The sequence below is a fragment of the Catenovulum agarivorans YM01 genome (assembly GCF_000281085.1).
GTDB classification, from domain to species: domain Bacteria; phylum Pseudomonadota; class Gammaproteobacteria; order Enterobacterales; family Alteromonadaceae; genus Catenovulum; species Catenovulum agarivorans.
In genome coordinates, this window is the sequence record NZ_JH767524.1 from 4,863 (window position 1) to 120,205 (window position 115,343).

The window sequence follows — 115,343 nt, forward strand, 5'->3', positions numbered from 1 at the left end:
GCTACCTTCAGCAACAATAATATGGTTGTTGTCTACTTCACGAATCGCGTTACGCATAGTTACCAGCGATGGCAATAACTCGTATTCCCGACCGGCTTGCGGTACTGGTTCGTTAATTAAATCGTAACCCCAAACTACAGGTTCGTCTTTGTAGCGATTAGCAATATGTCGCCAAATAGTTGCGGCTATTTGCACATTGTTACCATCCCAAAAAGTAACAGAGTCTCTTGGTTGACTGGCATTCGAATTGACATTGTCGGCATGGTCACCTGGATTTTGATAACCCGGTGCACCGTGCATATCTAATAATACGTACATGCCACGTGTACGGCACCAATCAATAACACGGTCAAAATATTCAAAACCGTTGTCGCGTAGTTGGCCATTCCACCAAAATAAGTTGTAGTTAAAAGGTACACGAACCGAGTTAAAACCAAGTGCTTTTAAATCAGCAATTGCTTGTTCGTCGACATAATTTAACCGCCATTGGTATTCAAAGTTTGCCGCTTTGTCAGCACTGCCAAATGCCGATGATAGCTCGTTAAAAAACTGCGTGTGGGTACGGTAATTAAAGTCGCCCATCATTAAGTAACCTTCCCATACTAGCCAGTTACCTAAATTGATACCACTTAAGTACAGTGGGTTACCATGTTCGTCTATTAGTTTAGTGCCGTTTGTTCTTACAAAATTTGCATGCAAGCTGCCGGTTAATAAAAACGTTAGTGCCGTAGTACAAATCAGTTTTTTTAACAGCTGTCTTGCCTTGTTGTGCGATGGTCGCATAAAACCCCCATTGGTTAATTTGTGTGATGCGTTTTCCTTGTGTTTAAACGCAACATAAAATTAACAAGGGGGTTGCAATTTAGCGTGCTAATACCAGCCAAAACCTAAATTAGAACGTTCGATTTAGCGCTTTAAATGTTCCAACATTATGCTGTATGCAGGGTGAACCATATTGCCGTGATGAAACCCGTCCAGTTCAAATATTTTTGTTTGGGTATGCCCAACCACTTGCATAATTCGCCACAACAAGGCGTTTTCTTCGTAACGACCTAACATTTCTAATTCGCGATCACCTGTGACTAACCATAAAGGTGGTGCATCTTTCCGTACATGAAAAAGTGGCGCGTATTCATCTACCACCAGTTGGGTATCTGCAATACCTTGCTCTTCTCTCACAGTAAAATGTGTAACGGCATGACCACTAAATGCAAATAATCCAGCCAGTTGATTGGCATCGATTTTATGTTTAGCTAACCAAGTTTTATCTAACCCCAACATGCTAGTTAAATACCCGCCTGCAGAGTGGCCAGCTAAATATATTTGTTTTGTCAAGCCAGCAAATTTCTCTATATTGTTAAACACCCAAGCAGTCGCCGCTGCTGCGTCTTCTATATAAGTTGGATTTTGAACTTTTGGATGCAACCTATAACCTACAGCAACCACAGCTATACCCTGTTGTTTTAATTCATCCGGAATAGCTTTATAGCCGCCGCGTAATCCACCACTGTGAAACCACACAACTGTTTTAAAATTTTTGCTGTTTGTTGGATAGTATAAATCGAGTTTGCACTGGCTGTTTTGATATTCATCTTGAATTTGCGCTGGCGAATAATATGCAATATCCGTTTGGCTAGTATATTCAGTTTGGCCATTTGCACTGCCGATAGATGCTAGTAATAAACTCAGCAAGGCAAACAAGTTGGTTTTAAACATTATGAATTTCCTTTATATTTTTGGACGATTTAACCAGAACTCTGGATAACTATTAACGAATCAACTGGTGTTAATGCACTAACCCCAAATAAAAAGCCAGCAATAAGCTGGCTTTGGTGTGTGTTGTTTTTAATTATTAGTTTTTAGTAAATCTAAACCAGTTCAGGTTCCATTCATCATCAACGGCTTCTAACACTAAACTTTGTTCGCCAGTTGTTGTGATATTTACTGTCGTTGAAATAGTCATCCAAGTCTGCCAACCGCCGGTTGCAGGTACTGCAACTGTGGTTAAATCAGTTTCACCTAAACGCAAGATAAAACCTTGTGAGCCTGGCTCGGTTGCAACACGGAATTCAACTGTGTATTCGCCTGCTTCTGCAACATCAACAGTGTATTCTAAGATATCACCAGGGTTTGCATGACCAGTATTTTGGCCGCCACCATCGTCTTGTGAATTTTCAAGCTGCATACCTTCTTGGTGTACAAAGTTCTCCGCTTGGATTAACCCTGGGATAGCAAATGCAGTAAATGCTGATGCAACTTCTTTTGAGTAATAACTTTCATCCGTAGCGTTAGTTGCAGTTACCACATAAAAGCCAGTGACACCTTCAGGTTTAGTCGTATCTGTGTAGTAAGGTGTTTCGACACCTTCCGCTACCAATTGGTAACTTGCACCAGATATTGCTGAACGGTATACATTGTACTTAGCACCATCAACAGCTTTCCAAGTTAAATCAATAGTGTTGTTTTCCTCGTCTTCAACTAAAGATAAATTCACTGGTCGATATGGCACATCTAAAATTTTTGGAGCTGTTTCTTCGGTTAATGCATCAATCACCCATTGGTTCTTATCGTATTCAATGGTCGATTGCATAGAGAAGTAATTTTCGATCTCTTCAAGGCTTGAGTTATTCAAATCTATGGTTGGCATAGCCGAACCACTTACGTCTTGACCATTAACTGGTGCAGCTGGTAATAAGTAGATTTCAGCCCAAGTGTTTACAGAGCCCATATCAGCAAAATGGCCTGTTAATAAATAAGATTCTCCACCTTTAAGCTCAACTGTTTGATAAACACCACCATTGGCAAACTCTGTGCCTGGCAATACGGTAAAGTTAAGCGCAGAATTATCCGAACCTTCGGCTGTATTTACTTGTGCAACTAATCCATCGTCATCAATTGAATCATTAGTTGCGCTCCACTCTAACCAAGAATCCATAGAATCAAATGAACTATTTGCCAGAACATTGGTTTCGGTCGATTGAGCAATAAGTTGAATGTCGTCTAAGCGTAAATCAACTTGATAAGGATCTGGTGCGCCCCAACGACCTGAACCAACTTTAATTACCAAATGATACGTTTGGTCATCGTCTGTAGGAGTCACAATTTTAGTGCCTAAACCACAAGCTTCAGCGAAACTGCTATCCCAGCCAGCGCAAGCCCAAGTATCCGCTTTGGCGAGTAATCTATCCCCTTTATTGGTGACTAAACCCCAAGTGCCTTGCCCTTGACCACCATCACGAGTAGTAACCTTGTACGACCAAGTAGTTGCAGCCCAACCCATTTCATTATATTTATCGAAAGTAGCACGGGTAATTGCACCACCGGTTTCACCTAAACCAGTCCAAGGTTGCATTTCACCGATTAGAAACGGTACCTTGTGTTGCTTTTTAAGTTGGTCTTGCCACTCGCATACACCTTCGTCTGAGAACAAACCACAAGTTAACCAGTCTCGGTGAACTTTATAACCAATTTCACCCCAGCCAAAAATACCTGGGTAAAAGTGCATTTCTAATGCAGCATTGGTAATTCCTTGCGCTGGTAAATCGCCGTATGAATCTGTACCTGAATTATGCCCCGGTAATACCACAATAGTATCTTGATCGACTTCACGTATCGCGTTATACAATTCAATTGAAACTTCAGCTAGCGTGTCTGCGTCGGTTCCCCAAGGTTCATTTAATACACCGTAAGCTGCAACAGCTTTTTCATCTTTATAACGTGTCGCAACTTGTTGCCACAACCACTTTGCTCTGTCTTGGTTTTCCGCTGCTAAGGCTGTGTCAGGGTTATCTTGGTCGCCGCCCCAAAATTCATTTTTACCTTCACAACCACTATGGTGCTCCCAACCTTGACTGCCTTGTGCACCATGTAAATCTAAAATCACATACATTTCACGTTCTTTAGCTTCAGCAATTGCTAGATCTAACCATTCCCACGCATCTGCACGTAAAGTTTTTGGGTTATTCTCATCTTCAATAATGTGATATGGGAAAGGCAAACGAATTACATTAAAACCCGCTTCGGCCATGATGTCCCAGTCGCGATCTGTAATGTAGTTGCTGCGGTACAAGTCCATTAATCTTTCAGTTTCAGCATCACCAAAGCGCTCAACTAATTTGCCTTCAAAACTACATTGGTCGTGAATGCCTTCACCAACTGGGTTTTCACCTGAATTCATCATCCAAGTTTCTAACATTAGCCAGTTACCTAGATTTAAACCGCGTAAAGATACAACTTGATCTTGTTCATTTACCCAATAGGTGTCTTGTTGACGTAGCGCACTATATTGCTCTTGCCCAGCTTTAGGCATGGCCATATTGTGCTCAGGTTCAGGTAAATATTCAGTCACCCCATTGTGTTTATCAGCATCTGTGGTGCTTAAATCACAACCTGTGACAGTTGCGGCAATTAAACCCAGCGCTAAATATTGGGCAATCGGTTTTAGTTTAAATTTTGTTGTTTGTGTGTTTTTCACGATAAAGCTCCAACCCTTGTGTTGTCATTAAACATACTTGCAACATAAATTTAACCCTAGCGATTAGAGCTTACTTCCTGCTCCACCACGTTTACCTTAATTAAAACGTTCTTGTTAGCGATAGAACCCAAACTTGCACTTTTGTGTACAATACAATCTTGCATCCAATAAAATTAATAATCTTAAAATCAGTAAGATATAAATGACCGTCAACCATTAACACAAAAATTTGTACTTGCATGCATTTTCATTAAATAGGTAAAAAACACTGCTACAATCAGTTTTTTAGCTGATTGAAATCGGCTGATTTGCAGCTAGACTTAAAACTATAGATGTTTATTAAAGAATCCACATGTACAAATTGCTACTACGCTGGATGCTGCTAATTTGCAGTTTATGCTTTTTTAGCCTAGCTGCATCAGCAAGCTGCAAACCCCATAATCCAAATTTACATGTACTTGCGGTAGTATCTGCCACAGAGCAAGATTCGTTCTGGTCTATGTACAGCACAGCTTTATCCGAAGCGGCGAAAGATCTAAACGTCTATGTAGAATTTTTATATCTAAACAACCATCAAGATAATAGGTTTATTTTTACCGATACGTTAAAACGTCGGCTTGAACAAGCAAAAAAACCAGATGCGGTTCTCACTACCTTATTTTTAAATGCCGAAGAAAGCGCGCTTGATTTATTAGCCAGTCACAATATCTACCACATTATTGTTAACACCAGCCTACAAGCAAACCTAATAGACAAAATTAAACAACCGCGCGAACGCAACCAATATTGGCTTGCTTTGATGACGCCAAATGACAAATTAGCCAGTTATCAACTAATGCAAGAATTACTTATACGCCACAAAAACAAATCCACAACTAAGCCTATTGTTGTTGCCTTAGCTGGCGCGCATGCCAGTACTGTGAGTGAAAATAGAGTATCGGGTTTAAACCAAGTGTTAACTGAACAAAACTTAGCAATTCCCTCACCTATGTACACTGATTGGAATTACGCATCTGCACATCAGTCGATTAGCGCCTTGTATCGTCGTGTGCCTGATATCAATATTATTTGGACAGTTTCATCAACACTCGCTCGCGCAGCCAGCGATCACATTGCTGAGCGGCAGATTACCCACCCAATCAGCATAGGTACATTTGATTGGACAATTGAAGCGCTTGATTTAATTCGTCAAGGCAAAGCTGATGTGTCAATCGGCGGTCATTTTTTAGAAGGTGCATGGTCATTATTACTGCTATACGATTTTTTACATGGACAAGATTTTATCGATGACCTCGAACCAATAATCCAAACTGAACTAACATTTACTGACAAAAGCAATGTTGAAAAATTTACTAAGTATATTACCCACACTAATCTTGCTAATCTGAATTTTGCGTTAATGAGCAAATGTTTAAATCCAAAACTGCAAAATTATGACTTCAACATTGAAACCCTTATCGAGCTGACTGAAGCTTTATAACTCTCGCCATTAAATTGTTACATTGACGCAGCGGCCGAACACTTCTATTTTTATATAAGGTAATAACAAGTGACATCTGCGCTATGCACGCTTTATTGGAATCAATACTTTTACACATTAGCCAAAGCGAAGATATAGACAATGGTAATCTAACTGCTGCTTCAAGGCTGATATTAGACTCTATTTGTCGTGGCCTGCGCATTTCTCGCGCTGGCATTTGGCTACTTGACCCTTCGTCAAATAGTATCAGTTGCAAACTCCTCATTGATGCCGGCAGAGAATTAACCAGCCAAACTATCCTGCTAACCCGCGAACAATTCCCTAACTATTTTGAAGCGCTTGATAGTGAACGAACTATCGCAGCTGACGATGCACATAATCATGTGGCGACGGCTGAGTTTAGTGAAGTCTATTTAGCGCCGCTCGACATATCCTCTATGCTGGATGTACCACTGCGCCATCAAGGAAAAATGATAGGCATTATCTGTTGCGAACATAGAGGAATAGATAGAATTTGGCGGGAAGAAGAGAAAGTATTCGCATCTGCGATAGCCGACTTGTATGGACGCGCAATCAGTGCACAACAAAAAGCTGAGTATGAACAGAAACTCATATCTATTAATCAAAACCTAGAGGCTTTGGTAGCAGAAAGAACCAAAGATTTAGAAGCGACCTTAAACCAATTAAAACAAACTCAAAGCAAACTGGTTGAAACGGAAAAAATGGCGGCTTTGGGGAATTTAATCGCAGGCGTGGCGCATGAAGTAAACACGCCACTCGGTACAGGCTTAACATCTGTTACTCACTGTTTAGAATCGCTAACAAAACTGCAGTCAGCAGTAACCAATAAAACTTTAGGAAAAAGCCAACTCGACAATTTTATTCAGGATACAAGGGGCGGTTTGCAATTAGCTGAACAAAGTTTAAATAAAGCCTCACAGCTTATTCGTGATTTTAAGCGCACCACGTCCGACCAAATAAGTGACAAAATAGAGGGGTTAGACCTGTCTTTGTATTTAGCTCAAGTCGTCAACCCAATTAGCGCACATATAAAAAAACAATCTATTCAACTTAATTTATCTTTAGAGCCAAATTTAATCACTAAAACTTACCCTGGCGTGATCGCACAAATCACCACAAATTTAATTACCAATGCGATTCAACATGCATTCCCAGAGCAAAATGCAAACAATGAGATAAAAGTTATCACAAGTAAACAAGGTGATAATTTTGTATTTGAGATCCGCGACAATGGTGTGGGTATAAAGAAGCAAGATCAAAAACAAGTATTTGAACCCTTCTTCACCTCCAAACGTGGTGCCGGTTCTTCGGGCTTAGGACTATCGACAGTTTATAACTTAGTTTCAGGGAAATTGGCTGGGCAAATTGAACTTGTTTCTGCGCCGAAACAAGGCACGCGATTTATTATCAAGTTTCCATCTTTGGATTAATATAAAAACCTATATGCTAAAAATACAAAAGGACGCCTAAGCGTCCCTTTGTGTTGCATCTGGATATAATATCTTATTCAGCTGCTTCTGTAGCTTCATCAGCTTCAACTTCAACCGCTGGGCGGTCTACTAACTCGATGTAAGCCATAGGTGCGTTGTCACCAGCGCGGAAACCACATTTTAAAATGCGAGTATAACCACCTGGGCGAGCTTGGTAACGAGGACCAATTTCGCTGAACAATTTACCAACAACTTCTTTATCACGAGTTCGTGCGAAAGCTAAACGACGATTCGCTACACTGTCTTTTTTTGCTAAAGTAATTAGCGGCTCAATTACACGACGCAATTCTTTCGCTTTAGGCAAAGTAGTTTTAATAACTTCGTGACGAACTAAAGAGCCCGCCATGTTGCTAAACATTGCACTGCGATGACTGCTATTTCGGTTGAGCTGACGGCCACTTTTACGATGACGCATAATGCTATCCTTCTACCAATAACTATGTAGAACAGGGTTAGTCTTTATCAGCGATACTGGCTGGAGGCCAGTTTTCAAGACGCATACCTAAAGACAAGCCACGAGAGGCTAAAACGTCTTTAATTTCAGTAAGCGACTTCTTACCAAGGTTAGGAGTTTTTAACAACTCAACCTCAGTACGCTGAACAAGATCACCAATGTATTGGATCTGCTCTGCTTTTAAGCAGTTAGCAGAACGTACAGTTAATTCAAGATCGTCAACTGGTCTTAACAGAATTGGATCGAATTCAGGTTTTTCTTCTTTGCGCTCAGGCTCAGATACATCACGTAATTCTACGAACGCATCTAGCTGCTCAGCTAAGATAGTTGCAGCCCTGCGAATTGCTTCTTCAGGCTCAATCGTACCATTCGTCTCCATATCAATGACCAACTTGTCAAGGTCCGTACGCTGTTCAACACGAGCAGATTCTACCGCATAAGCGATACGCTCTACTGGGCTGAATGAAGCGTCAACCAACAAACGGCCAATTGGACGATCATCTTCTTCAGAGGAACGACGAGCAGAAGCCGGAACATAGCCACGTCCTTTCTGAACTTTGATGCGCATGTTTAACTCTGCGTCACCAGTCAAGTTACAAATGACATGATCCGGGTTTTTGATCTCAACATCACCATCGTGAGTGATATCAGCTGCAGTAACAGGGCCCGCACCTTTTTTACTTAAATTCAGTGTCGCTTCGTCTTTCTCTTCGATACGGACGGCTAAACCTTTTAAATTAAGCAATATTTCAATTACGTCTTCAATAACGCCTTCTTTGGTGCTGTATTCGTGTAGTACACCGTCGATTTCCACTTCGGTAACCGCAGCACCAGGCATTGAAGACAATAATATACGTCTTAACGCATTTCCCAATGTATGACCAAAACCGCGTTCCATCGGTTCTAAAGTCACTTTTGCACGAAAAGGACCAAGACTCTCGATATCTACCAATCTCGGTTTAAGGAACTCAGTAACAGAACCCTGCATCGTTTCCTCTCTATTTTATTAACTTTACTTAGAGTAAAGTTCAACAATTAGCTGTTCGTTGATGTCTGCTGACAAGTCGCTACGCTCAGGTAAACGCTTGAAGACACCTTCTTTCTTCTCTGCATCCACTTCTAACCAAGTTGGCTTTTCACGTTGACCAGCCAACTCTAATGCAGATTGAATACGTGCTTGTTTCTTAGCTTTCTCACGAACTGCAACCACGTCTTCTGGCTTAACAGAAAAAGACGGAATGTTAACAACTTGGCCGTTAACAGTAATTGCTTTGTGACTAACCAATTGACGAGCTTCTGCACGAGTTGAAGCATAACCCATACGATAAACAACGTTATCTAGACGTTTTTCTAATAGGTTTAACAAGTTTTCACCTGTGTTACCTTTTAAACGTGCAGCTTCTTTATAGTAGTTACGGAATTGCTTTTCTAATACACCGTAGATACGACGTACTTTTTGCTTTTCACGTAACTGTAAACCGTAGTCAGATAAACGACCACGACGTGCACCATGTTGACCAGGTGCTGTTTCGATATTACATTTTGAATCGATTGCTCGAACGCCGCTTTTTAAGAACAAATCTGTTCCTTCACGACGACTGAGCTTCAGTTTTGGCCCTATATATCTTGCCATCTTTCTTCTCCGTTATCAGAGGAACACAATTAAACGCGACGTTTCTTAGGTGGACGACAGCCGTTATGAGGAATCGGCGTTACGTCTGTAATATTTGTAATTTTGTATCCAGTTGCATTTAATGCACGGATCGCAGACTCACGGCCTGGACCTGGACCATTTACAAATACTTCCAAGTTCTTTAAACCATACTCTTGAGCAGCAACACCTGCTCTTTCAGCAGCAACCTGTGCAGCGAAAGGAGTTGATTTACGTGAACCACGGAAACCTGAACCACCTGAAGTAGCCCAAGATAAAGCGTTACCTTGGCGATCAGTAATAGTTACGATTGTATTGTTGAAAGATGCATGGATATGAGCCATACCGTCTGCAACTTGACGTTTTGCGCGCTTACGCGTGCTACGTGCTGGAGCTTTAGCCATTATTCACTTCTCCTACTTATTTCTTAATAGGTTTACGAGGACCTTTACGCGTACGAGCGTTAGTCTTCGTTCTTTGACCGCGAACAGGCAAGCTACGACGATGACGTAGACCACGGAAACAACCTAAGTCCATCAAGCGCTTGATATTCATTGAAACTTCACGACGCAAATCACCCTCAACGGTGAACTTTGCAACCTCTTCACGAAGCAGGTCTAACTGAGCTTCATCTAAGTCTTTAATCTTAGTGTTCTCAGCAATACCAGATGCAGCACAAATTGCTTTTGCACGGGTTTTACCAACACCGTAAATTGATGTTAAACCAATTACTGTGTGCTTGTGTAGAGGAATGTTAATGCCAGCTATACGGGCCATTTAACGCACTCCTAATTTATTAGCCTCAGCCGAAAAGCCCGTAAGGATACTCAAGCCGAGACTAGATTTCAAATAAAAAGACGAATTTCGTCCGATTTTTTAACCTTGACGTTGTTTGTGCTTAGGATCTGATGAACAAATCACACGAACAACACCATGTCTTTTGATAACTTTACAGTTACGACAAATGGTTTTAACAGATGCACGAACTTTCATTTTCCAACTCCGTTAATGGGTTCGGCCTATCGGCCATAACCCTTTAAGTTAGCCTTCTTCAGCACAGATTCATACTGACTAGACATCAGGTGAGTTTGTACTTGAGCCATAAAGTCCATAATTACAACAACTATGATAAGTAATGAAGTTCCGCCAAAATAGAACTGAACATTCCAAAATACCATCATAAACTCTGGAACCAAACATACGAATGTAATGTAAAGTGCCCCCGCTAAAGTTAAGCGAGTCATAACTTTATCAATATAACGTGAGGTTTGTTCACCTGGGCGAATACCCGGGATAAATGCACCAGACTTTTTCAAGTTGTCTGCAGTTTCTCTTGGATTAAATACTAATGCTGTATAGAAGAAGCAGAAGAATATAATCGCAGCAGCGTACAACATCATATACAAAGGTTGTCCTGGTGATAGCACTATGGCTATTTGAGCAATTGCTTCTGCAAATGCACTGTCACTTTGGCCAAACCAAGTCGCTATTGTACCTGGAAACAACATAATACTAGAAGCGAAAATTGGTGGAATTACACCAGCCATATTCACTTTTAGTGGTAAATGGGTACTTTGCGCTGCAAATACCTTGCGACCACGTTGTTGTTTTGCATAGTTAACCACGATACGACGTTGGCCACGTTCTACAAACACAACAAAATATGTAACCGCACAAACAATAATACCTATGATTAACAATAGAATCAGAGGTAACTCGCCCTGACGTGCTTGTTCAGCAGTCTGGCCGATAGCTGTTGGAAGACCAGCCACGATACCAGCAAAGATAATCATAGAGATACCATTGCCAATACCGCGCTCTGTAATTTGCTCACCTAACCACATTAAGAACATGGTACCGGTAACCAAACTCACAACAGCTGTGAAGTAAAAAGTAAAGCCAGGATCAATCACTAAGCCTGGAACCATGTTCGGCAGGCTATTGGCTATTGTGGTGGACTGGGCAATCGCTAACAACAGCGTTCCGTATCGAGTGTACTGACTGATTTTTTTGCGACCTGCCTCGCCTTCCTTTTTCAACTCTTGAAAAGTAGGGTGAATATGGGTCATCAGCTGCATAATAATAGATGCAGTAATGTACGGCATAATACCCAATGCTAACACTGACGCGCGCTCAAGTGCACCACCTGAGAACATGTTAAACATTGCTAACACGGTGTCTTTTTGTTGCTCAAACAGTTGTGCAAGTACAGTTGGATCAATACCTGGGATAGGTACATATGAACCAGCTCGGAAAATCACTAATGCTCCAAATAAGAACCATAAGCGACGTTTTAATTCCGAAAGTCCGCCTTGCGTGCTGTTAAATTCCAGTCCTGGTTTAGCCATGGATCAATTATTCCTCGATTTTACCACCGGCAGCTTCAATCGCTTCACGTGCACCTTTAGTCACGCCTAAACCTTTTACAGTAAGAGCGCGAGCTACAGCACCAGATTTTAAAACCTTAACTGCCTCAATATGCTTCTTCACCAAACCAGCCGCTTTAAGTGAAGCTAAGTCTACTACATCACCTTCAACTTTAGCGATTTCAGTCAAAGTAACTTGATCTGAAACTAAAGATTTGCGTGACGTAAAACCGAACTTCGGTAAACGACGTTGGATTGGCATTTGACCGCCTTCGAATCCTGGCTTAACAGAACCACCTGAACGTGATTTTTGACCTTTGTGACCACGGCCACCTGTCTTACCTAAACCAGAACCGATACCACGACCAACACGTTTTTTGCTTGGTTTTGAACCAGGAGCAGGACTAAGAGTATTTAAATACATGTATTAATCCTCCACCTTAACCATATAATAAACTTTATTAATCATACCGCGAACAGAAGGAGTATCTTCTAATTCAACAGTGTGGTTAATCTTACGTAAACCTAAACCACGTAACGTTGCTTTATGCTTAGGTAAACGTCCGATAGAACTTTTGACTTGAGTCACTTTTACAGTTTTACCAGCCATGATGTTTACCCCAGAATTTCTTCAACGCTTAAACCACGCTTAGCAGCTACTTGAGCTGGAGACTTCATATCAGCCAAAGCGTTGATTGTAGCGCGAACTACGTTAATTGGATTGGTTGAGCCATAGCACTTAGAAAGTACGTTGTGTACGCCTGCAACTTCTAAAACTGCACGCATAGCACCACCTGCGATGATACCTGTACCTTCAGATGCTGGCTGCATGTATACTTTTGAACCAGAGTGACGACCCTTGATAGGGTGTTGTAACGTCTGACCTTTCAACTGTACAGTAACCATGTTACGACGAGCTTGTTCCATTGCTTTTTGAATAGCAGCAGGAACTTCACGTGCTTTACCGTAACCAAAGCCAACGCGACCGTTACCATCACCTACCACAGTCAAAGCTGTGAAGCTGAAGATACGACCACCTTTAACCACTTTAGAAACGCGGTTAACAGCGATTAGTTTTTCAGACAACTCTGGGTTGTTTTTAACTTCTGCATTATTAGCCATTGTTTACCCCTAGAATTGTAAGCCAGCTTCACGAGCTGCATCAGCTAATGCTTGAATGCGACCGTGATATTGGAAACCGCTACGGTCAAATGCAACTTTAGTTACACCTTTTTCAATTGCACGTTCTGCAATTGTTTTACCGATTAATTTAGCAGCTTCAACGTTGCCAGTGTATTTGATGCTTTCGCGAATGGTCTTTTCTACTGTAGAAGCAGAAGCCAATACCTCACCACCAGTCGGCGCGATTAATTGCGCGTAGATGTGGCGTGGAGTACGGTGAACGACCAATCTGTTGGCACCCAATTCTCTAATTTTTGCGCGTGCACGAGTTGCACGACGTAAACGAGATGCTTTCTTATCCATCGTATTACCCTACTTTTTCTTAGCTTCTTTACGTAGAACAACTTCATCAGCGTAACGTACACCTTTACCTTTATAAGGCTCTGGTGGACGGTAACCACGGATGTTAGCCGCTACTTGACCAACCAATTGCTTATCAGCACCTTTAACCAAAATTTCAGTTTGGCTAGGGGTTTCAACTGTAATGCCTTCTGGCACTTCATAGTCAACTGGGTGAGAGAAACCTAATGTTAAGTTTAAAGTTTTACCTTTAGCTGCAGCACGGTAACCAACACCGATTAACTGTAACTTACGCTCAAAACCTTTGCTAACACCAGTAACCATGTTATTTAACACAGCACGTGCAGTACCAGTTTGAGCTTGTGCACCTTCAATACCTTCACGAGGCAAAGTGCGTAAAACATTCTCTTCAACAACAACTTCAACAGCTGGGTTAACGTTCAATACTAATTGACCGTTAGCGCCTTTAACTGTTACGTCTTGTCCTGCAATCTTTACTTCAACGCCTGCAGGGATAGCGATAGGAGACTTACCTACTCGAGACATAATATTTCTCCTTACGCTACGTAACCGATGACTTCGCCACCCATGCCCGCTTTACGCGCTGCACGATCTGACATGATGCCTTTAGAAGTAGATACGATAGCTACACCCAAACCACCCATAACTTTAGGTAGGTCATTAGCCTTCTTATAAATACGAAGACCTGGGCGGCTAACACGAGAAATAGACTCGATTACTTCTTTGCCATTGAAATACTTTAACGTGACTTCAAGTTCTTTTTTCACGTCACCAGTTACCGCATAATTTTCGATAAAACCTTCTGCTTTTAAAACTTCAGCGATAGACACTTTAAGTTTTGAAGAAGGCATAGTCACAGCCACTTTACGTGCAGCTTGACCATTACGAATGCGGGTGAACATATCCGCGATTGGATCTTGCATGCTCATAATTCGTTACTCCAGTCTGTAGCCGCTTACCAGCTTGCTTTTCTAAGTCCAGGGATTTCACCACGCATGCAAGCTTCACGTAATTTAATACGGCTTAAGCCGAATTTACGTAAATAACCATGCGGACGACCAGTTACGTTACAGCGATTACGCTGACGTGCACGAGATGAATCACGAGGTAAGCTTTGCAATTCTAAAACTGCAGCCCAACGCTCTTCTTCAGTTACGTTTACGTCGCTAATTGTCGCTTTTAATGCTGCACGTTTGTCAGCATATTTTGCAACTAAGTTTGCACGTTTTGCTTCACGTGCTTTCATTGATTGTTTAGCCATAACTCTACACCTATTTCTTAAACGGGAAGTTAAAGGCAGCCAGCAACGCACGACCTTCCTCGTCAGAACCCGCAGTAGTAGTGATAGTAATATCCATACCGCGTACTTTATCAACTTTATCAAAGTCGATTTCTGGGAAGATAATTTGCTCGCGTACACCCATGCTATAATTACCGCGACCATCTAATTTAGACGGTAAACCACGGAAGTCACGGATACGTGGAATTGAAATGGAAATTAAACGCTCTAAGAATTCCCACATACGCTCGCCACGTAGAGTTACTTTACAACCAATTGGATACCCTTCACGGATTTTAAAGCCTGCTACAGACTTACGAGCTTTACATACAACTGGCTTTTGACCTGCGATAGCTGTTAAATCAGCTACTGCAAATTCTAAAGCTTTTTTGTCTGCAATCGCTTCGCCCACACCCATATTTAGGGTGATCTTTTCGATCCGAGGGACTTGCATGATACTTTTGTAACTGAACTGTTTGGTCAATTCAGCAACAACTGTATCTTTATAAAAATCATGCAGTTTCGCCATCGTTATACTCCAAACAAAATTAGATTAATTCGTTATTAGATTTGAAGAAACGAACTTTCTTCTCGTCTTCTACACGAAAACCTACACGATCTGCTTTACCCGTTGCTGGGTTGAAGATCGCCACATTAGAAACATGTAAAGGTGCCTCACGGTCAACTAATCCGCCTTGTTCACCCGTATTCGGGTTAGGACGAACAGCTTTCTTAACCATGTTGATACCTTCAACAACTATTTTATCATCGCCTGTTGAAACAGATAAAACTTTACCAGTTTTACCTTTATCTTTACCAGCGATTACAATGACTTGGTCATTACTACGAATCTTTGCTGCCATAATAAGCTCCTATAGAACCTCTGGCGCCAGAGAAACGATTTTCATGAACTTTTCTGTACGTAGTTCACGCGTTACTGGACCAAAGATACGTGTACCGATTGGCGCATGCTGTGTATTTAAAAGTACTGCAGCATTACCATCAAAACGGATCAAAGAACCGTCTGGACGACGAACGCCTTTTCTGGTGCGAACGACCACCGCGTTGTATACGTCACCTTTCTTAACTTTACCGCGAGGATTTGCTTCCTTCACAGTAACTTTAATGATGTCGCCTACACCTGCGTAACGGCGGTGCGATCCACCTAGAACCTTGATACATTGAACGCTACGAGCGCCGCTGTTATCAGCAACACCTAGCATTGTTTGCATTTGGATCATTTCGTGCTCCGCTTCTATTAAAAAAAACACCCACTTTTAGGCCTGGCTGCCTTAAGGGCGCGGCATTATACCACAAGTTTTTAAAAATCATAGATAAAAAAATGACCGGAACCAAAAAGGTACCGGCCATTTTCAATTTTGTTCTAAGCTAAGGTAATTATTAAGCTTTTTGTGCTTTTTCTACGATATCTACCAAAGTCCAAGATTTAGTCTTAGAAATTGGACGACATTCGCGAATAGTCACTACATCACCTTGGCCACATGAGTTTGACTCATCATGTGCGTGAATTTTAGTCGTACGACGGATAAATTTACCGTAGATTGGGTGTTTAACAAAACGCTCAATCGCTACAACGATAGACTTGTCCATTTTATCACTAATTACACGCCCTTGAAGCGTACGGATACTAGATTCGCTCATTACGCACCTGCCTTGCTATTTAACACAGTTTTTACACGTGCAATATTACGACGAACTTGCTTCATTAAATGAGTTTGCGAAAGTTGACCTGTAGACTTTTGCATACGTAAGTTAAATTGCTCACGTAATAATTCTAAAAGTTCAGCTTTTAACTCTTCTACTGATTTGTCTTTTAATTCGTTCGCGTTCATTACATTACCGTCCGAGTTACAAAGGTTGTTTTAAATGGCAACTTAGCTGCTGCTAAAGCAAAAGCTTCACGTGCCAAACTCTCTGGAACACCTTCCATTTCGTATAACATACGACCTGGCTGAATTTGGCATACCCAGTATTCAACACTACCTTTACCTTTACCCATACGTACTTCAAGCGGCTTTTTAGTAATTGGCTTGTCTGGGAATACACGGATCCAGATTTTACCTTGACGCTTAACGTGACGAGTCATCGCACGACGTGCAGCTTCGATTTGGCGAGCAGTCATACGACCACGCTCAGTTGCTTTTAAACCAAATGTACCGAAGCTTACTTTGTTACCGCTAGTGGCAGCACCGCGGTTACGCAATTTAAACTGCTTGCGAAACTTGGTTCTTTTTGGCTGTAACATTAACGATCTCCTTGCGGCTTACGAGATTTGCCTTTTGGCTTACGCTCGTTTTTCTTAGGCTCTTCAACTTGTGCGTTAGCTAGTGGTAAACCACCTAATACTTCGCCTTTGAAGATCCAAACTTTAACACCGATGATACCGTAAGTTGTTAAAGCTTCCGCTGTTGCGTAGTCAATGTCAGCACGTAAAGTATGTAGAGGTACACGACCTTCACGATACCATTCAGAACGTGCGATTTCAGCACCGCCTAAACGGCCGCTTACTTCAACTTTGATACCTTTAGCACCAATGCGCATTGCGTTTTGTACAGCGCGCTTCATAGCACGACGGAACATAACACGACGCTCTAATTGGCTTGCGATGCCTTCAGCTACTAACTGAGCATCTAATTCAGGCTTACGAACTTCGCTAATGTTGATCTGAGCAGGTACACCTGCTAATTGAGCAACTTTAACGCGTAATTTTTCTACGTCTTCGCCTTTTTTACCAATTACGATACCAGGACGAGCAGTGTGAATAGTCACACGAATACTCTTAGCTGGACGCTCAATAACGATGCGTGAAACTGAAGCTTTTTTCAATTCTTCAGTTAAGTACTTACGTACTTGGAAATCGCTATTTAACGTGCTAGCAAATTCTTGAGAACCGGCGTACCAAGTAGCACTCCATGGTTTAGTGATACCAAGGCGAATACCGGTAGGATGTACTTTCTGACCCATAATTATTCTCCTTGCTTATCCGCTACAACCACAGTGATGTGGCTAGTACGCTTGATGATACGGTCAGCACGGCCTTTAGCACGTGGTTTGATACGTTTCATTACCGGGCCTTCATCTACAAAGATTTTGCCTACGAATAATTCATCAATATCAGCACCTTCGTTGTGCTCTGCGTTAGCAATAGCAGACATCAAAACTTTCTTGATTAAGTCAGCGCCTTTTTTAGGGCTGAAAGTCAATAAGTCTAATGCTTGTGCTACAGGCAAACCGCGCACTTGATCTGCAACCAAACGACCTTTCTGCGGAGAAAGGCGGGCAAATTTGTGTTTAGCTAAAACTTGCATCATTCACCCCTTACTTCTTCTTCGCTTTTTTATCAGCAGCGTGGCCGCGATAAGTACGAGTTGGTGCAAATTCACCCAATTTGTGACCGATCATTTCATCAGTAACAAAGACTGGAACATGTTGACGGCCATTGTGAACAGCGATGGTCAATCCGATCATATCAGGAATGATCATTGAGCGACGAGACCAAGTTTTGATAGGTTTCTTGTTCCCGCTTTCCACCGCAGTTTCAACCTTCTTCAACAAGTGTAGGTCAATAAATGGACCTTTCTTGAGAGAACGTGGCATGGTGTTTCCTCACAAATTATTTATTACGACGACGTACGATGTATTTATCAGTACGCTTGTTCTTACGAGTTTTGTAACCTTTAGTAGGTGTACCCCAAGGTGATACTGGATGACGGCCACCAGAAGTACGACCTTCACCACCACCGTGTGGGTGATCAACCGGGTTCATTGCAACACCACGAACTGTAGGTCGCACACCACGCCAGCGTTTTGCACCAGCTTTACCCAATTGACGTAACATGTGTTCAGCATTACCAACTTCACCGATAGTTGCACGGCAGTCAGCTAATACTTTACGCATTTCACCTGAACGTAAACGTAAAGTTACATATGCACCTTCACGCGCTACGATTTGTACGTATGCGCCAGCAGAACGTGCGATTTGCGCACCCTTACCTGGTTTTAATTCAACTGCGTGAACAGTTGTACCAACTGGGATGTTACGCATTGGTAATGTATTACCCGCTTTGATTGGTGCATCAACACCAGAAGCGATTTCATCACCTGCACTTACGCCTTTAGGAGCAAGAATGTAACGACGCTCACCGTCTGCATAAAGTACTAACGCAATGTTTGCGCTACGGTTTGGATCATATTCCAAACGCTCAACTTTAGCTGGGATACCGTCTTTGTTACGTTTGAAGTCGATAACACGGTAGTGATTTTTATGACCACCACCAATGTGACGTACCGTAATACGACCATTGTTGTTACGACCACCAGACTTTGAATTTTTTTCAAGCAAAGGAGCGTATGGTGCACCTTTGTGCAACTCTGGGTTTACCACTTTAACTACATGGCGACGACCCGGAGAAGTAGGCTTACACTTAACTATAGCCATTTGTCATATCCTCCTGTTACTCAGCGCCGCCAACGAAGTCTAACTCGCTACCTTCAGCAAGTTTAACGTAGGCTTTTTTCCAGTCACTACGGCGACCGAAACGCGCACCGAAACGTTTAGTTTTACCTTTCACGTTTACAGTTGTTACGCTTTCAACTTTTACGTCTTCGAATAAAGCTTCTACAGCAGCTTTTACTTCTGCTTTAGTTGCATCTTTAACTACTTTAAATACGATTGTATTTTGAGTTTCAGCTGTAACTGTTGCTTTTTCAGAGATGTGTGGACCTAAAATGACTTTTAGACAACGTTCTTGACTGATCATGCTAACGCCTCCTCAAGTTTCTTAACCGCAGCTGCAGTGATTAACACTTTCTCAAATGCAATTAAGCTAACAGGGTCGATACCTTGAGTATCACGTACGTCAACTTTAATTAAGTTACGCGCAGCTAAGAATAAATTTTCTTCAATCTCTTCTGCAACGATCAATACGTCGTTTAACTCTAACTCGTTTAACTTAGCAACTAATGCTTTAGTTTTAGGAGAGTCAACATTGAACTGTTCTACAACAACTAAACGCTCTTGACGAACTAATTCAGATAAAATGCTGCGGATAGCGCCACGGTACATTTTACGGTTAACTTTTTGGCTGTGGTCCTGAGGACGAGCAGCGAAAGTTACACCACCAGAGCGCCAGATTGGGCTCTTAACAGTACCAGCACGTGCACGACCTGTTCCTTTTTGGCGGAAAGGTTTTGCAGTTGTAGCTGTAACTTCTGCACGAGTTTTTTGTTTGCGCGAACCTTGGCGAGCTGCTGCTGCGTATGCAACTACAACTTGGTGTACTAAAGCTTCGTTAAACTCACGTCCAAAGGTAGCGTCAGAAACTTCAAGCGCGCCAGATGCGTCTTTTAATGCTAATTCCATCATCTGTTTCCTCTAGATTAAGCTTTAACCGCTGGTTTAACGATAACGTTACCGTTGTTAGCACCAGGTACAGCACCTTTAACTAACAATAAGTTACGTTCTGCGTCAACGCGAACAACTTCTAAGTTCTGAGTAGTTACACGCTCAGCACCCATGTGGCCAGCCATTTTCTTACCTTTGAATACTTTACCCGGTGATTGGTTTTGACCAATTGAACCAGGAGCACGGTGAGAAAGTGAGTTACCGTGAGTCATATCTTGACGGTGGAAATTCCAACGCTTGATTGCACCCGCGAAACCTTTACCTTTAGAAGTACCAGTAACGTCTACTTTTTTAACTTCAGAGAAAAGTTCTACTTTAATCTCTGAACCAACTTCGATGCCCTCGCCTTCGCCGTCTTCTAGACGGAATTCCCATAAACCACGACCAGCTTCAACATTTGCTTTAGCAAAGTGACCTGCTTGTGCTTTATTTACGCGACTTGCTTTCTTCGCGCCTGTGGTAACCTGAAGTGCACGGTAACCGTCTGAATCGACAGTTTTAACCTGAGTGACACGGTTGGCTTCAACTTCGATGACCGTAACAGGTACAGAAGCACCATCTTCAGTGAAGATGCGAGTCATACCTACTTTACGTCCGACTAAACCAATAGCCATGTTTAAAACCTCTTAACTTTCAAATTGCTGTTAGCCAAGGCTGATTTGAACATCAACACCAGCAGCCAAATCTAATCTCATCAATGCGTCAACTGTTTTATCAGTTGGCTCAACAATGTCTAGCATGCGCTTATGAGTACGTAATTCGTACTGGTCGCGAGCATCTTTGTTAACGTGAGGTGAGATCAAAACAGTGAATTTCTCTTTGCGAGTTGGCAAAGGGATCGGACCACGCACTTGTGCGCCGGTACGTTTAGCTGTTTCAACAATTTCCATCGTTGATTGGTCAATCAGACGATGATCAAATGCTTTTAATCGAATGCGAATTCTTTGATTTGACATTGACCAAGCTCCAATAATAAAGAACAAAATAAATAAACACCGCCCTACGCACAAATTAATTATGTGTGGGAGTGTTCGGCATACTATTGAATCCCTATCGGATTCGTTGTTTCTCCATTTGTGCCCATCTGGTTTAACTACCTTGGCAGCTACTTCAGAAGATACGCAAATGTCCGTTGTGTTGAGTAGTAAAACGAGTCACTACAAACGGTGGTCGCGAATTATACAAACTTTCTTGGCTAATGCAACTTTAAATTACGCTGTTTTATATTTTTTATTGTTGTGGGCCAGTCAATTTAGCTGGTCAGCTCATTGGATAAAATCTCGCAATTTCAAGCTGCTGGGGTATACTCAAAGTTAATCTGCACTCAGGGATTTATAGTTACGATGCCCGATAATCTTTTTTATCAAAATCTCACCCGTTTATTACGTGAAATACACCAAAGCACGCATTTCGCCGATATTCTGCCAAAACTAGAGTCGGAAATATTGGTTTTATTTAATTGCGAGCGTATGACGGTTTACCAAAGAAATAAAAATAGTTATGACATAGTCTCGCGGCATAAATCTGGCAACGAATTAAAAGAAATCCGAGTGCCGATTGGCCCTCAATCGATTTCTGGTTATGTGGCTTTTAGTAAAGAGCCTCTTATTATTAAAGACCCTTACGACGTTGCCGAATTACAACTGATTCACCCAAAACTTAGATTTGCTTCTCGTTTTGACAAACAAACCAATTTTAAATCCCGTAATATGTTGGTAGTGCCTATTATTGCCAACGATGTGTTATTGGGTGTACTCCAGCTTATTAATGTCACTAACAAAGAATGTTTTGACGACACTGATAAAGAAAAAGCTTTTGAGCTTGCGTCATTTTTAGGGCAAAAGTTTAGGTATGAACTTGGTGGCACTAAAGCTCCCTTTGAATATTTAATCCATGAACAGCTTATTAGCCAAAAACAACTAACCGCCTGTGAAGAACAAGCGAAAGACTATTCAGATTTAATTCGCCGTTTATTGGAAGATGTAAAATTACAAAATGCCGATATTGGTAAATCACTCGAAGTTTATTACCAAGTTAAATACATCAACGCCAATACAACGTTACAACCCCACCCTGCCAACAATCATTTAAATACTCAGTACAAACGTAAAAATCTGGTGGTCATTTTAGCCAACCCAGAAATGCACCCTATTATAGTGATGGCGCAACCAACCAATGCCACTTTGTTACTTGAAGTTGAAAGTGCCACAGGTCTAATTAATTACGAACTTTGCGTCGCTTTGCCTGATGATATTTTAAAACTGATAGGTGGCTCAGGTTCAACTGACGAAAATTCAGCAGAGCTAGGGGAAATTTTAGATGAGATAGAAGATGCCACCGACGATGGTGACATTTCAGACGACGACAGTCCAAATGAAGAAGCGCCGGCAGTTGTGCGTTTAGTTAACCGCGTACTACAAGATGGCAAACGCTTAGAGGCGTCAGATATTCATATAGACCCAGGTAAAGGTAAATCACCAACCAAAGTAAGAATGCGTATAGATGGTGTTTGCCAAGAAATTATTCAGATCCCACATTCACATCACGCAGCGACTATAGCAAGAATTAAAATTTTAGCGCGTTTAGACATAGCCGAAAAACGTCTACCACAAGATGGTAAGTTCGCGGTGAAAATAAGTGGTAATTTAGTTGAAGTGCGGGTTGCGACTATACCAACCGTATTTGGTGAAGGTGTGGTTATGCGTATCTTAGCCTCTGGCGGCGCATTACCCTTTGGCGCACTTAACCTATCTAAACGCAACCATCAAATGCTTGAGCAGCTTATTCAACACCCACATGGGATATTATTAGTTGTTGGACCAACTGGCTCAGGTAAAACCACCACCTTGCATGCAGTGTTAGGCAAACTAAATACGCCTGATAAGAAAATTTGGACAGCAGAAGATCCGGTAGAGATCACTCAACCTGGCTTACAGCAAGTGCAAATGAACAACAAAATAGGTTTCGACTTTAAAACCGCACTGCGCGCATTTTTACGTGCCGATCCAGATATCATCTTAATAGGTGAAATGCGTGATAGAGAAACCGCACATGCTGGCGTTGAAGCGTCACTAACTGGTCACTTAGTATTATCAACTTTGCATACCAACTCGGCACCTGAAACCATTACACGTCTACTTGATTTAGGTTTAGATCCAGTCAACTTCTCAGATGCCTGTTTAGGTATTTTAGCCCAGCGTTTAATTAGAACCTTGTGCAAAGAGTGTAAAGTTGAATATCAACCCGATTCGGTAGAAATAGAGTTTTTACGTCGTCAATATGGCGAACAACATTTTGACGAGCTGGAGATTAATCCTGCTGAATTAAAATTATACAAAGCTGGCGGTTGCGATAATTGTGCCCACTCGGGTTATAAAGGTAGAACCGGCATTCACGAATTACTCCGCATGACACCGGCACTACGACAGCTGGTATATAAAGAAGCATCTGTTCCCGAAATGAAACACCAGTGTATTGAAGATGGTATGCGTACATTAGTGCAAGACGGCATTATAAAAGTGTTACAGGGCGATACAGACTTCGCACAACTGCAAAAAATAACCGCAGCTGAAGATTAACCCAAGCCATGGAGCATGAATAATCTAAGATGCTTGCAAACAAAAGGGTAAACATTTACCCTTTTGTGAAATTAATTTACCCAACATATGAGGTATGCATGCTTAGGTTTATTCTTGCCGCTGTACTGGCGACCCTATCAGTTCACAGTGTAAATGCACAAACACAATTTGATTCATTTAATTTTGCTTGGCAATTCCATCGAGGTGACATTAACAATGGCCAGTCACCTCAATTAGATACAGATAGCTGGCGAACAGTAAATTTACCACATGACTATTCAATTGAAGATCAACCTGGCACAAGCAGTCCATTTTCAGCAGATTCACTAGATGCGTACGACACGGGTTATACCCTTGGTGGCATTGCTTGGTATCGCAAAGAGTTTGTTAACACCAATAAAAGTGGTCGCACAGTTATTTATTTTGATGGCATCTACATGCTGTCGGAAATATATGTAAATGGCACAAAAGTAGGTGGACAAGCCAATGGTTATACAGGTTTTTACATCGACATCACTGAACATTTATACTCAGACCAAAGCAAAAACCTAATTGCGGTCAAAGTAAATAACCCACACCTTAATAGCCGCTGGTACTCTGGTTCGGGGATATACCGCCCGGTTAAGTTACTGCAATTACCACAAAACTATATTGCACCTTTTGCTAAACACTATCAGGCGGTTTTATTAAGTAACAACAATGCTGAGTTAAAAGTAACACTAGAACTAACCAATACCCAAGCAGATATCCAAGCCACACAGTTGGATACGCAAATTGTCGCCAGTAACGGCAAAGTAATATATCAGCATCAACAAACTGAATTTAACCAGCAGACGGCACAAATAACTCAATCACACCAACTAGCAGGTATTCAAACATGGTCAGCTGCAGCACCTAACCTATATACAGTTGAACAGACAGTTACTTTTAGCAATGGCCAACAACAGCAATTGCGACAAAAAGTTGGTTTTCGTTCGATTCAGTATAGTGCAACTCAAGGTCTACTCATTAATGACCAGCCTGTATTGCTAAAAGGCATGAACATTCACCACGACCATTACATGCTAGGCGCAGCTTCGTGGCCTGATGCTGAATATCGCAAATTATCCATTATCAAACAGGCTGGCTACAATGCTATTCGTTTGTCACACAACCCGCCTGCGTCCTCTTTATTAGCTGCAGCAGATGAAATTGGTTTATATGTAATTAATGAATCATTCGATAGTTGGAATAAACCTAAGTGGGATCACAAAAACGATTATTCAGCGCACTTCGCCAATGATTGGCAGCGCGATCTGAGCAATTTTATCAAGCGAGACATTAACCACCCAAGCATTATTATGTGGTCAATTGGTAACGAAATACCTGAGCAGGTTGATGACTTGGGTGTCGCAACAGCACAAAAACTTATCCAAGCAGTGACAACACTCGACACTACAAGACCTGTCACTATAGGCGCAAATGTAAGTGATGATTGGGCTGATAAACTGCTTAATCAGTTTGATATAGTTGGTTATAACTACCAAGAAAAGTTTTACCAAAAAGATCATCAGCGCCAGCCTAACCGAGTTATGTACGGCTCTGAAACCTACCCGGCACGAGCTTTTGAATATTGGCAATTCGTTGAACAACACCCTTATATTATTGGTGACTTTGTCTGGACCGGCTGGGACTACCTAGGTGAAGCTTCTATCGGTTGGACAGGTTATGCACCCGAATGGAAAGGTTTAGCGCCCTACCCTTGGCATCTGGCGTATTGTGGCGACATTGATGCATTAGGCAATAAAAGACCTGCTGCTTATTATCGAGACTATTTATGGCAGAGCGACCACAATGGCCTAGAAGTGTTTGTAAAAAGCCCACAACCTTGGTTAGAGCCAACACCAAACCCTGACTGGATCTTATGGTGGACTTACCCTGATATTCACCCAAGTTGGACATGGCCAAATGCTGGCACAAAACCATTAGAAGTCACTGTTTATACCAGGTTAGCTAAAGTGGATTTACACTTAAATGGGCAATTAATTGCAAGTAAAACCATAAGTGCAAGGGACGAGTATCAAGCCCACTTTCAACTGCCTTATCAAGCTGGCGATCTAACTGCACTCGGTTATAACCAACAAGGTGAGTTAGTGTCAGAGAAACGCTTAACCACCCACAAACAAGCGCATACAATTAAATTGTCTGCCGAGAAAACAGCAATAAATGCTGATGGACATTCACTAGTATATGTACAAGCGCAATTGTTCGACCAAAATGGTGTGCCGATTTACCACTTAAGCCAAGATCAACAAATCAAATTTTCCACAACTGGCTCAGGTAAGCTAATGGCCATTGGTAATGCCAACCCAACATCAACTGAAAGTTTTCAAACAAATACTCGTCAAAGCTTTCAAGGTAAGTTAGTGGCAGTCATTCAAAGTAAACTTGCTGGTAGCGAAGACATAACAGTCACAGCAACGGCTGCAGGCTTGCGCAGTGACTCAGTTAGCATCAAAATAAACCGATAGAAAAAATCGATTAAGTTGAGCGCAAAAACCCTAACACTTGGTGGTTTTTGCGCGTTTGTTTAATTGTTAAACTACACTTCCTGCTAAATTTTAAAAATCCGCAGCCAAACCGCACTTTTTATGGTATAAAGTGCGCCCTTTTTGAACAGAGTAATGATCTAACCAGCTATATTTGGAGTATGAATGCCAACTTCTATGCCTGACATCGCCAACCAATCCGCAGCCCAACACGAAGGGGAATTAGATTGGGTAGGCATGAGCGAAATTGAAGTGCCAATAATGATTGCAGCAAAAGATGAAAACGAGCGCGCAGTCAGTGCACGAGTTGAAGCTTTTGTAAATCTAACGCAGGCTAAAGCAAAAGGCATTCACATGTCGCGTTTATATTTATTGCTGGATCAACTGTCAACTGAAGGTAGTTTAACTAAAGAAAGTTTAGCTCAGTTACTAAATGACTTTATTGAAAGTCACGAAGAGCTTAGCGACAAAGCTTTTGTTAAATTTACATTTGACTACCATATGCGTCGTCGTTCATTAATTAGTGGTAAACAAGGTTGGAAAGCCTACCCTATTACAATTATTGGTTACTTCGCTGATGGTCAAATAACTACCGAAATGCAAGTAGATGTACCATACTCATCTACCTGTCCTTGCTCTGCAGCACTTGCACGTCAACTTATTCAACAAGCTTTTGCGAATAAGTTTGGTGATGAAGGTGCGCTAGATGCAAAACAAGTGAAACAATGGTTAGGTACAACAGAAGGTATAGTCGCAACCCCACATAGCCAACGCAGTGTCGCTGAGGTTAAAGTGAAACTTGCAGACGAAGTGACCGAATTCCCTATTATTGATTTAGTTGATGCAGTTGAACAAGCGTTACAAACGCCGGTACAAGCAGCAGTTAAACGTGAAGATGAGCAAGAATTTGCACGTTTAAATGGGCAAAACTTAATGTTTTGTGAAGATGCGGGTCGTCGTTTAAAACATACGTTAAATCAAGTTGCGGGTTACCTAGATTTTTGGATCAGGGTAAATCATTACGAATCATTGCATGCGCACGATGCTGTGAGTGTTTCAACCAAAGGAATAGCGGGCGGATATAGAGCCTACTAGAATATACATATTCAAATTTAATGAATGTTTATTCATTGAATTTGAATTAAAATTAGTCAACTGCAAAAAAATGATTTAACGGAGGCATTTTAGCCAAACGTCATTTTAACCGAAGTTAGCTACATTTTAGCCGAAATAAGCGGCAACATAATCACTAAAATCGACACAAAGGCGTGTTGAGAGACAAGTATTGCAAGATCGAATAGATTGATTTTAATGCGAGAAAACATTATCGTATTAGGTTCTGTCGAAAATTTAACTGAATGAAAATACATGGTAGCGATGCGCACGCAATCTTGTGGTAATTAACTTTACACACAATATTGCAAGTTGTACGCGGAAACCCATGGGCCTCGGAGGTTTTGAATGAAACTATATGACGCTAGCCAGTCAAAAGATAACTGTGGATTTGGCCTAATCGCGCATATGGACGGTGAAGCGAGCCATAAATTGGTTCGCACTGCGATTGGTGCGTTAGATCGAATGAAACACCGTGGTGGTATTGCTGCCGACGGTAAAACAGGTGATGGCTGTGGTTTGTTAATGCAAAAGCCAGACACCTTCTTTAGAGCTATCGCTGAAGAGAATAACTGGAAACTCGCCACTAACTATGGTGTAGGTACAGTATTTTTAAGCCAAGATGCAGAAAAAGCTGCATTTGCTCGTAAAGTAATTGAAGAAGAGCTTCAGCGTGAAACTCTGACTATTGTCGGCTGGCGTGTAATGCCTACCAACAACGAAACTTTAGGTGAAATTGCTGCATCACAACTACCACGTTTTGAGCAAATTTTCTGTAATGCACCTAATGGTTGGAAAGACATAGATTTAGAGCGTCGTTTATACATTGCGCGTCGTCGTATTGAAAAACGTATGACTGACGATGCAGACTTCTACATTGCAACTCTTTCAGGCTTAGTAACTGTTTATAAAGGCTTAGTAATGCCTGCTGATTTGCCTGCTTTCTATGAAGATTTAGCAGATCTTCGTATGCAATCAGCTATTTGTGTATTCCACCAACGCTTTTCGACAAATACATTACCTCGCTGGAAACTGGCACAGCCTTTCCGTTTCTTAGCGCATAATGGTGAAATCAACACAATTAAAGCTAACCGCCAGTGGGCACTTGCGCGTACTAGCAAGTTTGCATCACCTATTTTACCTGACATGACAGACGCTGCACCTTATGTAAATACAGAAGGTTCAGATTCATCGTCATTAGATAACATGTTAGAGCTATTATTAGCCGGTGGTTTAGACTTATTCCGCGCTATGCGTTTATTAGTGCCGCCAGCATGGCAAAACAATCCTGACATGTCACAAGAGTTAAAATCATTTTATGAATTCAACTCTATGCACATGGAACCTTGGGACGGCCCAGCGGGTATCGTTTTAACCAATGGTCGCCACGTAGCTTGTAACCTTGACAGAAATGGTTTGCGTCCTGCGCGTTACGTTATCACCACTAACCGCTTTATCACGCTTGCGTCTGAAGTTGGTATTTGGGAATATTCACCTGACGAAGTAGTTGAAAAAGGCCGCGTAGGTCCAGGTGAAATGTTGGCTGTTGACACCAAAACGGGTCAATTATGGCGCAGCAATGAAATCGACCAAGATTTAAAAGATCGTCATCCGTACCGCGAATGGTTGGACGAAAACGTTCGTCGTTTAACCCCACCTTCAGAGTGTGATCCTTCACTTGCGGGTAAACGTGACTACGACGATGTACAACTAGCTGTTTACCATAAGTTATTTAACTACAGCTATGAAGAAATCGATCAAGTTGTCAAAGTATTAGCAATTAATGGTCAAGAAGCAGTTGGCTCTATGGGTGATGACACCCCTATGGCTGTATTGTCGCGTAAACACCGCACAGTATATGACTACTTCCGCCAAATGTTTGCTCAGGTAACCAATCCACCAATCGATCCATTGCGTGAAAACCATGTAATGAGTTTACAAACTTGTATTGGTGTTGAACAAAACGTATTTAGTGAAACCACTAGCCACGCAAATCGTATTTTATTTGAATCGCCTGTATTAATGTATACTGACCTAGTTCAATTAAAAGCGACTGACAATACACATTACGCAACTGAAACTTTCAGCTTGAACTATGATCCTCAGAAAGAAGATCTGCAAGCTGCTATTAAACGTATCGTTGCTGAAGCAGTAGCTGCAGTTAAAGAGCGTAACGTTGTTATTGTAATCTTGTCAGACCGTGATATCGCTAAAGGTACATTACCAGTACCAGCGGCAATGGCTGTTGGTGCACTACAACAAGGTTTATTAGACAACCAAGTGCGTTGTGACAGTAACCTAATTGTTGAAACTGCGTCTGCACGCGATCCACATCACTTTGCAGTATTAATAGGTTTAGGTGCGACTGCTGTTTACCCTTACCTTGCATACGAAACAATTGAACAATTAGCGGACAAAAAAGCCATCAATATTGATGCTCGTACCGCAATTGCAAACTACCGCAAAGGCATCGGCAAAGGTTTATTCAAAATCATGTCGAAAATGGGTATTTCTACCATTGCTAGTTACCGTTGGTCGCAATTATTTGAAGCAATTGGTATTAGCGATGAAGTTATGGAAACCTGTTTCCGTGGTATCACTAGCCGCATTCAAGGTGCAGAATTCAGTGATTTCCAACAAGACTTAATTAACCTAGAGCGCATTGCATGGTTACCACGCAAGAAAATGACGCACGGTGGTTTATTGAAGTTTGTACACGGCGAGGAATACCACACTTATAACCCTGATGTAGTGAACACATTACATACAGCGGTTCGCAGTGGTGAATACTCAGACTATTTAGAGTTTGCAAAAATTGTAAACGAGCGCCCTGTATCAACAATTCGCGACTTGTTTAAAGTTAAACCAGGTCAAGCAATTGATGTAAGCGAAGTTGAAGCTGCGGAAAACTTATTCCCACGTTTTGACACTGCGGCTATGTCAATTGGTGCATTAAGCCCTGAAGCACATGAGTCATTAGCAATTGCAATGAACCGTTTAGGCGGTAACTCAAACTCAGGTGAAGGTGGTGAAGATCCAAAACGTTATGGCACAGAGCGCAACTCAAAAATCAAACAGGTTGCTTCTGGTCGTTTCGGTGTAACGCCACACTACTTAGTTAATGCTAGCATTATCCAAATTAAAGTAGCTCAAGGTGCTAAACCAGGTGAAGGTGGTCAGTTACCGGGTGATAAAGTTAACCCTTACATTGCAACATTACGTTACTCTGTACCGGGCGTAACCCTTATTTCGCCTCCACCGCATCACGATATTTATTCAATTGAAGATTTAGCTCAGCTAATTTTCGATTTAAAACAAGTAAACCCAACTGCACTTATCTCTGTTAAATTAGTGTCAGAGCCTGGTGTTGGTACTATCGCAACTGGTGTAGCCAAAGCATATGCAGATTTAATTACTGTATCTGGTTACGACGGTGGTACAGCAGCAAGCCCATTAACTTCAGTTAAATATGCAGGTTCGCCTTGGGAATTAGGTGTTGCTGAAACTCAACAAGCACTTGTTGAAAATAACTTACGTCATAAAGTTCGTTTACAAACGGACGGTGGTTTAAAAACTGGTTTAGACGTAGTTAAAGCAGCCTTATTAGGTGCAGAAAGCTTCGGTTTTGGTACTGGCCCTATGGTTGTATTAGGCTGTAAATACTTACGTATTTGTCACTTAAACAACTGTGCAACTGGTGTTGCAACTCAAGACGAAAAATTACGTGCAAACAACTACCACGGTTTACCAGACATGTGTGAAAACTACTTCCGCTTTATCGCGCAAGAAGTACGTGAAATCATGGCACAGTTAGGTATCCGTAAGTTTAACGACTTAATTGGTCGCACAGACTTGTTAGAAGTAATTGAAGGTCAAACAGTTAAACAACAAAAATTAGACTTATCTGGTTTGTTGTACAACTGCGAGCCATCAGCTGCAACAGCGCGTCACTGTACTGAGAAGAAAAACCCTCCGTACGATGAAGGTGCTTTAAACTTGAAAATGTTAGCTGAAGTTAAAGACACTGTAGCAAACAAATCAGGTGGTGTATTCCGCTTCTCAGTACAAAATACTGACCGCTCTGTCGGTGCATTAGTCAGTGGTGAAATTGCTAAACACCATGGCAACACTGGCATGCAAAGCGCACCAATCACTATTAACTTAACTGGTACTGTTGGTCAAAGTTTTGGTGTATGGAATGCTGGCGGCTTAAACATGATTTTAACCGGCGACGCAAACGACTACGTTGGTAAAGGTATGGCTGGCGGTAAGCTAGTAGTACGTTCACCAAAAGGCGTAAGCTATAAATCTCACGAAAGTGCGATTATCGGTAACACCTGTTTATACGGTGCAACTGGCGGTAAATTATTTGCTGCAGGCCGTGCGGGTGAGCGTTTCGGTGTACGTAACTCAGGTGCAACAGCTGTAGTTGAAGGTACAGGTGATAACGGTTGTGAATACATGACTGGTGGTATCATGGTTATCTTAGGCTCAATCGGCGTTAACTTTGGTGCAGGTATGACAGGCGGTTTCGCTTACATTCTTGACGAAAAAGACGACCTAGCTGGCAAATTAAATAAAGAGTTAGTAGAAGCGACTTCATTCGAAGATAAGAGCATTCTAGTAGAACACTTACGTGGTTTAATTAACCAACACTTTGAAGAAACAGGCAGTGAGCGTGCAGGAGATATCCTGAAAAACTTCAACGCTTACTTACCTAAGTTTAAGTTGGTTAAACCTAAAGCAAATGATGTTAATAACTTACTTGGTCACATCAGTCGTTCTTCTGATGAACTAAGAGTCGAGATCAAGTAAGGAGATTGTGATGAGCAAAAACGTATATCAATTTATGGACGTAGAACGTATTGATCCGCCCAAAAAGCCGATTGATACGCGTAAAATTGAGTTCGTAGAAATCTACGAACCACTAAGTGATTCACAAGCAGCAGGCCAAGCAGATCGCTGCTTGGACTGTGGTAACCCATACTGTGAGTGGAAATGTCCGGTACACAACTACATTCCACAGTGGTTAGATTTAGCGAATCAAGGTCGTATTTGGGAAGCTGCAGAGCTTTCGCACAAAACCAATAGCTTGCCTGAAGTATGTGGCCGTGTATGTCCACAAGATCGTTTATGTGAAGGTTCTTGTACCTTAAACGACGAATTCGGTGCAGTAACTATAGGTTCAATTGAAAAGTACATTACTGACACAGCTTTCAAACAAGGCTGGCGTCCAGATATGTCAAACGTTGTTAAAACTGACAGAAAAGTAGCCATTGTTGGTGCTGGTCCTGCAGGTTTAGCAGCAGCTGACGTATTAGTACGTAACGGTGTAAAACCAGTTGTATTCGATAAATACGAAGAAATTGGTGGCCTATTAACTTTTGGTATTCCAGCATTCAAATTAGAAAAAGACGTTATTACTTTACGTCGTCAAATTTTCGAAGAAATGGGTATCGAGTTTGTACTAAACACTGAAGTTGGTAAAGACGTTCAATTCCAAGAATTGATTGACCAATACGACGCAGTATTTTTAGGTATGGGTACTTACAAATACATGAAAGGTGGCTTTGAAAATGAAGACGCTGAAGGTGTATTTGATGCATTACCATTCTTGATTTCAAACACCAACCGTTTAATCGGCTTAGAAAAATCACCTGAAGATTTCATTGATATGAAAGGCAAAAAAGTGGTTGTTTTAGGTGGTGGTGATACAGCTATGGACTGTGTACGTACTTCTATCCGTCAAGACGCGGAAAAAGTAACTTGTGCATACCGTCGTGACGAGCAAAACATGCCAGGTTCACGTCGTGAAGTTCAAAACGCACGTGAAGAAGGTGTTGAGTTTGAATTTAACGTACAACCTTTAGCGATTAAAGTTGACGCTAACGGTAAAGCTACTGGTGTTGAATTTGTCCGCACACAAATGGGTGCACCAGATGCAAACGGTCGTCGCCGTGCAGAAAAAGTTGAAGGTTCAGAGTTTGTAATGGAATGTGATGCTGTAGTTGTTGCATTCGGTTTCCAACCTAACCCAGCACCTTGGTTAGCTGACTACGGTGTAGAGCTTGACCAGTGGGATCGCGTAAAAGCACCTGCTGACGGTCAATTTAAATATCAAACCAGCAATGAAAAAATCTTCGCTGGTGGTGATATGGTTCGTGGTGCAGACTTAGTTGTTACTGCTATCGACGAAGGCCGTAAAGCTGCTGAAGGTATTTTGGATTATTTAGAAGTTTAAGTTAAATAATTTAAACCGATTAAAAAACCCAGCTGACGCTGGGTTTTTTGTTTGTTAACTTTGAAGTTTAGGTTTGACTACCCTTCCATAGCCGCAAAGGCACCCTCAAACACCTCAATACCATGCGGATAGTTACGTGCATTTTCACTTAAATAACGTCGCCACATACGCGCATTTGGTTGACCATTGAATAGACCCAACATATGTCTTGCAATATGCCAAGCGGTTGTTTGATAACCTGTATCTGAAACAGCCGTTTCGCGCTCTATATAAGGATACATTGCCTCAACGACTTGACGACGTGAAAGTATAGGCTGCTCACAAGAAAACAGCTTAGCGTCAAGCTCAGCTAACATATACGGGTTTTGATAAACCGCTCGACCTAACATTACACCATCAATGTGCTGTAAGTGCTCATCCACCTGCTCAAAAGTCTCGATACCACCATTAATGCTAATTTGTAGCTCAGGGAATTCCTGCTTAAGCTGATACACTCTTGGATAATTTAACGGTGGCACTTCACGATTTTGTTTAGGGCTTAAACCTTGCAACCAAGCTTTACGCGCATGCACAATAAAGTGTTCACAACCTGCATCAGCTACTTGCTCAACAAAGCTTTGTAAAAACGCATAATCGTCGCTGTCATCAATGCCAATACGGGTTTTAACCGTTACTGGAATATCCACTTCCGCCTGCATAGCTTTAACACAATCTGCAACCAACTCAGGTTTAGCCATTAAACAAGCGCCAAACATACCGTTTTGCACGCGGTCTGAAGGACAACCGACGTTAATATTAATTTCATCATAACCGTACTCTTGCGCTTTAATCGCAGATTTGGTCATATCAGAGGCATCACTACCACCAAGCTGCAAAACCACAGGGTGCTCAGCATCATCAAATTTAATGTAATCACCTTTACCAAATAAAATAGCGCCTGTCGTAACCATTTCGGTGTATAAAACAGCGTGTTGCGACATAACACGGTAGAAATAGCGGCAATGGCGGTCAGTCCAGTCAAGCATAGGGGCGACTGAGAATGTGTGGTTTACAGGTTTGATAGACTTCATGGTATTAATACTGTGCGGAGCTAAAGGCGAAATAAAAAATGCATTATACCTTTTGCTAAGCCACTGTGTCGAATCATCAACACTAACTATGACAATAACACCCCTTAGCATCGCTAATAATAGTTGCACCTAAATAAGCTTGTTCAGAGGATATATAGTTTTCAACTATACCTTGTTGAGGTGCGCAAAATAGGCCTGTTGCATACGGGCCTAAATACACTAAAAGCCCTTGCTGATTAAATACCGCAACTGCTGGTGTTGAGGGAATATAAGAAATTAAGGCTGAGTCACTGGTAACAGTTAGTTGGTTATTAATAAAACCTTGTTCAGTGGCGAGTTGTTTTACCGAATCAATATGAGGTTTAGCCACAGTTTGGCAATAACATCTTGTGTCCGCTGCAAAGTGCAGAGTTGTATTGCGAGTATCTATACCAGCAGATTGTAGCTTATTAACAAATTCGCGTTCAAAACTTGCTTGTGCGCTTAACAAAGTTAGTTGATTGTTTGGATCAAACAAACCAACTCGCAAATTAGATAAATACAAAATGCTACCAAGCAAGACACTCGCCCATACTACAATAAACAGACTAACCGCTTTAAATTTTGAAGCGCGCCATTTCTTGATTAAGCTGCTCGATATGTTTGTGCAATAGTGCAAAATTATCTCCGGCCATGTCGGCGTACTGTTTTAATTGTTCAGAGGTTAACGACAGTTCTTGCGTTGAATGCGAAATACTTTGCGATACATTACTCTGCTCTTCAACAGCGGTCGCAACATACGCAATATTTTCCGACACTTTGGCTATGTCATTAACCACATTCGCAATTTCAGCTTTAGCGGTTGCTGACGCCGCATCAGCAGTTGACGCCCGCTCTAAACATTCGTTCATTTGTGTTACTGACTTTTCAGCATCAGTTATCAAAGAGGCTGTAATATCACTAATTTGTTCAGTATTCTCGCGAGTACGCATCGCCAATTGACGCACTTCGTCCGCGACTACGGCAAATCCCCGACCATGTTCCCCTGCGCGCGCACTCTCAATTGCCGCATTTAACGCCAATAAATTGGTTTGCTCAGAAATCGACTTAATCGCCTCCATGACCTCTTTAATACGATTACATTTTGTCGCCAAAGAATCTATCGTGGTAGCCGCACACGACAACTCAGTTTTAAGCTGTGACATTTCTTGGCTGCCATTGGTAATCACCTTGTCTGCTTCATTAGCGCGCGTTAGCGCTGCTTCGGTAAAGGTATTCACATCAGCTGCCCGCTCGGCAACATCTGAGTTAGCGGTGGTCATTTCTTCAGTGGCCGTGGCAATTAAAGCCACCTGCTCGTTGGTTGTTTCGGTTGACTGTTCAACATTGGCGGTTAACGAAGCAACCTGTTTAGACAAACCAGCAACTTCTTGATTCACTGCACTTGCATGTGAAACAAACTGCTGAAAAGAGCTAATTAACTGATTAAAGCCGCGTAGATTGCGGTTCTTCTGGTCTAACTCAACACCTAAATTAAATTGACCTTGCTGTGCCAAAATTTTCTCGACGGTATTAGTTAACTGCAAACCAGCTTGCGCCTCGCGTAAGCTAGTTTTTGCGACAAACATTAATAAAGCTGCTTCTGTTACCGCGAATAATGCATGGATAATTAAGATATAAAATTGCAAATGCGATTGCTCAAATACATATATAGACATGCCTTGGCTTTGCAAAATAAAAAAGCTGATGTGGTGCAATGCGACCACAATCACGCTGGTTAAAATCACCGCCCAATCACGATAAAAACTTAAAAAAGCCAGCATGACGAATATTTCAAAATGGATTTCAATTAATCCTGACGTTTGGTGAATATGCAAAGCTGCAAACAACTGAATCGCTATACCAACACTATGCCGAGAAACAGCAGCAAAAGGCTGCGAGAATATTAAAAAAAGTGGTACGGCTAAGATAGCTGAGCCTAACACTACAGCTTCAGTCCAAGTGCCGGTAAAAAACGCGATTAAGAAAGATAAAATGAACTGGCCAATCAACACACCAGTGAAAATTCGATTTGATTTTTCAATCCAAGGATATTGCATTGTGACCTCAAATTTTGTTGGAGCATGTAGCTATACAGACTAGCCTTAAGTCTAGGCGCTTAAGTAAAATGTGCCAGAACAGAGTCGAAAAGATGTGGTGTTATACGCAAAAAATAAGAAAGAAGATCAAAACTTATATTAGATAAACTGTTACGAGAAATATGTAAGATTTAAGAGATTTGAATGGAACCAAATGGTGCCCAGAGGCGGAATCGAACCACCGACACGGGGATTTTCAATCCCCTGCTCTACCGACTGAGCTATCTGGGCTTTAAGATGTTTTAAATGGTGCCGACTGCCGGAATCGAACTGGCGACCTACTGATTACAAGTCAGTTGCTCTACCAACTGAGCTAAGTCGGCACATTTAAAAACTTTTAGATAAATGGTGCCCAGAGGCGGAATCGAACCACCGACACGGGGATTTTCAATCCCCTGCTCTACCGACTGAGCTATCTGGGCACTTATCTAAACCAGCATCTTAAGCTTCAAGCTGCTGCGGGCGTGTATTAAACGGATTTTGCGGTACTAAGTCAACCAATTTGTTTTATTTTTTTCAAAAAAATTAGTTTTTTAGTTTGTTTGCTTAAACTATGAACAAGATGGTTATTTTTTACCATAAATAGGTCAATTTTACGCCCCCGTTTAGCGGTAAACCTGGGCTAGAAATAACAGCCAATGCACCGGTAGAAGTTGGTGATGCAAATTTGTGAACATAATATTTTTCGTCTGTCAGGTTTTCGACCCACACATCGAGCAACCATTTTTCACTGTCAGGTGTAAATCTAATTTTGCTGCTCAATAAATGATATGCCGGAATAGCAGATATATCTAAATTTTCTGGCTCTTGGTAAGTTGTGCCTTTGTATCTATAACTCATATGCCATTCAAGGTGATAAGCATCAAACCAATTTGGGTAATAGCTCAGATTAACCGCATAAGAAGATTTAGGTGCGTTACGCAATTTATTGTCTTTAACATTTGGGTTTCCTTTAAAACTTTCATAACGGGCATTTAATAGTGCTAAGTGGCCACTAAAATGCCAATTAGGTAAAACATTGGGTGCTATCCCCCATTCAAACTCGACTCCCTTGCTAGAAGCTTCAGCCGCATTTTCAACTGAAATTGGGCTAACAGGCGCTTGAGATTCACGTTGTAATAAAACTTGTAAATCTTGATAGTCTGTGTAAAACACTGTAGCGTTTAATCTAAATTGATTTTGCCACCAATCAGACTTAACACCGATTTCGTAGTTATCAGCATATTCTGGTGCAAAACCCAGCTCTGCATCTGCTTTGGTTGGCGCGACACCTTGGTAACCACCACTTTTATAACCTTCAGCATACCTTATATAGCTATATAAATTTTGCTGCCACTGACTGGATAACATAAGTTGTAGTGTATTGGCGTTAAAGCTACGCTGATTGTTGGTTTGATAGACTTCATGAATAATCAACCCATCAACTTGATCTGTCACTTGTTCGACTTGCTTTTTTTCATATCCCACTCTATAGCCAACAGAAAGTTTGTGTACCGAGTCAAACGCATAATCCAAATTAAAGTAGGCTGCATAAGTGGTGTTGTCTGATTGCTGAAAATTGCTCGAAGCCGTAGATACAACAGTACCCGGAGGAACGGCTTGTGTTGGGGTAGATAATATTAAACTGCCCAAATCAAATGTGTAACTTTCACTGCGGTTTGCTTGGCTATCCATCCAATATAAACCAGCAAGCCATGCAACTTGAGTGTCGAATATTTGTTGGCCAAATAATCTAAACTCTTGGCTTAACTGTTGAGCATCTTCGTTAATGGCAATGTCCGCTGCAAAAAAATCACTATATTGGACATCAGCTCCAGATAACGGCTCTAACAAGTGGCTTTCAGACTCTTTATACGCTGTGATTGAGTGCAATTGAACCGAAGCAAAGTTGTGTACCCAAGTGAGTTGAGCACCAGAATTAGTGTTTTCGGCCATACCTGCATCTGAAGATAAAGTGTGATAAAAATCATTAAATACTTCTGGCTGAGTCAGTGAAATGATTTGCCCAAGCCCGCCTCCAGTAACAGTGTGACCTTTGGCATTTTGGTCGATATCATTGTATTCCAAGGCTAAATTTATCTGATCATCGGTTTTTATATAAGCGAATTGCAAATGCGCTGATTGTTGATTTTGATCTGAATAAACACCCCGACCATTTGCATCTTTAATATAACCATCACGCTGATGACTGCCAAAAGACACGCGAGCAGCAACCTGTTCACTCAATTGTTGATTCAACATTAAATCAAAATTATGCAGTCCCAAGTTTCCAACACCAACACGCGCTTTGTATTCATTGGCTAACACAGGTTTATTACGGATAAAATGAATCACACCACCCACACCATTTTTCCCATACAAAGTGCCTTGAGGACCACGCAATACCTCTATGCTTTGTAAATCAAAGCTATTCATATATACGCTAGACATTCGGTTTAGGTAAACCTGATCAACAAACATGGCTACAGAGCTATCCCCTGCAGCAGAATCGTCATTTGAACCTATGCCGCGAATATAGATCTGTGGCTGAATAATATTGATTGTGCCAAGCGCTAAACCTGGTACTTGAGTTTCGATATCTGTAAGGCTGTTCAATTCGCTGCGCTCAAACTGTAGTTTGCCAATTGCCGAAACAGCTAGAGGAGTCTTTTGTAAATTTTCTTTTTTATGTTGAGAAACAACTTCAATCGTTTCAATTTCATTTGCTGCGATAACAAGTGGTGAGATTATTAAAAAAGCAGCAGACAAAAGCATCTGTCTACCTAAGGTTGAATAACCAATAACAAAAGGGGATCTTAGTGCTTGTGGCATCTACACACTCATTCTAGTTTTATGCTAGTTTCAGTGTAGACGCCTATTTTTATTTTGTGAAATTAAGTTAACTTTTCAGTTAGTTATTTCACTTCTTCACCGGCAGCTTGTTTATCCGCATGGTAGCTTGAGCGCACCATAGGGCCACAAGCAGCATGGCTAAAGCCTAAATCTTTGGCAATGCCATCTAGCTCATCAAACTCTTTAGGATGAACATAACGTTTGACCGGTAAATGATGGCGCGAAGGTTGTAAATATTGACCTAGAGTTAACATATCAACATTATGTTCACGTAGGTCTTTTAATACTTCAACAATCTCTTCGTTGGTTTCACCCATACCCATCATTAAACCTGATTTAGTGGCGACATTAGGGTTATCTTCTTTGAAGCGACGCAATAACTCTAACGACCACTTATAATCAGCACCTGGCCTTGCCATTTTGTATAAACGCGGTGCGGTTTCTAAATTATGATTAAATACATCTGGCGGGCTGGTATTCAATATTTTTAACGCCACTTCCATGCGCCCTCTAAAATCAGGTACTAGCACCTCAATTTTAATTTCAGGGCTGTATTTACGAATGGCGTCAATACAATCAACAAAATGCTGTGCTCCACCATCACGTAAATCATCACGATCTACCGATGTGATGACCACATACTTAAGCTTCATTTCAGCTATGGTTTTACCTAGTTTTTCCGGCTCATTTTCATCTGGCTTTAATGGACGGCCGTGTGCCACATCACAAAATGGACAGCGACGTGTACAAATGTCACCCAAAATCATAAATGTGGCTGTGCCATGGTTAAAACATTCAGCTAAGTTAGGGCATGATGCTTCTTCACAAACCGAATGCAAATTATTTTTACGCATGGTTTGTTTAATATGCTCAATTTTTTCGCTGCTACGTGGCAACTTAATTTTAATCCATTCAGGTTTGCGCAACATTTCCGATTTTTCAGTTGGCAAAACCTTCACCGGAATTAAGCGCATTTTGTCTTCATCACGTAGCTTTTCACCGGCTACCGGACGTGCTGGTTTATTCATTTTCAAACCCTATCTTTTCGACCACATTGGTATACTCTAAGTGTTTTACAAGCTGTTGCGTTAACTCTTGTTTAGCCGCGGTTATATTTTGCGGCCCACCGAGCGCTGATGTTTGTGTCATTTGTAAACCTTGATACCCACAAGGATTAATTCGTTGAAACGGTGCTAAATCCATAGCCACGTTTAACGCTAAACCGTGAAACGAACAACCACGGCGAATGCGTAAACCAAGTGATGCAATTTTTTGCTCATTTACATATACACCTGGTGCATCCTTTTTAGCATAAGCCTCTATGCCGTCACCTTGCAGTAGATCAACTATGCTTTGTTCTATTGCGGTTACTAGATTACGTACACCAATGCCTTTGCGTTTTATATCAATTAAGGTGTAACCAACCAATTGACCTGGGCCGTGGTAAGTTACTTGACCACCACGGTCAACCTTAACCACAGGAATATCACCCGGCATTAATAAATGTTCTTCTTTACCCGCTTGCCCTTGGGTAAATACGGCAGGATGCTCAACCCACCATATTTCATCTATTTGTTCGGCGGCGCGAGTTTGGGTAAAGTTTTGCATTTTTTGCCAAACAGGCAAATAGTCTTGCGTACCGAGTTCGCGGACAATTAGCTCGGATGCTAATGCTGACTTAGCTTCAGTCAATTACATCACCATTCTAACTGAGTCGATATCAGCTAAATCTTTGTATAAGGTTTCTAATTGCTCTTTGCTTTGTGCAGTAATGCTAATGGTCACAGACTGGTAGTTACCTTTACCACTTGGTTTACTGGTAGGACGATAATCACCCGGTGCGTGTTTTTGTACCACAGCAACCACTTTTTCCATCAGTTGTGAGTCGTTGGTGCCTAAAACTTTGAAAGGAAATTGGCAAGGAAATTCTAAATATTCGTCAAACTTAGTTTTCATCTCAACCTTATTGCTGCGTTTGGACAAGAATGCCGCATAGTATAACGCATTCGCAGGGAGAGCTAAAAACAAAAAAGCACAGTGAAACTATTCACTGTGCTTTTTATGGTTATTTTACCGCCGTTATAAAGAAAAGCGCGGCAAACAAATTTAACGCAGCTATCAGGAAAAGCAGCAGCTAGAAATTGTTACTTAAATTGCATTTTTAGGTAGTCGATAGCTCGTGACATCAAACCACCTTCGTTAATGCTTTCTAATGCCACTAACGGGTATTCAGCTAAGTCTTCACCATCTAACTGTAAAAACAATTTACCAACCACAGCGCCTTTTTTAACTGGAGCAACTAACTCTTGATCAAGTTGAATATTAGTTTTTAAGTTTTTACGTTGACCACGTGGAATAGTGATAGCTGTGCTTTGGGCAATGCCTAATTTAACTGTGTCTTTGTCACCCATCCAAATAGCTTGGTCGGCAAATTTAGTACCCGCTTCGTACGGAGTAATAGTTTCAAAAAATCTAAAACCATAATTTAATAATTTTTTGTTTTCGTCTTTACGCGCACGCTCTGATTCAGTGCCCATAACGACAGAAATTAAGCGCATATCCCCTTTGGTTGCCGAAGTAACTAAACTATAACCAGCCGCTTCTGTATGGCCAGTTTTAATTCCGTCTACATCTAAACTTTTATCCCACAACAAGGTATTGCGGTTATATTGTTTGATACCGTTAAAGGTGAAAGATTTTTCTGCATACAAGGCATATTCATCTGGCGTATCACGAATAAGCGCTTGGGCAAGTGTTGCCATATCACGCGGTGAAGTAAAATGGTTCGCCGAAGTTAAACCATGGCTGTTTTCAAAAAATGATGAAGTCATGCCCAATTTTTCTGCATGTGCATTCATTAAACTGGTAAAAGCACCTTCAGTGCCGGCAATATGCTCTGCCATGGCGACACAAGCATCATTACCTGATTGAATAATAATACCGCGATTTAAGTCTTCCACAGATACTTGTTTACCGACCTCGATAAACATTTTTGACGATTCCGGAAAGTTTTTCGCCCAAGCTCGTTCACTGATAGTGACTAAATCAGAGTTTTTAATATTGCCACTTTTAAGTTCTAAACCGATAACATAACTTGTCATCATTTTAGTTAATGAGGCTGGGTCTAACTGCATGTCGGCGTTTTCACTAGAAATAACATAACCTGTGTTGTAATCAACTAGGATATGGCCTTTAGCGTTTACTTTTGGCGGGCTAGGTAAGATTGCCGCAGCATTAAATGCAACCAGACTGATCCCAACACTGAGGATCCCAACTGTACGTTTGATAATTTTTTTCATGATAAATTTTGCTGACTTCTGGATTTAGTTTTGAAAAATTAAGCTTTAAGCCAAATTAGCGCGTAGTGATTATACCCAAGCTAGTTGCAATTAACAGAGCCAATTTATTCCGGTAACTCATGCACAGGTCGAATATTGGTAAACTCTTGTGCATTTGTATAACCACTGCGAATTAAGTCTGCTACAACTTGCTCGGCTTGCGCCTGTTCTTCCATTGGCCCTGCAATTAGGTGAAAAGTTCCGCTATTTTCAACAATTTTAGTTGGTAATTGAAACAAAGCGGCAATTGCCGACGATTTATCCTGTAAGTTGCTTTTTACATCGCCTTTTTCAACTTGGATATAAAAACCTGGCGCAGAGTGCAAAGCTTCCACTTTGACATTGGCAGTGCCTGTTTGGGTAATACCGAGTTTAAAAGCGGCAGCATAAGATAAATCTATCACTCGCCCTGGATGAAATGGTCCTCTGTCGTTCACCCGTACAACAGCTTTGCGGCCGTTGTCTAAGTTGGTAACGCGTACATAAGTAGGTAAAGGTAAGTTTTTATGTGCTGCACTCATTGAGTACATGTCATATATTTCGCCGTTTGAGGTTAAATGGCCGTGAAATTTTTGCCCATACCAAGACGCAATACCGGTTTCGGTAAAACCTTCGGCACTTTTCAGCACTTGGTAATCTTTGCCCCACACTGAATAGTTTTTATTGCCACCTAAACTGGGTTGCTCGTAAATAGGCGTTGGGTCTATAGTTTCATGCGCAAGTGGCAAACGCGCTGGTGCAACATCTTGTTTTAGTGCATAGCGACTGCTAGATTCTTTGGTGTTTTGACAAGCCGACACAAGCATAAATAAAGGCAGAAGAATGATTGCTTGGTATGGTTTTAATATATGCAATTTCATCTGTTAGTTGTCTCGTAAAAAACGTCTATGTGTACCTATCGCCATTATAATACCGAAGCCAGCCATTATGGTCACCATAGATGTGCCCCCATAACTGACTAGAGGTAACGGCACCCCAACCACAGGTAATATACCCGAAACCATGCCCATGTTTACAAACACATATACAAAAAAAGTTAAGGTAATGCTACCTGCAAGTAATTTGGTAAATGCATCTGGCGCACGAATAGCAATAACCATTCCGCGGGCAATAATATAAAAATAAATAGCCAGCAGTGACAATACACCAACCCAGCCAAACTCTTCAGCAAATACAGCAAAGATAAAGTCAGTGTGCCGTTCAGGTAAAAATTCTAGTTGTGACTGCGTACCCTTCAACCAGCCTTTACCCCACATACCACCTGAGCCTATAGCTATTTTTGATTGAATAATATGGTAACCAGAGCCTAATGGATCTGTTTCTGGATTCAAAAAGGTTAACACCCGCTGCTTTTGATACTCGTGCATATAAAAGTACCAGAGAATCGGCGCTGTAATTAAGCCTAAAATGGTAAAACCACCAATTAAGTGCCAGCTTAATCCAGCTAAAAAGAGCACAAATAGGCCCGACGACGCTATTAATAATGATGTACCTAAATCCGGTTGTTTAGCAATCAGCATTGTCGGAAACATAATTAGCGCAAATCCGGCAATAGAATAGCCTATACTTGGCGGCAAAGGTTTACGTGCAATAAACCAAGCAATCATTATCGGCACGGCAAGCTTCATCATTTCCGACGGCTGAATTTTTGTTACACCTATGTCTAACCAACGCTGTGCACCTTTCCCCATTGAACCAAATAACAATACAGCGATAAGCAACAAACACCCACCAATAAACAAAGGTGGTGCCCAACGCAAATAAAAACTCGGTGGAATTTGCGCTACGACAAACATAACGCCCAATGCGATACTAAGGCGAGTAATTTGTCGGGTGATCAAAGCTGTATCTTGTCCAGAGGCGCTATAAATAATGAACAAACCTGCAACCATCAACACAACTAAACCAAGCAAAAGTGGCGCATCTATATGTAATTTACGTAATAATCCAGTTTGGTTGCCGACTTGCGCGTTCATTAAAAATTCTCCGGATAGTGGGCAAAATAATAATCCATCATAGTCCGAGCAACAGGTGCTGCGTTTTTACCACCACCACCAACGTTTTCTATTATCACAGCAACAACAATTTGCGGGTCGTCTACGGGTGCAAAACCAACAAATAATGCATTATCTCTATGGCGTTCTTCAATTTCGTCTGCGTCGTATTCTTGATCTTGCGCTATGCTAATCACCTGGGCTGTACCAGTTTTACCAGCTGCTTTATAACTGACATCACGATAAGCCGCATGGCCTGAGCCTGTTGGTTTAACCACTACACCTTCCATTGCGGTTTTAATAATTTGCCAATTGCGCTGTGACTTGATTTCTACCGGTTTTCTATCTATTGCAGGAACAGGTAATTCACCTGTTTGCGTTTTGGTGGTTTTAAGTAATTTAGGTTCGAAATGTGTACCTTCATTCGCCAAGATACTAGTTGCGAGTGCAAGTTGAATTGGTGTCGCCGTCCAATACCCCTGGCCTATACCTATACTTATGGTATCGCCTGCATACCAAGGTTGGCGAAAACGACCATATTTCCAATCACGCGAAGGCATAGTTGCACTAGTTTCTTCGTGAATATCTATGCCCGTCAATTCACCAAAACCAAACTGACTCATAAATTCAGAAATTGAATCCATACCTAATCGCACCGCAAGGTCGTAATAATAAACGTCACACGACTCTTCAATCGCCTTGTAAATATCAACCCAACCATGACCCCAAGCTTTCCAATCACGATATTTATGTTCAATGTCTTTAAGTTGATAATAACCCGGATCCCAAATACGTGTTTTTGTAGTAATTAGTCCTGACTCTAACCCAAGCAAACCTATGTGCGGTTTAATGGTTGATGCGGGCGGATATCGGCCTTGCGTTGCGCGATTAATTAACGGCCTGTCCTTGTTACTCAGCAGCGCTTTGTAATTTTTACTGCTAATGCCATGCACAAATAAGTTCGGGTCGTAACTTGGATTGCTGTAGATACTTAAAATGCCGTTGTCTTTTGCATCCAGTACCACTATGGCACCTCGGCGTTCACCTAACGCTTGTTTGGCAACTTTTTGCATTTCTATATCTAAACTTAAAACCAAGTCTTGCCCTGGTGTCGGCGGCTGCTCTGATAAAGTTCTAATCGGACGTCCGCGATTGTTTACCTCAACTTCTTGATAACCCACCTGTCCATGCAGCGTATCTTCATAATATTTTTCGATGCCAAGTTTACCTATATCATCTGTGCCTTGATAATTGGCGGTTTTCCCTTCCATTTCGAGGTTATTCGCATCTTTTTGGTTTATTTTCGCTACATAGCCAATTGCATGTGTGGTTAATTCGGCATATGGATAATGGCGTTTAAGGCGCGCTTCAATATAAGCACCATGCAGTCTATGTTGATTCACCGCGATAATCGCGGCTTCTTCTTCGCTTAGACGCGATTTTAAAACAACAGGTTTAAATTTGCGTCTTTGCTGACGGGCATTTTTACTAAAATCTTCAATTAAATCAGCTTCGAGTGGGATCAACTCAGTCAGTTCAGCAAGTAATTCATCCATATCATCCACTTGCTCTGGTATAATTTCTAAGCTGTAAAAAGAGGTATTTTCCGCAAGAATTCGGCCAAATCTATCGTAGATTAGCCCTCGATTAGGTGCAATCGGTAGTACTTTAATGCGGTTACCATCGGCGCGGGTTTGGTAGTCTTGGTGTTTATCAACTTGTAAGCCGCGCATATTCAAAGCGAGTATAGTGCCAAGTACTACAACCATAACAAGCGCAACTATGACCCGACGAGCAAATAAATTTGCTTCGGCCAAATGATCTCTAATTGCTACCCTGCGACGCCAATTTAACATCAACTATTCTCTGTGATACGGATGATTTTGGGTAACACTCCAAGCTCGGTATAAACCTTCAGCAACAATCACACGCACCATAGGATGAGGCAAAGTTAATGCTGATAATGACCATTTTTGTTCGGACGCAGCAATACAAGCAGGCGCTAGACCTTCAGGGCCACCGACTAACAAACTGACATCACGCCCATCTTGCATCCAACTTTCTAATTGTTGGGCAAGCTTGGGGGTGGTCCAGCTTTTACCTGTCACTTCTAATGTGACTATGCGGTTGCCTTTACCGACAGCCGCTAACATTAATTCACCTTCTTTTTCGAGAATGCGCTTAATGTCAGCATTTTTGCCACGTTTACCTGCTGGTATTTCAACTAATTCAAAACTGCAATCACGTGGAAAACGCCGCTGATATTCTTCAAAGCCTTGTTCAACCCAAGCTGGCATTTTTTGCCCAACCGCAATTAATTGGATTTTCATGCCCAGAGCTTTTCAATTTGATAATGGTCTCTTTGTTCTTCCACCATTACGTGTAAAACCAAGTCACCAAAATCAACTAATACCCACTCACCATAAGATTCACCTTCAATACCTAGTGGGCGAAAATCTGCATGTTTTGCTTCGTTGGCTACATGTTTGGCAATTGAGCGTACATGTTGAGTAGAGTTACCTGAACAGACAATCATAAATTGGGTAAAGGTAGATTTTTCACGGACGTCGATTTCAATAATATCTCGACCTTTCATATCATCAATTTTGTCGACTACAAACGACTTCAATTCTTCAATTTGCAAAAGAGTTAATCTCCAGTTTCGTAGAAAGATTTATAACTGATATAAATCATGTTTAATTATATATTCATTTACTGCAGCTGGCAGTAAACACAAACAATTGAGGCCAGCTTGATAACGCTGGCGAATTTGGCTAGAAGAAATTTCTAGCTCTGTGGTATCGGCAATAAATACATGCCCGCAGGGTTTACTGCTCAGCAGGCTGACATCTTGGGTTTCAACCTGTAATAAATATTGTGCGATATCCTGATTTAAATCTTGTTTACAGCCGCCTCTTGGCACAACCAATAAGTGGGCAAAGTCAGTGAGTTGCTGCCAATCAGCCCAAGTATCTAAGCTATTGAGTGAGTCCATACCTATCATAAACACTAAGCTATCGTCAGCAAATTCCCTGCGTAATTGTTTGAGTGTATCTATGGTATAGGAAGCTTGTTCGCGCAAAAGCTCACGACTATCAATTTGTAAACGGCTATCAATACTGCTTGCCAACTCACACATAATCATTCTTTGTTCTGGTGTTTCAGTTGGATTGCTTTTGTGCGGCGGAATACAGTTAGGTAATAAATGAATTGAATCTGCATTTAACAATTCAGCTACTTCGAAACTCGCTTGTAAGTGGCCGTTATGAATTGGATTAAAAGTGCCACCATAATAAATACGCACCTGCATTTAATCTGCACCCATTTCCGCTATCATCAATTGATTAAATTGATGAATTTGGCTTTGGCTGCTGAACAAGGCACAAATATGCGCAATATGTAAATACGGGCTATCCAGACCATGCGATTTATAATTTATTTCAAACTGTGCAAGTGCTTGTTGAATATTTTCCAATAAAGTTAAATTGAGTCGCTGTAATGCCTGGCGATATAAACCTTTACGGTTATCCCAAATGCGTAATTTTTTACACACAGCTTCAAACTGATTGCCCGCCAAGCAGAGCTCAATCAAGTTATCGACTTCACGCTGTAACATCCAAGTTAAAATAACCGGCTCTAACTCTTCACCTTCTAAGCGTTTAATTATTTGCACAACTTTCTGGCGATTGTCGGCCAAAATATCTTCAGCTAACTGGAATACAGTAAAACGTGAATGATCAGATACCGCCTCACGCACTTGTGCTTCGTCAATCTGTTGATTTGGATATATCAAAGATAAACGTGCAACTTCTTGCGCAGCACCAGCTAAATTGCCTTCAAATAAATTGCACAACAAGGCTGTCGCTTGTGGTGTAACATTCAGTTGATGTTGTTGAAACTGACCACGAAACCAATCCGGTAATTTGTTGCGCTCAATTTCATAAACAGGAATATACCAAGCTTGTTTATCTAGTTCTTTAAACCATTTAGTTTTGGTTTGTTCTGCACCTAGCTTGCCACCCCAAACAACCAACAAATGTTCATTGTCTGATATAGCACACCAATCTTTAAAAAAGGCTGCACCTTCTTTACCCGGTTTAGCATTGGGCATTTCCACTTCAATCAACTTTTTGCTGGCAAATAACGACAAAGCTTGCGCTTCATCTAATACAGTTTGCCAACTAAAATCTTCTTCACTATTAAAGCGCAAACGCTCATCAAAACCTTGGGCTAAACAGTGCTGACGAATTGCATCTAACGCTTGTTGCTGTTGGTATGGCTCGTCACCAAATACCAAAATAACTTTGGGTAGACTTTGTTGCAGCTGCCTTTGCAGTTGATTGAAATAAATACGCATTAACGATTTTCCATTGATGCGAGTTGTAACAATATTTGCTCAGCCGCATGGCGGCGCAATTCAGCCAACAAAATCTTCATTTCTTTTGATTTTGCTAATACAGCATCCGGATCGTCTTGGTAATCGCGCACTGCTTGTACATTAAGCACGCGCAGTTGTTGCTCTGGTAGTTGAAAGCTGTAACTCACTGTATATATGAGTTCGTACTCAGCCACCTGCGCGTTTGGAAAGAGTGATAATACTTCTCTGTCTAACTTAGCATTATTTATTTTCAAACGTGCACAGCTATCGTTGTTCACTAGGTTCACTTTTGAGCGAACTAAGCGCTTTTCAAGCTCCATGCCCAGCAGTTTAAATTCACCTTGGTCTAAACAAATATTTTGCAAAGAAGGCGGCAAAGCATAACTACCACGTAATTGAAAACCACAACTGATTAGAAACAACAGAGCCAGCATAATGCTGGCTTGTTGGAGTATGCGCTTAAAAGCTCTATTCATCTGTTGGTACTTATTAGTTAGCAACAATATTTAATAGCTTGCCTGGAATATAAATAACTTTACGAATGGTTTTATCGTAAGTAAAACGCGAGACGTTTTCGTCGGCTAAAGCTAAAGCTTGCACTTGCTCTTGGCTTGCATCAATTGCAACAGTAAATTTAGTTCTTAATTTACCATTTACTTGCACAACGATAAGTTTTTCGTCTTCAACCATAGCGCTTTTGTCAGCTTGTGGCCAAGTAGCATCTTCTAATGCAACTTGATTTCCAAGAGCTTGCCAAATTTCGTGACAAACATGAGGCGTAATTGGCGCCAACAATAGAGTAATGCTGTTTAAAGCTTCACGGACTAATGCGTGATCTTGAGCATTGTTCGCTTCAAACTTAGTTAGCTTGTTCATAAACTCCATGATCGCAGCAATCGCAGTATTAAAAGTTTGACGACGACCTATATCATCACTGACTTTTTCAATGGTTTTATGTAACTCTCGGCGCAAACCTTTTTGTTCGCTGGTTAAACCTGCTAAGTCTAGTGCCTCTACTTGAGCGGCCGCAGCTGTATGTTCTGCCGCTGCACGCCATAAACGACGAAGGAATCTATTGGCACCTTCTACACCTGAATCAACCCATTCTAAGGTTTGTTCTGGTGGCGCAGTAAACATCATAAATAAACGCACAGTATCGGCACCATATTGGTTAATTACCGTTTGTGGGTCGATACCATTGTTTTTCGACTTAGACATTTTGCTCATACCAGCGATTTCGACTGGTTGACCATCTGGTTTATAAATGGCTTTAGCTGGGCGGCCTTTGTCGTCGTATTCAACATCAACATCAGCTGGTGAATACCAAGATTTGCCACCATTGTCATCTTCACGGTAGAAAGTTTCAGCCAATACCATGCCTTGACATAATAATTTTTTAAACGGCTCGTCCGATTGCACTAAACCAACATCACGCAATAATTTGTGGAAGAAACGCGAATACAATAAATGTAAAATTGCGTGTTCAATACCACCAATATATTGGTCAACTGGCAACCAATAATTTGCTTCAGTCGGTTCTAACATGCCTTCTTGATATTGCGGCGAACAGTAACGCGCGTAATACCAGCTAGACTCCATAAAGGTGTCGAATGTATCGGTTTCTTTGAAAGCTGGCTGGCCGTTATATTCAGTTTTTGTCCATTCAGGGTCTGCTTTAATCGGTGACGTTGTTCCATTCATGACAACATCTTCTGGTAAAACCACAGGTAGTTGATCTTCAGGTACAGGTACAGCATCACCATTTTCCAAATTAAGCATTGGAATTGGTGAACCCCAATAACGCTGACGAGAAACACCCCAGTCGCGTAAACGGAAGTTTACTTTAACTTCACCTTTGCCTGCTGCTGCAAGTTTTTCAGCAATGGCTTTAAATGCACCAGCAAAATCTAAACCGTCAAATTCACCTGAGTTAACTAAAATACCTTTTTCGGTAAAAGCTTCTTTAGTTAAATCTGCAGTTAATTCACTATCCGCCGCAGGCTGAATTACTTGTTTGATTGCTAATTGGTATTTTTGCGCGAATTCATAATCGCGTTGGTCGTGTGCTGGTACTGACATAACCGCACCTGAGCCGTAGTCCATCAACACGAAGTTAGCTGACCACACTGGTACTTCTTCGCCAGTAATTGGGTGAATAGCAACTAAACCAGTCGCACAGCCCAATTTTTCCATAGTTGCTATATCAGCTTCAGCAGTTTTAGTGTTTTTACACTTGTCGATAAAAGCAGCTAACTCTGGATTATTTTCTGCTGCAGCCAAACATAGTGGATGCTGCGCGGCAAGCGCCACATAAGTAACACCCATTAAAGTGTCAGGGCGAGTAGTGTAAACCGTGAAAGATTCATCCGAGTCTTTTAATTTAAACTCAATTTCGACACCTTCTGAACGGCCAATCCAGTTGCGTTGCATGGCTTTTACTTGATCAGGCCATTCGTCTAATTGGTCTAAATCGTCTAATAACTCTTGCGCATAATCAGTAATTTTGACAAACCACTGAGGAATTTCTTTACGCTCTACTAGCGCACCTGAGCGCCAGCCGCGACCGTCAATAACTTGTTCGTTAGCCAAAACAGTTTGGTCGACCGGATCCCAGTTAACCGTCGCCATTTTTTTATACACTAAACCTTTTTCATACAACTTAGTGAACAACCATTGTTCCCAACGATAATATTCAGGTTTACAAGTGGCTAACTCGCGCGACCAGTCGTAACCAAAACCAAGTTGGTTTAACTGATTTTTCATGTAGTCGATATTTTCGTAAGTCCACTTAGCTGGCGCTGTGTTGTTTTTAATAGCGGCGTTTTCAGCGGGTAAACCGAAAGAGTCCCAACCCATAGGTTGCATCACGTTTTTACCCAACATACGTTGGTAACGACTAATTACATCACCTATGGTGTAATTACGTACGTGACCCATGTGTAATTTACCACTTGGGTATGGGAACATAGATAAGCAGTAGAATTTTTCTTTGTTTGAGTCTGCTTTAACTTCAAATACTTTATTTTCTTGCCAATACTGTTGAACTTTCTGTTCAATTTCTTGCGGGTTATATTGCTCTTGCATGCACTATTATCCGGATACTGTAAGCTTACATTAATACTAATTAAATTTTGTTGCATAGGATAACTTACCAGCAAAGACAACGCCAATATTCGAATAACAATCTATACTAAATATTGAAATAAAATTGCCATTTAACCTGAGTTCAGGTTTTTTCTTGCTGACAAAGGAGCGATTCACCATGAAAGCGAACAAATACCAAATGCTAATGGCTAAATTTTCAACTTGGTTAAAAGACAGTGCAGAACAAGAAACGCGTTCAATTGCTGAAGGTGTTGAGTTTTTAGAAAACTGGTTGCAAACAGGTTTAGAAGTTCATCAGCAAGAGTTCTACCATTCGTGGCAATATTTTCAACGTGATTTAGCCTACTTTATTGACGGATACCAGCAAGAAGCGAATGAATCCACATTTTATTTAACTGTAAAAGACAACCTATGGACCCTATTAGCAGAAATGACAGATAGAACTCAGCTTGAGTGGCGTGAGTTTTCCAGCGATTTAGATCATCAAGGCGTATACACAGCTGGTGAAGAAATCGCTTTTGGCCGCTTGCAATGTAGCCAATGCAAAGAAATTTTACTGATCAATCATGTACAAATAATCCATCCATGCCTTGAGTGCGGCTGTACTCAATTCTCTCGCTTAAACGCAGTGCCATAACTTTCTTATGGTGCTGTAACAATTTTTTAATCTATTTCACATTTATATCATTGACTTTAAGGGGCGTAGTCAGGCATGCTCACAAGCGCTTAAAAACTAAGCGTAATCTAATAATATTAAGGTAGAAGTTATGGAAAAACTATTAAAACAAATGTTCATCCCTTTAACCCTAGGCTTGACTCTGAGCACACCAGTTTCCGCACAATCTAACATTATTGCAGACGTAAATAACCCAGTGATTGGCTTAATTGGCGCAAGTTACGTCGACCCAGAAGCTGCTTATGGCAATACTGTCGGGCTAACTGCATTAAATGGTTCTTCGTATCGTGGTATCAATGATTTTTTAATAGGTGAGACAATTAACGACCCAACAGGATTAGTGTTTCGAGAAAAAGCAGAAGGTGGTGCAACCACAGACGGAGCAAACGGCTTTAACAGTATGTTAGGTCAAGCCCAAGAATTGTATGAGCACACAACAATGTGGGGGGATGGCTCTCATCTAAAAGCTGCGGTTTTGTTTCAATTTAATGATTGCAAACACACAATAGCCGGCCTTTGTCCTACAATGGAAGATGTTTTAGCTGGGCCAATTCAAAATACTTTGCAAACCATAGCTTATTTGCAACAAAACGATGTAAAAGTGTTTGTAATCAAGATGCCAGCTTACGAAGATTTAGACTTAGTTTTGACCGAAGAAATTTTTTCACAAGTCACACCAGGTTTTGCTGCAGCATCAGAAGAACAATACAGATTACTCCAACAAGCGTATGAACAACATGTCTATACTGCCGAGGGTGTTGTGTTGATTGATGCTTGGAATAAGTTTAAACACATGGGTGACGGACTGCACCCTGACTATAAAACTCGCAAAAAAGCGGCAAAAACAATTGTAAAATCTTTAAAAAAAGCGCTTAATAAAGATTCAAATTAATTTACAAGTTACACAATATTACAACAACAACGCACTTACACACAGCAAAGCCTAGCCACACACTAGGCATTTGGGCTACAGCAAACTTGTCTGTAGCTTTTATTTTTCTTTATTTAGCTTTGTTATCCGACAAATAAATCCCATCTTTTTCTATACGGATATACTTTTGTTTGTACAAACCACCAATGGCTTTTTTGAATGCACCTTTGCTCATAGCCAATTCTTGTTTGATCACATGTGCATCGGTTTTATCGTGTAAAGGCAAAAATCCATTCGCTTGTTTAAGCTCACTAATAATTTGTTTGGCATATTTATCTAAAGTTTCGCGGTGGCTTTGCAGCATTAAATCTATTTTGCCATCAGCACGGACTTGTTTGATAAAACCATCAACATGTTGGCCAAAACTCAAACGCTCAAACACTTCATTTTGATACAATACGCCAGAATGGCGGTTTTCGATAATCGCGTTATAACCTAAATCAGATTTATTTAGGATCATCAATTTTACTGGCTGGTTAGCTGAGTATTTGGCAGGCGTTCGGTTCAAATATTGATCAGTTTTATTCGAAGCTGCCATGCGTCCCGCATCATCTAAATATACATAAACCATATAACTGCGGCCAACTTCCATCGGCTGTTTTTGTTCAGATAATGGCACTAGTACATCTTTATCAACACCTATGTCTAAAAACGCGCCATATGGACTTAATGCAGATACTTTTAAACAAGCAAAGTCGCCGACTTGCGCTTTTACTCGGCGCATGGTCGCTGTTAAACGCTCTTTTGAATCGCTAAAAACAAAAGCTTCAACTTTTTCGCCAATTTCAGGTTTACCTAATGTCCACTTACGTGGCAAAAAAACTTCACCTAAATCTTCGCCATCTAACCAAAAGCCAATTTCGGCACCTTTTAATACAGTAAGCGACTGCACGCGGCCTAATTCAATCATTATTTGCTTCACGTAAAAAATTTGCCTGCATTATATACCCAAGCGACTTGAAGATACATAACACACGCTAGCATCTTAGCCTTGCTTGAGTATAATACGTGCAATTATTTAACAGTTGAGATTGTTATGGGAAGAAGTTTCGAAAACCGCAAAGCGTCTATGGCGAAAACCCACGGCGCAAAAACAAAACTATATTCAAAATATGGTAAAGAAATTTATGTTGTCGCTAAAAATGGCAGTCCAGATCCAGATGCAAATATTGCACTTCGCCGTTTAATTGATAAAGCGAAAAAAGATCAAGTTCCAGCACACGTTATTGAAAAAGCAATTGATAAAGCCAAAGGTGGTGCTGGCGAAGACTTCCAACCAGCTCGTTATGAAGGTTTTGGCCCTGGTAACTGCATGGTGATTGTTGACTGCTTAACTGACAACTCAAACCGTACTTTCGCCGATGTACGTAACTGTTTTACTAAAACAGATTCAAAAATGGGCGCTCCAGGTTCAGTTGTCCATATGTTTGAACACCAAGCCGTATTTGCATTTAAAGGCGAAGACGACGAAGCTATATTAGAAACTTTGTTAATGGCTGATTGTGACGTTGCTGATATTGAAAGTGAAGATGGCATGTTGACTGTGTTAGCACCACACACTGAATTCTACAAAATCAAAACCGCTTTAGCTGAAGAAGCAGGTATTGAAGAGTTTGAAATTGAAGAGATCACCTTCAATCCACAAACTTATGTTGAACTGTCAGAAGATGATATGGCTAATTTTGATAAATTTATCAATATGCTAAACGATTGTGATGATGTACAAGAAATCTATCACAATGCTGAAATTCCAGCGTAAAACCGCGAAAGCTGCTAGGTCTACGCTGACCTAGCAAGCGCACCAAAACAAAACAAAAACTAAAACCATCCGCACCACAAAAGAACAAAAACAAAATTAAATCACCATTTTAATGCAAAATATATCCAATAAAAGAGTAAATCGATAAATCAACTCCCCAACATAATACAACAAAAAGTTAATATTATGTTTTAATCTAATTAAACCTCTCCCTAGCTAAGTGCAAAAACCTCAACAGTTGCAAATAAAGTTAGCCAGATGAAAATCAATCAAAACACCAACATAGTGCACTTCCAACTTCACACATCAACTTAACACACTAAAAAATAAAGAAATAAAATCTAAAACCTCGCCATCACTGCAGAGAGATAATAGTGGTATTTATAAAACCACTTTAAATTTAGGCATTGATGTTGCTATTCCTTGAGTCTGATATTTTGGACCTTCATGCTAGAGGTAGAACATGAACCTAAAAAGTACCACCATGCACTTAACTGCCAAAGAAAAAAGCTGGTTACCCTGGTTTGGTAGCAATGGAAAATTTAGCTTAGGATATTCATGCTTAGTCAACCGCAGTACTTATCATGCAGTTGAACAGACCTTTGAAGGCATAGCGTCAACGCGGGTCAAAATATTACAACTGTGGACACATAATCAGTGGGATCATCTTAACTCGCTAGCAAATCTACTGGACTTTCAATCACTAGCAAATAACCAATCGTTATTGGTGAAAAAACTCAGTGCCGCCCCCGACTTTTCTGAAATTTTCATTGTAGATACTCATGGCGAGATTGTCTGTTCAACATACAGCCAAAGAGTGGGTCATAAACACACTCAACACAAAGCTTTATTTAAAGGCTTAGAACAAAAATTTTTGCATGGGCCGTATCAAGATACAGACACGCTCAAAATTGGTCCATCTAGCTCTAAGTTTCACGACGAAGTGACCTTGATGTTTTATTTGCCAGTACAAATAAATCAAGATGAAAAAATTGTTGTTTGCGGCCGTGTTCCAAACGATGTAATAGGAGATCTGATTCAACGTGAAGCAGGACATATTTACCGTGAGTCAGGTGACAACTATTTGTTTATGGTTAATTCGGTATTTGATCCAAGCATACCAGCTGGTGTTGCCTTATCACGTTCGCGTTTTGAAGACAGCACCTTTAGCCATGGCGAAAACCTAAAATCAGGTATTGATACAGGTTATGGCATAGTTCAAGTTCGCCAACATACCGAATTTGAAATTCACTTTACCGACCCGGCAACCGGACAATTACACCCAGGAGTGCGTGAAACCATCCGCAATGGTGAAAACCTCTACGTGCAATACCCAGGTTACAGTGATTACCGTCATATCCCAGTTATTGGTAAAGGGGTCACTTTCCAACTTGAAGGCTCGCCAGATACTTGGGGCATGATGTGTGAAGGTGATTTAGAAGAAGTGTATCGCCGCCGTTCAATCAATTTAAGTTTGATGAAAATTTATTTAGCACTCGTAACTTGTTTGGTTGGTCTCAATGCTGGTTTAAGTAATTTCACGGCCCTACCAACATGGGCAATTACTGGTGCAACAGGACTCGCTGCGTTAATTTCTTGTTTTGTATTTGCTCAATTAGGTACAAACAGAGTCTCCAACCGTCTGAATGAAATGACTCAAGTGATTCGAACCATAGCAGAAGGTGAAGGTAACTTAACCCAAAGGTTAGATCCAAGCCGGATAAAACAAGACGAAACAGGTGATCTCAGCCGCTGGATTAACAGTTTTATTGATAACTTAGATGGTATTGTCGGCCAAGTAATCAATGCGTCTATGAATGTAAAAGAAACCAACGAAAACATGCTGCAACGTAATGAAGAAGCTCATAACAGCTCTTACCAAGTGCATGAGTCGATGCAACATATGCAAAGCCTGATAGAAAAACAGCGTGAAGTTATTTTGCAAGCATCTGATACTGCAGAAAACATGAAACTAACTATGGCTAAAGTGGTCGAAAAAGCCAAAACTGACTATCAAGATGCGCGTTCAGGCACACAAGCCATTAGAGACATAGTCGAAACCACAGCATCAAGCGTACAGTCAATTGACGCGCGCATGGATGAAATAGGTAACATTATTAATGTGATTACCGAAATTACCAATCAAACCAATTTGTTAGCACTTAACGCTGCAATTGAAGCAGCCCGTGCTGGTGAACATGGGCGAGGTTTCTCTGTCGTTGCCGATGAAGTTAGAGGATTAGCCGCTAGAACAGCTGAAGCTGCACAAGATATTCAAAGCATGATCCATGGCTTGCAGCATCAAACTAAAGAAGCTGTCACTTTTATGGAATCAGGTGTTAAAGATGTTGATCAGAGTTTACGCTTAACTGAAGCCGCCTCAAGCGAAAATCAAGAGCTACATCACATAGTTGAACGTATGTTCGAAACCATCAATGTAATTGAACAAAACAGCGCACGCAATGGACAAACCGCCCAAACAGTGACAGAGGTTACACACAATATGGCAAAATCTATTGCCGAGCTGGCGGCTAGTTCAAATTTGGTTGACACCACTGCAAATAAACTCCAACAACTCGTTGGCATGTTTGAAGTTAGCACCCGACGTTAACCAGTCAACCGACTCCCAAAAAGCAACAGTCAGACGTTGTAGCGCAAGGATGCGCGCCTTTATAATTGATAACGCAATCGACTATATAAACTAGAAGAATCTGCATAATAATCCCACTGTGCGCCGACATCATTTCCTTTAAATAAGTTAACGCCAAACTCCCACACCCAGTACTGCGAAAAAGTTAGGTTATAATGTGCCATCAACATGCTGGACATTTGTTCAGTTGAAAATAAATTCGTCAGCGCGAGCGTTTGTTTATGATCAAAGTTGTATTGATATTCCACTCCCATCCAGTTGGATCGGTTATCTTTCAGCCATTGTAAACGCAGAAAATGTTTTGACGCATTGGCGAAAAATTCAGGAGCAAAAACAATTAAATATTTGTTTTGATCGCTAGCCTGTGCAACTGCAGTATGGCCGATTTCAACGCCAACCTCACCTACAGAAATATGTGTGGTTACACTCACACCAAAGTGTTTCAGCTTATTGTGTTTAAAATTTCCATCACTAAATTGTGGCTGCTTCTGATATCCCAGATGATAAAACAACGCCCAAGTTACCCCTGTTGATTGTTGGCTTAATCTCAACATGTGTTCAGATTTATCAACCGCCTCTGCAGCTAATTGCACACTCTGTTGCTCTGTTACTTTGATACGCCCTTCATCGGCATATGTATTCGCAGCAAAAAATTTCGCCCAAACCCAGTCGAATTGAAGCTCAGTACCTAATATATTGAACGCTGTAACTTGAGCACCATCGTTCACATCATCTATATCACCTTTGTCTCGACCTATAGCTGGTGACTGCCAATCTTTGGCAAAAAGATCGTTAACGTAAAAGTATTGGCCGAGCCCCCAGTTTAGTGTTTGTCGCCCTAGAGTGACCGCAATTTGTTCGTTTTCAAAACGCACGAACAACTCACACCAATCCGGGGTTGTCTCATCGAATATGCGATCAACAAATATCTCGGCACAAATACTGGCAGAAAAGTGTTCGCTTGAATACTCAGTTGCATATTCAGCACGAAACTCTTTGAGTAAACTAGCATCGCTTGCATGAGCAATTTCGGCGTAACCAGAAGTTGTCATATTGTGCTGTGCCGCACAAGGAAAAATACCTAAACAAATATTGACAAACACCAATGCAAAACGAGAACAATTTTCATTTTTAATCAATGACATAGCCTACTCTCTCAAAAATTGAGCATACAATTCATTAAAATGCAAAATTTGTCATTACGCCAGAAAAAAATAAAGTAAATCAGATTTTTATTAAAGCCTAGGCTTGCCCTGATAAGTTACATAAGATACCTTATGTTATTCGATGAAAGTCAATGTATTGGTAACAGAATATTTACTAAAAACTTGGCGCAGTTTTCAATCTCAAACTAAACTTAGTGACAGATAAAGATTAATTCCGACAGATGGAAGGGAGTAAAACTCTTGTTTGAAGCCAGCAATGTTACTTATTCAGTAAACAACAGTACAATAACTTTACGTGATGATAAAAAAGAGCTTTTATTAGTAACTCCACCTCAGTATAAGAACATTCACGTAACTCGGTACAGTGTAGAACTATCTGATATGCAGCCAGACAAACGCCCACATGTAAAAAACGTATTTTTACATGAAGTATTCAAGCGTGACAAAACCTTCTTTTTTGTCAAAGTTGGTGATACCGAATATCAAGTGGACTTGAAGTATCAAGAAAACCCAATTACAGCAATGAAATTCTAAATATCATGGATTGGTTAGTCGACAATAAGTTTTACCTTAATATTTTATTTTTGCTGCTAGCAATTATCAGTTTTGTGCTGATATTGCGTCCTATACTGTTTTGGTATTTTGGACAAAATAAAGTTTTAGATCAGGTTAAGAGCCTACAACAACAAATTGATCAGCAAAATCAAGCAATCGAAAAATTGTTAAACAAGGTTGAGAAAGCTCAGTCAAATAAGCAAGCTAAGGCTTTACCCGCCCCTAACCAACAGCTTGAAGCTAAGCCAGCTGCCGTGAGCAGTAATGTGGTGAATATCACTAAAGATAACTCAGCGGACAACCATAAAGAGATTTCAACTAACAAAAATAGTAAAAGTCACTTTGAACGCAAAGAGCCTACGATAAAACTCTAAGTAACTTTAAGTAAAAAAATCACCCGTGCTAAAACAAAAAAACCGCCTATTCGGCGGTTTTTTGTTTTATTTTAAATTAGCGTTTCAATACAAATTCTTTTGTTTGCACATCACCATTTAAGTTATCTATGGTGACACGGACTTTACCGCTCAAACCATCTTTAATATCAGCAGCCAAGACTTTAGCTCGATAAGTCGGGGTAAAGTCAGTTGCGGCTAATTGGTATTCACCTTGATGATTAACAAATTCGGTTGTTACCTTGTATAAACTAGGTTGCTGTTCAACACCAAGCAAATCATATTCAATATTAATAAAGTCTGGTGAACGTTTGTCTATTTCGGCAACCATTAATTTAACATCGCTAGCAACCACAGGTTTAACTTTGTCGGTTGCTTTGTAAATAACAAAACCAAGTGCAGGTACATTAACTGTCACTGAACCTGATTGCGCTTTAAGCGGCTGTTTGGCACCATAAATTGCTTGATACTGTTTGCTGCTTGCATCCAAAACCACTTTTTGACTTGAACTTGCAGAGTTAAACACCAATAAATATTCCAACTGTTCAGTTTCTTCAATTCTGGAAAAAGCATAAATGCCTGGCTCTTCATCTGCATGACGATTCAAATGAATACCTTTTCTAAGCGCAGCATGGCTTTTATAGATATCAGCAAATTCAGCGAGTTTTTGATAAATCGGATGCGTTTTATCAAAGTTGTCATCTGCTGTGGTTTTATCTGTACCCAATAAATTGTTGTCGTTATAACTTGCGGTTACCGAGGGCATCATATCTTCACGTGCTGCTTGGTCATTGCCATCACCGGTAAAACCTTGTTCATCACCATAATAGACAACCGGAATACCACGGGCAAAATACATAAAGGCGTGAGTTAAAATACTGCGCTGTGTTTTTTCAGCTTCGCTCGAATCTGGGAAGTTATTATTTAAGAATAAACCGATACGCCCCATGTCATGGTTAGCGATAAAGGTTAATAACTGATCAGGTGAGCTGTCGGCATCATTGTAATAGTCATCATCATCAAACAAGTTTTGTAACTTCTGTGGACTTTCAGTGTTAGCAAATACTGCATCCGCATTGCCTTGTAAACCAAAATCTAGGATAGCTGGCATTTTACCTATAGTAGTAAAACGACTGAGGAAAGCTGGGTCTCCATCATATACTTCGCCAAATACGTGGAAATTAGGTATGCCTTGATCTTTAGCGTGCTGCATAATGGCTGGTGAAAATTTTTGCCAGAACGACATATCTACGTGTTTTACCGTATCAATTCTAAAGCCGTCCGGCTTAAAGTTGGTGATAATATCTTTATAGATATCAATAAAGCCATCAACCACTTCTGGCATACGTGTATTTAAATCGTCTAAGCCAACAAAATCGCCATTAATTGCGCTTTCACCGTGCCACTCACTGTCGCCTTGGTTGTTATAGTATTTAGGATCGTTTAACCAAGCTGGAACTTTGAGGTTTTCTTCACCTTCAACAATAAATGGTGTGTACTTGTCACCTTTAGCCAGCTGCTCCATGTATTTATATTTACACGAATAGCTTTGGGTATCTCTGTGGCTACCATCAGGGTGATGACATTCTTTGTACTTAATCACATCTGCTGTATGGTTAGTGATGATGTCAAAAAATACTTTCATCCCTTTGCTATGCGCTGTATCAATTAAGTCTTTTAAGTCATCATTACTACCAAAATGTGGATCAAGTTGGGTGAAATCAACAACCCAATAACCGTGATAACCCGCACTTGGGCCTTGCATCGCGCGGTTGCGCAAAATCGGCGTTAACCAAATTGCGGTAATGCCCATATCTTGCAGGTAATCTAAACGATTTTTTAAACCTTGTAAGTCGCCGCCATGGAAATAACCTTTATGCGTTGGATCAAAACCACCACGTGAAATTGCGTCAGTTTCCGAGCCTTGGTCATTACTTGGGTCGCCATTTTCAAATCTGTCTGGTAATACAAAGTAGAAAATGTCGTCACGTACATCTCGATTTAAATAATCTTGGTAAATATCTTGTTGGTTAGATTTCGCCGCTTGAGTGGCCACAGTGTTACTTTGTGTTTGTTTTGTATCGTTGCAGCCAATTATCGATAGAGCTGATAACGCCAATACAACGGCAGTGCAGATAGGAGTATGTTTAAACATAGGTGAAAGTCCTAATTTTGAGGCTAATTTCGCTTGTTACTCAAATGTTATAGAACTTTTTCAAAATTTGACAACTACATACGTATGCAGCTTAGAAGATTTTTATTGGAGCTAATGCCGAGGTGTAAACCTCAGCATTAAACTTCAATCCAGCTTAAGCTTTTAACTTCCAGTTAATGGTTTGTCCACCAAAGAAAGGTACGATTGGATTACCGTTTGGCAAAATAATCTGTTCAGGGATAGTCCACTCTTCTTTAACTAAAGTAATGCTACCTTGATTACGTGGTAAACCATAAAAGTCAGCGCCGTGGTGACTAGCAAAACCTTCTAACTTATCTAGCGCATCTAGCTCGTCAAAGACTTGTGCATACAGTTCAATTGCACTCCAAGCACTATAACAACCGGCACAGCCACAAGCAGATTCTTTTTTGTGTTTTTCGTGTGGCGCAGAGTCTGTGCCTAAAAAGAATTTGTTTGAACCAGTTTTAACCGCCGCACGCAAAGCTTGTTGATGGGTATTACGTTTTAGCACAGGCAAACAATAGTTATGAGGTTTGACTCCACCGACTAATAAATCGTTGCGATTTAACATTAAATGTTGTGGGGTAATTGTCGCCGCTAAGTTTTCGCCACCAGCCATAACAAAATCAGCGGCATCTTTAGTGGTAATGTGTTCAAAAACCACTTTAAGCTGTGGAAACTTCTGAGTGATTTTTGTCATGTGCTCGTCAATAAAAGCTTTTTCACGATCAAAAATATCTATTTCGTGACGTGTCACTTCACCATGAATAAGTAACAATAAACCCACGTCAGCCATAGCTTCAAACACTGGGTACATAGCTTCCATCGCTGAAACAGCCGCGTCAGAATTAGTTGTTGCTCCTGCTGGGTACAATTTACATGCGGTAACCCCAGCAGCTTTAGCTTGTTTAATTTGCTCAACTGTTGTGTCATTGGTTAAAAACAAGGTCATTAACGGCTGAAAATCACTACCTTGTGGGCGTGCGGCTAAAATACGTTGTTTGTATTCCATAGCCATTTCAGCTGTAGTTACAGGTGGAACTAGGTTAGGCATAACAATGGCGCGCTTAAAACAACGCGCCGTCGCTGGAACTGTTTCTGGCAACATATCGCCATCACGAAAATGTAAATGCCAATCGTCAGGCGTTTGAATAGTTAACTGGGTCATAAATATCGCTCATTTTCAATTTGCGGCTATTATGCCTTAACTATCTACAGAAGTTTAGCGGCAAAAGCTCAACAATGTGAAGTACTATTGCCAAACAGAAAGTTAATAATGATCGTCCAGCACCGTTTTACCAATACCTTGATATCTTCCAAAGCTATATAAAGGCAAGGAATCATGATCAAAGTAATAAATGTAGCAAACAGTACACCAAAAGCTAATGAAACAGCCATAGGTATTACTATCTTAGCTTGTAAACTGGTTTCAGAAATTATCGGGATTAAACCAATAAAAGTGGTTAATGAAGTTAACATTATCGCTCTAAAACGGCGACCACCTGATTCAATGACCGCCTGTTTAATTGACAATCCTCGTTGCCGCGCTTTATTGACAAAGTCGACCATCACCAGTGAGTCATTTATCACCACGCCTGATGCAGCAATAATACCAAACACAGATTGGCTAGAGAGATCCATGCCCAATAGCATATGGCCAAACATAGCACCTATCACCCCAAACGGAATAACTGTCATAATGATTAAAGGTTGCAAATAAGATTTTAGTGGAATAGCCAACAAGGCATAAATCACTAACATAGATAAAATAAAGTTACGTGCTTGTTCATTTAAGCTATCCATTTGCTCTTTAATACTACCCGCCAACTCACTGCGTACTTTGGGGTATTTGCGCAACATTTCAGGCAAATAGCTACCACTTATGTCACCAGCAATTTTGTGCGCTTCGGCAACTTTAGTATCAACATTTGCCCAAACCACTAAGGTTCGACTACCGTTTTCACGGCGTATGGTATTCACCCCATCAACCACTTTAACATCCGCGAGTTGCGACAAAGGTACTTCGCCACCTTGTGGTGTTCTAATCAATACTTGGTATATTTGGCTGACTGCTTTGCGTTCATTTTTTGGATAACGCACCATAACGCGTATTTCGTCACCATTACGTAATATACGCTGTGCCTCTAAACCATATAAAGCAAAACTAACTTGTGAAGCGACATCAGATAAAGTTAAGCCGAGTGAATAAGCTAGCGGTTTGAGTTCAAATTGAATTTCATCGGTTGAAACTTCCCAACTATCGTTAATTTCACTCACCCCAGCAAGCGTTGCCAGTTTTTGTTTGAGCTCGTTGCCTGCAGCTCTAAGTGAATCACCATCGGCACTTAACAGACGGAAACTGATATCACCATCATTCATGCCACCACCGAACAGATCATCACGCACAGTGAGTGTTTTTAACCCCGGTATTTCTGGCATATTTTCGCGCCACATATTCGAAAAGGTGAATGGGTCAATAGGTCGAATGTCTGGATCAACTAACTTAACTTGTACATGTGCATTGGTACGACCACGTAAATCTACCAACAAGTTACCTATCATGCCTTGGCCGTTGTTATCGGCTTTAACCTGCTCGTCTAAGCGTCGCAACATAGACTCTACCGACAAAGCCGCTTTTAGCGTATCTGATTCAGCGGTCGCCGCATTCATTTCAATTTGTATAGTTGGAAAATCGTGCGGAATTTTTGGTGTGCCAACAAAACGTACTAAACCACCTTCTAATAAACCAACACTCATCATTAAGATTGCGATAAATACAGTTAACACAGCATATCTATAATAAACCGCGAATTGGATAAAAGGCCGATAATAATTTTCAACAAAACCTTTGATGCCTCTATCCACATAACCGCGGCAATAATCAAACGGATTATATTTATTGTGTGATTTAGGTTTCATCCCAGCTAAATGCGCAGGTAATATCAATTTTGATTCAACCAAGGAAAAGATTAAACACAGAATTACTACAAAACCAATTGCTTGCGAAAAAGCTGCACTTGGGCCGTCATCCATAACCATAGGCACAAACGCAGCAATTGTAGTTAATACACCAAAGGTGGCGGGTACAGCCACCCGCTGCGCGCCTCGAATTACATTATCTAGTGTTGAGCCTTTTTCTTCGGTTTCAGCTTGGATGCTTTCACCTATGACTATGGCGTCATCAACCACCACACCAAGTACTAAAATAAAACCAAACAAGCTGACCACATTGATGGTGACGTCAATTGACTCCATAGGCAAAAATAACAGTGCACCTAAAAAGCTAATGGGTAAACCCATCATCACCCAAAATGCCAGTTTTAATCTTAAGGTTAAACCTAAAATTAAAAACACCAATAAACCACCTGTCAGCATATTGGTTAACATCATATTTAACCGACCATCAAGGTAATAAGTTAAATCAACCCAAGGCTCTAATTGCACTGAAGGTGGCAAAGTTTGACGTTTATCATCTATATACTGGTTAACTATATTGGCAATGTCTGAGATGTTTTGATCAGGTGCTGCACCAACAAAAATAGTCACCGAATTGTCGCCATTAAACTTAGCATATTGAATGCCTTCAACAAAACCATCATTAACCGTGGCAACATCACCTAATTTAATTTGCGTACCATCCGCTAAATTGATCAGCGGCAATTGTTCAAATTCAAAACCTCGATAAGCTTGATTTTCAACCCTTACCGATACATAACCATTGTCGGTTTTAATTTGCCCAGCCGAACGATTTGCCGAGAAACTACGAATAGCATTCGACACATCAATAAACGACAGTCCATATTCACGCAGCTTGTCCTGACTAACTTCAACTGAGATTTCGTAATTCAAACCACTGTAATAGTCAGTGACATTCACTTGCGGCAGGTTACGAATTTCGTCATGAATGGTTCTGCCTAACTCTTTTAACTGCACGCTCGAAAGTGGCCCATATAAACTAATGTACATCACCTCTTGGCGAGGTTTAGCACGGCGAATAATTGGCCTTTCCATGCCATCGGGGAAACTTGAAATAGCATCAATTTGCAGTTTTACTTCGTCTAAAACTTGTTCGGCGTCGTAACTATCATCTACTTCAATGGCAAAATGCGAGTGGCCTCGATTCGAAAACGACATTACACGTTTAAGCCCTTGTACCGACTCCAACGCTTCTTCCATTTTAATAGTGATACCTTCACTGACTTCCTGTGGTGCCGCACCCGGATAAGAAGTGTCTATGTTGATCCAATTAATCTCAAACATAGGAAACATTTGTTTAGTAATGGTCAGTGAGGTTAATAAACCACCAACAATAATAAAAACCATCAATAAATTAGCCGCGACACTATTGCGCGCAAACCAACTGATTATGCCTTTTTTAGTATCCATTAATACTTGTCCTTATTTATCAGCTTGTTTGGCTAAGACAGTTTGTTCGTCAGCCTCTTCAGACAAGTTGGAAGGTGTGTCGTCTAAGTTAGTGGTTAACTTCATACCAGAAACAGGATAAGCAAGCGCTGAAACAATTACCTTATCGTCTTGTGCTAAACCTTGTTGAATAACGGCCAAGCCATCTTCCACCCGATAAACATCAACATGTCTAAACTCTAATTGATTGTTGCCATCCACTACAGCAATTTGGCCATCTTTAATCAAGTGGTATTCAACAACACTAGCTCGATCGAGTAATTCACCTGCAATTTTTGCCACCACATAGGTGCCAAATTCAATGCGTCCATGTTTTTTTCCAGCAGTCTGTAGTGCATAAGGATCTTCTATTTGTGCAACTAAATAATGCATACGGTTTAGTTTGTTTTTAATCCCTTCGCTGCCGACAATTCTCGCGTCAAAAACTTTCTTTTTGCCTTCAATTTCAGTTTCCAATTTTACCTTAGCACCAACACCTGCTTGAGGTAAAAACGCCAGTTGAGCTTCTGCAACAGGTAAACGTACTTCAGCAACACTCACTGCATAAATTTCACCGATTTGCCCTCCTTTGTTGGCATAACTGCCAGGGCTGACATGACGTGCCGAGACTATTGCATCATAAGGTGCAACTATGCGTGTGCGTTCTAAATCACGTTTTGCGCGTTGAATATGTGCTTTAGCAGCTTTAACTCGAGCGACTGCTTGAGCTAATTGAGGTTTGCGCAACGCAAGTTCTGAAGGTTCTAAATCTGAAATTTGTTGCCATTCTGCTTTTGCAACTTGCGCTTGGGCTTTTTCTTGCTCTAATTGTGCTTCAGCGGATGCTAGATTTGCTTCAGCTTCGGTTAATGCTGCTTGATAATCGCTTGGGTCTATTTGTGCGAGTAACTGCCCTTGTTTAACAAATCCACCTTTAACAAAAGCATCGGCTAATTCAGTAACAACACCGTCAACTTGAGCCACCAATACTGTGTGATATTTAGCTTCCACTTCGCCTTGAGAGCGCACATATACTTGATGCTGTTTTACTTGATTGAGTTGGACATCAACAAATGGTGTTTTATTTGTAGCAGGCTTCTCCTCTGGTGGCTTTTTCATGCTGGCAAAACCCATCATAGCAGCCGCACCAATCAGCAAAATAACAATAGGGAAAAGTACACGTTTGTTTAGAATTTGTTCCATATCAGTTTGCAAAACCAAGTTTGCACTCCTGTTTGAGCAAAAAAATAAAATTATTGACAAATATTACGCAAGTAAACCAACCAAGTCACCAGTTTGACAGGCACTGGTCAGACCTAATTTTAAACGAATAGTTCACATTTATTTACACTTGTTTTGTAACCGTTTGTAACCAATAGACATTAATGGAAAACGTTTTCTTTCACTTATGTTATTTAAGGACAAACAGCCGCTAGAAAGCAAGTTATTATCCCGAGTTCAGGTTAAATAGTTTGCCACTGTTGTTGCATGCGCTGGAGTACTTCATCTGGTACATTGTGTACGCTTTGCCATTTACCTTCGCAGGTGAAAACAGTGCAGCTAAGCTTCAGGCGTTTTGCTAATTGCAAGTAACCCTGTAACTCCCATTTACGTACAAAAGTATTCGCAACCACCACACTTTTTCCGCTTAACAATGCCGCTTTAGTCTTGTCAAAACAGTGCTGGTGGGCTTGTGGTAAATCTTGTGGATTAAACTGGTAGTGTTTGTCCGCTGAATAAAAATACTGATCAGCTTCAAAGTGGCAGAATTTAGGCTTGATTTGAACAATTTTCCGCGCAAGCGTGGATTTGCCCGAACCGGGCAAACCACGTAATAAAACAAGCTGCGGATTCGGTTTATGCCGGATCTGTTGCAGCAGCTTTTTTGTTTTTAGCCGATTCATTAGCAGGTGTTACGACCTCATTGCGGGCTTGCTGTTGCTCACCACTTTCTTTTTGAGTTTCAGTTGGCTTTGCTGTGATTGAATTAGTGATCCCAGTCAAGGCATTGCTACCTAAGCCTTCAATCCCTACTTCACGCAATAATGCATCAACTAATGGTGCTTGGCTGCGATAACGTAAAGCTGCATCAGCAACACTGTCCGCAACATTACTGCTCGGCACCATATCACCACCGCCATTTGACCCCATTAAACCACCGTTCATCTGCACAATTTTAATCCCATCAATATTTTCCATTGGTTTAACAGATTCACGAACAATCTCTGGTAAATATTTGTACAGAGCAAGTTTTAGCTGATATTCAATTTGCGCTTGTGACAACAAGTTATCCGCTTCATGCAAGGCTTTTTTACCTTCAGCTTCCACACGATAAGTTTCAGCTTTAGCTTCTGCTGCAATAGTTTCGGCTTTAGCTTGTGCTTCAGCCGCAATGCGAATTTTGTCCGCTTGAGCTTGCGCTTCAGTTTTTAACGCATCGGCTCTATCAAGCGCAGCGGCTTTTTCAGCCTCTGCAGCAACTTGAATTGATACAGCGGCTTTTTCTGCGGCTTCTTTAGCACGTAATAATTCAATGTTTTTCTGACGTTCAGCAATAGCCATTTCACGCACACTGATTACTTGTTCTTCAGCCGCTACCGCTGCAGATTCTGCTTTTTTCGCTTCTGCTTTAGCAGCTGACTCTTGTTCTGATTTCGCAGCAAGTGCAATTGCTTTATCTTGTTCTGCAATTTCTAACAAGCTTTGTGAACGAATATCCGCTTCACGTAAACGCTTTTTCTTTTCAATTTCTAACGCTTCAATTTCTTGCTCTTTAGAGATACGCGCTTCTTCAACTGAACGTTCAGCCGAAATGCGCGCAAGTTGCGCTGCTTGCTCTTGCAAAGCTTTATCTTTTTCAATTTCAGCGTTTTGTTTGGCACGGTTCATTTCAATGGCACGTTGTTGTTCGATGCGTGCATGTTCCGATTTTAAGCCAATTTCCAACTGTTGCTGTTCAGCTTCTAAGTTACGCTGTTTGATTAAGGTTTCGTTTTCACGCTCAATATCATTACGAACTTTTTTACGCTCTTCAGTGATTTTGGTCAGTTGTGTTAAACCTTCAGCATCAAACGCGTTATCAACTCTAAAGTGTTTTGGATCTGTTTGATCCATTGCAGTTAAAGAAACTGATTCTAGTTCTAAACCATTTTTCTCTAGGTCAATACGTACATTATTTTGTACCCGTTGGACAAAATCTGAACGCATTTCGTGTAACTCTTGCATACTCATTTCTGCAGCACTAGCACGTAATACGTCGACAAATTTTCCCTCAATCAAAGCTTTAAGTGCATCAACTTGTAAAGTTCGTTTACCTAAAGTTTGTGCCGCTGTGGCGATTGCTTCATGGTTTGGTGCTACGCGTAAATAAAACTCTACTGTAACGTCAACACGCATTCTATCTCTGGTGATGAGCGCTTGTTCAGCTGAGCGTTGCACTTCGAGTTTTAATGTATTCATGTTTACAGGAATAATGTCCTGTAATACCGGCAGTACAATTGCACCACCATCTTTTATGACCTTTTCACCCCCTAAGCCTGTACGAACAAAAGATATTTCTTTTGATGCGCGCTGGTATAGTTTAGAAAAAATCACCCCAATTAGGACTAAACTGACAATTGCTACAATTGCCACTAATCCAATAAAGTACAAATTGTCTAACTGATTTTGCATAATTGCTTCCTTGTTTTGTAAAAATTAATTTTGACCCCAATTTACATTGGCTAGTTTAAACAACACTTTAGTTGTGCAGATAAGTCATTTGGAAATCCCAACTAACCCGCTATAGTGCACTATACTCATAAGGTAGATGGGGTATTCCTCACAAAAACGCTTTGAACCCGTCCTTGGGCCGCTCGCACAAGATATCCCTATCTTGTGAAGTTTTGTTCGAAACACACCCATCTACCTTATTCACGGCATATTTCACTGCCGACAAATTATTTATTCATACACTGAACTAAATAGTGCCCTGCCTGTGCTCGTTCAACAATAACCACCTGACTACCAGTTGTGATTTCGCCTTGCTCAGGTGCCACCATTAAAAAATGCTTCTGCTGGAACGAGTCGATAACTTCGGCTTCGGCCGGAAAGTTTGGTTTGGCTGTGCCACGAATAACAGTTGCAGGCATACCGATAAAAGTCATGGTGCTGACCGCACTGGTTTCGTTTTTTGGTAGCAGTTGCACCAACTTTCTGCCAAAAAATCTCAAGCCAAATAAAGTGGCGACACTAGATGCCAGCAACACAATAATACTTGGTAATGGTAAAAATGCATTTAGGGTTAAGCCAGCTACTGCAAAAACACTCAATAATAAAGTTAACCAAATAAGAAAAGGTAAACGCCCCAAGTTTAGCCAGCTCATTAAACCCGCTAAAGTGCCGAGAGAGCCAGCGTCAATATCTGCATCTAAGTCTACATCGGGTAGTGCATCGTCTATTAACGACAATAAACCTACACCAATTAGCTGGGCAACACCTTCAAATAATGCAAGGGCAAATAAGATAGCTAACGCGCTGGTGTAAATTACATTTGCGTCGCTTAAGAGAAATTCGATCATGCCAAGTTCCTTTTACAAATTGCCTAACTGGAGAATGACATATTATGTCTGATTTAGGCAAGTCCTTTTTACGGTTTTGTTAAAAAATTATCGAGATATTAACACCACGCTTCTGATGCATTCAATTACGCATTGATGGGAAGCATCATACTAAAGCGCTGGAAGAGTGTGCAATATGCAAAAGCATTAAAGCATAACTTTCGCAAAACCGCTGTAAATACATCCTTGTACGCTTCGCTTTTTCATCCCTGAAAAAGAAATTTTGCTCTAAGTTATCGCTCTAATACTTTTTGAATAGTGGTGCTGCGACAATTACTAACCCAATCTGATCTCAAACAGCGTAACGGAAGTTCGATATGAGTTTGTTTGAATGCTAATTTTATAAAATTATGCTTCGAATAAGCTCATTTGTGCACAAACTTAAAACACTATAAACCAACGCTTTAAGCACCTAAAACTAATCAAACACCACAGTTTTATTGCCATTAATAATAACGCGATCTTCAATGTGACTGCGTAGGCCACGAGCAAGTGCAGACTTCTCACACTCTTTACCTTTACGCACCATATCTTCAACCGAATCTCTGTGACTTATGCGTACAATTTCTTGGTCGATAATTGGCCCAGCGTCTAAATCACCTGTCACATAATGGCAAGTTGCACCAATTAACTTAACGCCACGCTCGTGCGCTTGATGATACGGTTTAGCACCTGCAAATGAAGGTAAAAAGCTGTGGTGAATATTAATCACCTGCCCTGCCAATTCTTTACACAACTCATCAGGGAAAATTTGCATAAAACGAGCGAGCACTACAGTGTCAGCCTTGTATTGCAAAATAAGCTCGCGCACTTGATCAAACGCTGCTTGTTTTTCACCTTTGTTGAAAGGTACATAATGATATGGAATACCATGCCACTGCGCCATTTGGCGTAAATGTTCGTGGTTAGCAATAACTGCGACTATGTTGCAATCTAACTCACCACTGTGCCATCTATGTAATAAATCCGCTAAACAGTGTGACTCTCGGCTCGCCATTAATACGACGTTTTGTTTAACGCTCGAATCAACAATTTTCCAGTTCATCGAAAACTGCTCAGCTAACTGGGCAAATTCTTGTTTAAATTCATCTAAACCAAGTTCTATTGACTGCGCTTCAATTTCGTTGCGCATAAAAAACCATTTAGCTTGTTTGTCGCAATGATGATTTGCTTCAACAATCGACGCTTTGTGCTCAGCTAAAAAACGTGAAACGGCGGCCACTATGCCGACTTTATCAGGGCAATCTATCACTAAACGGTAACTTTTCATTGTCATGCTATTTCCAAAATAAGACTGTGATTATTTGGCAAGTTTATTCGCCATTTGAACACTAGCAGTATACCCAAGCTACTTGAAGATGCATGTTTCAGAGCTATCACAGCGTTTTTAGTACAAGACATGTTAATGAAGGAATGTAGGTACCTTTCGAATTAACATAACGCAGTAATAGAAACGCTGTGAAGCTCCCGAAGGGCAAAGCTAAAAAGCATTTATACTGCGTTATTGATTTTGAAAAGGGATAACCATTATCTTCAATCAATACCTTGTCTAAATGCTTTTTATCACTTGCTGAAATCTCGCATTTTCAAATAGCTTGGGTATATAATAGCGGCAAATTTAACAAATCAAACTAATTTAAGGAATAGATATGAGCTTATCTGACGTACCAGCAGGTAAAAATTTACCAGATGAAATTAACGTTGTGATTGAAATTCCAGCAAATGCTGATCCAATCAAATACGAAGTAGACAAAGATACAGGCACAGTATGGGTTGACCGTTTTATGGCGACTCCTATGTTCTACCCTTGTAACTATGGTTTCGTAAACAACACTTTGTCTTTAGATGGTGACCCTGTTGACGTATTAGTACCAACTCCATATCCATTAGTACCTGGTGCAGTTATTAAATGTCGTCCAGTTGGCGTATTAAAAATGACTGACGAGTCAGGTGAAGACGCTAAAGTTGTTGCTGTACCTGTAAGCAAGTTAACTAAAATTTACGACCACGTACAGGACGTAAATGACTTAGACGAGTTATTAAAAGCTCAAATCACTCACTTCTTCGAGCGCTATAAAGAGCTTGAAAAAGGCAAGTGGGTTAAAGTTGACGGTTGGGAAGATGCAGCCTCAGCTAAAGCTGAAATCGTTTCTTCTTTCGAGCGAGCTCAAGCTAAATAATCAAAATAGGCGGAGAGCTCTCTCCGCCAAAAATAACCAACAAGGACGAAAAATTGAAGACAGTTTCAAAAATATCTCTAGCAATTGCATTATCCCTTACTTCAACCTCCATATTTGCCAACCAAAGTAAAACTTACGACAAAACCGGTTGGTATGTTGGTGTACTAGCTGGGCAAGTCAAAAACCACAGTGCTGATGGATTAGGTCAAGCAGGCCTATATGGTGGTTACCATTTCACAGAATGGTTTGGCTTGGAGCAACAATATTGGCGATCTGAAGAAATCGGCAATACAGACATGGCGTTTAGTTCATTAGACATTGCGCCTAAGTTTTCTCTCCAGTTATCAAGCTTTGTAAGTTTATACGTAAAAGCAGGTGTTTCATTTACCATGTTGGACGATGGTGACTACGACTATGATGACGATGATGATGATGACGACCATGACTGGGATTGGTGGGACATTAGTAACCAGGACAGTTCAACTTTGGCTCGACCAGCAGCTTCATCTCGTACATCACAATACTTGAATAGTTACGACGAGTGGTCTGGTTTTACCTGGAACTATGGTTTCGGTGTGCAAGTATATACACCTGCAGGAATTAATATTGCACTAGCATACGAACAATACGAAGGGGAAATATCTGGCGAGTATTCGTATTCGCCAGACCTCAACATTGATATGCAAAGTGTAAGTGTACGCGTGCATTATCAGTTTTAACTGTTGTTTTGCATATAAGTAGTAGCCTATCAATTAGGCTACTACTTTCGTAACTAAACTCGCACGCTACACTTGAATATCTTCACACCAGCCTCTTTGCTAACTTTCGATTCAGTCTTCTTGATATCAATTTTATCTCTATTAAGCGCTTTTTTTGCTAAAGCAACAGCACCATCTATACATTTAGCATTCGACTCGTGATGCGTTTCGGTCGAAATAGCTTTGTACGAATATTTATATATCTGAGCTTTTTTATCCGAATCACTTTTTACCGCGTCATACAAATCTTTACCAGCTTTAACCGAATCAGATACTAAGTTTTCCGGAGCTTTGACCGTGATACACCCTGTTATGGAAAAAATACATCCAATTAGAAAAACATTTAATTTCATTTTTATCCTTGTTGTTGGTTAACTAAACTCGCTCTAGAATACTCTATAGCATCATGTTTACGCCGAATAATGCACGACTTCATTACAAATTCATACTCGTTTTTATTCAAAAAATTACATTCATGGCCGATACTTAACTTATCAACCAACAAATTTTATTACTGGCTCATGTTCAAGATAACTAAAATTCTAATTTTAATCTGCAGTTTATCTATTGTGTTCAACGCAAAAGTGGCAGCCGACGAAGCGGCTGAAGCTTCGCGCGCTATTGCTTGGATGCAAACATCAGCTGAGTATCAAGCTATTTTGTCACAAACCTTCAAAACTGCAGCGAATCAACTACAAGAGGCTGTGTTTGATGAAAGCTGGACAGCAGCGATTGAACAGTTTGGTCAAAAGGGCTTAAACCAACTGCCAAATGCAATTATCTTAGACTTAGACGAAACCTTGGTAAATACTTTGTCGTACCGCGCATCTTTGGTACTAAACAACAATGAGCACGAGGAGAAACGCTTTCAAAATTGGATGAATGTTGAGCGTGCACCGATAATCCCGCATGTGATGAAACTTATTGAAAAAGCCGCCAGTTTAGGTGTAACAGTTTTATTAATTTCAGACCGCGTCTGTAAGCCGACCCCTAGAGATCCCTGTCCAGTTAAAACCCAAACGTTACGTATGCTTAAACGCATCTCCATTGCCTTTCCAAAAGACCAAATGTTTTTCCGTGGCGAGTATTCCGACTGGAACAAAGACCAAACAAGTCGCCGTGAGTTTATTGCTAAACGTTATCGTATATTAATGATAGTTGGTGACGATATAAATCAAATGATCCCACAAGTTGCTACTTTACCTATGACTGCTCGACAAAAATTAACCGCCCAATATGACGAGATGTGGGGTAGCCGCTGGTTCATTGTACCAAACCCTGTATATGGTAGCTGGTTGGATGTTTTGCCAAACGACATTAAAAAGTCACTAAATCCTAAAACCCATACCCCTACAGGTATTAGATAAAATTTGCCTTGTAAATCAGCTTAGTTAGAATAAGCTTAACTAAGCTTTTCTTTTATCGGCAAATTTTAAATGGTTAAATTTTTCTCTGCACTACTGTTAGTTGGCTGTGTTTCCAATGCTTTTGCTCAGTTAACTTTTACTGATGCCACTATACGTTTATTGCCTCCGGGACAAAAACAAACAGCAGGCTACCTGACCATCCATAACAGTTCGAACACCTCAACCTCATTAACTCTGGCTAACAGCAACATTAGTGAAACAGTTGAGTTTCACACAACAATGATGCATGGTGAGATGATGCATATGATGCAAGTCACAGAATTAACCATTCCAGCGCAAGGAAAACTTGAATTACAACCAGGTGGTTATCATCTAATGTTAATCAATTTAGCTGATAATTGGTTTAACCAAACAGAAATTTGGTTGGAGTTTGTTGATACAAATAACAACAAACACAAAATACCTGCGCGTTTAAGTAAAATGGATGGTGCGGATCACAACCACATGCAACATGATCAGCATAAGCACCACCACTAAGGAGTTAATATGCAACGTAATATGATTAATTGGATCTTAGGTGCATTTGCCGCAATTGGATTATTGTTCTGGGTAATCAGTGTCTGGTGGAGCCAAGAGCCGGATGCAATGAGTATTCAGCAATTATCCCAACCACATGTTAAAACTACCGGTTATCCAACTTCCACTGCGCTGATAGAGGTTGCCAGTACCTTATTAAATAAACCAGGTGGTTTTACTGCAAACGATGTGCTGCCTCCATCATTATTTTTCGACAACATGCCCGCATGGGAATTTGGCGTATTAGAGCAAGTACGTGATTTAGCCTTGGCAATGCGCAAAGATTTTAGCCGCTCACAATCACAATCGCAGGAAGATATTGATTTAAAAGTTGCTCAACCACAATTTAATATCGACCATAATAAATGGGCTTGGCCGAGTGCGGAAGGTGAATATGAAAGTGCTATTGCAGCGGTCGCGCGTTATCGAGCCCGTTTAATTGACGACAACCAAGCAGATGCCCAGTTTTATTCACGAGCTGATAATTTACGCGACTGGCTAAAAGAAGTTGAAAAGCGTTTAGGTTCAACGTCACAAAAACTCAGTGCTAGTGTTGGGCAAAAACGCTACAACACCAACTTAGCAGGTGATGCTTCAGCAAGTCAGTCAACCAATGCGCCAATGCAAGAAAATGTCAAAACCAATTGGTGGAAAATTGACGATGTATTTTATGAAGCCCGTGGGACATGCTGGGCATTACTACACTTTTTAAAAGCAGTCGAAATTGATTTTGCCGATGTGCTCGAAAAGAAAAACGCTACAGTCAGTTTACGCCAAATTATCCGAGAGCTCGAAGCGACTCAACAAACGGTTTGGAGTCCGATGATTTTAAACGGTGATGGTTTTGGTTTTTTAGCCAACCATAGTTTAGTCATGGCTAACTATGTTTCGCGTGCAAACGCCGCTGTGATTGATTTACGCGAATTAATCGCACAAGGGTAATTTATTATTGTCTAAGCCCAGTTATTAGCAACTAATGACTGGGCTTTATTTGCCTGCCCTAATTTATTTAATCTAAAAAATAATCATTCGTAATGCTCAGAACGTCTAATACGTCTACAACATCCATACCTGCGTCTCGTGCTGCTTGCATGCCTGTTTGAGCGTCTTCAAACACAATGCAATCTTGGGCCTTTACCCCCATTAATTCTGCGCAACGTAAAAAGGTGTCTGGCGCAGGTTTTGGGTTGGTAACTTGATCTGCACCGACAACAAAGTCTAATAATTCATATAAACCACAAGCTTTTAGAATCATTTCCGCTTCTTCGGTATAAGCACCTGTACCAACGGCCATAGGGCGTTTACCTTTATTGGCAATGGCCAACTCTGCAAGCTTGGTCGGTTTAACATAGTCCAACATAGTTTTACGTACTATGTCTTCTTTAAAATCATTCATTTCTGCACTAGTGGCCGAAACTTCCACATTAAAATGTTTAACTAAAATTTCGACTGTTTCTTTGGTCGGAACACCTGCTAATGAACGCATTAACTGAGGATCTATTGGAATGCCATATTTGTTTAACGTTTCAACCCAGGCGTTTTGGTGCAACTGGCCACTATCGACTAGTGTGCCATCCATATCAAAAATAATTGCTTGGTAATTATCGTAAGTATTGGTCATGTTATTTGCGCGTTGTCATAAATATATAAAAATTAGTCATATTATACCTTTATACCGCAAGTGGATGACATAAAAATATAGTAATTGGATCTTTGTAAAATTAACCAATTGCAGCCATGCTTAAACTCAAAGTTTTAACTTTAGCAGGAGCACACTATGTTCATTCAGTTACTAAATTCAGTGTTATCAAGTATTTATCCAACTCAGGCGCAGCCAGATTACGAAGCCTTTGCAAAAACGCGCGCAACCAAAGATGAACTGCAAACACAGGCAACAAATAACAATAGTTACATGCTAGCGTCTTCAGACAGAGCAGCTGAAGAAAACTTAGACGTAAACACAGAATTTTACGATTACCTATTGGGTAAATGCCCCAATGAGTTAACTGAAGACAAATTAACAGAGTTTGTTGTTGAAAAAATCGTTGAGCTGATACATACACCACAAAAGATTTTAGTCGAAATGCCAGCAATGCCGACCTCGGTTACGAATTTAATGCAAGCACTCAGCGATCCTGATTTTGCACTTAATACATTATTGGACCAAGTTGAAAAAGAGCCAGTAGTAGCAGCAATGTTAATTAAACAAGCTAACTCAGCAAAATATAAGCGTGGGCTCAAACCTGTTAGTGATATCAAAACCGCTTTCATTAATTTAGGTTCGACTGGGGTCAAAGAAGGTGTATTAATGGGCTTTATTAAACAACTAACACCACCTTCCAACGTTTATTTTAAATTATTTGGTGAACGAATTTGGTTACATGCGCAACAATCTGCCGAGTATGCCCGAGTATTAGCGAAAGACTTATTAGATGAAGAAGATAGCGAAATCGCCTATTTTGTCGCGCTATTAAATCAAGTCGGTAAAATGATTATATTTAGGTTAATGATAGATGCTTTTAAGGTCGTCGACCCCAACACCCCACCCAATTCACGAGCGTTGAAAGCTTTGATGCATAAAAAAGCACATGAATTGACCTTAGCCTGCGCTGAATTTTGGCAACTACCGGAAGAAGTGCTCCGCGAATTCCCAAATCAACACAAAACCTTTATTAGCCCATATAGTATTAGTGCCTGCGTTGCACAAGCGATTGACATAAGCATGGTCATTAAGCTGGTTGAAGGGCAATTTATTGAAGCGAGGCAGGGGCTTGTCTATGCTAAAGAACAATTACTGTGTGACGAGGCTGAAAACTTATTAATTAAAGAAATCAGCCCTTTGATTGAAGGTGCACAAGCTTAACTCATATAAGTTAACCTTGGCCTGTACCACCGACAACTAACTCATCCAATTTTAACGTAGGTTGGCCAACCCCTACTGGCACACTTTGGCCATCTTTACCACAGACCCCCACGCCCATATCAAGCGCAAGGTCGTTGCCAACCATAGAAACTTTTTGCATCGCTTCTGGACCATTACCGATTAAAGTTGCACCTTTTATTGGCGCGGTAATTTTACCATTTTCAATTAAATAGGCTTCTGAGCTTGAGAAAACAAACTTGCCTGAGGTTATATCAACTTGACCACCACCAAAGTTAGGCGCATAGATACCTTTTTTCACCGAAGCAATAATTTCTTCCGGCTCATGTTCACCCGCCAGCATATAGGTATTAGTCATTCGTGGCATAGGTAAATGCGCATAACTTTCACGGCGGCCATTTCCTGTTGGCTCAACTCCCATTAGGCGCGCGTTCATTTTGTCTTGCATATAACCCTTTAATACGCCTTTTTCGATTAAAACGTTATAGCGACCTTCAACACCTTCATCATCCACATTTAGAGAACCACGGCGATTTAACATAGTGCCATCATCAACTATAGTGCAATGCTCAGATGCCACTTTTTGTCCTATTTTGCCGGCGTAAGTTGACGAGCCTTTACGGTTAAAGTCACCTTCTAAGCCATGACCTACAGCTTCATGTAATAAAACACCTGGCCAACCCGCACCTAATACCACAGGCATTGTCCCTGCTGGCGCTTCAATCGCCTCTAAATTAATCAATGCTTGATTGACTGCTTTTTTCGCATATTGATGGAAACGAATATCCCCATCAGCCAACTCAAAAAAGTAACCATAATCAGTACGGCCACCACCACCGCCCGAACCACTTTCTCGGCGACCATTCGCTTCAACCAACACAGTACAATTTAAACGCACCAATGGGCGAATGTCTGTTGCCAAAGTACCATCACTCGCGGCAATTAACACCTCTTCGTAAACCGCAGACAAGCTGGCAATCACTTGCTTTACTCTAGGGTCCTGTGCGCGCGCAACCTTTTCAACGTCTTTCAACAAAGCGACTTTTTGCTCAGGCGTTAAACTCGCAAAAGGATTGTCCCCGCCATAAGCTTGAATTGGCTTACTGCGTTTGAGTACAGGTAATTTAAAACTATCTGCCGCGCGTGTAATGCCACGAGCTCCAGTGGCAGCTTGGGTTAAGGCTTCAAAATTGATCTCATCTGAATAAGCAAAACCGGTTTTTTCACCTTCAACAGCGCGTACACCAACACCACGTTCAATGTTAAAACTACCATCACGCACTATGCCATCTTCTAATACCCAAGATTCATGTTGGCTAGTTTGAAAAAATAGATCAGCGTAATCTAATTTACGCTGATGCATAAAAGATAAGGTTTTTTCTAAATCACTAATATCTAATGATGATTGAACTAAAATACTATCTGATTGAATGCTCATTTAATCTACTTACAAAATTTTTCTATGTTGCAAATTGGGCATTTTGCGCCTAATTTGATTAACTCTGTCTAAATCTATTTCACTTTGACGTATACCACTTTGCTCACCATGTTGGTGGACAACTTCACCCCAAGGGTCTACCACAATTGAATGTCCATATGTTTCACGACCATTTTGGTGAATGCCGGTTTGGTTAGCTGCAACGATAAAACATTGATTTTCTATCGCACGTGCGCGCATCAATACATCCCAATGCGCTTTCCCCGTGACATGGGTAAAGGCACTTGGAATCACCATAATTTCTGCACCTTTTGTTTGCATTAATCGATACAACTCAGGAAACCTAACATCGTAACAAACTGACATGCCGATATTGGCAAATGGCGTGTGCACAACCACAGGCTCAGTGCCAGCAATGGTTGTTGCACTTTCACGGTACACCGCGGTTTTATCGGCAACTTCGACATCAAATAGATGAATTTTGTTATAACGTGCTTGGCATTGTCCATCCGGTGAAAACAATAAACTTGCGGCACTAATTAAAGCTGTATTTGGGCATTTTATTGGCATACTGCCAGCCACTATCCACAAATTGTATTTTTTCGCTTGATGGGCAATAAAATCTTGGATCGGGCCATTACCATAATCTTCAGCGACCATTTGTTGCGCTGAATCTCCCCCACCAAAACAAGCAAAACATTCAGGTAAAACCACTAAGGTATATTCAGCCCGTTCAACTTTACTCAACTGCTGTGCTAACCAGGTCAAATTATCTTCGACTTTTGGCGAAGAATGCATTTGAATTGTAACAATAGACACATTCATAACAACACCTCTTTACGGCTGTTTAGGTTTAGCTGGGCTAGCACCTGTTTTATTCGCTTTTCCTTTAGCGGCATTTAGTTTAACGGCTTTGCTTTTACGTGCAGTTTCTACAATAACAGGAGATTCTATGGTCCCGCTGATATCAAACTCAATTTGCGATATTACATCTGCAGACTCAATCACCTGGTCTATCGCTAATGCCGCAATACCTGTCACAGGATTCACCATCCAAGCTATTAAAATAGGTAAACTACTGGTCACTTTCGGGCTAAATCTCACTTGATAATTGAGTTCTTGTGTCACTAAATTAGTAGAGCCTGTTACTTCCATATTACCTGCAACACCATCCATATAAGTATTGCCCGTATATGCAACACCATTGGTCAATTTAATATCACCCTTCATTGAATTGTAGAACAAGCCTTTGCTAAAAACATCCCTAAAGTCTAATTTGAGCTTGCGCACTAAAGAATCTAAGCTCAAAACACTGAGTATACGGGCCCCTTTATCAGATACTTCAGTTAAATAACCTTCACCCAGTTTCCAGTTCATAGTGCCGTTTAAATCTGGGTAACCTAAGTCAACAGGTGACTTATTCCAATTTAATTGAAACTGTGCATCAATCGACGAATCTCTAATTGCAGATGTAAGCTGGTAATCACGTAACCACCAGCCAAAATCACTACTCGAGATCGAGCCTTGTAGCTTACTCAGGCTATTTAATTTATCGTCAATACGCCACAATCCTGTTGCATCGACTTTGTTGCCTCGATATCGCATGGTAAAAGACTTCAACGCAATATCTTTCGGCGAAGTACGAGCTATTTCCGCGTTTATTTCCCCGAGCTGTTTTTGATCTAACCGACACACTTTACAACTGAGTTTAATCGGTGGAATGGCGTCAAAAATTTGTTTAATTTCAGCTTTAGTTAGTGGGTTGTCGGCCTGCAAGCCTTTGGTGGTTTCAATAACAAAGGTCTCAGCAAAAATATCTATGCCTTTTTCTGATATATCGTCATGGATATTAATCAAACCGTTAAATTGTTGCGATTGAATTTGAGTTGACCATAAGCTGGTGGCTTTATTTATGTCAAACGACAGGTGACGCCAATTTAAAGGGCCAACGGCTAACTCTTGAATGCCACCGCGTATACGTTGCGGCAAACCTATAACACTGTCATCACTCGACGGCAACTTACTAAAATCGCTCTGCACTAGCGTAATTAGCTCAATATATTCCTGTAAATTGGCCTGAGGAAGGTGTAGCGCAATGTTGAAGCCAGTCGCTGGCGCTGACAATACATTTTGCCCTAACACTAAATAAGCACGACTAAACTTTTTATCTTGATGCGGTAGTACAGCGTTAAAATGAATATTCTCACCTGAAGTAAGCTCAAACAAAGAACTATCTTGATCACCAGATATCGTCAGGTTTGTTAGCTGTAAATGCTGCGCTTTTTTATCAAAAGGTTTAGGTAGCTGTAAACGAACACCGTGTAAATCGGTTGCTACGTCTAATCTATAGTCAAACTTATTTTTAGCAAACGACATGGCTAAATGGCCATCAATATCCGCATTACCTTTAACTCTGTCGGCTAAACTTAACAAACCTCTATGGGTCAATATTGCTTCAAGTGGCCATTTACCACGTAAATCTATGTTAACTTGGTAACCATCATCTTGTTGCTGACTAGCTAAGTCAATTTGATATGGCACAGGCCCCCAGTCAAAAGTCATTTTTTTCGACGACAGTTTATCCATATCAAATTCTAACAAGCCATTGACGTGTTCAAATTGAAAGCCGGTTGGATTAATCAAAACTTGATTACCAGCAAATAATACCGAACCACTCGCGTTTAACGCTTCAGGTTTTAGCAAAGGAATTGTTAATTGCAAATTGGTGTTGACCAAACCTTGCACAGACACTTCTTGTAATGTTTTGCCAACTGAATCAGCCAAACTGCCTTTAAGCATTACTTCGGTTGCAGCCTTGCCTGTTGCACTTGCATCCGCATTAATTGTTAACAAAGCCTGTTTGGAACCTAAATCATCAATATAAGCTTGAACTTTAGAAACCGAAACGTCCAACAAACGCGCTTGCTCACTTTGCATAAATAGCGCACTATTTTTGAAATCTAGCTGCAACTGAGTTTCGGTTAAACTTGGCCAATCCGGCTGAAATGCAAAATTAACTTTATTGGTGTGAACACGGGTATGAAATATACCTTGAGCTTGTTTATACGGAAAGTCATTTAAATGCCCTTGGAATATCAATTGCCCACCTAAAACGTCACCACTCACCAGTGCTCTATCTAAATACGCGTGGGTTTCTTTTCCCAATAAACTAGCAGGTAACCAAGGTTTAACTTGGCTGATAGTCAATTTCGGAATATTCAAAAACACAGCTAACTCTGGTGATAAACCCGAGTGCATATTCAGCGAAAATTGCCCGCTGATTTGCTCGTTTTCTGTGTTAACCGCCACATTCGGTGCATAAAATTGCCAACTAGTCGGCTGATTAGCAAGTTTAATTTTATTCTTGTTCGCCACTGGGTAACGAATATAACTATGCATGTTGACTGACATCTGCGACAGAGTATCTGGGTACAAAGACGGCCATAAAATATCTTGTTTAGGCAGTTGCCAATCCATTGTTATCAGTCCATTTTGTCCTTTAACTTTGGCTGATAAATTATTGAAATCGGGTAAATCACTAATGCCCTGCCAACTTAACTCTTCAACTTGTGCTGAAAATAACCAAGAGTCATCGGCATTTAACTTCAAATGCAGATTATCTATATGCGGCTCAGTTATTAACGCATTAGCAAATTTATCAATTTGCTCTGAAAAAGACGTCAGCGCCAGCAAAGGTTTTAACGGTGCTAAGTTAATTTCACGTGCATAAATGCGCCAACTGCCTTGGCGTTGTTCGCCTTGCACATTTAAACCGCCCCAGAGCTTATCCCCTTGAGCAAAACTAAAGTCATATAAATAAAGTTGTGGAATATTCTGATCAAGCCGAGCTTGTAATTGACCACTGACCAATTCAAGTTTGTGTTTCTTTTTGCCTAGATACCAAGTGAGCTCACTTGGGTCGATATTAAATAAAATTGAATCAAAGTGGCTTTGTTGTATATCTACCCAAGCCTCGAAACGCAATTTGCTTTGAAGGTTACGCGCATTTTTTGCGACATAAGGACGCAGCCAGGAGGCAAAATCGATACCATCAGCACTGACATAAAATTGCCCATCGTATTTATCATCCCCAACATCTTTTAAGTCTAAAATAAATGCGAGTTTTTCGGCTTCTATCCCTTCGAGTGAAAATTTACCAACCCCTTGGTGATCGGATGCTTGGTTAAACCATTTTAATTGATGAACTGTAATATCGTGGCTGTCCCCTTGTGGGGTAATAATAGTTACTAAGCTGTTTTGTACATCAAAACGCTGAAACTGTTTTAAGAAAATGGTTTCAAACAGCTCAACCACAGCAATTTCAGAGCCAGCCCGTTCAGCTGCGCGCATTTGCGCGAGATCAATTTCCACTCGCACACCATCTAATACAAAGTTTCGCACCACAGGTGATTGCTGTAACAAACTTTGCCAGAAGTCGAGTTCAAGGTTTACTTGGTCAATATTGACGACAACGGGCGCATTGGCGTCTGGTTCAATTAAAAATTCAAAACCTTCAAGCTGCACCACAGGGCCAGCGCCTTGCCAATCAGCAGATAAATCACGAATGGCAATTGCTTGATTAAATTGTTGTGTAAACCATTGAGTAATTTGTGGTTTAAAATGGTTAGCGTATGGCAGGCCAACCCGCACTGAACTAATAACCAGCGCAGACGCGACCAAAATAACCGCAAAACTAAACCAGAGTTTGCGGATAAAAGCGGATATCAATCCAGTTAATTTCACTAAATCATTACCACATCGTAATGCTCTTGCCCGTAGAGCGCCTCACCTTGTACTTTGATTTGTTTACCAATAAAGAGTTCAAGTTCAGCCAGAGCATGGGATTCTTCACTTAACATATATTCACATACGGCTGGAGAAGCGTAAATAACAAATTTGTCTGCGTCGTAAGCACGATTGACACGAACAACTTCTCGAAGAATCTCGTAACAAACGGTTTCAGCTGTCTTTAAGCTGCCACGACCTTGGCAACAAGGGCAGGCATCTGACAATATATGCTCTAAACTTTCGCGAGTACGTTTACGGGTCATTTCCACTAAACCTAAAGCGGAAAAACCATGTACGTTACATTTGGTTCTATCACTGGCTAACGCAAGTTCCAAACTGTGTAACACCCGGCGTTTGTGATCATCATTATTCATATCAATAAAATCTATGATAATGATGCCACCTAAGTTACGTAACCTCAGCTGACGCGCTATGGCTTGAGTTGCTTCTACATTGGTATTAAATATGGTGTCTTCTAAGTTTCTATGCCCGACAAAAGCGCCAGTATTAATATCAATGGTTGTCATGGCTTCCGTTTGATCAATTATTAAATAACCGCCGGATTTGAGCTGAACTTTGCGCTCTAAACCACGTTGAATTTCGTTTTCAACATCAAACAAGTCAAATATAGGTCTTTCACCTGGGTAATATTCCATTGCACGTTTAAGGTTTGGAATAAACTCAGTGACAAAATCTAGTAGCTGTTCGTATGCAAGTTTGGAATCCACTCGGATACGCTCAGGCTCAGTGCCAACTAAATCACGTAATATACGAAATGCTAGGGTTAGATCTTCATACAAACAGCGAATTTTGCCACTTTGTTTTTGCCGTTTAAGAATTTTGTTCCAAACTCGGCGTAAAAAGAGTGCATCTTGTTCGAGCTCTTCAGTGTCAACACCTTCGGCTGCCGTTCTGACAATAAAGCTGCCCTTCTCATCAGTATATTGACCAACAATTTCTTTTAAGCGCTCACGTTCAACTTCGCTTTCAATTCGTTGTGATACACCGACATGCTCAGCACCTGGCATAAAAACTAAATAACGTGATGGAATGGTAATGTCTGTAGTTAAACGCGCCCCTTTTGTCCCAAGTGGGTCTTTAACCACTTGCACAACAATGTTTTGCCCTTCTTTGACCAAATCTTTAATGTCACGCACAGGCAAATGTTCAGTTATTGCGTCTTCGTCACGCACTTCGTCATGCACTGTAATATCAGATGCGTGCAAAAACGCGGCTTTGTCTAAACCTATATCAATAAAAGCGGCTTGCATACCAGGTAATACCCGACTGACTTTGCCACAATATATGTTGCCGACAAGGCCTTTTTTACCTTGTCTTTCAATATGAACTTCTTGCAGGCTACCATTCTCAACAACAGCAACCCGAGTTTCAGTTGGGGTAACGTTAATTAATAATTCCGCACTCATAGCTGCTTTAAAACCTTTTGAATTAACTGTTTCGTCTCATATAAAGGTAGGCCAACTATGGCTGAATAACTACCCTGTATTGATTTAACAAACTGGCCGCCAATACCTTGTATGGCATAACTACCGGCTTTGTCTTGTGGCTCACCGGTTTGCCAATAGGCTAATATCTCTTGCTCATCCAGTTGTGCAAATTCAACATCACTCGAAACCACAACAGTTTCAATGTTATCTTGCCATTTTATCGCAACAGCGGTAATAACTTGGTGTTGATTACCCGACAATAAGCTTAAAGTGTTTAATCCATCTTGCTCATTTGCCGGTTTGCCCAACAGCTGGTTTTGATAGACCACTATAGTATCTGAGCCTAACACTGGCATAGTTTTATCGCAGTTTTGCCAACCTTGTTGTGCTTTTTCGCAAGCAAGTCGAATCACATAATCGATTGCGCTTTCATCCAGCAACTGACTTTCATCAATTTCACCATCAACGAGTTGATATTGGATATTCAGTTGTGAGAGTAATTCTCGCCGACGTGGCGAGCGTGAAGCCAAATAAATTTGCGCCATGATTTATCTATCTTATTCTAAGTTTACGGCGATATTTACGTAATAGTAGAAACGCCCAAGGCCACATTAACGCATTGGTTACGGTTGGCCATAATAGTTCAGGTAAAAAGTACACTGTGGTTAAAAAGTGTTGGATCCAATAGTCGACCAAATGATAAAACGCCGTAACCATAGCCACAATTAAAGCCTGTTGCCAAATAGATAAATTGCGTATAGTTAAATGATTAACCGCAGCAATATACACTACCAATGACAATAACAAGGCATTTAAGCCTAATACGTTGCCTAACAAGATGTCGTAAAGCACTCCAACGATAAAGGCACTGCCCACATTCACTCTATGCGGCAACGCAATTGCCCAATAAAACAATACAATTAACACCCAGTCAGGACGAAAGGCTTCAACATAATTAGGCAAAGGTGCCATCGCCAAAATAAGGGTTAAAAACAAACTAAAAGCGATTAGCGTGCGTGAACCTATCACTGAATAAGCTCCTTGGTTTCACGTTGTATTTCTTTTAAGCTAGATTTAGCCGGTTGCGAAGGTGCGTTAGGTGGCCACAGCAGCAATAAATAACGGATTCTATCAAGTTGGGCGATAGGTTTAGTTTCAATTTGCGCAAAAGGCAGGCTCTCGTTACTAATCACTCGAGACACTTCTGCAACAGGATAACCTTCAGGGTATTTTTGTCCTAAACCAGAACTAATTAACAAATCACCTGCGCGAATATCAGCTGAATGTGGCACATAATTTAAATCTAGGCGACTCATAGAGCCTGTTCCTGCCGCAATGCTACGTACTGAATTACGCGCAACCCGCACTGGAATTGCATGGGTAATATCAGTAATTAATAACACTCTGCTGGTTGTTGGCGCCACATCAACAACTTGACCAACAATACCATTTTCGTCTAAAACCGCTTGCCCTTCGTACACGCCATTCAATGAACCACGATTTAATAATACTTGATGGCTATTTGGATTACTGGTTACCGACATGACTTCAGCAACCATTTTTTGAATTTCTTGACGAACAGGCGATTCTAACAAAGCACGCAGCCGATTGTTTTCTCGCTGTAAAAATTGCATACGCAACACGCTTTCTTGCAATAGAAGGTTGGTTTCACGCAATTTAGCGTTTTCATCTAACAAGGAACGACGAGAAGATAGTGATTCAGCAGACCAATCTAACATGCTCTGCGGCAGGTTAGCCGCATATAAAATAGGACTAACCAGCGAATTTAAGTAAACTCGAATAGAGTCAAAACCTTTGAGGCGATGATCAACAAACATCAGCACAAGGGATAGCACCACAGCAACTATGATGCGTATTTGTAGTGCAGGTCCATTGGCAAACAGCGGCGTCATAAGCGTCTATTTAATCGTACGCAAATAAATCGCCACCATGCATATCAATCATATCTATTGCTTTACCACCACCTCGTGCAACACAGGTTAGTGGATCATCAGCAATTACCACTGGAATGCCAGTTTCTTCCATTAATAGTCTATCTAGGTCTTTTAACAGAGCACCACCACCCGTTAACACCATGCCGCGCTCACTGATGTCGGAAGCTAGCTCAGGTGGCGATTGTTCTAACGCGACCATTACAGCACTAACAATGCCTTGCAGTGGCTCTTGTAGCGCTTCTAAGATTTCATTACTGTTTAAGGTAAAGCTTCTTGGTACCCCTTCAGCAACGTTACGACCACGCACTTCGATTTCACGCACTTCATCACCCGGATAAGCAGAACCAATTTCGTGTTTAATGCGTTCAGCGGTTGCTTCACCAATTAAACTACCAAAATTACGCCGCACGTAAGAAATAATAGCTTCGTCAAATTTATCACCACCAATTCGCACTGACGATGAATAAACTATGCCGTTCAACGAGATAATCGCAACTTCTGTGGTACCACCACCTATATCAACCACCATAGAACCTGTTGGTTCTGAAACCGGTAAGTCAGCTCCAATTGCAGCGGCCATAGGTTCTTCAATCAAATACACTTCACGTGCACCTGCACCTAAAGCAGATTCTTTAATTGCTCTTTGTTCAACCTGTGTCGCACCACAAGGCACACAAATTAATACACGTGGGCTAGGACGCAAAAAATTGTTGTTATGGACTTGTTTAATAAAGTACTGCAACATTTTTTCGGTGACATAGAAGTCAGCAATTACGCCATCTTTCATTGGGCGGATTGCTTTAATGTTACCTGGCGTACGACCTAACATTTGTTTGGCTGCAGCACCTACTGCTGCAACACTTCGTTGACCACCCGCTCTTTCTTGGCGAATGGCAACAACCGAAGGCTCATTTAAAACAATACCTTGATCTTTTACATAAATAAGTGTGTTAGCTGTCCCTAAATCTATAGACAGATCGTTGGAAAAAACTCCACGTAGTTTTTTTAAAAACATTGGGTGGGATCCCTTAGCAATACTGAACGGCAAAATTGGCCTAACTTTACCAATGAGCCAGACAATCGGCAAGTAAAGCTAGAAAAAATAACAGCATAATCTTACATGAAGCAGGATCAATTTTGTTTAATCACTTTTTTATTTACAATCTGGCTAAAAATATCTTTAGGTTGCTCATTAAATAACTCATAAACCTGCTGGTAAGCCAAAACTGCTTTAACATATTCACGCGTTTCTTTGTAGGGTATCGTCTCTATCCAAATATCCAATGGCACAGCGTCATCTTCCGGTAGCCACTGTAACACCCTGTGGAAACCAGCATTGTATGAGGCGATCGCCAATGGTATTTGACCATTCATTCGTTCCGTTAACTGGGCGAGATATTCAGTGCCTAACTCAACATTAGTTTCAGCGGTAAATAAACGATATGGATTAAACTTACGTCCAGCTAATGTTTTAGCTGTTGCAGGCATAATTTGCATCAAACCGCGAGCGCCAGCGGATGAATTTGCATCGACCATAAATGAACTTTCACGACGACTGACAGCCATCGCCAAAGTTAAATCTATACCAGCTTGTTGGCTATATTTTTGATACAAATCAACATAAGCCTTTGGAAAACGCAAACTCACTTCGTCATGATAACCTGCTTGCGAAATTCCTCGTAGCGCTTGATCATACCAATGCCATTGATAAGCAAGATATGCCGCATTCGCTTGTTCAACTTTGTCCAAACCTTTTTTAAATTGATACCACTCACGCCGCGCTTGAGTATATCGCTCTAACATAAAAAACTCGTAAGCACGTTTAGCACTCGGCGCATTTTTTAAACGACTCATGATATCTAAATCAATTTCAACACCTTGATGATTTAACTGATATCTATTGCTGGTGCGGGCAGCTGCTAAAAATCCATAATAATGGCGAGTTTGCGCTAACTCTTGTAACACAGTGTCTGATTGAGTTTCACCCAGTTGTGCCTGTGCTCTTGCATACCAGTATTTATTCGCAGATAAAGATTGTAATTCATCGGATAAAGACTGATACAGTTCAACCACTTTTTGCCATTGCTTATTACGTAAATAAGTGGCTAAGTGCCAATGAACTATTTTGCTGTCTTTTAAATGCCGTGGAATGCGCTTAAGCCATACTTCTGCTTGCGCATGCCCTTTACTGGCAAGTGCTAACGCAAAAGTGTAGTGAATTTCGTCTAATGCTTGCGCTGAAATAGCAAAATGGTTAAGCATTTGTTGATAATGTTCAATTGCTTCATCCGGATCGCGCCAAATTAACCTTTGGATGCCATAAACTTGGATGGCTGCGTAATCTGCTGTGCTTTTAAAACTCGACAAACGTGTGATGCGAGCAGGATCACGCCTGATCCTATGCCATAACTTAGCCCAATCTTGTTCGCTCTCAGGTAACAATTTTGTCAAGTATGGTATTAAAGTGTGCGCACCGCCGTCTGCGGCTAATACGATACGCCGCTTCACCATATCATTTGTGCGTAATCCAGCATCAGCCCACATTTTAAATAGAGGATCACAAGCTTTGGGCTGAGAGTTGCCAACAACCCATAATGGCGCGATATCATCAGCCAAATCTTTCAGCTTACCGCCAATTTGTAGTTGAAACCTAAGCTTGTGGCAATTGAGTTCAGCATCTGAGGTAGGTTTAAAATCGTTCAAAAATAGGATGGCTTGATTTTTTTTCGCTAAATAATCTAACCATGGATGACGTAACGACCATTCTAATGCCGTACCTTCGTACAAATGCAGAAATTCACGAATAGCTTGTTTGTTGCTTAGATAAGGATGGTTACGTAAATACGCTAGCTCAATATATGGAAACAACGGATAGTCACCATGCGTTTTCCGCCACTGATTAATTTGTGGCATTGAAGCTCTTTTAGCTTTGTGTTCATGTTCGACAAACCAAACTCGCTGTTGAGTTAATAGCTCATTGGGCGACTCTACTTGGCTGCTAGCTGAACTAGATAAACTAGCAAATATAAACAAACTAGCAGTCAAGGTTTTGTGAATTAGCGGCGAAGAAAAATACATAAATTGGCACTTAAAAATAAAATTCACGGGTTAATAGAAAAATTCAAACAACCGTTTGAATTTTACAAAATACTGGTTACACTCTAATCAGATAACGCGTTTCTTAACATTATCTTAAACAAGTGAACGAACAAGTGTAAGTAAAGTTGCGAAATAATTTAGAACATTCCGGACTTTATCTATCCCAAAATAAACTATCAATGGGAGTAACTACATGTTATATCAAAGTGACAATATTCAGCTTGTCGAGTTAGATAACCAAATTGCTGAGCTAAAGCTGAATGCCCAAGGCTCGGTTAACAAGTTTGACAAACAGACCTTAGAAGCGTTCCGCTGTGCCATTGAAAAAGCCCAACAAAGCAAGTTACGAGCTTTAGTCCTAACTAGCAGTAAACCGGCTTTTATCGTTGGTGCAGATATCACAGAATTTTTAGCTAAATTTGCTTTACCACAAGAAGAGCTACTCGGCTGGATTAAATACGCCACAGATATATTCAATTCACTTGAAGATTTACCTTTCCCAACCGTTAGTGCGATTAATGGCTATGCTTTAGGTGGCGGCTGCGAGACTATACTTTCAACAGACTTTCGTATAGCCGACACACAAGCGCGAATTGGTCTACCAGAAGTGAAACTGGGGATTATGCCAGGCTTTGGTGGCACAGTGCGTATGTCACGTTTGCTCGGCGCAGACAATGCGATGGAACTAATTACCACAGGCAAAGAATTAAAAGCACCACAAGCGTTGAACCTTGGGCTTGTTGATGCCGTGGTTGAACCCGAACAATTGCGCGAAGCAGCGATTGATTGTGCTGAGCAAGCCGCCAATAATGTATTTAATTGGCAGCAGCGTCGTGCGCAAAAGCTCAATCCACTGACATTAAACAAAACAGAAACCGCCATGAGTTTTGCACTAGCGAAATCTATGGTGATGCAACAAGCTGGTAAACATTACCCTGCGCCAATTAAAGCGGTTGAAACCATTGAACAAGGCGCTGCGCATGGCCGCAAAGAGGCAATGCGCATTGAAAATAAAAACTTCGTCGCACTAACGCAAACACCACAAGCACAAGCATTAGTTGGGTTATTTTTAGCTGACCAATATGTCAAAGGTTTAGCAAAATCAGCGAAGAAACTAGCAACACCAGTCAAAACAGCCGCGGTATTAGGCGCTGGTATCATGGGTGGAGGTATTGCTTATCAAGCGGCTAGCCGTGGGCACAATGTGGTGTTAAAAGATATTAATGACAAAGCGCTTGATTTGGGCATGCAAGAAGCGGCTAAGCTACTGAATAAAGCCGCCACTTATGGCAAAATATCCGCAGAGCAAGCAGCGCAGTCGCTTATTCGAATTCGACCAACTCTAGAACAAGCGGCAGTAAAAAACGTCGATATAGTGGTTGAAGCTGTAGTCGAAAACCCTAAAGTCAAAGCCAACGTATTAGCAGAAACTGAACAAACTATCTCAGACAGCGCAATTTTGGCGACCAATACCTCAACTATCTCAATTGATTTCCTCGCACAAAATCTGCAACGAGCAGAAAATTTCTGCGGCATGCACTTTTTTAATCCAGTGCATAAAATGCCGTTAGTTGAAGTGATCCGTGGTGCCAAAACCTCAGATGCAACCATAGCAACAGTGGTTGAGTTTGCTAAAAACATGGGCAAAACGCCTATAGTAGTCAACGACTGCCCGGGATTTTTTGTTAACCGCGTATTGTTCCCATACCTTGCAGCTTTTAATCAACTAATGTTTGATGGCGCTGATTTAACCCAAGTCGACAAAATAATGGAAAAACAATTTGGTTGGCCTATGGGGCCAGCCTATTTGCTCGACGTAATAGGTTTAGATACAGCTTTTCATGCACAATCTGTCATGGCTGAAGGTTTCCCTGAGCGCATGCCAATGCCGACCAACAACTTATTAAAAGTATTGGCTGATGCTCAACGTTTAGGGCAAAAATCCGGCAATGGTTTTTATCAATATCAATTAGATAAAAAAGGTAAGTTGCAAAAACAACCGGATGATTTTGTTCAACAATATTTAGCGGATGTAGGTGTCAAACCTCAAACATTTAGCGACCAACAAATAATCGACCGTTTAATGATGCCAATGATCAATGAGTGCATTTTATGTTTAGATGAAGGCATAGTCGCCAGCGCCGAAGAAGCAGATATGGCACTGATTTACGGTTTAGGTTTCCCGCCGTTTAGAGGTGGTGTGTTTAGATATTTACATCAGTTGGGATTAAAAACTTATATCACTCGAGCAAAAAGTTATGAACATTTAGGCGCTGCTTATCAACTAAGTTCAAGCTTGCTGGATAAAGCCAAAGCCAACCAACAATTTTTAGCGACTAAATAGCGGAGCAAATATTATGAATACTAAAATTCAAGATGTGGTCATTATTGATGCTATTCGCACCCCTATGGGTCGCTCAAAAGGTGGCATATTCCGCAACGTACGCGCGGAAGATTTATCTGCGCATGTAATGAGTAGCTTGTTAACACGCAACCCAGAAGTGAACCCAAAAGAAATTGAAGATGTAATTTGGGGTTGTGTGATGCAAACACTTGAACAAGGTTTTAACGTCGCGCGTAATGCAGCCTTGTTAGCTGGTTTACCCAAAACAGTTGCAGGCGTCACTGTTAATCGTTTATGTGGCTCGTCAATGCAAGCATTACATGATGCTGCCCGCGCCATTATGACTGGCATGGGTGATATTTTTATTGTCGGTGGTGTTGAACATATGGGTCATATCCCTATGACGCATGGCGTGGATTTTCACCCTGGTTTAGCGAAAAACGCCGCCAAAGGTGCTGGCTCTATGGGTTTAACCGCAGAAATGCTTGCGCGGGTACACAAAATTGGCCGCGAGCGCCAAGATGAATTTGCTTGCCGTAGCCACCACAGAGCACACCAAGCCAGTGAAAGTGGCGCTTTTGCTGATGAAATCGTGCCAACCTATGGCCACGATGCAACTGGCAAACTAATTTTAGCGGATAAAGATGAGGTCATTCGCCCTGAAACCAATATGCAAGGTTTAGCCAATTTGCGTCCTGTGTTTGACCCTGTAACAGGCTCGGTAACTGCCGGCAACGCATCAGCCTTGTCTGATGGTGCCTCAGGTTTATTAGTGATGTCGGCAAACAAAGCAAAACAACTAGGCTTAACGCCGATTGCTAAAGTTAAATCTATGGCAGTCGCTGGCTGCGATCCATCGATTATGGGTTATGGTCCTGTGCCTGCGACATTAAAAGCGTTAAAACGAGCTGATTTAAGTGTAGAGGATATAGATTTATTTGAGCTGAACGAAGCCTTTGCCGCACAGTCTTTACCTGTTATCGATGATTTGGGTTTAACTGATGTTATGGACGAAAAAGTTAATTTGCACGGTGGTGCAATTGCTTTGGGTCATCCACTTGGTTGTTCTGGAGCACGTATTAGCACAACCTTATTGAATTTAATGCAGCAAAAAGATGCTAGATATGGCGTAGCCACTATGTGCATAGGTTTAGGCCAAGGCATAACCACTGTGTTTGAACGTGGTGAATAAATTAGCTTAAACCAATAACCCCACCTAAAATTAAGCTTGAGTTAATACTTGCCACTCTGAACAAGTGTTAACTCAATCGCTTTTTTGCCAATTTCCTACAATTGTCAAAAAGTCTTACTGGTAAATTAGTTACAATCCAATACAATTAAAACAAAGCGCGATTTTGAGCACTGCGCTTCACTCTTACCCCATTTATAAAGAAAAAGGGATCAACAATGAAAACACAGAACAAATTTAAACTAGCACTTTTAGCTTCGTGTTTAACAGCAGCAACCAGCGCCCAAGCTGATATGATTTTGGGTGTGTACGCGGGTGCACAATATTGGAATATTGAGCCAGAAGGTAAATTCGGTACAGAAAAAGACGACCAAGAAACTTTCAACTTTGATTCAGCAAGTAATGCATCTTTTTATGTCGCATTAGAACATCCAATTCCACTTGTGCCAAACATCAAAGTTCGCCATAACCAAATGGAAGATTTAACAGGTAATGGTCAAATCGACGGCGAATTCGACTTCGCAGGTAAAACTTACGCTACTAATACAGATGTAGATGTAAATGCCGATTTAACCAACACAGACTTTGTTTTGTACTACGAAATTTTTGACAATGGCTTAGTTAGTTTTGATTTTGGTATCAATGTTAAGCATATCGACGCATATATTGAAGCCACTGGCACAACCTCTTCTGGTAACGGTCAACAGACTGATAGCAGTGAAGAAGAGTTTAGTGGTTATGTGCCTATGGGTTATGTCGCAGGTGCCGTTGGTTTACCATTTACTGGCTTATCTGTTTATGGTGATATGAGTTTATTGGCTATTGGCGACCATAGCTTAAGCGATTACCAAGTTGGTATTGCATATGAGTTTATCGACAACCTAGCGGTAGATATGGAAGTACAACTTGGTTACCGAAGCTTTGCACTTAAATTAGACGATCTTGAAGGCATCTACACTGACTTAGACTTCAAAGGTGTGTACGCAGGTTTACAAGTGCACTTCTAAGTATTGAAACGCCGATACACTGAAATAAGAAACGCCCAACTGGGCGTTTTTTTATTGCTAAATTTCATTTAACTGTGTGCTTTCATGCATTGCATCGTATACATGAACAAGCCTAAAGACAGATTAAATAATTATTGGCCAGCCGCTCCAATATTTTCAGCAACCGCTTGCGTTAAGGTAATATCAGTCTGCTGCCAGTTGCTTTCTAACTCATCAGCATCCACAGCTTTTACGCGATAACAATATTTATTACCGGCAACAACGTCTGCATCAGAATGTTTTTGTTGGCTTGCGGTTACCACGGCCAATTGACGCCAACTAGAGCAGTTATCTTTGGCTTTTTCGACAATATAAGTGCTAATGTCAGGTTCGCTATTAGCCACCCACGATAACTCAACGAAACCGCTTGTTTCTGCGGCCTGCAATCCATTCGGTAGTGCCGGCACAGGCTTAGTTGTCGCAGCGATAATACGCGTACGGCCACCTTCAGCATCAAATGTATTATATGAAGATATTGCATATTGATACTCTTGCCCGTCAGCTAACTTGCTAAACAATGAGCCGTCATCAATATAGGTATTAATTTTTATATCCTTAATGGTTTTAATCCGCTCCATTTTACCGTCTTCATTTTTACGGTAAATGTAATAACCAGCAACATTATTATCGGTTATAGCCTGCCAAGTAAGTTGCACTTGTTTAACTAAACCTGATTGAACAGCAAAAGCATTTGGCGGAGACGGCAGAGATTTAGTTTTGGCAACAACCGGCATTGATGCTGGGGTTTCAACAAAACCGTCTATCGCACTAATTTGATACTCATATTCGGTTTGGTCATCGAGTTTTTTATTGTCTAAATATTCAGTGGTGAGCGGGCTATCAATTTGCACTAGCTTATTCCAATCCTGTGTATCTTTTTTACGCCGATAGATTTGATAACCAGTAATATTTTGTTGCACATTCCACTCTAATAGAACTTGGCGCAACATGTTGTCCTGTTTTACGCTTAACAACAAAGTAGCAGGATTTGTTACTGTATCCGACAATACCTCTGCACTTTGCAAACCAGCTTGGTCTTGCGTGATTAATTTATATTGTGTGTCCGCATAAGGTTTTAACTCTTTGTCTAAAAACCCTGTTGCTTCTGCAGGTAATACTGCAATTTGTTGCCAGTTTTGTTCATTCCATTTTCGTGAAAGAATGTATGTGGCTATCTCTGCTGATGTTGCCGCGGGCCAGTTAATTTGAATACTGAGCTCGTTAACCACCACGGACAACTGCCCTACACTTTTAGGTAAGGTTTTAGTGGAAGCGCTTGCAACATAACTCAAATCGCCACGCGCACCAAATTTATTAACCGCGGCAATAGCATAATGGTACTGCACGCCATCTTTGAGTTTGTCTGCGCCATCACCATCAACAAACTCATTGGTTTGAAAGCCTGGTATTTCATATACCAAACTCAGCTGGTCACCTTGTTGAAAGCCGTTGCCGTCGTCTTCCATTCTGTATAACTTATAACCAATTATGTCTGCGTCTTCTATTGCATTCCATGTCAATTTAACCGCTTTAACTAAACCACTATGTGCTTGTAAATTGTCTGGTCTAGCTGGTAAACCTTTAGTTTTTGCCGAGACTATATTTGAGGGATCAGACTCTCGGCCATTATTGACTAAGCTGACATAATATTCATATTCAGCCCCATCCAATAAACCTTGGCGATCGATAAAGCGGCGAACATCCGCTTGATTAACATCACCAACACGCTGCCATATTGTCGTGCCTAACACACGACGATAGATATAAAAGCCGCCTTTGCTATTTTCAACTTGCCAATCGAGTTCTACTTGGCGTAACAAACCATCCTGATGCACGGACAAATTGGGGGTTCCCGCAGAAAAAACCACTTCTGTACCGCTGAGTGGGCTTTCATAACCTTTGGCATTTACCGCAGACACTGAATAACTATACTCAGCGCCATCTTCAACATTATTTTTGTCGGTAAAGGAATAACTCAATTTAGGCTCATCCGAATTTAACGTGAGCGTCCCCACATGCAACCAGTTCCCCCCGGATGCACGTTTACGATAAATTTTATACTTACGTATAACATGGCCTTTAATTGGATTATCTAAATTAGGGACAAAAGTAATGGTTGACTGCTTGACGCCTGTATCGACAGATAAAATTGTTGGTGACAATGGACGCAGTTTAATAGCTTTATCTATATAAGTGACCTGCTGGATCGATACATCTTCGGCCTGCTCACCAGTTGACTTTTCAACAACTGCCAACTTATAAAAATAGCTAGTGCCACTTTTAACTTGCGAGTCTAAATAACTGTTTGCTTGCAAGCTGGCAATTTGAATATAGGGCCCTTGTTCGGCTTCGGCACGATATAAATTAAACACTTCAATGGTATCGGGTTCGAGCGCTGTCCAACTAATTTCAACCCCACCTTGCACAGCTTGGCTTACAAACTCAGACAAATATTGTTTTTTCATAGCCGCTTGTGCAGCTTCGGCTGCTAACGCTATTTTCGCTTCTGCCTTGGCGTCAACTAAACTTTGTGCCATAGCTTTGATCAAAGTATTGGCGAGTGCTGGCCCTTTATCATTAATATCGTTACGCCCGCTAAAAGATATTTTCCACTCTTTTGCTAAACGCTCGTGCACTATATCTAACATTTTAATTTCGGTCGCTATGCCACTATCCGACATCTGGACACTACCAAAAATGACAAACTCCACGCCAAGTGCCTTACCAATGTTAATGGCATCTTGGTTGGAGCTTCCCATAGATAAACCTTGACGAAACAGCTCAGATTCCATATCGCGACGCGACATCATTTGTACTTCACTACGCTTATCCAGATTGGAGCGCAATGCAAACTGAATGTCACCATCAAAACCAATGGAATCTATATCAAGCGGCTTTAAATTCAGCAGCGCTGTATTGTAAGCCGCCCAAAGTGGCGTTGTGCTTAAACAGATAAACAACAACACAACACTTTTTAGCTGTTTAATCATGACTAACTTCCTACTTAGAACTTGTAGTTCTTAAACACTTTATCAATGTACTGTAAAGATTTAACACTGATAGGTGAATTTACTGACTTAACTTTTTCGTCAAATACTGCGTCAGTAAATTTCTCGACAGCCGGGATAAATTCTTGACGGCGGTTTAACAGCTCTTCACCTTGTTGGAAGTATTCTTTTTCCAAATTCATTAACGGTTTTAATACTTCACGAGCTAATTGGTCAACCACATCACTGGTCATAGATTGAAGAATCTCTGTATCCGTTGGTACTTCCATTGGATCAAACTGAATGCCTGCATCATCTATACCTGCATTTGCACTATCTTCTTCAACTTTTTTACGCTCTAACGTTTCAACGCTAGTATTCACCCCAGTTGCAACATCAACAATTCGGTAAGAAATTTGGATAAAACCAACTTTCTTTTTGTTTTGCACTTCATAATCTTTTACCGCATATTTTGGTACTTTAATTTTCGCAACAGGCGCGGTACGTAATTCTTCTTTACTCGGGTTAGGGTTACGAGTTTTCCAGTTTAAATATTCAATGTTATCTTCGATAATTTCACCGATTTGATAACGTGCTGTTTTATTAGAAGTAGAAGCAGTTTCATCTACTTTAAACAACAACACACTACCCATAATCGCGATATCAATACCATAAATACGCCCCATCTCTTTGGCAGTATTTTCAGAAACGACACCAATTTGGCCTAACTTCATTTCTTCTAAAATCGATTTTAAGTTTTCGCGCTCAAGAATATTGATATCTTTAGAAGCATTATTAAACAAATAAGAAATCAGGTTGTTGGCAATCATGATGCCAGCATCATCATTGTTTGACGGGCTTCTAAAGTCGAATACCGCAATTGACTTACGTACACGCGTGTAAATCGCATCTTCAACTTTTTGTTTTTTACTGAATAAATCTTCAAATTGAGGATTTACGTCTTGAAGTTTGTTGTACCAATAATAAGCAGATCCATATCTATCATCTTCAATAAAACGTTCTACTTCTTGGTTAATTTTCGCCGATAAAAACGCTTGTAAAGCTTTTAACTGTACATTGTTATCCGCAAAAGAATATTCTTGTGCTTGTTTAAAGGTTTCAACTGCTTTAAACAAGTAACCTTGTGAAATATATGCGTTTGCTTGATTGACTAGCTGTAACTCTTTATTAACTCGCACACTTTTGAGCTTGCTGACCAAAACAGAATCAAATTGGTCAAAGTCTAGCGCTTTTAAGTAATAGCTTTCAGCGGCAACCCAATCGTTATCAACTTCTGCTTTATTCGCCTTCTTTAAATAATAATCTTTGTTGTTATTTTGTTCGGCTAATTTAAGCAAATTGTTCGCTTGGCTCAGAGATGGATTTAAATCTAACGCACCTTTTAACAAAGCAACAGCACTGGCAATATTATCTGCTTTTAACTCGGCTGTCCCCTGTTGCAATAAAGCATTTGCCCCTTCACTGCGAGCAGCGGTGAGCATTTGCATAGTTTGTTCATAGTTTGGATAAATGGTTTGCACATCTTTAAGCACGGCATTGGCTTTAATCCAATCTTTATTCGAAGCGTGTTCAACACCTTGTTGATATTTTGCTGAGACCAAAGCTAAAAAGTCAGTTTTCACACTATCTAACTTACTAGACAATCCAATTGCTTTACTTGAATCGTACTTTTTAACCAAGGCAATTTTTTCTTCAGCTTCATCTAACACAGCAATTGTCAGCGGCTGTGTAGCCAACAAAGTATCCACTTCGGCTGCTAACTGGCCAACTAATTTACTGGTGATGTCTTTCAGCTTGTTACGATATTGCGCGTTATCAGGCTCTTTTTTAAGAGCTTGTTGCATATATTGAATAGCCTGTTGATACTTCTCAGCTTGGCTTAATTTTAAGCCTATGTCGTACTCTTGCTGACCACTGGCACCACAGCCAGCTAAAATCAGTGCAGATAAGACTAGCGCCGCCTTTTTCATCTTGAGCTCCTGAAATTACTGAATTTTTATAGTTAATTGATTGCCAGCTAAACTGACCACTTTAGTGTGAAAATGCCTTTGAGAAAATGCAGCGGATTTAAACTCATCTGCCAACTGCTCGGGCCATCCTCGGTATTGCAACTGATACTCGGTTTTTGCAGATTCAAATTGAACCAGCTCAATATCTTTAACACCAGCTAACGTGCTTTTTATTGACTTAACAACTAATTGGGCTTGTTCCAATGAGCCTAAATCAACAATATTCAGCTGTATATTACGTGCTGCGTATTGTTCGTTTTCCCAAGATACAGTTAATTTTTTACGTAAATCTTGCCAGATTTCTTTGACGATTATTTTTGCCGCCCGTTTGCTTGCTTTTGAACTACTCGCCCCCGGCAAAGTTTTAATGCCAGAAGCAGTCGCCATTATTTTGCTATCATCCGCTCGGGTTAATCTGGCATTAATTGCGAGTTCATTTGAAGTTAACTTCATACCTTGGTAATCACTTTGACTTTGCTCTTTGGCAACATTTAAGTGAATGACAAAACCACCACGTAATTCAGTGTCATTAGTTAAATCGTAAACTGGAAATTTATCGTCAGACAATTGTTCTATTAAATAATTACGGACTTGCTCCGCTGAAACAGCACTGTTTTCAACGCTAAAGCCGTCAATCACCACTGTCACTCGTGGTTTTTTCTGCCATTTAAGTGCTTTCTGAAATTGATCTACTTGGTTTATCAATTCATCAACATCGGCTTCCGCCTGAATGGTTACTTGGTAAAGTCCATCATCGGTTTTCCCTTCTTCTAAAACACGGTAGTTTTTTAACCGACCACTTGCTGAAGTCATCACCTGATCACTTACCATTTGAAAGTTTTCAACCAAGGTTCTCGACTCAATAATGGTACCAACCGCTTGCTCAATGGCTGCACGCTTGGCGTTTTCTAAAGCCACTTTATAGGCTTGTGCAACTTGCCCAGGCTGAATATCCGCAACACCTTTTGCAACAACCACCTTTCCAGCATAACTATTTGCTGAAAAAACAAGCAGTAAACTTACACAAAGTGCGATTAATTTGCCTAGATATTTTGAATTGATCATCCTGATATCTAACTCCGCTTAATTACTTGGGTTACTGTTATAAAGTCTATCATCTATCAAATTATTATGTAGCGGAAAGTTAACCTTTTGTTCACTAGTACTCTTTAATAGCCAATGATTATCCAAGGTATGCATTAATTTCCGCGATGAAATTAAAGTATATTCAACTTCATCCATCAGGCGTGGTAAATCTGTTAACGTAAGTTCAGCAGTTTGGATAGCTGATTCACCTCGCTTGGCTGCGCTTTCAACCTGATTTAAAGCTTGAATGATTGGGCGCTCAAGCTCAGCTGCAGTTTGACCTAATTGACCAGTTAACAATTCGATTTGTTGCAAACTCTTATCAAATTGCTGAATCGCATTAGGCAGCACAGCTGCTGATTGTTGTAAACTTGCGGTTAGTTGGTCCGCTTGCTGTAAACTTGCAGCTATATGTTGCTGATTTTGTTCTATCGTTTGGGTTATTGCCGCTAAACTGTCGACAATAGAGGTTAATTGGCTAGCAATTTTCTCAACTTGCCACTGTTCGATTAACTCTTCAAACGACTTAGGCTCAATTACTTTAACTAAACTTTTATGCCCCAACAAGTTATTTGTATTTTGACTAGGTATAAAAGTCAATCCGCTACCCGATATGACTGTGCTTAAACCTAACTTAGAGTCTATTTGTATGACACTGTCCTTGCGATAAAAACTACGATAACTGCCATCTAACTGCATGCGAATTTCAACTTGACCACTTGGGGTCAATTCTACTCTTGAAACCTTACCAATTAGCACACCAGACAAGGTAACAGGTGAGTCTTCGACTATTCCATAGGTTTGATTGACATGCGCCCTTAACTCAAATTTCATACTGTGCTGGGGCGCACTCACTCGATTAAGGTAAATGGCATAGATAACCAAAGCAATTGCGGTTAAAACAACAATGCCTAATATTTTGTCTTGTAGACTTGTTTCAAACGCTTTTGGCTTAGCAAAACTCATTTCTATTCCAATACAATTTTTTTATTTTCAATTCGATACACTCTTTCCGCGATACTGTGACTATCACCAGCTGTTGTTGTCATTAATAAGCTGGCACCAGTTTCATTACAATACCGTTTGAGTATAGCTAAGATTTTCTCGCGCATTGCTGGCGACATCCCTGACTGTAACTCGTCAGCCAACAATAATCTTGGCCGAATAACTAATGCTCTTGCCAAATTAACTAAGCGTAATTGCACGTCGTTTAATTGATGAACGTCGTATTCGAGAATATCTGCTATCTCTAGCTGCTCGGCGACAAATTGAATGCGCTTCACAATAAATTCGTTGTCAAAATTTCTATGGTATTTCAACGGTAAGGCAATATTATTATAAACGGTAAATAAACTAACCAAGCCGCCACTTTCGTAACAATATGCGACTTTTCTAAATATTTGTTCGGGGGGCAATTGGTTAATATCGTCTCCATCTACCAGTAAAGTCCCACGTTGAAAAGGGACAATGCCAGCGCAAGCTTTCAAAAAGCTAGTACCACCGTCCAAAACACCTGTTGCTAAACAAACAATTTCACCTGCCGCTATTTCTATAGCCGCGTCTTCAAACAAGCTTAATTCATCAAACCCTAAATAAAAATTTGCGACATGCAGGCTCATAATTTGTATGCCATTAAACTAAGGACGACATTTAAGGTAAAAAAGGTAATAAGTTGTGCCGTTGTCGAACTTGAGATAGCGCGGCTAATGTCGGTAAAGCGACCTGCAACTCGCCCACAAAAATGCAAACTGATTAAGCCGATCAAGCTACCGCCAATTAAAGCTTTTGATAAAGTAATTACAACTTCTAACCCAGTAATTTTGGCTAAGATAGCACTCAAAAATACGGTAAAGGATAACGAAGGGTCATCTAACAAAATGACTAAATATGCCGATGAGATACTAACTGCATTAAAAAAGATAAACATCAATAATAAGGATAATGGGAAAGCGAAAAAAACCGGCAATAAAAAGATAAATATTGGGCTCATTTGTTGTGCTTTTAACACTTCAAATTCATTGTACAATTTTAGATGTCCAAGCTCGGCGGTAATGGCGGTCGCCGACCGAGCGATTAATATAACCCCTGAAATAAGCGGACCTAACTCACGAATAACCACAATCACAAAAAAGTTTGCATAAAACTCAACCATGCTTTTGCCTGGCGGTAACACTGCATATAACCTAGCCATCATTAACGAGCCGATGATTAACGCAATAGCTGTATTGATTCCAATCGCACGTACGCCTGTATTATATAACTGACGCTTAAACATCATCCAAAAAATATTGCGACGGGCAGGATGCAATAAGTGGCGAGATTCCTTGATTGTCAGTGCAAGCAAACCCGAAATATCTAAAAAATAGTTAAATACGCCACGTAGGTATGCCCCCAAAACCCCTATCATAAATTTGCCTGATGGTTGGCAGTAAACCATTGCTGCATAGGTTCAACTAACTGCGGGGCGTGTGCCTTAGCACTTATTAACGCAAGCGAAAAATACCATACACTAAGGTCATGCTCATTTTGTTGATGGTATAACTTACTCAGCATAAAAAGGCTGTCGGTAATCAATTGCACTAACTTATGTTGTTGTGCCAATTCTAACGCGCTAGCGAGCGCTGATACATCGGCTTGGGCATACCCTAATTGATAGTATAAATAGGCTGCATCTGCTGGATATAACTTTGCGATGGCATTTAGCTGTTTTGCTAAATTTTGCCAATCATTTTGATAAAAATGCCAATAACCAAGCTGACGTTGATTTAACTTGCTTAAATCGAGTTGCTGGAATAGTTCAGAATTTTGTGTATAACGAAACTCAATTAAATAACAATCCGCGAGATAATGGTTATATATTGTTGTGCTTGCTAACCTTTTGCATTGCTCAAGTGCATGCTCAGCTTGCTCGACCTGCTGATTAACATAATATAGGTCAGCTAAGACAAGTTCACTCTTGATGATATATTCTACATCAGCAAATACCGCAAAAGTTTTCTGAATTTGTTGATACTTGTTTATTCGCTCGGCTAATCCATGCTCAGAGGTTAGCTGATTAAAATTATGCCGAGCCGTTTGTAAATCAGGATGAAGCGGCTCAGTTGTTGTTGAACAAGCAGTAAGTGTAAAGAGTAACAACAAACATATTTTTGTTGCCGAGTTAACTTTCCTCTGCCATACGCTTTGCATCACTTTTTAGCATCCTAACAAATGTTTCCAAATGGTCTGGTCGGTTTACATACTCTTCTAGGATTGCAATCGACTCCTCGAGAGTTTTGTGTCTGAGCATAAACGCCATGCTCTCTCTCAAAGATTTTAATTCATTTGAAGATAATTGAATCTCTAATAAATCGGCGAAATCATCAAAGTCATTCGCCAAAAATAGTTTTTTACTATGCAGTCGAAAACGCCATCTAGCCACTCGGGCACCTATCGAGTTGAGTGTGGTACCTAACCAAATACCGATTACCAAAACAATAAAGTCGCCAATCTTATCACGTGCTACCGACTTCCATTCCTGTGACAAAACACTTTCAGACAACTCGGAGGTGGTGCGAATTTCTTCGATATATTTTTTTGCTACAGTATTCAGTGGGTTTAAATTAAGCGCTTGCATAAATCTAGCTTCTGCAGGACCAAACTTTTTAGCCAAATATAAAGCTTCACCTTGTAAAGCATAAATCATATCGTTGTCTTTGTAGCGTTTTAGTGCTTCAGTGGTTAGATGTTCGGCTTTGTCAAACTCCCCAGCTTCAATAAATTTTTGCGCCTGTACTACGACTCTGGTTTCTGACTTCAAGTGTTTATCCAATGATTCAACATCTTGAGCAAACAACTGTAGGCTTAATACCGTAATCAAGACAACAAAACTCTGTTTAACCATTAATCGGCCACCACAACCATCACACCAGCATTGTGCATTACTTGATAGATAGTTTTGTTATTCTGTAAAATTTTTGCTTCCGCATCTCCTATGACCAAGTCGGATTTACGTAACTTATAGGTGTTTTTAGCTTTAACTATCATTGGCTTTATTGCTACTCGAGTATTGCGAATAGCATCATCGACGTCAAAATCATAAGAAACTGGGCGTTTTTTTACTAAGTCATCATACGAAGTATCATCATTTGGGTAAATAATGTCGCCACTTTCACTGCGAATAGTTGGTACAGCGGCAATTTTAAAATCAGTGACACTGCTTGCGTCAATTAACAATCCAGTAAAGTTGGCGGTATTCTCAAAATCTTTGATAAAAGCATCTAACTGCATGGCTACTTTTTCAGCCCCTTGCACTTGCAACCAGATTGCCATACGTTTAGTAAATTCAGCTTCCTCCGCCGTGGTGATCACAAAAGGTTGTGGGGCGGCATACGCCTTAGTAATAAAATTCAAATCAAGGCTTTGTTTGAACGCGACCCAACTTGAATTAAATTGTGCTTGATAGAGTTCAAAACCACTCAAGCCATTTGCCGTTGAAGTTAAGCCACTTTGCTGTGTTTTACTTTTTGGAATAAAAGTTTCCATTAAGTTACCCGCCATAGGAATTTCCATAGTGACAGAAGCAACATCATTTTGATAATGATCTTTGGTCATAATGGCGCCTTTAATCACGGCTTCAACTTGGGTTCGCACAGTATCACTTGCTAACGTCATATCTTGCACTAAGGTTTGGGAGTTAACTCTAACCCCGTTAACAATTTCAGCTAGGTTTCGATATGCATCTAATTGTGCAGCTCTGCGTGCTAGCAAACGTGCTTTTGAACTACCAATTTGGTTTTGTGGCGCGACACCATAACCATGCGCGAATATGCTGCCTTGAGACCAGTTAACTCCCCCATTGGCAGTTTGTACAATAACTTCATCTGCCTGAGTTGTGTGAACAAACAAAATGCTGACACTTAGGACAAAAGTTTGGCTAATTTTACGAATAAGAGTCATACGCTGATTTACCTCTATACCTCATCCCATTTAGCGTAACGTTTTTTAGCTTTGGTTACTTTATCTAAATAACGCCGAGTTTCTAACGCCGGTAAATTTACCGATAGGTATTGATATACTTGTTCTGCTGTTTGTTTATTTATTATTTTAGCTGCTTTATTGAAATTTTTGCTGTTACCGGTAAATGTTTTTGCCACATTACCTACACCAGTATTGTAAGAAGCCACGGCACAATAAAAACGTGCTAGCGGGTCATCAACTTTACGCAAATAGCGTGTTGTTAATAAGTCAAAATAAGCAACACCTAGTTCTATATTTTGTTCACTGTCGTATAAATACTCAGGCTCAACAACACGTTTTTCACCGTATACATGTTTATAGGCATCAATCCCTGCAGTACGAGGAACCAATTGCATCAAACCAAAAGCCGGTACAGGAGAAGTTGCTCTGGGGTTAAAACTAGATTCTGTTTCGATGATCGCCAACACCAATGAAACGGGTACTTGGTACTTTTCAGAATAACGCTTAATCACAGAGAAATTACGTTCAATAAGTTCATTTTGATAACCCGACAAAAATGGAATTTTGATTTTAATCACTTTGGTCGGTTTGTTATCTATATTCACTTGACGAGTTTGAGCCAAGGCTTTCGTGTCTTGGGCTAGATTAGGTTCAAACTCACCTTCAGCTTCTAATGCCTCTAGCTCTTGTAGAACCTGCTCAATTTGCTCATTAGAAACTAAATCTTGCAACACAGGCTTATCCTTTACCGTCGAGCCTGCCATACTAGGTTGAGCCGGAGCACTGGCTTGGCGACTGGTGTCATCCGCCAGTTGTTTTTTTATCGCTTGGCTGAGCAAATCTTTGTCTTCTAATGTGGCAGGCGTATCAGTCTGTGCAGCTACTAATGCATTTTTAAGACGCTGAATAACTTGTTGCGGAGATTGTTCGGGTTGAATAATAGTTTCAATTGACAGTTGGCCGGATTCAAAATCCATCATTCGACGAGTTTGCATGTCTGGCGCATAATCAACCCATTCATGTGCCGAAGGTAGTTTTAACTCTTCAGCGCCCCAATTAACTTCAATCTTTTTCGAAAGTCCCTTAAGTGCGCGCTCTACCGCTTGCTCAACCGCATTAAAACGGCGTTCTAAAATAACGTCAGTACCCGCAAACTGTTTATCGAGCAGCGCATCGATTTCAGCAAAATCGTCGTCTACATCAGCAAAACTATCATTGGCAGCTAGATGTACAGGCAACATCAAAGATACAGCAATTGCGCCTATACCTATTAGCTTGTTTACTCGTTGCACATCCACCTCCCAATGTGTAATTAACAGTTTACCAACCTATTTACTTCGACAAAATAACCAAAATACCATCCATTGAATGGCGCTCTACATTTGCCAGTATTGCCGCAGCATCTTGGTTGGAGACAACTAAGTCACTGCCATTGATGGTTCTTTCAACTTTAATTTTCACCGGTAAAAAGCTATCAAACTCACTCGCATCTTGGCTCCACACAACTGATTTAGTTGGATGTTGTTCAAAATCTTTAGAAGATAAAACCAATTTTCCATCATTGGTAAACACTTGTGTCACCAATGATGCCGTATACGCTTGGGTGCTTGCATCAAGTATAAAAGCCGAATGAACTTGAGTAGGTTTAACCTCAGCCGAAGGGACATAAACTGGTGCTGCTGGTTCATTTGTTTTAGCCGGCAATGCATCAACTAGTGCTTGTTTCAAATTTTGTTTGTTGCGACATTGGGTAGATTGGGCATTAATACACACACCAACAGTTACTTCAGCAACATAAGTTCCATCTTCTTGTGATAACTTAGAATCCACAATAAAAGCCCCTTCCAACGTCCCTTTAACTCGGGTTGCAATTACATCGGAAGTCACTTCGTAATCTTCAACTGTTGTACCAGCTGTTAATCTTATGCCCCTGATTTGCTCTGCTAAGTTTCTTTGGGCGTCTACTTGCGCTGCACGTTTAGCCATAAAACGTGCTTGTACTTTATTAGCCACTTTACTCATGTCAACTGTGCCAAAGCCAGTTGCTTGCATAATCCCACTCTGAAACGCTTGGTTATCTGCCTGAGCACTAAAACTCAGCGAAGTTAAGCTTACGATTAAAGCTGCAAATACCGATTTCATACCAAATTCCTTGTTAAAAATGTTGACCTAATCATAAGTGTAAATCAATTGAAGCTGGGGTACAGCTTAGATCATCCAAAACGCAATAAAACAATGAACTAAATCACAATCTTTAGCTACGTCAGCTAAACGTTAGCGTGTTCCGTAAACCACCATGGTTTTACCATGAGCTTCGATTAAACCTTGTTCTTCAAGGTTTTTTAACACGCGTCCAACCATTTCACGAGAGCAACCAACAATGCGTCCTAATTCCTGACGAGTGATTTTAATTTGCATACCATCTGGATGGGTCATGGCATCCGGCTGTTTACACAAGTCTAATAAAGCAGCTGCAACACGGCCAGTCACGTCTAGAAACGCCAAATCAACAACTTTTCTTGAAGTATCACGTAACCTAAGTGCTAGCTGGCCAGAAACTCGAAAAAGAATTTCAGGGTGGGATTTACACAAATCTTTAAACTTGTCATAAGTAATTTCAGCGACTTCACATTCAGTTCGAGCTTTAACAGTTGCACTGCGCTCTTGGCCATCAAACAACCCCATCTCACCATAAAACTCGCCTGGATTTAGGTAAGCAAGTATTAACTCGCGTCCTTCTTCATTTTCAATACTAACAGCAACTGAGCCGTCTAATAACAAAGATAAAGTTTCTGGCTTATCGCCTGCACAAATCATAGTGCTTTTGGCTGGGTAACGTTTGCGATTACAATGTTTTACAAAGTGTTGTAACTCGTCATCGTTGGCTACATGGTATGGCATACTCATGGTTTTGCTCTCTTATTCTAATTGTGAACTTGTAGACATTTTTCCGATACTTTTTATATCATACAGTGAAATGAAGAAAAATCACTCACAACTCATAATTAATCTGTCATATAATGGGTTTGCTCTCGTTGTACACTATATCGCATGTAGAAGGATAAACTTTAAATCTTACCTAATGCCGTTCATATAATTGTGAGCATACGCCCAAATTCTTACATTTCTTAATCTTAACAGGAGCATGTTATGGAACAAGTCTTAGACTGGTACAATAACAATCAATCACAAATAAACGATTATTTACTCAATTTCGTTACCGCCATATTAATTTTCTGGATTGGTAGTAAAATCGCGCGCTATATTGCATCTTTGACCAAAAAAATGCTTGAAGCTCGTGGCATTGATAAAGCCGTAGCAAGTTTTGTCGCCAGCTTAGCCAATGCAATTATATTCGCTGCTGTTATTATTGCTGCGCTCAGCCAAGTAGGCATACAAACAGCCACCTTTGTGGCAATCTTAGGTGCCGCAGGTTTGGCAATTGGCTTGTCATTGCAAGGTTCGTTATCAAACTTCGCGTCAGGTATTTTAATCACTGTATTCAGACCATTTAAAGCAGGTGATTTTGTCGAAGCAGGTGGTGTTTCTGGTGTTGTAAAAGAGATCCAAATATTTTCTACCATATTAACAACCCCTGATAATAAATATGTAGTTTTACCGAATGCTCAAATAACGGGTGGTGCTATCACCAACTTTTCTCGCCACGATACCAGAAGGTTAGATCTGGTGATTGGTGTTTCGTATAAAGCTGATTTATTAAAAACCGAACAGGTACTAAAAGACGTTTTAGCTCAACACGAGTTAGTATTGCCTGAACCAACAAGTTTAGTTGCTGTATCTGCGTTAGCAGATTCTTCCGTAAACTTTAACGTACGCGTATGGGTAAAAACATCCGATTATTGGGCTGTTTTTTATGACTTAAATAAAAATATCAAAATTGCATTAGACAATAATGGTATTGAAATCCCATTCCCACAAATGGATGTCCATTTGCATAAAGAAAGCGTTTAAGTTTAGGAGATTTTATGAAGCGCATTTTTCAATTAGCTGTTATATCTGCTGCATTAACTTCAGGTTCGGCAATCGCACAAGCACCTGCTGAAGGTGAGTTTGAGTTAGGTATCATTGTTACTTCAGGTAATACAGAAACAACTTCGTTAAAGGGTAAAATAGCTTACAAACATGAGTTAGAAAATTGGAGTAATCAGTACCAATTAGATGCTTTGTACAAAAAAGATGAAATCGGTGAAGGTGATGAAAAAGTTTCACAAACAACCGCACAAAAATATTTTTTGTCCGGTCAAGGTGATTACAAACTTAACGATAAAAATTCAGCGCTATTTATTTTTGCTTCTTACGAAGACGATAAATTTAGTGGTTTTGAATACCAAAGCACTGTAGCTGTAGGTTATTCAGATCAATTATTTAAAACTGACCAATCTTACTTAAAATACAACGTTGGTCCTGGTTATACTTTTAATAAAGTTGATGGTGGCGAAAAGGACGAAAGCGCCGTATTACGTTTAGCCGCTGAATATCAGTACAAATTTAGCGATCATGCAAAATTTACTCAGAAACTAAGCACTGAAGCAGCGCTAGAAAGTGGTAAGAACACTAAAACTAAATCGGAATCAGCCGTATCGGCTAATCTGATGGGCAGTTTAAGTATGAAAGCCGCGTATACAGTGACTCATAATAGTGAAGTGCCAGACAACAAAGAAAATACAGATACTACAACCAGTATCACTTTTGTTTATTTGTTTTAAGTTTATCTGCAAACAAAAACACAAAAGGCGCTCTTCAGCGCCTTTTCTTTTAGGAGAGCACTTTAACGGCTAGATACTCGAATCAGGTTCGATTAACAATATTTGTTTGCGTACCACCAAATAAGAGCCAGACAAACCTAACCCCATACTGATCAACAATAAATTGACCATCTCAGCAACCGACAAACCAGATAATCTAAAATCTGATTGATATAAATCAGCAATCCGCACGATTGAGCCAGATAAATAATACAACATAATTTCTATGCTCAGCCATGCGATTAAACCACCAAAAAAGCCGTACCATAAGCCAGTAAACAAAAAAGGGCGCTGAATAAAACCATCTGTTGCACCCACCAGCTTAAGTACTTCGATTTCTTCTTTACGGTTAATAATAGATAAACGAATGGTGTTGCCGACAATCAACACGACAGATATACACAACAACACCCCCAAACTACCCATGGTATCTTTAATTAAGGATAAAACCGCATTCAGTCGACGTAACCACTCTATATCCAATTTACCAAATTCAACTTCACGCATTTGCTCTAGCTCTGTTAATAAATCAGCCGCGGGAGAAGCTAACGCATATTCAGCAAGCGGAATAACAATTAACACATTAGGGAGCGGATTAGCTTCCAACAAATTTAAGGCGTCACCAAAACCGGATAATTGTTCAAATTCATCCAGAGCTTGCTCATTGCTGACAAAAGTCACTTTTTCTACTTTTGCATGTAATTGAACTTGTTTTACGAAAGTTTGAATTTGTTTGTCGGATAAATCTGTGTGTAAAAATAGTGATATTTCTGCGGCATTTTGCCAGTGCTGTTCGACACTTTGGGCATTTTTAGCCACCACATACATAATGGATGGTAAAGTTAAACTCACACCCAATACAGCAACAGTTAAAATGGATGGAATTGGATCGCGCCAAATATCGCCTAAAGCGGCTAACCAATGACGAATATTACCAACAAAAAAGGCGATGATTTTTGCGACAATGCCCAATTTTCTTTGATTGGCACCGGCTGAATTGCGCTGTTTAAACAACAAACTCATAACTCAGCTCCTTGGTTTTCTTCCGCTTGTAAACCATCTTGTACCATGCGTCCTTTGGTCAAAGTTAAAGTTCGGTATTTCATCCGAGCGATCAAACCAAGGTCATGGGTTGCAATCAGCACACTCGTACCAACACTGTTAAATTCTTCAAACAAGCGCATAATTTCTAACGAGAGTTTTGGGTCTAAATTACCTGTGGGTTCGTCGGCTAATAAAATCGGCGGCGTGTTGACCACAGCTCTGGCAATACCAACCCTTTGCTGCTCGCCACCAGAGAGCATATTAGGATAGTAGCGGGCTTTATCGAGTAAACCGACTTTATCTAATGCAGTGTCGACACGTTTACGAATTTCTTTTAAACCATAACCTTCAATAATCAGCGGCAGAGCTATATTGTCAAATATGGTATTGTCACGCAGCAGCCTGTGATTTTGGAAAATCATGCCAATATCGCGACGAACATATGGGATTTGTTTACGCGATATTTTGCTTAAATCGTGGCCGTTAATAAATACATGACCAGCGGAAGGTCGCTCCATTATTGAGATCAATTTGAGCAGCGTACTTTTGCCTGCGCCTGAATGACCAGTTAAAAAGGCCATTTCACCAGGCTGAATATGAAAGCTAATTTTTTGTAACGCTTGCACACCACCTGAGTAGGATTTAGATACTTGCTCAAATCGAATCATACTATCCCCTGTAAATTATTTTTTAGTAATTATTTTATGCTTGCTCACTTTCTTCTTGAGCAAATAGCGCTTCAATAAAATCATTGGCGGCAAACGGGCGTAAATCGTCTATACCTTCACCTACACCTATATACCTAATTGGTACTTTAAATTTGTCGGCTATTGCAAAAATAACCCCACCTTTGGCTGTGCCATCCAGTTTAGTTAAACTAATACCAGTTAAACCAACCGCTTCACCAAATAACTTAGCTTGGCTAATCGCATTTTGCCCTGTAGTTGCGTCAACCACCAGCATAACTTCATGTGGTGCATCTGCATCAATTTTTTTCATCACACGCACAATTTTTTTCAATTCTTCCATCAAGTGTGATTTGTTTTGTAATCGTCCTGCCGTATCCGCAATCAATACATCAACGTTTTTAGATTTAGCTGATTCGTAAGCATCGTAAATAACCGAAGCACTATCTGCGCCAGTATGTTGCGCGACAACGGCAATATCATTGCGTTGCCCCCATACTTGTAATTGCTCGACCGCTGCCGCTCTAAATGTATCACCAGCAGCCAACATAACTGACTTGCCTTGCTGTTGATATTGTTTGGCTAATTTACCTATAGTCGTGGTTTTACCAACACCGTTAACCCCAACCATCAGCATAACAAACGGACCTTTCGACTTTTCAAGCTCTAGCGGTTGCTCAACCTCTTGTAAAATTTGCTGCATTTGCTCTTTAACAACCGAATACAAACCTTCCGCTTCTTTGAGTTGTTTTTTCTCTGCCGCTTCTGTTACCTGGTCGATAATTTTCATCGTGGTATCAATGCCCACATCCGCCATCAACAGCTGCGTTTCTAGGTCCTCATACAACTCATCATCAATTTTTTTGCCTTTGAATAGTGAAAACAATCCACTTCCGATTGACGCTTTGGTACGAGTTAAACTGGCTTTTAGCCGAGCGAATAAACCTTGTTTAGGTTTTTGTTGTGGCTCTG

At 40.7% G+C, this 115,343-nt stretch carries 108 protein-coding genes and 3 tRNA genes (1 of these 111 only partly in view); 24 read left to right on the top strand and 87 right to left on the bottom strand.

What is annotated here, in order from left to right; translation table 11 throughout:
* The 3 genes from WSC_RS25130 to WSC_RS21990 form a co-directional block, all read right to left on the bottom strand.
* On the bottom strand, positions 1-783 hold a 783-nt coding region (locus WSC_RS25130; protein ID WP_016955044.1), incomplete at its 3' end, for a glycoside hydrolase family 5 protein.
* 123 nt (positions 784-906) lie between these two features.
* Entirely contained in the window at positions 907-1,716 is an 810-nt protein-coding gene (locus tag WSC_RS0106160) for an alpha/beta hydrolase (RefSeq protein WP_016955045.1), read from the bottom strand.
* 136 nt (positions 1,717-1,852) lie between these two features.
* On the bottom strand, positions 1,853-4,474 hold the full coding sequence (locus WSC_RS21990) for a cellulase family glycosylhydrolase (protein WP_016955046.1): 2,622 nt from the start codon (positions 4,472-4,474) through the stop codon (positions 1,853-1,855).
* Between the two features lie 352 nt (positions 4,475-4,826).
* Here WSC_RS21990 and WSC_RS0106170 point away from each other — a divergent pair, with 352 nt between their 5' ends.
* The gene (locus WSC_RS0106170; protein ID WP_016955047.1) at positions 4,827-5,954 is read left to right on the top strand and encodes an ABC transporter substrate-binding protein; all 1,128 of its coding nucleotides are present in this window, start codon (positions 4,827-4,829) and stop codon (positions 5,952-5,954) included.
* A 95-nt stretch (positions 5,955-6,049) separates the two neighbouring features.
* Entirely contained in the window at positions 6,050-7,405 is a 1,356-nt protein-coding gene (locus WSC_RS0106175) for a sensor histidine kinase (protein WP_237716290.1), read from the top strand.
* A gap of 73 nt (positions 7,406-7,478) precedes the next feature.
* On the opposite strand, the gene rplQ is transcribed toward WSC_RS0106175, so the two are convergent.
* The 28 genes from rplQ to rpsJ form a co-directional block, all read right to left on the bottom strand.
* Positions 7,479-7,880 (bottom strand): 50S ribosomal protein L17, encoded by a 402-nt coding sequence (gene rplQ / locus WSC_RS0106180; protein ID WP_016955049.1) that lies wholly within the window; start codon positions 7,878-7,880, stop codon positions 7,479-7,481.
* Between the two features lie 37 nt (positions 7,881-7,917).
* Positions 7,918-8,907, bottom strand: a complete 990-nt coding sequence (locus WSC_RS0106185) for a DNA-directed RNA polymerase subunit alpha (protein ID WP_016955050.1) — start codon at positions 8,905-8,907, stop codon at positions 7,918-7,920.
* Positions 8,908-8,931: 24 nt separating this feature from the next.
* Positions 8,932-9,552 (bottom strand): 30S ribosomal protein S4, encoded by a 621-nt coding sequence (gene rpsD, locus WSC_RS0106190; protein WP_016955051.1) that lies wholly within the window; start codon positions 9,550-9,552, stop codon positions 8,932-8,934.
* Positions 9,553-9,581: 29 nt separating this feature from the next.
* Positions 9,582-9,974 carry a 30S ribosomal protein S11 gene (rpsK, locus tag WSC_RS0106195; RefSeq protein ID WP_016955052.1) on the bottom strand — a complete coding sequence of 131 codons (393 nt, stop codon included), beginning with the start codon at positions 9,972-9,974 and terminating at the stop codon, positions 9,582-9,584.
* 16 nt (positions 9,975-9,990) lie between these two features.
* Entirely contained in the window at positions 9,991-10,347 is a 357-nt protein-coding gene (rpsM, locus tag WSC_RS0106200) for a 30S ribosomal protein S13 (protein ID WP_016955053.1), read from the bottom strand.
* A gap of 99 nt (positions 10,348-10,446) precedes the next feature.
* Positions 10,447-10,563 (bottom strand): 50S ribosomal protein L36, encoded by a 117-nt coding sequence (gene rpmJ / locus WSC_RS0106205; RefSeq protein ID WP_016955054.1) that lies wholly within the window; start codon positions 10,561-10,563, stop codon positions 10,447-10,449.
* Positions 10,564-10,589: 26 nt separating this feature from the next.
* A complete protein-coding gene (secY, locus tag WSC_RS0106210) occupies positions 10,590-11,918 on the bottom strand; it encodes a preprotein translocase subunit SecY (protein ID WP_016955055.1) in 1,329 nt (442 codons plus the stop codon).
* 7 nt (positions 11,919-11,925) lie between these two features.
* Positions 11,926-12,360 carry a 50S ribosomal protein L15 gene (rplO, locus tag WSC_RS0106215; protein ID WP_016955056.1) on the bottom strand — a complete coding sequence of 145 codons (435 nt, stop codon included), beginning with the start codon at positions 12,358-12,360 and terminating at the stop codon, positions 11,926-11,928.
* A 3-nt stretch (positions 12,361-12,363) separates the two neighbouring features.
* The gene (gene rpmD, locus WSC_RS0106220) at positions 12,364-12,546 is read right to left on the bottom strand and encodes a 50S ribosomal protein L30 (RefSeq protein WP_016955057.1); all 183 of its coding nucleotides are present in this window, start codon (positions 12,544-12,546) and stop codon (positions 12,364-12,366) included.
* A 5-nt stretch (positions 12,547-12,551) separates the two neighbouring features.
* The gene (gene rpsE, locus WSC_RS0106225) at positions 12,552-13,058 is read right to left on the bottom strand and encodes a 30S ribosomal protein S5 (RefSeq protein ID WP_016955058.1); all 507 of its coding nucleotides are present in this window, start codon (positions 13,056-13,058) and stop codon (positions 12,552-12,554) included.
* 9 nt (positions 13,059-13,067) lie between these two features.
* Positions 13,068-13,421, bottom strand: coding sequence for a 50S ribosomal protein L18 (rplR, locus tag WSC_RS0106230; protein WP_016955059.1), 354 nt, complete (start codon positions 13,419-13,421; stop codon positions 13,068-13,070).
* Between the two features lie 9 nt (positions 13,422-13,430).
* Entirely contained in the window at positions 13,431-13,964 is a 534-nt protein-coding gene (gene rplF / locus WSC_RS0106235; protein WP_016955060.1) for a 50S ribosomal protein L6, read from the bottom strand.
* A gap of 11 nt (positions 13,965-13,975) precedes the next feature.
* A complete protein-coding gene (gene rpsH / locus WSC_RS0106240; protein WP_016955061.1) occupies positions 13,976-14,368 on the bottom strand; it encodes a 30S ribosomal protein S8 in 393 nt (130 codons plus the stop codon).
* Positions 14,369-14,394: 26 nt separating this feature from the next.
* Positions 14,395-14,700 carry a 30S ribosomal protein S14 gene (gene rpsN, locus WSC_RS0106245; RefSeq protein ID WP_016955062.1) on the bottom strand — a complete coding sequence of 102 codons (306 nt, stop codon included), beginning with the start codon at positions 14,698-14,700 and terminating at the stop codon, positions 14,395-14,397.
* A 10-nt stretch (positions 14,701-14,710) separates the two neighbouring features.
* A complete protein-coding gene (rplE, locus tag WSC_RS0106250; RefSeq protein WP_016955063.1) occupies positions 14,711-15,247 on the bottom strand; it encodes a 50S ribosomal protein L5 in 537 nt (178 codons plus the stop codon).
* 19 nt (positions 15,248-15,266) lie between these two features.
* Positions 15,267-15,581, bottom strand: coding sequence for a 50S ribosomal protein L24 (gene rplX, locus WSC_RS0106255; protein ID WP_016955064.1), 315 nt, complete (start codon positions 15,579-15,581; stop codon positions 15,267-15,269).
* A gap of 9 nt (positions 15,582-15,590) precedes the next feature.
* Positions 15,591-15,959 carry a 50S ribosomal protein L14 gene (rplN, locus tag WSC_RS0106260; protein WP_016955065.1) on the bottom strand — a complete coding sequence of 123 codons (369 nt, stop codon included), beginning with the start codon at positions 15,957-15,959 and terminating at the stop codon, positions 15,591-15,593.
* Between the two features lie 160 nt (positions 15,960-16,119).
* On the bottom strand, positions 16,120-16,380 hold the full coding sequence (rpsQ, locus tag WSC_RS0106265; RefSeq protein ID WP_016955066.1) for a 30S ribosomal protein S17: 261 nt from the start codon (positions 16,378-16,380) through the stop codon (positions 16,120-16,122).
* Positions 16,380-16,571: a 50S ribosomal protein L29 gene (rpmC, locus tag WSC_RS0106270; protein WP_016955067.1), complete on the bottom strand. Its 192-nt coding sequence runs from the start codon at positions 16,569-16,571 to the stop codon at positions 16,380-16,382. The genes rpsQ and rpmC overlap by 1 nt, the downstream gene beginning before the upstream one ends.
* Positions 16,571-16,984: a 50S ribosomal protein L16 gene (gene rplP, locus WSC_RS0106275; RefSeq protein WP_016955068.1), complete on the bottom strand. Its 414-nt coding sequence runs from the start codon at positions 16,982-16,984 to the stop codon at positions 16,571-16,573. The genes rpmC and rplP overlap by 1 nt, the downstream gene beginning before the upstream one ends.
* Entirely contained in the window at positions 16,984-17,703 is a 720-nt protein-coding gene (gene rpsC / locus WSC_RS0106280; protein ID WP_016955069.1) for a 30S ribosomal protein S3, read from the bottom strand. Before rpsC ends, rplP begins: the two co-directional genes overlap by 1 nt.
* A 2-nt stretch (positions 17,704-17,705) precedes the next feature.
* Positions 17,706-18,047 carry a 50S ribosomal protein L22 gene (gene rplV, locus WSC_RS0106285; RefSeq protein WP_016955070.1) on the bottom strand — a complete coding sequence of 114 codons (342 nt, stop codon included), beginning with the start codon at positions 18,045-18,047 and terminating at the stop codon, positions 17,706-17,708.
* Positions 18,048-18,057: 10 nt separating this feature from the next.
* A complete protein-coding gene (rpsS, locus tag WSC_RS0106290; protein ID WP_016955071.1) occupies positions 18,058-18,336 on the bottom strand; it encodes a 30S ribosomal protein S19 in 279 nt (92 codons plus the stop codon).
* 16 nt (positions 18,337-18,352) lie between these two features.
* Positions 18,353-19,177 carry a 50S ribosomal protein L2 gene (rplB, locus tag WSC_RS0106295; protein WP_016955072.1) on the bottom strand — a complete coding sequence of 275 codons (825 nt, stop codon included), beginning with the start codon at positions 19,175-19,177 and terminating at the stop codon, positions 18,353-18,355.
* A 16-nt stretch (positions 19,178-19,193) separates the two neighbouring features.
* Positions 19,194-19,499 carry a 50S ribosomal protein L23 gene (rplW, locus tag WSC_RS0106300; RefSeq protein WP_016955073.1) on the bottom strand — a complete coding sequence of 102 codons (306 nt, stop codon included), beginning with the start codon at positions 19,497-19,499 and terminating at the stop codon, positions 19,194-19,196.
* The gene (rplD, locus tag WSC_RS0106305) at positions 19,496-20,101 is read right to left on the bottom strand and encodes a 50S ribosomal protein L4 (RefSeq protein WP_016955074.1); all 606 of its coding nucleotides are present in this window, start codon (positions 20,099-20,101) and stop codon (positions 19,496-19,498) included. Before rplD ends, rplW begins: the two co-directional genes overlap by 4 nt.
* Before the next feature lie 17 nt (positions 20,102-20,118).
* Positions 20,119-20,757 (bottom strand): 50S ribosomal protein L3, encoded by a 639-nt coding sequence (gene rplC / locus WSC_RS0106310; RefSeq protein ID WP_016955075.1) that lies wholly within the window; start codon positions 20,755-20,757, stop codon positions 20,119-20,121.
* A gap of 30 nt (positions 20,758-20,787) precedes the next feature.
* Positions 20,788-21,099: a 30S ribosomal protein S10 gene (gene rpsJ, locus WSC_RS0106315; protein ID WP_016955076.1), complete on the bottom strand. Its 312-nt coding sequence runs from the start codon at positions 21,097-21,099 to the stop codon at positions 20,788-20,790.
* A gap of 387 nt (positions 21,100-21,486) precedes the next feature.
* Between rpsJ and WSC_RS0106320 the strand changes: the two genes are divergently transcribed.
* The 5 genes from WSC_RS0106320 to WSC_RS0106340 all read left to right on the top strand — a co-directional run bounded on the left by WSC_RS0106320 (position 21,487) and on the right by WSC_RS0106340 (position 33,603).
* Positions 21,487-23,721: a GspE/PulE family protein gene (locus WSC_RS0106320; RefSeq protein WP_016955077.1), complete on the top strand. Its 2,235-nt coding sequence runs from the start codon at positions 21,487-21,489 to the stop codon at positions 23,719-23,721.
* Positions 23,722-23,819: 98 nt separating this feature from the next.
* Positions 23,820-26,231: a glycoside hydrolase family 2 TIM barrel-domain containing protein gene (locus WSC_RS0106325; protein ID WP_016955078.1), complete on the top strand. Its 2,412-nt coding sequence runs from the start codon at positions 23,820-23,822 to the stop codon at positions 26,229-26,231.
* A 183-nt stretch (positions 26,232-26,414) separates the two neighbouring features.
* Positions 26,415-27,344, top strand: coding sequence for a GTP cyclohydrolase FolE2 (gene folE2 / locus WSC_RS0106330; RefSeq protein WP_016955079.1), 930 nt, complete (start codon positions 26,415-26,417; stop codon positions 27,342-27,344).
* A 366-nt stretch (positions 27,345-27,710) separates the two neighbouring features.
* Positions 27,711-32,177: a glutamate synthase large subunit gene (gltB, locus tag WSC_RS0106335; RefSeq protein WP_016955080.1), complete on the top strand. Its 4,467-nt coding sequence runs from the start codon at positions 27,711-27,713 to the stop codon at positions 32,175-32,177.
* 10 nt (positions 32,178-32,187) lie between these two features.
* Positions 32,188-33,603 carry an FAD-dependent oxidoreductase gene (locus WSC_RS0106340; RefSeq protein ID WP_016955081.1) on the top strand — a complete coding sequence of 472 codons (1,416 nt, stop codon included), beginning with the start codon at positions 32,188-32,190 and terminating at the stop codon, positions 33,601-33,603.
* Positions 33,604-33,680: 77 nt separating this feature from the next.
* Here WSC_RS0106340 and dusA read toward each other — a convergent pair whose 3' ends face one another.
* From dusA to leuS, 20 genes are all read right to left on the bottom strand, one after another.
* Positions 33,681-34,673, bottom strand: a complete 993-nt coding sequence (gene dusA, locus WSC_RS0106345; RefSeq protein ID WP_040394055.1) for a tRNA dihydrouridine(20/20a) synthase DusA — start codon at positions 34,671-34,673, stop codon at positions 33,681-33,683.
* A gap of 82 nt (positions 34,674-34,755) precedes the next feature.
* Positions 34,756-35,217 carry a DUF6436 domain-containing protein gene (locus tag WSC_RS23975; protein ID WP_016955083.1) on the bottom strand — a complete coding sequence of 154 codons (462 nt, stop codon included), beginning with the start codon at positions 35,215-35,217 and terminating at the stop codon, positions 34,756-34,758.
* Between the two features lie 52 nt (positions 35,218-35,269).
* The gene (locus WSC_RS0106355; RefSeq protein ID WP_016955084.1) at positions 35,270-36,751 is read right to left on the bottom strand and encodes a methyl-accepting chemotaxis protein; all 1,482 of its coding nucleotides are present in this window, start codon (positions 36,749-36,751) and stop codon (positions 35,270-35,272) included.
* Between the two features lie 194 nt (positions 36,752-36,945).
* Positions 36,946-37,021: transfer RNA gene (locus WSC_RS0106360), tRNA-Phe, on the bottom strand.
* Between the two features lie 16 nt (positions 37,022-37,037).
* Positions 37,038-37,113 (bottom strand) — tRNA-Thr (locus tag WSC_RS0106365).
* A gap of 23 nt (positions 37,114-37,136) precedes the next feature.
* Positions 37,137-37,212, bottom strand: a tRNA-Phe gene (locus tag WSC_RS0106370).
* A gap of 151 nt (positions 37,213-37,363) precedes the next feature.
* The gene (locus WSC_RS0106380; protein WP_237716291.1) at positions 37,364-39,544 is read right to left on the bottom strand and encodes a TonB-dependent receptor; all 2,181 of its coding nucleotides are present in this window, start codon (positions 39,542-39,544) and stop codon (positions 37,364-37,366) included.
* Between the two features lie 140 nt (positions 39,545-39,684).
* Complete coding sequence (lipA, locus tag WSC_RS0106385; protein WP_016955086.1) at positions 39,685-40,650, bottom strand: lipoyl synthase; 966 nt, start codon at positions 40,648-40,650, stop codon at positions 39,685-39,687.
* Positions 40,643-41,230, bottom strand: a complete 588-nt coding sequence (lipB, locus tag WSC_RS0106390; RefSeq protein WP_237716293.1) for a lipoyl(octanoyl) transferase LipB — start codon at positions 41,228-41,230, stop codon at positions 40,643-40,645. Before lipB ends, lipA begins: the two co-directional genes overlap by 8 nt.
* Before the next feature lie 84 nt (positions 41,231-41,314).
* Entirely contained in the window at positions 41,315-41,578 is a 264-nt protein-coding gene (gene ybeD / locus WSC_RS0106395; RefSeq protein WP_016955088.1) for a DUF493 family protein YbeD, read from the bottom strand.
* A gap of 188 nt (positions 41,579-41,766) precedes the next feature.
* Entirely contained in the window at positions 41,767-42,921 is a 1,155-nt protein-coding gene (locus WSC_RS0106400; RefSeq protein WP_016955090.1) for a serine hydrolase, read from the bottom strand.
* Positions 42,922-43,025: 104 nt separating this feature from the next.
* Positions 43,026-43,820 carry a septal ring lytic transglycosylase RlpA family protein gene (locus WSC_RS25480; RefSeq protein WP_016955091.1) on the bottom strand — a complete coding sequence of 265 codons (795 nt, stop codon included), beginning with the start codon at positions 43,818-43,820 and terminating at the stop codon, positions 43,026-43,028.
* 3 nt (positions 43,821-43,823) lie between these two features.
* The gene (gene rodA, locus WSC_RS0106410) at positions 43,824-44,936 is read right to left on the bottom strand and encodes a rod shape-determining protein RodA (RefSeq protein WP_016955092.1); all 1,113 of its coding nucleotides are present in this window, start codon (positions 44,934-44,936) and stop codon (positions 43,824-43,826) included.
* Positions 44,936-46,810 carry a penicillin-binding protein 2 gene (gene mrdA, locus WSC_RS0106415; protein ID WP_026016702.1) on the bottom strand — a complete coding sequence of 625 codons (1,875 nt, stop codon included), beginning with the start codon at positions 46,808-46,810 and terminating at the stop codon, positions 44,936-44,938. Before mrdA ends, rodA begins: the two co-directional genes overlap by 1 nt.
* A 3-nt stretch (positions 46,811-46,813) precedes the next feature.
* Positions 46,814-47,284, bottom strand: coding sequence for a 23S rRNA (pseudouridine(1915)-N(3))-methyltransferase RlmH (gene rlmH / locus WSC_RS0106420; protein ID WP_016955094.1), 471 nt, complete (start codon positions 47,282-47,284; stop codon positions 46,814-46,816).
* Complete coding sequence (rsfS, locus tag WSC_RS0106425; protein ID WP_016955095.1) at positions 47,281-47,598, bottom strand: ribosome silencing factor; 318 nt, start codon at positions 47,596-47,598, stop codon at positions 47,281-47,283. The genes rlmH and rsfS overlap by 4 nt, the downstream gene beginning before the upstream one ends.
* Before the next feature lie 30 nt (positions 47,599-47,628).
* Positions 47,629-48,264, bottom strand: a complete 636-nt coding sequence (gene nadD, locus WSC_RS0106430; RefSeq protein ID WP_016955096.1) for a nicotinate-nucleotide adenylyltransferase — start codon at positions 48,262-48,264, stop codon at positions 47,629-47,631.
* Complete coding sequence (gene holA / locus WSC_RS0106435; RefSeq protein ID WP_016955097.1) at positions 48,265-49,311, bottom strand: DNA polymerase III subunit delta; 1,047 nt, start codon at positions 49,309-49,311, stop codon at positions 48,265-48,267.
* The gene (locus WSC_RS0106440) at positions 49,311-49,808 is read right to left on the bottom strand and encodes an LPS-assembly lipoprotein LptE (RefSeq protein WP_016955098.1); all 498 of its coding nucleotides are present in this window, start codon (positions 49,806-49,808) and stop codon (positions 49,311-49,313) included. Before WSC_RS0106440 ends, holA begins: the two co-directional genes overlap by 1 nt.
* Positions 49,809-49,821: 13 nt before the next feature.
* The gene (gene leuS, locus WSC_RS0106445; protein ID WP_016955099.1) at positions 49,822-52,416 is read right to left on the bottom strand and encodes a leucine--tRNA ligase; all 2,595 of its coding nucleotides are present in this window, start codon (positions 52,414-52,416) and stop codon (positions 49,822-49,824) included.
* A gap of 178 nt (positions 52,417-52,594) precedes the next feature.
* Between leuS and WSC_RS0106450 the strand changes: the two genes are divergently transcribed.
* Both WSC_RS0106450 and WSC_RS0106455 read left to right on the top strand, forming a co-directional pair.
* On the top strand, positions 52,595-53,074 hold the full coding sequence (locus WSC_RS0106450; RefSeq protein ID WP_016955100.1) for a zinc ribbon-containing protein: 480 nt from the start codon (positions 52,595-52,597) through the stop codon (positions 53,072-53,074).
* 130 nt (positions 53,075-53,204) lie between these two features.
* Positions 53,205-54,005, top strand: a complete 801-nt coding sequence (locus WSC_RS0106455) for a hypothetical protein (RefSeq protein ID WP_016955101.1) — start codon at positions 53,205-53,207, stop codon at positions 54,003-54,005.
* A gap of 109 nt (positions 54,006-54,114) precedes the next feature.
* Here the strand turns inward: WSC_RS0106455 and WSC_RS0106460 are convergent, their stop codons facing one another.
* Positions 54,115-54,966, bottom strand: coding sequence for a CvfB family protein (locus WSC_RS0106460; protein WP_337459646.1), 852 nt, complete (start codon positions 54,964-54,966; stop codon positions 54,115-54,117).
* A 114-nt stretch (positions 54,967-55,080) separates the two neighbouring features.
* Between WSC_RS0106460 and WSC_RS0106465 the strand changes: the two genes are divergently transcribed.
* A complete protein-coding gene (locus WSC_RS0106465; RefSeq protein ID WP_026016703.1) occupies positions 55,081-55,803 on the top strand; it encodes a YebC/PmpR family DNA-binding transcriptional regulator in 723 nt (240 codons plus the stop codon).
* Between the two features lie 463 nt (positions 55,804-56,266).
* On the top strand, positions 56,267-58,414 hold the full coding sequence (locus tag WSC_RS0106470) for a methyl-accepting chemotaxis protein (RefSeq protein WP_016955104.1): 2,148 nt from the start codon (positions 56,267-56,269) through the stop codon (positions 58,412-58,414).
* A gap of 59 nt (positions 58,415-58,473) precedes the next feature.
* Here WSC_RS0106470 and WSC_RS0106475 read toward each other — a convergent pair whose 3' ends face one another.
* Entirely contained in the window at positions 58,474-59,598 is a 1,125-nt protein-coding gene (locus WSC_RS0106475; RefSeq protein WP_016955105.1) for a hypothetical protein, read from the bottom strand.
* A 261-nt stretch (positions 59,599-59,859) separates the two neighbouring features.
* On the opposite strand from WSC_RS0106475, the gene WSC_RS0106480 reads away from it, so the two are divergent.
* A complete protein-coding gene (locus WSC_RS0106480) occupies positions 59,860-60,153 on the top strand; it encodes a hypothetical protein (protein WP_016955106.1) in 294 nt (97 codons plus the stop codon).
* A gap of 5 nt (positions 60,154-60,158) precedes the next feature.
* Positions 60,159-60,548, top strand: coding sequence for a hypothetical protein (locus tag WSC_RS0106485; protein ID WP_016955107.1), 390 nt, complete (start codon positions 60,159-60,161; stop codon positions 60,546-60,548).
* Between the two features lie 76 nt (positions 60,549-60,624).
* On the opposite strand, the gene WSC_RS0106490 is transcribed toward WSC_RS0106485, so the two are convergent.
* The 8 genes from WSC_RS0106490 to purU all read right to left on the bottom strand — a co-directional run bounded on the left by WSC_RS0106490 (position 60,625) and on the right by purU (position 73,020).
* Positions 60,625-62,721, bottom strand: a complete 2,097-nt coding sequence (locus WSC_RS0106490; RefSeq protein ID WP_016955108.1) for an alpha-amylase family glycosyl hydrolase — start codon at positions 62,719-62,721, stop codon at positions 60,625-60,627.
* 154 nt (positions 62,722-62,875) lie between these two features.
* Entirely contained in the window at positions 62,876-63,910 is a 1,035-nt protein-coding gene (pyrC, locus tag WSC_RS0106495) for a dihydroorotase (protein ID WP_016955109.1), read from the bottom strand.
* A 68-nt stretch (positions 63,911-63,978) separates the two neighbouring features.
* Positions 63,979-67,128, bottom strand: a complete 3,150-nt coding sequence (locus WSC_RS0106500) for an efflux RND transporter permease subunit (protein ID WP_016955110.1) — start codon at positions 67,126-67,128, stop codon at positions 63,979-63,981.
* Positions 67,129-67,140: 12 nt separating this feature from the next.
* Positions 67,141-68,349, bottom strand: coding sequence for an efflux RND transporter periplasmic adaptor subunit (locus WSC_RS0106505; RefSeq protein ID WP_040394059.1), 1,209 nt, complete (start codon positions 68,347-68,349; stop codon positions 67,141-67,143).
* 260 nt (positions 68,350-68,609) lie between these two features.
* Positions 68,610-69,050, bottom strand: a complete 441-nt coding sequence (locus tag WSC_RS0106510) for an ATP-binding protein (RefSeq protein WP_016955112.1) — start codon at positions 69,048-69,050, stop codon at positions 68,610-68,612.
* Positions 69,004-70,818, bottom strand: coding sequence for a flotillin family protein (locus WSC_RS0106515; protein ID WP_016955113.1), 1,815 nt, complete (start codon positions 70,816-70,818; stop codon positions 69,004-69,006). The genes WSC_RS0106510 and WSC_RS0106515 overlap by 47 nt, the downstream gene beginning before the upstream one ends.
* A 266-nt stretch (positions 70,819-71,084) precedes the next feature.
* Positions 71,085-71,705: an OB-fold-containig protein gene (locus tag WSC_RS0106520; protein ID WP_016955114.1), complete on the bottom strand. Its 621-nt coding sequence runs from the start codon at positions 71,703-71,705 to the stop codon at positions 71,085-71,087.
* A 457-nt stretch (positions 71,706-72,162) separates the two neighbouring features.
* Entirely contained in the window at positions 72,163-73,020 is an 858-nt protein-coding gene (gene purU, locus WSC_RS0106525) for a formyltetrahydrofolate deformylase (RefSeq protein WP_016955115.1), read from the bottom strand.
* Positions 73,021-73,393: 373 nt separating this feature from the next.
* Here purU and ppa point away from each other — a divergent pair, with 373 nt between their 5' ends.
* A complete protein-coding gene (gene ppa / locus WSC_RS0106530; RefSeq protein ID WP_016955116.1) occupies positions 73,394-73,924 on the top strand; it encodes an inorganic diphosphatase in 531 nt (176 codons plus the stop codon).
* Between the two features lie 53 nt (positions 73,925-73,977).
* Entirely contained in the window at positions 73,978-74,643 is a 666-nt protein-coding gene (locus tag WSC_RS23985; protein WP_016955117.1) for an outer membrane beta-barrel protein, read from the top strand.
* A 53-nt stretch (positions 74,644-74,696) separates the two neighbouring features.
* Here the strand turns inward: WSC_RS23985 and WSC_RS0106540 are convergent, their stop codons facing one another.
* Positions 74,697-75,035 (bottom strand): hypothetical protein, encoded by a 339-nt coding sequence (locus WSC_RS0106540; protein ID WP_016955118.1) that lies wholly within the window; start codon positions 75,033-75,035, stop codon positions 74,697-74,699.
* Between the two features lie 216 nt (positions 75,036-75,251).
* Between WSC_RS0106540 and WSC_RS0106545 the strand changes: the two genes are divergently transcribed.
* The 3 genes from WSC_RS0106545 to WSC_RS0106555 all read left to right on the top strand — a co-directional run bounded on the left by WSC_RS0106545 (position 75,252) and on the right by WSC_RS0106555 (position 77,567).
* Positions 75,252-76,049, top strand: a complete 798-nt coding sequence (locus tag WSC_RS0106545) for an HAD family acid phosphatase (RefSeq protein ID WP_157447203.1) — start codon at positions 75,252-75,254, stop codon at positions 76,047-76,049.
* A gap of 69 nt (positions 76,050-76,118) precedes the next feature.
* Entirely contained in the window at positions 76,119-76,586 is a 468-nt protein-coding gene (locus WSC_RS22010) for a copper chaperone PCu(A)C (RefSeq protein WP_016955120.1), read from the top strand.
* 21 nt (positions 76,587-76,607) lie between these two features.
* Positions 76,608-77,567: a DUF2333 family protein gene (locus tag WSC_RS0106555; RefSeq protein WP_040394064.1), complete on the top strand. Its 960-nt coding sequence runs from the start codon at positions 76,608-76,610 to the stop codon at positions 77,565-77,567.
* Positions 77,568-77,634: 67 nt separating this feature from the next.
* Here WSC_RS0106555 and WSC_RS0106560 read toward each other — a convergent pair whose 3' ends face one another.
* Positions 77,635-78,246, bottom strand: a complete 612-nt coding sequence (locus tag WSC_RS0106560) for a beta-phosphoglucomutase family hydrolase (protein ID WP_016955122.1) — start codon at positions 78,244-78,246, stop codon at positions 77,635-77,637.
* Between the two features lie 156 nt (positions 78,247-78,402).
* Between WSC_RS0106560 and WSC_RS22015 the strand changes: the two genes are divergently transcribed.
* Positions 78,403-79,488 carry an HDOD domain-containing protein gene (locus tag WSC_RS22015; protein WP_016955123.1) on the top strand — a complete coding sequence of 362 codons (1,086 nt, stop codon included), beginning with the start codon at positions 78,403-78,405 and terminating at the stop codon, positions 79,486-79,488.
* 10 nt (positions 79,489-79,498) lie between these two features.
* Here the strand turns inward: WSC_RS22015 and tldD are convergent, their stop codons facing one another.
* The 9 genes from tldD to WSC_RS0106610 form a co-directional block, all read right to left on the bottom strand.
* Positions 79,499-80,944: a metalloprotease TldD gene (gene tldD, locus WSC_RS0106570; RefSeq protein WP_016955124.1), complete on the bottom strand. Its 1,446-nt coding sequence runs from the start codon at positions 80,942-80,944 to the stop codon at positions 79,499-79,501.
* 9 nt (positions 80,945-80,953) lie between these two features.
* A complete protein-coding gene (locus tag WSC_RS0106575; protein WP_016955125.1) occupies positions 80,954-81,769 on the bottom strand; it encodes a carbon-nitrogen hydrolase family protein in 816 nt (271 codons plus the stop codon).
* 12 nt (positions 81,770-81,781) lie between these two features.
* A complete protein-coding gene (locus WSC_RS0106580; protein WP_016955126.1) occupies positions 81,782-85,687 on the bottom strand; it encodes a YhdP family protein in 3,906 nt (1,301 codons plus the stop codon).
* Positions 85,687-87,159, bottom strand: coding sequence for a ribonuclease G (rng, locus tag WSC_RS0106585; protein ID WP_016955127.1), 1,473 nt, complete (start codon positions 87,157-87,159; stop codon positions 85,687-85,689). Before rng ends, WSC_RS0106580 begins: the two co-directional genes overlap by 1 nt.
* Positions 87,156-87,725: a Maf family protein gene (locus WSC_RS0106590; RefSeq protein WP_016955128.1), complete on the bottom strand. Its 570-nt coding sequence runs from the start codon at positions 87,723-87,725 to the stop codon at positions 87,156-87,158. Before WSC_RS0106590 ends, rng begins: the two co-directional genes overlap by 4 nt.
* A 7-nt stretch (positions 87,726-87,732) precedes the next feature.
* Positions 87,733-88,209 (bottom strand): rod shape-determining protein MreD, encoded by a 477-nt coding sequence (gene mreD, locus WSC_RS0106595; protein ID WP_016955129.1) that lies wholly within the window; start codon positions 88,207-88,209, stop codon positions 87,733-87,735.
* The gene (gene mreC / locus WSC_RS0106600; protein WP_016955130.1) at positions 88,206-89,093 is read right to left on the bottom strand and encodes a rod shape-determining protein MreC; all 888 of its coding nucleotides are present in this window, start codon (positions 89,091-89,093) and stop codon (positions 88,206-88,208) included. Before mreC ends, mreD begins: the two co-directional genes overlap by 4 nt.
* Positions 89,094-89,103: 10 nt before the next feature.
* Complete coding sequence (locus tag WSC_RS0106605; RefSeq protein ID WP_016955131.1) at positions 89,104-90,150, bottom strand: rod shape-determining protein; 1,047 nt, start codon at positions 90,148-90,150, stop codon at positions 89,104-89,106.
* 116 nt (positions 90,151-90,266) lie between these two features.
* On the bottom strand, positions 90,267-92,213 hold the full coding sequence (locus WSC_RS0106610) for a lytic transglycosylase domain-containing protein (RefSeq protein ID WP_016955132.1): 1,947 nt from the start codon (positions 92,211-92,213) through the stop codon (positions 90,267-90,269).
* A gap of 214 nt (positions 92,214-92,427) precedes the next feature.
* Between WSC_RS0106610 and fadB the strand changes: the two genes are divergently transcribed.
* The 3 genes from fadB to WSC_RS0106625 all read left to right on the top strand — a co-directional run bounded on the left by fadB (position 92,428) and on the right by WSC_RS0106625 (position 96,774).
* Entirely contained in the window at positions 92,428-94,578 is a 2,151-nt protein-coding gene (fadB, locus tag WSC_RS0106615; protein WP_016955133.1) for a fatty acid oxidation complex subunit alpha FadB, read from the top strand.
* 25 nt (positions 94,579-94,603) lie between these two features.
* Positions 94,604-95,770 (top strand): acetyl-CoA C-acyltransferase FadA, encoded by a 1,167-nt coding sequence (fadA, locus tag WSC_RS0106620; protein WP_040394067.1) that lies wholly within the window; start codon positions 94,604-94,606, stop codon positions 95,768-95,770.
* 215 nt (positions 95,771-95,985) lie between these two features.
* The gene (locus WSC_RS0106625; protein WP_016955135.1) at positions 95,986-96,774 is read left to right on the top strand and encodes a TIGR04219 family outer membrane beta-barrel protein; all 789 of its coding nucleotides are present in this window, start codon (positions 95,986-95,988) and stop codon (positions 96,772-96,774) included.
* 131 nt (positions 96,775-96,905) lie between these two features.
* On the opposite strand, the gene WSC_RS0106630 is transcribed toward WSC_RS0106625, so the two are convergent.
* From WSC_RS0106630 to crp, 12 genes are all read right to left on the bottom strand, one after another.
* Complete coding sequence (locus WSC_RS0106630) at positions 96,906-99,803, bottom strand: hypothetical protein (protein WP_016955136.1); 2,898 nt, start codon at positions 99,801-99,803, stop codon at positions 96,906-96,908.
* A 14-nt stretch (positions 99,804-99,817) separates the two neighbouring features.
* Positions 99,818-101,791, bottom strand: coding sequence for a CsgG/HfaB family protein (locus tag WSC_RS0106635; protein ID WP_016955137.1), 1,974 nt, complete (start codon positions 101,789-101,791; stop codon positions 99,818-99,820).
* A gap of 15 nt (positions 101,792-101,806) precedes the next feature.
* Positions 101,807-102,895, bottom strand: a complete 1,089-nt coding sequence (locus WSC_RS0106640) for a hypothetical protein (RefSeq protein ID WP_016955138.1) — start codon at positions 102,893-102,895, stop codon at positions 101,807-101,809.
* A gap of 18 nt (positions 102,896-102,913) precedes the next feature.
* Complete coding sequence (locus WSC_RS0106645) at positions 102,914-103,882, bottom strand: MlaD family protein (protein WP_016955139.1); 969 nt, start codon at positions 103,880-103,882, stop codon at positions 102,914-102,916.
* A 2-nt stretch (positions 103,883-103,884) separates the two neighbouring features.
* Entirely contained in the window at positions 103,885-104,535 is a 651-nt protein-coding gene (locus WSC_RS0106650) for an ATP-binding cassette domain-containing protein (RefSeq protein ID WP_016955140.1), read from the bottom strand.
* On the bottom strand, positions 104,532-105,323 hold the full coding sequence (locus WSC_RS0106655; RefSeq protein ID WP_016955141.1) for an MlaE family ABC transporter permease: 792 nt from the start codon (positions 105,321-105,323) through the stop codon (positions 104,532-104,534). The genes WSC_RS0106650 and WSC_RS0106655 overlap by 4 nt, the downstream gene beginning before the upstream one ends.
* Positions 105,320-106,108, bottom strand: a complete 789-nt coding sequence (locus WSC_RS0106660; protein WP_157447204.1) for a tetratricopeptide repeat protein — start codon at positions 106,106-106,108, stop codon at positions 105,320-105,322. Before WSC_RS0106660 ends, WSC_RS0106655 begins: the two co-directional genes overlap by 4 nt.
* Entirely contained in the window at positions 106,077-106,799 is a 723-nt protein-coding gene (locus WSC_RS0106665) for a tetratricopeptide repeat protein (protein WP_016955143.1), read from the bottom strand. The genes WSC_RS0106660 and WSC_RS0106665 overlap by 32 nt, the downstream gene beginning before the upstream one ends.
* Positions 106,799-107,854 carry an LPP20 family lipoprotein gene (locus WSC_RS23990; protein ID WP_016955144.1) on the bottom strand — a complete coding sequence of 352 codons (1,056 nt, stop codon included), beginning with the start codon at positions 107,852-107,854 and terminating at the stop codon, positions 106,799-106,801. The genes WSC_RS0106665 and WSC_RS23990 overlap by 1 nt, the downstream gene beginning before the upstream one ends.
* Before the next feature lie 14 nt (positions 107,855-107,868).
* On the bottom strand, positions 107,869-109,167 hold the full coding sequence (locus tag WSC_RS23995) for a murein transglycosylase domain-containing protein (RefSeq protein ID WP_157447205.1): 1,299 nt from the start codon (positions 109,165-109,167) through the stop codon (positions 107,869-107,871).
* Between the two features lie 40 nt (positions 109,168-109,207).
* Positions 109,208-110,017: an LPP20 family lipoprotein gene (locus WSC_RS24000; protein WP_016955146.1), complete on the bottom strand. Its 810-nt coding sequence runs from the start codon at positions 110,015-110,017 to the stop codon at positions 109,208-109,210.
* Between the two features lie 132 nt (positions 110,018-110,149).
* Positions 110,150-110,782 carry a cAMP-activated global transcriptional regulator CRP gene (crp, locus tag WSC_RS0106685; RefSeq protein WP_016955147.1) on the bottom strand — a complete coding sequence of 211 codons (633 nt, stop codon included), beginning with the start codon at positions 110,780-110,782 and terminating at the stop codon, positions 110,150-110,152.
* 243 nt (positions 110,783-111,025) lie between these two features.
* On the opposite strand from crp, the gene WSC_RS0106690 reads away from it, so the two are divergent.
* Both WSC_RS0106690 and WSC_RS0106695 read left to right on the top strand, forming a co-directional pair.
* Positions 111,026-111,847: a mechanosensitive ion channel family protein gene (locus WSC_RS0106690; protein ID WP_016955148.1), complete on the top strand. Its 822-nt coding sequence runs from the start codon at positions 111,026-111,028 to the stop codon at positions 111,845-111,847.
* 14 nt (positions 111,848-111,861) lie between these two features.
* Positions 111,862-112,602, top strand: a complete 741-nt coding sequence (locus WSC_RS0106695; RefSeq protein ID WP_016955149.1) for a DUF481 domain-containing protein — start codon at positions 111,862-111,864, stop codon at positions 112,600-112,602.
* 69 nt (positions 112,603-112,671) lie between these two features.
* Here WSC_RS0106695 and ftsX read toward each other — a convergent pair whose 3' ends face one another.
* The 3 genes in view from ftsX to ftsY are tightly spaced (at most 34 nt apart) and all read right to left on the bottom strand, a layout consistent with a single transcriptional unit that may run on beyond the window.
* Positions 112,672-113,664 (bottom strand): permease-like cell division protein FtsX, encoded by a 993-nt coding sequence (ftsX, locus tag WSC_RS0106700; protein ID WP_016955150.1) that lies wholly within the window; start codon positions 113,662-113,664, stop codon positions 112,672-112,674.
* Positions 113,661-114,353 (bottom strand): cell division ATP-binding protein FtsE, encoded by a 693-nt coding sequence (gene ftsE, locus WSC_RS0106705; RefSeq protein WP_016955151.1) that lies wholly within the window; start codon positions 114,351-114,353, stop codon positions 113,661-113,663. The genes ftsX and ftsE overlap by 4 nt, the downstream gene beginning before the upstream one ends.
* 34 nt (positions 114,354-114,387) lie before the next feature.
* On the bottom strand, positions 114,388-115,343 hold the 3' portion of the coding sequence (ftsY, locus tag WSC_RS0106710) for a signal recognition particle-docking protein FtsY (RefSeq protein WP_016955152.1). 331 nt of this gene lie beyond the right edge of the window; the window shows 956 of its 1,287 coding nt (coding positions 332-1,287); its start codon lies off the right edge, out of view — the gene reads right to left on this strand; it ends in the stop codon at positions 114,388-114,390.

Bases quoted from the DNA above. Each gene is read 5' to 3' on its own strand.
- rplD (WP_016955074.1), bottom strand. From the start codon at position 20,101: ATGGAATTAGCATTAAAAGACGCATCTGGCGCGCTTGAAGTTTCTGAC.
- WSC_RS0106465 (WP_026016703.1), top strand. From the start codon at position 55,081: ATGGGAAGAAGTTTCGAAAACCGCAAAGCGTCTATGGCGAAAACCCAC.
- WSC_RS0106520 (WP_016955114.1), bottom strand. From the start codon at position 71,705: ATGATCGAATTTCTCTTAAGCGACGCAAATGTAATTTACACCAGCGCG.
- rpsC (WP_016955069.1), bottom strand. From the start codon at position 17,703: ATGGGTCAGAAAGTACATCCTACCGGTATTCGCCTTGGTATCACTAAA.
- rpsN (WP_016955062.1), bottom strand. From the start codon at position 14,700: ATGGCTAAACAATCAATGAAAGCACGTGAAGCAAAACGTGCAAACTTA.
- secY (WP_016955055.1), bottom strand. From the start codon at position 11,918: ATGGCTAAACCAGGACTGGAATTTAACAGCACGCAAGGCGGACTTTCG.
- WSC_RS0106400 (WP_016955090.1), bottom strand. From the start codon at position 42,921: ATGAAAAAAATTATCAAACGTACAGTTGGGATCCTCAGTGTTGGGATC.
- tldD (WP_016955124.1), bottom strand. From the start codon at position 80,944: ATGAGCATTCAATCAGATAGTATTTTAGTTCAATCATCATTAGATATT.
- WSC_RS0106515 (WP_016955113.1), bottom strand. From the start codon at position 70,818: ATGCAAAATCAGTTAGACAATTTGTACTTTATTGGATTAGTGGCAATT.
- pyrC (WP_016955109.1), bottom strand. From the start codon at position 63,910: ATGACCCAGTTAACTATTCAAACGCCTGACGATTGGCATTTACATTTT.
- WSC_RS0106590 (WP_016955128.1), bottom strand. From the start codon at position 87,725: ATGGCGCAAATTTATTTGGCTTCACGCTCGCCACGTCGGCGAGAATTA.
- WSC_RS22010 (WP_016955120.1), top strand. From the start codon at position 76,119: ATGGTTAAATTTTTCTCTGCACTACTGTTAGTTGGCTGTGTTTCCAAT.
- rlmH (WP_016955094.1), bottom strand. From the start codon at position 47,284: ATGAAAATCCAATTAATTGCGGTTGGGCAAAAAATGCCAGCTTGGGTT.
- WSC_RS0106630 (WP_016955136.1), bottom strand. From the start codon at position 99,803: ATGATTAAACAGCTAAAAAGTGTTGTGTTGTTGTTTATCTGTTTAAGC.
- fadB (WP_016955133.1), top strand. From the start codon at position 92,428: ATGTTATATCAAAGTGACAATATTCAGCTTGTCGAGTTAGATAACCAA.
- rplX (WP_016955064.1), bottom strand. From the start codon at position 15,581: ATGGCAGCAAAGATTCGTAGTAATGACCAAGTCATTGTAATCGCTGGT.
- WSC_RS0106485 (WP_016955107.1), top strand. From the start codon at position 60,159: ATGGATTGGTTAGTCGACAATAAGTTTTACCTTAATATTTTATTTTTG.
- WSC_RS22015 (WP_016955123.1), top strand. From the start codon at position 78,403: ATGTTCATTCAGTTACTAAATTCAGTGTTATCAAGTATTTATCCAACT.
- ppa (WP_016955116.1), top strand. From the start codon at position 73,394: ATGAGCTTATCTGACGTACCAGCAGGTAAAAATTTACCAGATGAAATT.
- rplR (WP_016955059.1), bottom strand. From the start codon at position 13,421: ATGGATAAGAAAGCATCTCGTTTACGTCGTGCAACTCGTGCACGCGCA.
- WSC_RS0106540 (WP_016955118.1), bottom strand. From the start codon at position 75,035: ATGAAATTAAATGTTTTTCTAATTGGATGTATTTTTTCCATAACAGGG.
- WSC_RS0106440 (WP_016955098.1), bottom strand. From the start codon at position 49,808: ATGAATAGAGCTTTTAAGCGCATACTCCAACAAGCCAGCATTATGCTG.
- WSC_RS0106640 (WP_016955138.1), bottom strand. From the start codon at position 102,895: ATGATCAATTCAAAATATCTAGGCAAATTAATCGCACTTTGTGTAAGT.
- leuS (WP_016955099.1), bottom strand. From the start codon at position 52,416: ATGCAAGAGCAATATAACCCGCAAGAAATTGAACAGAAAGTTCAACAG.
- gltB (WP_016955080.1), top strand. From the start codon at position 27,711: ATGAAACTATATGACGCTAGCCAGTCAAAAGATAACTGTGGATTTGGC.
- rplN (WP_016955065.1), bottom strand. From the start codon at position 15,959: ATGATCCAAATGCAAACAATGCTAGGTGTTGCTGATAACAGCGGCGCT.
- WSC_RS0106340 (WP_016955081.1), top strand. From the start codon at position 32,188: ATGAGCAAAAACGTATATCAATTTATGGACGTAGAACGTATTGATCCG.
- WSC_RS0106455 (WP_016955101.1), top strand. From the start codon at position 53,205: ATGGAAAAACTATTAAAACAAATGTTCATCCCTTTAACCCTAGGCTTG.
- WSC_RS0106470 (WP_016955104.1), top strand. From the start codon at position 56,267: ATGAACCTAAAAAGTACCACCATGCACTTAACTGCCAAAGAAAAAAGC.
- rplB (WP_016955072.1), bottom strand. From the start codon at position 19,177: ATGGCTATAGTTAAGTGTAAGCCTACTTCTCCGGGTCGTCGCCATGTA.
- WSC_RS24000 (WP_016955146.1), bottom strand. From the start codon at position 110,017: ATGAAATCGGTATTTGCAGCTTTAATCGTAAGCTTAACTTCGCTGAGT.
- WSC_RS0106645 (WP_016955139.1), bottom strand. From the start codon at position 103,882: ATGAGTTTTGCTAAGCCAAAAGCGTTTGAAACAAGTCTACAAGACAAA.
- rplP (WP_016955068.1), bottom strand. From the start codon at position 16,984: ATGTTACAGCCAAAAAGAACCAAGTTTCGCAAGCAGTTTAAATTGCGT.
- WSC_RS0106655 (WP_016955141.1), bottom strand. From the start codon at position 105,323: ATGATAGGGGTTTTGGGGGCATACCTACGTGGCGTATTTAACTATTTT.
- WSC_RS0106185 (WP_016955050.1), bottom strand. From the start codon at position 8,907: ATGCAGGGTTCTGTTACTGAGTTCCTTAAACCGAGATTGGTAGATATC.
- rpsS (WP_016955071.1), bottom strand. From the start codon at position 18,336: ATGCCACGTTCTCTCAAGAAAGGTCCATTTATTGACCTACACTTGTTG.
- rplE (WP_016955063.1), bottom strand. From the start codon at position 15,247: ATGGCGAAACTGCATGATTTTTATAAAGATACAGTTGTTGCTGAATTG.
- WSC_RS0106170 (WP_016955047.1), top strand. From the start codon at position 4,827: ATGTACAAATTGCTACTACGCTGGATGCTGCTAATTTGCAGTTTATGC.
- WSC_RS0106160 (WP_016955045.1), bottom strand. From the start codon at position 1,716: ATGTTTAAAACCAACTTGTTTGCCTTGCTGAGTTTATTACTAGCATCT.
- WSC_RS0106380 (WP_237716291.1), bottom strand. From the start codon at position 39,544: ATGCTTTTGTCTGCTGCTTTTTTAATAATCTCACCACTTGTTATCGCA.
- mrdA (WP_026016702.1), bottom strand. From the start codon at position 46,810: ATGTTAAATTGGCGTCGCAGGGTAGCAATTAGAGATCATTTGGCCGAA.
- WSC_RS0106325 (WP_016955078.1), top strand. From the start codon at position 23,820: ATGCTTAGGTTTATTCTTGCCGCTGTACTGGCGACCCTATCAGTTCAC.
- WSC_RS23990 (WP_016955144.1), bottom strand. From the start codon at position 107,854: ATGACTCTTATTCGTAAAATTAGCCAAACTTTTGTCCTAAGTGTCAGC.
- WSC_RS0106665 (WP_016955143.1), bottom strand. From the start codon at position 106,799: ATGGTTAAACAGAGTTTTGTTGTCTTGATTACGGTATTAAGCCTACAG.
- rpsE (WP_016955058.1), bottom strand. From the start codon at position 13,058: ATGGCTAATAATGCAGAAGTTAAAAACAACCCAGAGTTGTCTGAAAAA.
- WSC_RS0106605 (WP_016955131.1), bottom strand. From the start codon at position 90,150: ATGTTTTTAAAAAAACTACGTGGAGTTTTTTCCAACGATCTGTCTATA.
- folE2 (WP_016955079.1), top strand. From the start codon at position 26,415: ATGCCAACTTCTATGCCTGACATCGCCAACCAATCCGCAGCCCAACAC.
- WSC_RS0106505 (WP_040394059.1), bottom strand. From the start codon at position 68,349: ATGGAACAAATTCTAAACAAACGTGTACTTTTCCCTATTGTTATTTTG.
- WSC_RS0106320 (WP_016955077.1), top strand. From the start codon at position 21,487: ATGCCCGATAATCTTTTTTATCAAAATCTCACCCGTTTATTACGTGAA.
- WSC_RS0106510 (WP_016955112.1), bottom strand. From the start codon at position 69,050: ATGAATCGGCTAAAAACAAAAAAGCTGCTGCAACAGATCCGGCATAAA.
- rpsJ (WP_016955076.1), bottom strand. From the start codon at position 21,099: ATGTCAAATCAAAGAATTCGCATTCGATTAAAAGCATTTGATCATCGT.
- mreC (WP_016955130.1), bottom strand. From the start codon at position 89,093: ATGACGCCGCTGTTTGCCAATGGACCTGCACTACAAATACGCATCATA.
- holA (WP_016955097.1), bottom strand. From the start codon at position 49,311: ATGCGTATTTATTTCAATCAACTGCAAAGGCAGCTGCAACAAAGTCTA.
- rpsQ (WP_016955066.1), bottom strand. From the start codon at position 16,380: ATGAGCGAATCTAGTATCCGTACGCTTCAAGGGCGTGTAATTAGTGAT.
- WSC_RS0106575 (WP_016955125.1), bottom strand. From the start codon at position 81,769: ATGAATGTGTCTATTGTTACAATTCAAATGCATTCTTCGCCAAAAGTC.
- nadD (WP_016955096.1), bottom strand. From the start codon at position 48,264: ATGCAGGTGCGTATTTATTATGGTGGCACTTTTAATCCAATTCATAAC.
- rplO (WP_016955056.1), bottom strand. From the start codon at position 12,360: ATGTATTTAAATACTCTTAGTCCTGCTCCTGGTTCAAAACCAAGCAAA.
- rpsD (WP_016955051.1), bottom strand. From the start codon at position 9,552: ATGGCAAGATATATAGGGCCAAAACTGAAGCTCAGTCGTCGTGAAGGA.
- WSC_RS0106475 (WP_016955105.1), bottom strand. From the start codon at position 59,598: ATGTCATTGATTAAAAATGAAAATTGTTCTCGTTTTGCATTGGTGTTT.
- rplF (WP_016955060.1), bottom strand. From the start codon at position 13,964: ATGTCTCGAGTAGGTAAGTCTCCTATCGCTATCCCTGCAGGCGTTGAA.
- rpmJ (WP_016955054.1), bottom strand. From the start codon at position 10,563: ATGAAAGTTCGTGCATCTGTTAAAACCATTTGTCGTAACTGTAAAGTT.
- WSC_RS0106690 (WP_016955148.1), top strand. From the start codon at position 111,026: ATGGAACAAGTCTTAGACTGGTACAATAACAATCAATCACAAATAAAC.
- lipA (WP_016955086.1), bottom strand. From the start codon at position 40,650: ATGAATAAACCAGCACGTCCGGTAGCCGGTGAAAAGCTACGTGATGAA.
- rplQ (WP_016955049.1), bottom strand. From the start codon at position 7,880: ATGCGTCATCGTAAAAGTGGCCGTCAGCTCAACCGAAATAGCAGTCAT.
- WSC_RS0106500 (WP_016955110.1), bottom strand. From the start codon at position 67,128: ATGGATACTAAAAAAGGCATAATCAGTTGGTTTGCGCGCAATAGTGTC.
- WSC_RS0106450 (WP_016955100.1), top strand. From the start codon at position 52,595: ATGAAAGCGAACAAATACCAAATGCTAATGGCTAAATTTTCAACTTGG.
- WSC_RS0106490 (WP_016955108.1), bottom strand. From the start codon at position 62,721: ATGTTTAAACATACTCCTATCTGCACTGCCGTTGTATTGGCGTTATCA.
- rpsK (WP_016955052.1), bottom strand. From the start codon at position 9,974: ATGGCTAAAGCTCCAGCACGTAGCACGCGTAAGCGCGCAAAACGTCAA.
- rplV (WP_016955070.1), bottom strand. From the start codon at position 18,047: ATGCAAGTTTTAGCTAAACACAAATTTGCCCGCCTTTCTCCGCAGAAA.
- WSC_RS0106560 (WP_016955122.1), bottom strand. From the start codon at position 78,246: ATGACCAATACTTACGATAATTACCAAGCAATTATTTTTGATATGGAT.
- rplC (WP_016955075.1), bottom strand. From the start codon at position 20,757: ATGGCTATTGGTTTAGTCGGACGTAAAGTAGGTATGACTCGCATCTTC.
- WSC_RS25480 (WP_016955091.1), bottom strand. From the start codon at position 43,820: ATGAAATTGCATATATTAAAACCATACCAAGCAATCATTCTTCTGCCT.
- rpsM (WP_016955053.1), bottom strand. From the start codon at position 10,347: ATGGCCCGTATAGCTGGCATTAACATTCCTCTACACAAGCACACAGTA.
- lipB (WP_237716293.1), bottom strand. From the start codon at position 41,230: ATGCAAAACTTTACCCAAACTCGCGCCGCCGAACAAATAGATGAAATA.
- ftsX (WP_016955150.1), bottom strand. From the start codon at position 113,664: ATGAGTTTGTTGTTTAAACAGCGCAATTCAGCCGGTGCCAATCAAAGA.
- ftsE (WP_016955151.1), bottom strand. From the start codon at position 114,353: ATGATTCGATTTGAGCAAGTATCTAAATCCTACTCAGGTGGTGTGCAA.
- WSC_RS0106625 (WP_016955135.1), top strand. From the start codon at position 95,986: ATGAAAACACAGAACAAATTTAAACTAGCACTTTTAGCTTCGTGTTTA.
- WSC_RS0106355 (WP_016955084.1), bottom strand. From the start codon at position 36,751: ATGCAATATCCTTGGATTGAAAAATCAAATCGAATTTTCACTGGTGTG.
- WSC_RS0106695 (WP_016955149.1), top strand. From the start codon at position 111,862: ATGAAGCGCATTTTTCAATTAGCTGTTATATCTGCTGCATTAACTTCA.
- ybeD (WP_016955088.1), bottom strand. From the start codon at position 41,578: ATGAAAACTAAGTTTGACGAATATTTAGAATTTCCTTGCCAATTTCCT.
- dusA (WP_040394055.1), bottom strand. From the start codon at position 34,673: ATGAAGTCTATCAAACCTGTAAACCACACATTCTCAGTCGCCCCTATG.
- WSC_RS0106635 (WP_016955137.1), bottom strand. From the start codon at position 101,791: ATGAAAAAGGCGGCGCTAGTCTTATCTGCACTGATTTTAGCTGGCTGT.
- rpsH (WP_016955061.1), bottom strand. From the start codon at position 14,368: ATGAGCATGCAAGATCCAATCGCGGATATGTTCACCCGCATTCGTAAT.
- rpmC (WP_016955067.1), bottom strand. From the start codon at position 16,571: ATGAACGCGAACGAATTAAAAGACAAATCAGTAGAAGAGTTAAAAGCT.
- rpmD (WP_016955057.1), bottom strand. From the start codon at position 12,546: ATGGCTGGTAAAACTGTAAAAGTGACTCAAGTCAAAAGTTCTATCGGA.
- rng (WP_016955127.1), bottom strand. From the start codon at position 87,159: ATGAGTGCGGAATTATTAATTAACGTTACCCCAACTGAAACTCGGGTT.
- WSC_RS0106650 (WP_016955140.1), bottom strand. From the start codon at position 104,535: ATGAGCCTGCATGTCGCAAATTTTTATTTAGGGTTTGATGAATTAAGC.
- WSC_RS0106610 (WP_016955132.1), bottom strand. From the start codon at position 92,213: ATGTATTTTTCTTCGCCGCTAATTCACAAAACCTTGACTGCTAGTTTG.
- rplW (WP_016955073.1), bottom strand. From the start codon at position 19,499: ATGATCAGTCAAGAACGTTGTCTAAAAGTCATTTTAGGTCCACACATC.
- purU (WP_016955115.1), bottom strand. From the start codon at position 73,020: ATGACAATGAAAAGTTACCGTTTAGTGATAGATTGCCCTGATAAAGTC.
- crp (WP_016955147.1), bottom strand. From the start codon at position 110,782: ATGAGTATGCCATACCATGTAGCCAACGATGACGAGTTACAACACTTT.
- WSC_RS0106555 (WP_040394064.1), top strand. From the start codon at position 76,608: ATGATTAATTGGATCTTAGGTGCATTTGCCGCAATTGGATTATTGTTC.
- rodA (WP_016955092.1), bottom strand. From the start codon at position 44,936: ATGAACGCGCAAGTCGGCAACCAAACTGGATTATTACGTAAATTACAT.